The organism is Actinosynnema sp. NPDC037264, assembly GCF_055603705.1.
Map to the genome: position 1 here is coordinate 1 of NZ_JBVJVK010000004.1, position 113,021 is coordinate 113,021.

At 71.8% G+C, this 113,021-nt stretch carries 106 protein-coding genes, 1 tRNA gene, 1 pseudogene and 1 riboswitch (1 of these 109 running past the window's edge); of the genes and pseudogenes, 53 read left to right on the forward strand and 55 right to left on the reverse strand.

Translation table 11 applies throughout. The features are described 5' to 3' along the window. Positions 1 to 91: 91 nt before the first annotated feature. From ACZ7GX_RS06265 to ACZ7GX_RS06275, 3 genes are read right to left on the reverse strand one after another with little or no spacing between them, the layout of a single operon-like run. Positions 92 to 2,164 (reverse strand): putative bifunctional diguanylate cyclase/phosphodiesterase, encoded by a 2,073-nt coding sequence (locus ACZ7GX_RS06265; protein ID WP_498773477.1) that lies wholly within the window; start codon positions 2,162 to 2,164, stop codon positions 92 to 94. Positions 2,165 to 2,170: 6 nt separating this feature from the next. After that, positions 2,171 to 2,977 (reverse strand): SAM-dependent methyltransferase, encoded by an 807-nt coding sequence (locus ACZ7GX_RS06270; RefSeq protein ID WP_498773480.1) that lies wholly within the window; start codon positions 2,975 to 2,977, stop codon positions 2,171 to 2,173. 54 nt (positions 2,978 to 3,031) lie between these two features. Then, positions 3,032 to 4,312, reverse strand: a complete 1,281-nt coding sequence (locus ACZ7GX_RS06275; RefSeq protein WP_498773482.1) for an MFS transporter — start codon at positions 4,310 to 4,312, stop codon at positions 3,032 to 3,034. Positions 4,313 to 4,365: 53 nt separating this feature from the next. On the opposite strand from ACZ7GX_RS06275, the gene ACZ7GX_RS06280 reads away from it, so the two are divergent. The 4 genes from ACZ7GX_RS06280 to ACZ7GX_RS06295 all read left to right on the forward strand — a co-directional run bounded on the left by ACZ7GX_RS06280 (position 4,366) and on the right by ACZ7GX_RS06295 (position 5,753). Beyond that, positions 4,366 to 4,803 (forward strand): MarR family winged helix-turn-helix transcriptional regulator, encoded by a 438-nt coding sequence (locus ACZ7GX_RS06280; RefSeq protein ID WP_230566821.1) that lies wholly within the window; start codon positions 4,366 to 4,368, stop codon positions 4,801 to 4,803. Further along, the gene (locus ACZ7GX_RS06285) at positions 4,793 to 5,146 is read left to right on the forward strand and encodes a fluoride efflux transporter FluC (RefSeq protein WP_498773485.1); all 354 of its coding nucleotides are present in this window, start codon (positions 4,793 to 4,795) and stop codon (positions 5,144 to 5,146) included. Before ACZ7GX_RS06280 ends, ACZ7GX_RS06285 begins: the two co-directional genes overlap by 11 nt. Beyond that, positions 5,143 to 5,475 (forward strand): fluoride efflux transporter CrcB, encoded by a 333-nt coding sequence (gene crcB, locus ACZ7GX_RS06290; protein WP_498773486.1) that lies wholly within the window; start codon positions 5,143 to 5,145, stop codon positions 5,473 to 5,475. Before ACZ7GX_RS06285 ends, crcB begins: the two co-directional genes overlap by 4 nt. A gap of 68 nt (positions 5,476 to 5,543) precedes the next feature. Next, positions 5,544 to 5,753, forward strand: a complete 210-nt coding sequence (locus ACZ7GX_RS06295; protein ID WP_498773488.1) for a hypothetical protein — start codon at positions 5,544 to 5,546, stop codon at positions 5,751 to 5,753. Positions 5,754 to 5,879: 126 nt separating this feature from the next. Here ACZ7GX_RS06295 and ACZ7GX_RS06300 read toward each other — a convergent pair whose 3' ends face one another. Both ACZ7GX_RS06300 and ACZ7GX_RS06305 read right to left on the reverse strand, forming a co-directional pair. After that, on the reverse strand, positions 5,880 to 8,129 hold the full coding sequence (locus ACZ7GX_RS06300; RefSeq protein WP_498773490.1) for a HelD family protein: 2,250 nt from the start codon (positions 8,127 to 8,129) through the stop codon (positions 5,880 to 5,882). A 259-nt stretch (positions 8,130 to 8,388) separates the two neighbouring features. Beyond that, complete coding sequence (locus tag ACZ7GX_RS06305) at positions 8,389 to 9,231, reverse strand: SGNH/GDSL hydrolase family protein (protein WP_498773492.1); 843 nt, start codon at positions 9,229 to 9,231, stop codon at positions 8,389 to 8,391. A gap of 258 nt (positions 9,232 to 9,489) precedes the next feature. Here ACZ7GX_RS06305 and ACZ7GX_RS06310 point away from each other — a divergent pair, with 258 nt between their 5' ends. The 4 genes from ACZ7GX_RS06310 (at position 9,490) to ACZ7GX_RS06325 (ending at position 12,865) form a co-directional block, all read left to right on the forward strand. Then, positions 9,490 to 10,164, forward strand: coding sequence for a hypothetical protein (locus tag ACZ7GX_RS06310; protein WP_498773494.1), 675 nt, complete (start codon positions 9,490 to 9,492; stop codon positions 10,162 to 10,164). Between the two features lie 138 nt (positions 10,165 to 10,302). Further along, on the forward strand, positions 10,303 to 10,953 hold the full coding sequence (locus ACZ7GX_RS06315) for a TetR/AcrR family transcriptional regulator (protein WP_498773496.1): 651 nt from the start codon (positions 10,303 to 10,305) through the stop codon (positions 10,951 to 10,953). A 54-nt stretch (positions 10,954 to 11,007) separates the two neighbouring features. After that, positions 11,008 to 12,375 carry a dihydrolipoyl dehydrogenase family protein gene (locus ACZ7GX_RS06320; protein WP_498774073.1) on the forward strand — a complete coding sequence of 456 codons (1,368 nt, stop codon included), beginning with the start codon at positions 11,008 to 11,010 and terminating at the stop codon, positions 12,373 to 12,375. Positions 12,376 to 12,493: 118 nt separating this feature from the next. Further along, entirely contained in the window at positions 12,494 to 12,865 is a 372-nt protein-coding gene (locus tag ACZ7GX_RS06325) for a hypothetical protein (protein WP_498773498.1), read from the forward strand. Between the two features lie 92 nt (positions 12,866 to 12,957). On the opposite strand, the gene ACZ7GX_RS06330 is transcribed toward ACZ7GX_RS06325, so the two are convergent. Then, positions 12,958 to 14,205 (reverse strand): hypothetical protein, encoded by a 1,248-nt coding sequence (locus tag ACZ7GX_RS06330; RefSeq protein ID WP_498773500.1) that lies wholly within the window; start codon positions 14,203 to 14,205, stop codon positions 12,958 to 12,960. 212 nt (positions 14,206 to 14,417) lie between these two features. Here ACZ7GX_RS06330 and ACZ7GX_RS06335 point away from each other — a divergent pair, with 212 nt between their 5' ends. Continuing rightward, positions 14,418 to 15,884 carry a S8 family peptidase gene (locus ACZ7GX_RS06335; RefSeq protein WP_498774075.1) on the forward strand — a complete coding sequence of 489 codons (1,467 nt, stop codon included), beginning with the start codon at positions 14,418 to 14,420 and terminating at the stop codon, positions 15,882 to 15,884. Between the two features lie 349 nt (positions 15,885 to 16,233). Then, complete coding sequence (locus ACZ7GX_RS06340; protein ID WP_123743506.1) at positions 16,234 to 16,737, forward strand: DUF3145 domain-containing protein; 504 nt, start codon at positions 16,234 to 16,236, stop codon at positions 16,735 to 16,737. A gap of 342 nt (positions 16,738 to 17,079) precedes the next feature. Here the strand turns inward: ACZ7GX_RS06340 and ACZ7GX_RS06345 are convergent, their stop codons facing one another. The 4 genes from ACZ7GX_RS06345 to lanKC all read right to left on the reverse strand — a co-directional run bounded on the left by ACZ7GX_RS06345 (position 17,080) and on the right by lanKC (position 23,239). After that, complete coding sequence (locus tag ACZ7GX_RS06345; protein ID WP_498773502.1) at positions 17,080 to 18,777, reverse strand: ABC transporter ATP-binding protein; 1,698 nt, start codon at positions 18,775 to 18,777, stop codon at positions 17,080 to 17,082. Beyond that, positions 18,777 to 20,369, reverse strand: a complete 1,593-nt coding sequence (locus ACZ7GX_RS06350; RefSeq protein ID WP_498773505.1) for an ABC transporter ATP-binding protein — start codon at positions 20,367 to 20,369, stop codon at positions 18,777 to 18,779. The genes ACZ7GX_RS06345 and ACZ7GX_RS06350 overlap by 1 nt, the downstream gene beginning before the upstream one ends. A gap of 130 nt (positions 20,370 to 20,499) precedes the next feature. Next, positions 20,500 to 20,664: a SapB/AmfS family lanthipeptide gene (locus ACZ7GX_RS06355; protein WP_230566808.1), complete on the reverse strand. Its 165-nt coding sequence runs from the start codon at positions 20,662 to 20,664 to the stop codon at positions 20,500 to 20,502. Positions 20,665 to 20,698: 34 nt separating this feature from the next. Continuing rightward, on the reverse strand, positions 20,699 to 23,239 hold the full coding sequence (gene lanKC, locus ACZ7GX_RS06360; protein ID WP_498773508.1) for a class III lanthionine synthetase LanKC: 2,541 nt from the start codon (positions 23,237 to 23,239) through the stop codon (positions 20,699 to 20,701). 498 nt (positions 23,240 to 23,737) lie between these two features. Between lanKC and ACZ7GX_RS06365 the strand changes: the two genes are divergently transcribed. Further along, positions 23,738 to 24,316 carry a hypothetical protein gene (locus tag ACZ7GX_RS06365; protein ID WP_498773510.1) on the forward strand — a complete coding sequence of 193 codons (579 nt, stop codon included), beginning with the start codon at positions 23,738 to 23,740 and terminating at the stop codon, positions 24,314 to 24,316. Between the two features lie 103 nt (positions 24,317 to 24,419). Here ACZ7GX_RS06365 and ACZ7GX_RS06370 read toward each other — a convergent pair whose 3' ends face one another. From ACZ7GX_RS06370 to ACZ7GX_RS06395, 6 genes are all read right to left on the reverse strand, one after another. Further along, the gene (locus ACZ7GX_RS06370) at positions 24,420 to 25,847 is read right to left on the reverse strand and encodes an acyl-CoA carboxylase subunit beta (RefSeq protein ID WP_498773512.1); all 1,428 of its coding nucleotides are present in this window, start codon (positions 25,845 to 25,847) and stop codon (positions 24,420 to 24,422) included. 23 nt (positions 25,848 to 25,870) lie between these two features. Then, complete coding sequence (locus tag ACZ7GX_RS06375) at positions 25,871 to 27,106, reverse strand: beta-ketoacyl-[acyl-carrier-protein] synthase family protein (protein ID WP_498773514.1); 1,236 nt, start codon at positions 27,104 to 27,106, stop codon at positions 25,871 to 25,873. After that, complete coding sequence (locus tag ACZ7GX_RS06380) at positions 27,103 to 27,342, reverse strand: acyl carrier protein (protein ID WP_053720023.1); 240 nt, start codon at positions 27,340 to 27,342, stop codon at positions 27,103 to 27,105. The genes ACZ7GX_RS06375 and ACZ7GX_RS06380 overlap by 4 nt, the downstream gene beginning before the upstream one ends. Before the next feature lie 61 nt (positions 27,343 to 27,403). Further along, a complete protein-coding gene (locus tag ACZ7GX_RS06385) occupies positions 27,404 to 28,366 on the reverse strand; it encodes a beta-ketoacyl-ACP synthase III (RefSeq protein WP_498774077.1) in 963 nt (320 codons plus the stop codon). A gap of 11 nt (positions 28,367 to 28,377) precedes the next feature. Beyond that, positions 28,378 to 29,328: an ACP S-malonyltransferase gene (locus ACZ7GX_RS06390; protein ID WP_498773517.1), complete on the reverse strand. Its 951-nt coding sequence runs from the start codon at positions 29,326 to 29,328 to the stop codon at positions 28,378 to 28,380. A 173-nt stretch (positions 29,329 to 29,501) separates the two neighbouring features. Beyond that, a complete protein-coding gene (locus ACZ7GX_RS06395) occupies positions 29,502 to 30,677 on the reverse strand; it encodes a PucR family transcriptional regulator (protein ID WP_498773519.1) in 1,176 nt (391 codons plus the stop codon). Positions 30,678 to 30,793: 116 nt separating this feature from the next. Between ACZ7GX_RS06395 and ACZ7GX_RS06400 the strand changes: the two genes are divergently transcribed. Further along, on the forward strand, positions 30,794 to 32,305 hold the full coding sequence (locus tag ACZ7GX_RS06400) for an alpha/beta hydrolase (RefSeq protein WP_498773521.1): 1,512 nt from the start codon (positions 30,794 to 30,796) through the stop codon (positions 32,303 to 32,305). A 223-nt stretch (positions 32,306 to 32,528) separates the two neighbouring features. Then, positions 32,529 to 33,347: a mechanosensitive ion channel family protein gene (locus tag ACZ7GX_RS06405; protein ID WP_498773523.1), complete on the forward strand. Its 819-nt coding sequence runs from the start codon at positions 32,529 to 32,531 to the stop codon at positions 33,345 to 33,347. A gap of 65 nt (positions 33,348 to 33,412) precedes the next feature. Here the strand turns inward: ACZ7GX_RS06405 and ACZ7GX_RS06410 are convergent, their stop codons facing one another. Next, on the reverse strand, positions 33,413 to 34,660 hold the full coding sequence (locus ACZ7GX_RS06410) for a phytase (RefSeq protein WP_498773525.1): 1,248 nt from the start codon (positions 34,658 to 34,660) through the stop codon (positions 33,413 to 33,415). A 143-nt stretch (positions 34,661 to 34,803) separates the two neighbouring features. Continuing rightward, positions 34,804 to 34,927: riboswitch (FMN riboswitch) on the forward strand. A gap of 51 nt (positions 34,928 to 34,978) precedes the next feature. Here ACZ7GX_RS06410 and pnuC point away from each other — a divergent pair. After that, entirely contained in the window at positions 34,979 to 35,611 is a 633-nt protein-coding gene (gene pnuC / locus ACZ7GX_RS06415) for a nicotinamide riboside transporter PnuC (protein ID WP_498773527.1), read from the forward strand. Here the strand turns inward: pnuC and ACZ7GX_RS06420 are convergent. The 3 genes from ACZ7GX_RS06420 to aceE all read right to left on the reverse strand — a co-directional run bounded on the left by ACZ7GX_RS06420 (position 35,608) and on the right by aceE (position 41,750). After that, positions 35,608 to 36,843, reverse strand: coding sequence for an extracellular solute-binding protein (locus tag ACZ7GX_RS06420; RefSeq protein WP_498773529.1), 1,236 nt, complete (start codon positions 36,841 to 36,843; stop codon positions 35,608 to 35,610). The genes pnuC and ACZ7GX_RS06420 overlap by 4 nt on opposite strands. Before the next feature lie 2 nt (positions 36,844 to 36,845). Further along, the gene (locus ACZ7GX_RS06425; RefSeq protein WP_498773531.1) at positions 36,846 to 38,840 is read right to left on the reverse strand and encodes a substrate-binding domain-containing protein; all 1,995 of its coding nucleotides are present in this window, start codon (positions 38,838 to 38,840) and stop codon (positions 36,846 to 36,848) included. Positions 38,841 to 38,999: 159 nt separating this feature from the next. Further along, the gene (gene aceE, locus ACZ7GX_RS06430; RefSeq protein ID WP_498773533.1) at positions 39,000 to 41,750 is read right to left on the reverse strand and encodes a pyruvate dehydrogenase (acetyl-transferring), homodimeric type; all 2,751 of its coding nucleotides are present in this window, start codon (positions 41,748 to 41,750) and stop codon (positions 39,000 to 39,002) included. Between the two features lie 294 nt (positions 41,751 to 42,044). Here aceE and ACZ7GX_RS06435 point away from each other — a divergent pair, with 294 nt between their 5' ends. The 3 genes from ACZ7GX_RS06435 (at position 42,045) to ACZ7GX_RS06445 (ending at position 43,153) form a co-directional block, all read left to right on the forward strand. Beyond that, entirely contained in the window at positions 42,045 to 42,476 is a 432-nt protein-coding gene (locus ACZ7GX_RS06435) for a DUF3052 domain-containing protein (protein WP_498773535.1), read from the forward strand. 106 nt (positions 42,477 to 42,582) lie between these two features. Beyond that, positions 42,583 to 43,041, forward strand: a complete 459-nt coding sequence (locus tag ACZ7GX_RS06440; RefSeq protein WP_387488623.1) for a peroxiredoxin — start codon at positions 42,583 to 42,585, stop codon at positions 43,039 to 43,041. A 40-nt stretch (positions 43,042 to 43,081) separates the two neighbouring features. After that, positions 43,082 to 43,153 (forward strand) — tRNA-Val (locus tag ACZ7GX_RS06445). Between the two features lie 148 nt (positions 43,154 to 43,301). Here ACZ7GX_RS06445 and ACZ7GX_RS06450 read toward each other — a convergent pair. Beyond that, a complete protein-coding gene (locus ACZ7GX_RS06450; protein ID WP_498773537.1) occupies positions 43,302 to 43,574 on the reverse strand; it encodes a hypothetical protein in 273 nt (90 codons plus the stop codon). Next, positions 43,571 to 44,140 (reverse strand): bifunctional DNA primase/polymerase, encoded by a 570-nt coding sequence (locus ACZ7GX_RS06455; protein ID WP_498773539.1) that lies wholly within the window; start codon positions 44,138 to 44,140, stop codon positions 43,571 to 43,573. The genes ACZ7GX_RS06450 and ACZ7GX_RS06455 overlap by 4 nt, the downstream gene beginning before the upstream one ends. Before the next feature lie 192 nt (positions 44,141 to 44,332). Here ACZ7GX_RS06455 and ACZ7GX_RS06460 point away from each other — a divergent pair, with 192 nt between their 5' ends. The 5 genes from ACZ7GX_RS06460 (at position 44,333) to ACZ7GX_RS06480 (ending at position 48,169) form a co-directional block, all read left to right on the forward strand. Then, on the forward strand, positions 44,333 to 45,568 hold the full coding sequence (locus ACZ7GX_RS06460; RefSeq protein ID WP_498773542.1) for a helix-turn-helix domain-containing protein: 1,236 nt from the start codon (positions 44,333 to 44,335) through the stop codon (positions 45,566 to 45,568). Next, entirely contained in the window at positions 45,568 to 46,482 is a 915-nt protein-coding gene (locus tag ACZ7GX_RS06465; RefSeq protein WP_498773544.1) for a phosphotransferase, read from the forward strand. The genes ACZ7GX_RS06460 and ACZ7GX_RS06465 overlap by 1 nt, the downstream gene beginning before the upstream one ends. A gap of 224 nt (positions 46,483 to 46,706) precedes the next feature. Next, positions 46,707 to 47,228: a hypothetical protein gene (locus ACZ7GX_RS06470; RefSeq protein ID WP_498774098.1), complete on the forward strand. Its 522-nt coding sequence runs from the start codon at positions 46,707 to 46,709 to the stop codon at positions 47,226 to 47,228. Further along, positions 47,207 to 47,521 (forward strand): HNH endonuclease, encoded by a 315-nt coding sequence (locus tag ACZ7GX_RS06475; protein WP_498774079.1) that lies wholly within the window; start codon positions 47,207 to 47,209, stop codon positions 47,519 to 47,521. The genes ACZ7GX_RS06470 and ACZ7GX_RS06475 overlap by 22 nt, the downstream gene beginning before the upstream one ends. A gap of 144 nt (positions 47,522 to 47,665) precedes the next feature. Then, a complete protein-coding gene (locus ACZ7GX_RS06480; RefSeq protein WP_498773546.1) occupies positions 47,666 to 48,169 on the forward strand; it encodes a flavoprotein in 504 nt (167 codons plus the stop codon). A gap of 61 nt (positions 48,170 to 48,230) precedes the next feature. Here the strand turns inward: ACZ7GX_RS06480 and ACZ7GX_RS06485 are convergent, their stop codons facing one another. Beyond that, complete coding sequence (locus ACZ7GX_RS06485; protein ID WP_498773548.1) at positions 48,231 to 49,088, reverse strand: MOSC domain-containing protein; 858 nt, start codon at positions 49,086 to 49,088, stop codon at positions 48,231 to 48,233. 80 nt (positions 49,089 to 49,168) lie between these two features. On the opposite strand from ACZ7GX_RS06485, the gene ACZ7GX_RS06490 reads away from it, so the two are divergent. Then, positions 49,169 to 49,609 (forward strand): Lrp/AsnC family transcriptional regulator, encoded by a 441-nt coding sequence (locus ACZ7GX_RS06490; RefSeq protein WP_498773550.1) that lies wholly within the window; start codon positions 49,169 to 49,171, stop codon positions 49,607 to 49,609. Positions 49,610 to 49,614: 5 nt separating this feature from the next. Here the strand turns inward: ACZ7GX_RS06490 and ACZ7GX_RS06495 are convergent, their stop codons facing one another. Beyond that, complete coding sequence (locus ACZ7GX_RS06495) at positions 49,615 to 50,019, reverse strand: TIGR04141 family sporadically distributed protein (RefSeq protein WP_498773552.1); 405 nt, start codon at positions 50,017 to 50,019, stop codon at positions 49,615 to 49,617. A gap of 429 nt (positions 50,020 to 50,448) precedes the next feature. On the opposite strand from ACZ7GX_RS06495, the gene ACZ7GX_RS06500 reads away from it, so the two are divergent. Both ACZ7GX_RS06500 and ACZ7GX_RS06505 read left to right on the forward strand, forming a co-directional pair. Next, the gene (locus tag ACZ7GX_RS06500; RefSeq protein WP_498773554.1) at positions 50,449 to 50,739 is read left to right on the forward strand and encodes a hypothetical protein; all 291 of its coding nucleotides are present in this window, start codon (positions 50,449 to 50,451) and stop codon (positions 50,737 to 50,739) included. A 24-nt stretch (positions 50,740 to 50,763) separates the two neighbouring features. After that, positions 50,764 to 51,795: a saccharopine dehydrogenase family protein gene (locus ACZ7GX_RS06505; RefSeq protein WP_498773556.1), complete on the forward strand. Its 1,032-nt coding sequence runs from the start codon at positions 50,764 to 50,766 to the stop codon at positions 51,793 to 51,795. Here ACZ7GX_RS06505 and lipA read toward each other — a convergent pair. The 3 genes from lipA to ACZ7GX_RS06520 are packed head-to-tail and all read right to left on the reverse strand — an operon-like array spanning position 51,770 to position 54,210. After that, a complete protein-coding gene (gene lipA, locus ACZ7GX_RS06510) occupies positions 51,770 to 52,774 on the reverse strand; it encodes a lipoyl synthase (protein ID WP_498773558.1) in 1,005 nt (334 codons plus the stop codon). The two genes, ACZ7GX_RS06505 and lipA, sit on opposite strands and share 26 nt — an antisense overlap. A 15-nt stretch (positions 52,775 to 52,789) precedes the next feature. Continuing rightward, the gene (locus ACZ7GX_RS06515) at positions 52,790 to 53,731 is read right to left on the reverse strand and encodes an oxidoreductase (RefSeq protein ID WP_498773560.1); all 942 of its coding nucleotides are present in this window, start codon (positions 53,729 to 53,731) and stop codon (positions 52,790 to 52,792) included. 20 nt (positions 53,732 to 53,751) lie between these two features. Further along, positions 53,752 to 54,210 carry a hypothetical protein gene (locus ACZ7GX_RS06520; RefSeq protein WP_498773562.1) on the reverse strand — a complete coding sequence of 153 codons (459 nt, stop codon included), beginning with the start codon at positions 54,208 to 54,210 and terminating at the stop codon, positions 53,752 to 53,754. A gap of 131 nt (positions 54,211 to 54,341) precedes the next feature. Between ACZ7GX_RS06520 and ACZ7GX_RS06525 the strand changes: the two genes are divergently transcribed. After that, the gene (locus ACZ7GX_RS06525) at positions 54,342 to 54,986 is read left to right on the forward strand and encodes a TetR/AcrR family transcriptional regulator (RefSeq protein WP_498774081.1); all 645 of its coding nucleotides are present in this window, start codon (positions 54,342 to 54,344) and stop codon (positions 54,984 to 54,986) included. Between the two features lie 48 nt (positions 54,987 to 55,034). Continuing rightward, on the forward strand, positions 55,035 to 55,967 hold the full coding sequence (locus ACZ7GX_RS06530) for an LLM class F420-dependent oxidoreductase (protein WP_498773563.1): 933 nt from the start codon (positions 55,035 to 55,037) through the stop codon (positions 55,965 to 55,967). On the opposite strand, the gene ACZ7GX_RS06535 is transcribed toward ACZ7GX_RS06530, so the two are convergent. Genes ACZ7GX_RS06535 through ACZ7GX_RS06555 form a run of 5 tightly spaced genes read right to left on the reverse strand, consistent with a single transcriptional unit; the run spans position 55,952 to position 59,689 of the window. Then, positions 55,952 to 56,422: an ArsR/SmtB family transcription factor gene (locus ACZ7GX_RS06535; RefSeq protein ID WP_498773565.1), complete on the reverse strand. Its 471-nt coding sequence runs from the start codon at positions 56,420 to 56,422 to the stop codon at positions 55,952 to 55,954. The genes ACZ7GX_RS06530 and ACZ7GX_RS06535 overlap by 16 nt on opposite strands. Positions 56,423 to 56,432: 10 nt before the next feature. Next, positions 56,433 to 57,419, reverse strand: coding sequence for a serine hydrolase (locus ACZ7GX_RS06540; protein ID WP_498773567.1), 987 nt, complete (start codon positions 57,417 to 57,419; stop codon positions 56,433 to 56,435). 59 nt (positions 57,420 to 57,478) lie between these two features. After that, a complete protein-coding gene (lipB, locus tag ACZ7GX_RS06545; protein ID WP_498773569.1) occupies positions 57,479 to 58,222 on the reverse strand; it encodes a lipoyl(octanoyl) transferase LipB in 744 nt (247 codons plus the stop codon). Beyond that, a complete protein-coding gene (locus ACZ7GX_RS06550) occupies positions 58,209 to 58,805 on the reverse strand; it encodes a phosphatase PAP2 family protein (RefSeq protein ID WP_498773571.1) in 597 nt (198 codons plus the stop codon). Before ACZ7GX_RS06550 ends, lipB begins: the two co-directional genes overlap by 14 nt. Next, positions 58,805 to 59,689: a TIGR01777 family oxidoreductase gene (locus tag ACZ7GX_RS06555; RefSeq protein WP_498773573.1), complete on the reverse strand. Its 885-nt coding sequence runs from the start codon at positions 59,687 to 59,689 to the stop codon at positions 58,805 to 58,807. The genes ACZ7GX_RS06550 and ACZ7GX_RS06555 overlap by 1 nt, the downstream gene beginning before the upstream one ends. 125 nt (positions 59,690 to 59,814) lie before the next feature. Here ACZ7GX_RS06555 and ACZ7GX_RS06560 point away from each other — a divergent pair, with 125 nt between their 5' ends. Continuing rightward, entirely contained in the window at positions 59,815 to 60,303 is a 489-nt protein-coding gene (locus ACZ7GX_RS06560; RefSeq protein ID WP_498773575.1) for a DUF3592 domain-containing protein, read from the forward strand. A gap of 111 nt (positions 60,304 to 60,414) precedes the next feature. On the opposite strand, the gene sucB is transcribed toward ACZ7GX_RS06560, so the two are convergent. After that, a complete protein-coding gene (sucB, locus tag ACZ7GX_RS06565; RefSeq protein ID WP_498773577.1) occupies positions 60,415 to 62,196 on the reverse strand; it encodes a 2-oxoglutarate dehydrogenase, E2 component, dihydrolipoamide succinyltransferase in 1,782 nt (593 codons plus the stop codon). A gap of 54 nt (positions 62,197 to 62,250) precedes the next feature. After that, positions 62,251 to 63,621 carry a dihydrolipoyl dehydrogenase gene (lpdA, locus tag ACZ7GX_RS06570; protein WP_498773579.1) on the reverse strand — a complete coding sequence of 457 codons (1,371 nt, stop codon included), beginning with the start codon at positions 63,619 to 63,621 and terminating at the stop codon, positions 62,251 to 62,253. Between the two features lie 176 nt (positions 63,622 to 63,797). Here lpdA and ACZ7GX_RS06575 point away from each other — a divergent pair, with 176 nt between their 5' ends. Beyond that, positions 63,798 to 64,118 carry an oxidoreductase gene (locus tag ACZ7GX_RS06575; protein WP_230566773.1) on the forward strand — a complete coding sequence of 107 codons (321 nt, stop codon included), beginning with the start codon at positions 63,798 to 63,800 and terminating at the stop codon, positions 64,116 to 64,118. 97 nt (positions 64,119 to 64,215) lie between these two features. Here the strand turns inward: ACZ7GX_RS06575 and ACZ7GX_RS06580 are convergent, their stop codons facing one another. Further along, a complete protein-coding gene (locus ACZ7GX_RS06580) occupies positions 64,216 to 64,785 on the reverse strand; it encodes a TetR/AcrR family transcriptional regulator (RefSeq protein WP_498773582.1) in 570 nt (189 codons plus the stop codon). Between the two features lie 50 nt (positions 64,786 to 64,835). Between ACZ7GX_RS06580 and ACZ7GX_RS06585 the strand changes: the two genes are divergently transcribed. Next, a complete protein-coding gene (locus ACZ7GX_RS06585) occupies positions 64,836 to 65,444 on the forward strand; it encodes an NAD(P)-dependent oxidoreductase (RefSeq protein WP_498773584.1) in 609 nt (202 codons plus the stop codon). 123 nt (positions 65,445 to 65,567) lie between these two features. On the opposite strand, the gene ACZ7GX_RS06590 is transcribed toward ACZ7GX_RS06585, so the two are convergent. Continuing rightward, on the reverse strand, positions 65,568 to 67,064 hold the full coding sequence (locus ACZ7GX_RS06590; RefSeq protein WP_498773586.1) for a leucyl aminopeptidase: 1,497 nt from the start codon (positions 67,062 to 67,064) through the stop codon (positions 65,568 to 65,570). 221 nt (positions 67,065 to 67,285) lie between these two features. On the opposite strand from ACZ7GX_RS06590, the gene ACZ7GX_RS06595 reads away from it, so the two are divergent. Together ACZ7GX_RS06595 and ACZ7GX_RS06600 are read left to right on the forward strand one after the other, a co-directional pair. Further along, positions 67,286 to 68,473 carry an amino acid permease gene (locus ACZ7GX_RS06595; RefSeq protein WP_498774083.1) on the forward strand — a complete coding sequence of 396 codons (1,188 nt, stop codon included), beginning with the start codon at positions 67,286 to 67,288 and terminating at the stop codon, positions 68,471 to 68,473. Between the two features lie 87 nt (positions 68,474 to 68,560). Then, positions 68,561 to 69,661, forward strand: a complete 1,101-nt coding sequence (locus ACZ7GX_RS06600) for a branched-chain amino acid aminotransferase (RefSeq protein ID WP_498773588.1) — start codon at positions 68,561 to 68,563, stop codon at positions 69,659 to 69,661. Positions 69,662 to 69,895: 234 nt separating this feature from the next. Here ACZ7GX_RS06600 and ACZ7GX_RS06605 read toward each other — a convergent pair whose 3' ends face one another. From ACZ7GX_RS06605 to cobU, 3 genes are read right to left on the reverse strand one after another with little or no spacing between them, the layout of a single operon-like run. Next, entirely contained in the window at positions 69,896 to 70,603 is a 708-nt protein-coding gene (locus tag ACZ7GX_RS06605; protein WP_498773590.1) for an adenosylcobinamide-GDP ribazoletransferase, read from the reverse strand. Beyond that, a complete protein-coding gene (cobT, locus tag ACZ7GX_RS06610) occupies positions 70,603 to 71,640 on the reverse strand; it encodes a nicotinate-nucleotide--dimethylbenzimidazole phosphoribosyltransferase (RefSeq protein ID WP_498773592.1) in 1,038 nt (345 codons plus the stop codon). The genes ACZ7GX_RS06605 and cobT overlap by 1 nt, the downstream gene beginning before the upstream one ends. Then, positions 71,637 to 72,194 (reverse strand): bifunctional adenosylcobinamide kinase/adenosylcobinamide-phosphate guanylyltransferase, encoded by a 558-nt coding sequence (gene cobU / locus ACZ7GX_RS06615; RefSeq protein ID WP_498773594.1) that lies wholly within the window; start codon positions 72,192 to 72,194, stop codon positions 71,637 to 71,639. The genes cobT and cobU overlap by 4 nt, the downstream gene beginning before the upstream one ends. Positions 72,195 to 72,272: 78 nt before the next feature. Here cobU and ACZ7GX_RS06620 point away from each other — a divergent pair, with 78 nt between their 5' ends. Continuing rightward, entirely contained in the window at positions 72,273 to 72,473 is a 201-nt protein-coding gene (locus ACZ7GX_RS06620) for a hypothetical protein (RefSeq protein WP_498773596.1), read from the forward strand. Here ACZ7GX_RS06620 and ACZ7GX_RS06625 read toward each other — a convergent pair. Continuing rightward, positions 72,440 to 73,906 carry a HEAT repeat domain-containing protein gene (locus ACZ7GX_RS06625; protein ID WP_498773598.1) on the reverse strand — a complete coding sequence of 489 codons (1,467 nt, stop codon included), beginning with the start codon at positions 73,904 to 73,906 and terminating at the stop codon, positions 72,440 to 72,442. The genes ACZ7GX_RS06620 and ACZ7GX_RS06625 overlap by 34 nt on opposite strands. Positions 73,907 to 74,002: 96 nt before the next feature. Then, positions 74,003 to 74,989: an aldo/keto reductase family protein gene (locus ACZ7GX_RS06630; RefSeq protein ID WP_498773600.1), complete on the reverse strand. Its 987-nt coding sequence runs from the start codon at positions 74,987 to 74,989 to the stop codon at positions 74,003 to 74,005. Between the two features lie 296 nt (positions 74,990 to 75,285). On the opposite strand from ACZ7GX_RS06630, the gene ACZ7GX_RS06635 reads away from it, so the two are divergent. The 4 genes from ACZ7GX_RS06635 (at position 75,286) to ACZ7GX_RS06650 (ending at position 82,370) form a co-directional block, all read left to right on the forward strand. Then, a complete protein-coding gene (locus ACZ7GX_RS06635; RefSeq protein WP_498773602.1) occupies positions 75,286 to 75,813 on the forward strand; it encodes a hypothetical protein in 528 nt (175 codons plus the stop codon). Beyond that, on the forward strand, positions 75,810 to 77,810 hold the full coding sequence (locus ACZ7GX_RS06640; protein WP_498773604.1) for an FG-GAP-like repeat-containing protein: 2,001 nt from the start codon (positions 75,810 to 75,812) through the stop codon (positions 77,808 to 77,810). Before ACZ7GX_RS06635 ends, ACZ7GX_RS06640 begins: the two co-directional genes overlap by 4 nt. Before the next feature lie 490 nt (positions 77,811 to 78,300). Beyond that, positions 78,301 to 82,020, forward strand: a complete 3,720-nt coding sequence (locus tag ACZ7GX_RS06645; RefSeq protein WP_498773606.1) for a hypothetical protein — start codon at positions 78,301 to 78,303, stop codon at positions 82,018 to 82,020. Beyond that, positions 82,020 to 82,370 carry a hypothetical protein gene (locus ACZ7GX_RS06650; protein ID WP_498773608.1) on the forward strand — a complete coding sequence of 117 codons (351 nt, stop codon included), beginning with the start codon at positions 82,020 to 82,022 and terminating at the stop codon, positions 82,368 to 82,370. Before ACZ7GX_RS06645 ends, ACZ7GX_RS06650 begins: the two co-directional genes overlap by 1 nt. A gap of 83 nt (positions 82,371 to 82,453) precedes the next feature. Here the strand turns inward: ACZ7GX_RS06650 and ACZ7GX_RS06655 are convergent, their stop codons facing one another. Further along, positions 82,454 to 83,086 carry a DUF3043 domain-containing protein gene (locus ACZ7GX_RS06655; protein WP_498773610.1) on the reverse strand — a complete coding sequence of 211 codons (633 nt, stop codon included), beginning with the start codon at positions 83,084 to 83,086 and terminating at the stop codon, positions 82,454 to 82,456. Between the two features lie 42 nt (positions 83,087 to 83,128). Here ACZ7GX_RS06655 and ACZ7GX_RS06660 point away from each other — a divergent pair, with 42 nt between their 5' ends. The 3 genes from ACZ7GX_RS06660 (at position 83,129) to ACZ7GX_RS06670 (ending at position 85,012) form a co-directional block, all read left to right on the forward strand. Further along, positions 83,129 to 84,148: a glycerate kinase family protein gene (locus ACZ7GX_RS06660; RefSeq protein ID WP_498773612.1), complete on the forward strand. Its 1,020-nt coding sequence runs from the start codon at positions 83,129 to 83,131 to the stop codon at positions 84,146 to 84,148. A 90-nt stretch (positions 84,149 to 84,238) separates the two neighbouring features. Beyond that, positions 84,239 to 84,613: a HesB/IscA family protein gene (locus ACZ7GX_RS06665; protein WP_498773614.1), complete on the forward strand. Its 375-nt coding sequence runs from the start codon at positions 84,239 to 84,241 to the stop codon at positions 84,611 to 84,613. An 84-nt stretch (positions 84,614 to 84,697) separates the two neighbouring features. Further along, on the forward strand, positions 84,698 to 85,012 hold the full coding sequence (locus ACZ7GX_RS06670; protein WP_498773616.1) for a PASTA domain-containing protein: 315 nt from the start codon (positions 84,698 to 84,700) through the stop codon (positions 85,010 to 85,012). A gap of 178 nt (positions 85,013 to 85,190) precedes the next feature. Here the strand turns inward: ACZ7GX_RS06670 and ACZ7GX_RS06675 are convergent, their stop codons facing one another. Then, positions 85,191 to 85,364, reverse strand: coding sequence for a hypothetical protein (locus ACZ7GX_RS06675; RefSeq protein WP_498773618.1), 174 nt, complete (start codon positions 85,362 to 85,364; stop codon positions 85,191 to 85,193). A gap of 73 nt (positions 85,365 to 85,437) precedes the next feature. Further along, complete coding sequence (locus ACZ7GX_RS06680; protein WP_498773620.1) at positions 85,438 to 86,616, reverse strand: MFS transporter; 1,179 nt, start codon at positions 86,614 to 86,616, stop codon at positions 85,438 to 85,440. Between the two features lie 81 nt (positions 86,617 to 86,697). Here ACZ7GX_RS06680 and ACZ7GX_RS06685 point away from each other — a divergent pair, with 81 nt between their 5' ends. Beyond that, positions 86,698 to 87,117, forward strand: a complete 420-nt coding sequence (locus ACZ7GX_RS06685) for a MerR family transcriptional regulator (protein WP_498773622.1) — start codon at positions 86,698 to 86,700, stop codon at positions 87,115 to 87,117. 56 nt (positions 87,118 to 87,173) lie between these two features. Here the strand turns inward: ACZ7GX_RS06685 and asnB are convergent, their stop codons facing one another. Continuing rightward, positions 87,174 to 89,102 carry an asparagine synthase (glutamine-hydrolyzing) gene (gene asnB, locus ACZ7GX_RS06690; protein WP_498773624.1) on the reverse strand — a complete coding sequence of 643 codons (1,929 nt, stop codon included), beginning with the start codon at positions 89,100 to 89,102 and terminating at the stop codon, positions 87,174 to 87,176. Between the two features lie 207 nt (positions 89,103 to 89,309). Between asnB and ctaC the strand changes: the two genes are divergently transcribed. Next, positions 89,310 to 90,242: an aa3-type cytochrome oxidase subunit II gene (ctaC, locus tag ACZ7GX_RS06695; protein WP_498773626.1), complete on the forward strand. Its 933-nt coding sequence runs from the start codon at positions 89,310 to 89,312 to the stop codon at positions 90,240 to 90,242. Positions 90,243 to 90,254: 12 nt separating this feature from the next. Further along, entirely contained in the window at positions 90,255 to 90,671 is a 417-nt protein-coding gene (locus ACZ7GX_RS06700; protein WP_230566755.1) for a cytochrome c oxidase subunit 4, read from the forward strand. A gap of 60 nt (positions 90,672 to 90,731) precedes the next feature. On the opposite strand, the gene ACZ7GX_RS06705 is transcribed toward ACZ7GX_RS06700, so the two are convergent. Beyond that, positions 90,732 to 91,400, reverse strand: a complete 669-nt coding sequence (locus ACZ7GX_RS06705; RefSeq protein ID WP_498773628.1) for a lysophospholipid acyltransferase family protein — start codon at positions 91,398 to 91,400, stop codon at positions 90,732 to 90,734. A gap of 67 nt (positions 91,401 to 91,467) precedes the next feature. Then, complete coding sequence (locus ACZ7GX_RS06710; protein WP_498773630.1) at positions 91,468 to 92,364, reverse strand: MBL fold metallo-hydrolase; 897 nt, start codon at positions 92,362 to 92,364, stop codon at positions 91,468 to 91,470. 82 nt (positions 92,365 to 92,446) lie between these two features. On the opposite strand from ACZ7GX_RS06710, the gene ACZ7GX_RS06715 reads away from it, so the two are divergent. Next, positions 92,447 to 93,319, forward strand: a complete 873-nt coding sequence (locus tag ACZ7GX_RS06715; RefSeq protein WP_498773632.1) for a LysR family transcriptional regulator — start codon at positions 92,447 to 92,449, stop codon at positions 93,317 to 93,319. Positions 93,320 to 93,491: 172 nt separating this feature from the next. Here ACZ7GX_RS06715 and trpD read toward each other — a convergent pair whose 3' ends face one another. The 3 genes and pseudogenes from trpD to ACZ7GX_RS06730 form a co-directional block, all read right to left on the reverse strand. Continuing rightward, positions 93,492 to 94,544 carry an anthranilate phosphoribosyltransferase gene (gene trpD / locus ACZ7GX_RS06720; RefSeq protein WP_498773634.1) on the reverse strand — a complete coding sequence of 351 codons (1,053 nt, stop codon included), beginning with the start codon at positions 94,542 to 94,544 and terminating at the stop codon, positions 93,492 to 93,494. Between the two features lie 7 nt (positions 94,545 to 94,551). Continuing rightward, positions 94,552 to 94,962 (reverse strand): hypothetical protein, encoded by a 411-nt coding sequence (locus tag ACZ7GX_RS06725; RefSeq protein ID WP_498773637.1) that lies wholly within the window; start codon positions 94,960 to 94,962, stop codon positions 94,552 to 94,554. A gap of 67 nt (positions 94,963 to 95,029) precedes the next feature. Beyond that, positions 95,030 to 95,407, reverse strand: a pseudogene (locus tag ACZ7GX_RS06730) (hypothetical protein); the annotation flags it as partial. 84 nt (positions 95,408 to 95,491) lie between these two features. On the opposite strand from ACZ7GX_RS06730, the gene ctaE reads away from it, so the two are divergent. The 4 genes from ctaE to qcrB are packed head-to-tail and all read left to right on the forward strand — an operon-like array spanning position 95,492 to position 99,742. Then, a complete protein-coding gene (gene ctaE, locus ACZ7GX_RS06735; protein WP_082404045.1) occupies positions 95,492 to 96,100 on the forward strand; it encodes an aa3-type cytochrome oxidase subunit III in 609 nt (202 codons plus the stop codon). 44 nt (positions 96,101 to 96,144) lie between these two features. Next, a complete protein-coding gene (gene qcrC, locus ACZ7GX_RS06740; protein ID WP_498773639.1) occupies positions 96,145 to 96,954 on the forward strand; it encodes a cytochrome bc1 complex diheme cytochrome c subunit in 810 nt (269 codons plus the stop codon). After that, positions 96,951 to 98,075: a cytochrome bc1 complex Rieske iron-sulfur subunit gene (gene qcrA / locus ACZ7GX_RS06745; RefSeq protein WP_498773641.1), complete on the forward strand. Its 1,125-nt coding sequence runs from the start codon at positions 96,951 to 96,953 to the stop codon at positions 98,073 to 98,075. The genes qcrC and qcrA overlap by 4 nt, the downstream gene beginning before the upstream one ends. Beyond that, positions 98,072 to 99,742: a cytochrome bc1 complex cytochrome b subunit gene (qcrB, locus tag ACZ7GX_RS06750; protein WP_498773643.1), complete on the forward strand. Its 1,671-nt coding sequence runs from the start codon at positions 98,072 to 98,074 to the stop codon at positions 99,740 to 99,742. The genes qcrA and qcrB overlap by 4 nt, the downstream gene beginning before the upstream one ends. Before the next feature lie 67 nt (positions 99,743 to 99,809). Here qcrB and ACZ7GX_RS06755 read toward each other — a convergent pair whose 3' ends face one another. After that, positions 99,810 to 100,160: a hypothetical protein gene (locus ACZ7GX_RS06755; protein WP_498773645.1), complete on the reverse strand. Its 351-nt coding sequence runs from the start codon at positions 100,158 to 100,160 to the stop codon at positions 99,810 to 99,812. A 180-nt stretch (positions 100,161 to 100,340) separates the two neighbouring features. Here ACZ7GX_RS06755 and ACZ7GX_RS06760 point away from each other — a divergent pair, with 180 nt between their 5' ends. Next, a complete protein-coding gene (locus ACZ7GX_RS06760; RefSeq protein ID WP_498773647.1) occupies positions 100,341 to 100,841 on the forward strand; it encodes an HAD domain-containing protein in 501 nt (166 codons plus the stop codon). 13 nt (positions 100,842 to 100,854) lie between these two features. On the opposite strand, the gene ACZ7GX_RS06765 is transcribed toward ACZ7GX_RS06760, so the two are convergent. Both ACZ7GX_RS06765 and ACZ7GX_RS06770 read right to left on the reverse strand, forming a co-directional pair. Then, positions 100,855 to 101,139 (reverse strand): Lrp/AsnC family transcriptional regulator, encoded by a 285-nt coding sequence (locus tag ACZ7GX_RS06765; protein ID WP_053718754.1) that lies wholly within the window; start codon positions 101,137 to 101,139, stop codon positions 100,855 to 100,857. A 42-nt stretch (positions 101,140 to 101,181) separates the two neighbouring features. After that, entirely contained in the window at positions 101,182 to 102,885 is a 1,704-nt protein-coding gene (locus tag ACZ7GX_RS06770) for a DEDD exonuclease domain-containing protein (protein ID WP_498773649.1), read from the reverse strand. 93 nt (positions 102,886 to 102,978) lie between these two features. Here ACZ7GX_RS06770 and ACZ7GX_RS06775 point away from each other — a divergent pair, with 93 nt between their 5' ends. The 4 genes from ACZ7GX_RS06775 to ACZ7GX_RS06790 all read left to right on the forward strand — a co-directional run bounded on the left by ACZ7GX_RS06775 (position 102,979) and on the right by ACZ7GX_RS06790 (position 108,182). Further along, complete coding sequence (locus ACZ7GX_RS06775; protein WP_498773651.1) at positions 102,979 to 104,328, forward strand: NYN domain-containing protein; 1,350 nt, start codon at positions 102,979 to 102,981, stop codon at positions 104,326 to 104,328. 297 nt (positions 104,329 to 104,625) lie between these two features. Next, positions 104,626 to 105,666, forward strand: a complete 1,041-nt coding sequence (locus tag ACZ7GX_RS06780; RefSeq protein ID WP_498773653.1) for a C40 family peptidase — start codon at positions 104,626 to 104,628, stop codon at positions 105,664 to 105,666. A 62-nt stretch (positions 105,667 to 105,728) separates the two neighbouring features. Next, complete coding sequence (locus ACZ7GX_RS06785) at positions 105,729 to 107,042, forward strand: basic secretory protein-like protein (protein ID WP_498773655.1); 1,314 nt, start codon at positions 105,729 to 105,731, stop codon at positions 107,040 to 107,042. Positions 107,043 to 107,051: 9 nt separating this feature from the next. Continuing rightward, entirely contained in the window at positions 107,052 to 108,182 is a 1,131-nt protein-coding gene (locus ACZ7GX_RS06790) for a glycosyltransferase family 4 protein (protein WP_498773657.1), read from the forward strand. A gap of 67 nt (positions 108,183 to 108,249) precedes the next feature. Here ACZ7GX_RS06790 and ACZ7GX_RS06795 read toward each other — a convergent pair whose 3' ends face one another. Both ACZ7GX_RS06795 and ACZ7GX_RS06800 read right to left on the reverse strand, forming a co-directional pair. After that, complete coding sequence (locus tag ACZ7GX_RS06795; RefSeq protein WP_498773659.1) at positions 108,250 to 111,195, reverse strand: AfsR/SARP family transcriptional regulator; 2,946 nt, start codon at positions 111,193 to 111,195, stop codon at positions 108,250 to 108,252. A 427-nt stretch (positions 111,196 to 111,622) separates the two neighbouring features. Further along, positions 111,623 to 113,021, reverse strand: partial view of an AMP-dependent synthetase/ligase gene (locus ACZ7GX_RS06800; RefSeq protein ID WP_498773661.1) — the 3' portion only. It continues 410 nt past the right edge of the window; only the last 1,399 of its 1,809 coding nucleotides appear in the window; its start codon lies off the right edge, out of view — the gene reads right to left on this strand; its stop codon occupies positions 111,623 to 111,625.

Genomic DNA, 113,021 nt, shown 5'->3' on the forward strand with positions numbered 1-113,021 from the left:
ACATACAACAGCGGTATGCGGCCCATTCGGCCGCACCGCCGGGAACCACCTCAGGCGCGACTCTCATCGAACGAGACTTGTGAAACAGGCGCTAGGCGTCGGACAGCTCGTAGGACGGCACGGCGGGCGCGAGGTGGTCGCCGTACGCGGCGTCCACCTCGACCCGCGTCCACCACGCCGCCTGCTCCGCCGTGGCCAGGTCCGGCACCAGCACCGACACCCCGGCCTCGCGGATCAGCGCGACCATCCGCTCCACCGCGGTGTGCAGGAACGACTCGGGCCGGTCGGCGAGCCTGCCGACCACCGACGGGTCGAGGACCAGCGCGTCCACCGGCAGCTCGTCGAGCAGCGACAGCTCGGCCTGCCCGCCGTTGAACCGGGTCAGCCCGGTGGCGATCCCGTTGTCCCGCAACACCTGCGCGTTGTCGTCACCCATGCCGTCGAGCATCGACCGGGTGTCCAGGAAGATCCGCAGCCGGGACGCGGGCAGGCCGGTCACGTCCAATGTCCGCATCACCGTGCGCACCAGGTCCTCGTCGCGGGACTGCATCGGGGAGAGCTCGAAGTACAGGTGCCCGAAAGAATCCGACGCAGTGGAGTCCGGCGTGGAAGCTCCGACTGCGGCGACGGCGGCCTCGTGCAGCGCCCACTGGCCGAGCGCCGGCGACAGCCCGGTCTCCTCGGCCAGGGCGACGCACTCGGCGTGCCCGACGTCGTCCCAGCGCAGCCGGGCCACGTGCCCGAGCACCCGCCCGTCGGCCGGGTCGAGGACCGGCTGGTACTCGACCTCCAGCTCCTGCTCGGCCAACGCGCCGGGCATCCGCGCGGCCCGCGCGTGCCGTTCCCGCAGCGCCCGGTCGGCGTGCTTGTCGTAGGGCAGCCACTGCCGCTTGCCGCACGTCTTGGCCCGGCGCAGGGTCGTGTCGCCCGCGCGCAGGATCTCCGCGACGTCCCACCCGGCGGGTGGCCGGTCGACCACGCCGATGGACGCGGACAGGGCGACGCCGTCCTCCATCGGCCGCCGCAGCGCCTCGTTGATCCGGTCGACCATGTCGGGCACGCTCGGCGTGGTCGGCGAGTTGTCCACCACGATGCCGAACTCGTCGCCGCCGAGCCGGGCGACCAGCGCGACGTCCTCTTCGAGCAGGGCTTCGAGCCGGTGGCCGACCTCGGTGAGCAGCCGGTCGCCGAACGCGTGGCCGAGGCCGTTGTTCACCAGCGAGAACGCGTCGAGGCCGAGGTGGTAGAGCGTGATCCCAGCCTGGGACCTGCCGTGCAGCGCCTCCAGCCGGGTGGCGAAGCGCTGCCGGTTGGACAGGCCGGTAAGCGAGTCGTGCAGCAGCTGGAAGTCCAGGTTCTTCCGCAGCAGGTGCAGCTCGCTGACGTCCTCCACCATGGTCACGTGGTAGGCGGGCTCGCCGTCCGCGTCGCGCAGCGACGACACCGCCAGGTGCACCCACACCGGCTCGCCGTCCTCGCGCAGCAGCCGTCGCTGCTCGCGCATCCGCGCCACCCGGCCGTCGCCGACCGCCCGGTACCTGGCCGCGAGCGCCTCGGCGTCGGCCGGGTCGAACAGCTCGACCAGCCGCCGCCCGGTCAGCTCGCCGCGGTCGCGGCCGATCATCTCGGCCAGCGCCCCGTTCACCTCGACGCACCGGCCGCGCAGGTCGGTGATCACGATGCCGAACGCGGAGGCGTCGAACACCTCGCGGAACCTGGCCTCGCTGGCCTCGAGCACGCGTTCGGCGCGCAGCTTGGCCGCCATGAGCGCGAGCTTGACCTCTTCCTGCTGGTCCAGCGCGTCCAGCCGCATCGCGGTGGCGAAGCCCGCGCTCACGGCGCCCAGGATGGCGACGACCTTCTCCGCCAGCCGCGGCACGTCCCGCAGCTCGGGGCTGAACAGCAGGGCGTGCCCGAGCACGTCCACCGTGCGCTGCAACGTGTCCGGGCCGGTGAAGTGCGCCTCGACCAGCCGTTGGCCGACCACCGCGACCGGGTCGACGGTGAACGGCTCGGCCTGGACCGCGTCGGCGATCACATCGACGAGTTCGAGCAGGTACAGCTCGATCTCGACCGGTGACATCGGCACGTACGCGGTGGGGTAGACCGCCCGCATCCACTCGCGGGCGACGTCCTGCCGCCGGGTCCTAGCGCGTGGCGACACGTCGGCTCACTTCTTGCGCCCCACCCCGGCGAAGATCCCCGCCCGCTCGGCGTCCTCCTCGACGGCGCCTTCCTCCGGCCGCCACCGCGGCAGCGGGACCACGCCGGGCTCGACCAGCTCGAAGCCGTCGAACAGCGCGGTGATCTCGGCGTGCGTGCGGGGGAACATCGGGTCCGGGCTGTCGCGCATCACGGCCACGACGCGGGCCATCGCCTCGGGTTGCAGGTCGTAGGTGAACTGGGACAGGGCGAGGTGGCTGCCCGGCGGCACGGCGTCGCGGTACGCGGCGACCACGCCGGCCGGGTCGCGCTCGGGCGCCACGAAGTGGAACATCCCGACCGCGAGCACGCCGACCGGCTCGGCGAAGTCGATCAGGCCGGTGTCGCGGACGTCCGCCAGCACCGCGTCCGGCTCGGTCAGGTCCTGGTGCAGGATGGCGGACCGGTCGTCGCCCGCCAGGATCATCCGGCTGTGCGCGACGGCGACGTCCTCGAAGTCCACGTACACCACGCGCGACTCGGGCGCGACCTTGCGCGCGACCTCGTGCACGTTGCCGACGGTCGGGATGCCGGAGCCGAGGTCGAGGAACTGCCGCACGCCGGCCTCGACCAGGTGCAGCACCGCCCGGCGCAGGAACGCGCGGTTGAGGCGGGCGATCGTGCGGGCGTTGGGCTGCGCGCGGAGGAACTGCTCCGCGAGCTCGCGGTCGGCCGCGAAGTTGTGCCCGCCGCCGAGCAGGTAGTCGTAGAGCCGCGCGGCGCTGGGCAGCCCGGTGTTCACGTCGTCGGGGACCCAGTTCAGCCGATCCGCCACCGCGTCCTCACCCGTGTGTGTGCCAGCCCCAGCTCTCGCCCCACCGGGGCGAGATTACTGATGCGGCCGTACCCGTGGGCCGAGACGCGGCAGCTTGTCCCCGATCGGCGTACAAAGGATCATCAGAACGATCACCGCCAGTGTCCCGAACGCCACTCGTGGTCCCCAGTGCGCGTGAACGAAGAGCGGGACCGCCACGCCGAACGCGGTGCCGAGCGCGCGGGCGAGGTTCACCAGGCCGCCACCCGACCCGGCGTCGCCTCGGGGGAGGGCGGCGAGCACGGCCGCGTTGTTGGCCGGGATGAAGAGGCCGAGCCCGAGGCCCAACGCCACCAGGGCGACCGGGTGGACGTGCCAGGCGAGCACCCCGCAGGCCACTGTGGACAGTGCCGCGCCCGCCTGCGGCACTCGCCACGGCAGCGCCGCGCCGAGCGCGAACCCGACCGGCAGGGCGGTGAGCAGCACGCCGGTCGCCAGCGGGCCGCGGTCGGACGTGAACGGCACCAGGACCAGCGGTCCGAACAGCACCAGGTACCCGCACGTCGCGCCGAACAGGCCGCCCTTGACCCGGCGCACCAGCGGTTCGCGCCACACGTAGCCGGCGCCCGCCGGCAGGGCGAGCAGCAGCAGGAACGGGCTCGCGCCGGAGAGCACCAGCAGCAACGCCGTGGTGGCCGTGGCGAGCAGCACGACGGCGATCCCGTCGACCGGGCCGCTGCCGCGCTCACGCGTGCGCGGCAGCAGGAAGTGGCCCGCGACCAGGGCGAGGACGCCGACCGGCAGGTTGACCAGGAACACCCACTGCCACCCGAACGCCTCGACCAGCAGGCCGCCGACCGTCGGGCCGAGCGCCAGCCCCAACGCCTGCGCGGTCGCCTGCACGCCCAACGCCCGGCGCATCCGGTCGCGCGGCACGGCCGCCACGACCAGCGCCACGCTGTTGGCCTGCAACATCGCCGCGCCCAACGCCTGCACCACCCGGAACGCGATCAGCACGTCCAGGTCCCGGGACAACGCGCATGCCACCGAAGCGCCGGTGAACACCACGAACCCGTACAGGTACACGAGTTTGCGACCCCGCCGGTCCGACCACTTCCCGATCGGCGCGACGAACGCGGCCAGCGTCAACAGGTACGCCAGCGACACCCACTCGGGTGACGCGCCGAAGTCGTCCCGCAATGCGGGCAGGGCGAGTGTGACGACGCTCGCGTCGAACTGACCGAGGAATGCGCCGAGGCACACCGTGGCCACGGCCAGCCAGGGCGCACCGGCCCAGGTCGCGACCCGCCGCGGGCGGGGTGACTCCGCGACGAACCAGCGCAGGGAGCGATTCATCGCGGCCAGACTATCTCGGTATCCGACATATTGCGACCCAGTACCATTCGCGCATGTCAGACGAGGCACGCTCGCTCACCGACGTGGTCACGAGGCTCCGCCGGGCACTGCGCACGAGCATCCGGTCGGAATGGCCGTGGGACTCCCTGCCGATGGCGCAGGTCGAGCTGCTCCAGACGCTCGCCGAGCGCCCCCCGATGCGCGTGGGCGACCTCGCGGCCGAGCTGCGGCTCGCGCCCAACACGGTCAGCGGGCTCGTCGGCCAGCTGATCGAGAACGGTCTCGTCGAACGGGGCGGCGACCCCAGCGACCGGCGCGTGGCCCGGCTTTCCGTGACGCCGCAGGGGCACGAGCAGCTGGCCGTCTGGCAGGCCGCGCACGAGAAGCGCATCGGGTCGGCGCTGGACAAGCTCGAGCCGGGCGAGCGCGCCGACGTGGTCCGCGCCCTGGCCGCCCTGGACCACCTGGTGGACCACCTGCGTGCGCACTGAGGTCCGGACCGTCGCGGCCGTCGCCCTGGGCGGTGGCGTCGGCGGCTTGGCGCGGTTCGGCCTGTCCGCGGTCGTCCCCGGCCCGTGGGGGACGCTGCTGGTCAACGTGGTGGGCTGCGCGCTGATCGGTGTGCTGATGGTCCTGGTGCCGCGCCTGCACCCGCTCGCCCGGCCGTTCCTCGGCATCGGTGTGCTGGGCGGCTTCACCACGTTCTCGGGCTACGCGCTGGACGCCGTGCGGCTGGGCGGCCTGACCGCCGTCGCCTACCTGTTCGGAACCCTGTTCCTGGCGCTGTGCGCGACCTTCGCCGCCATGGCCGCGACCCGCCGGGTGTGGCCATGACGGTCCTGCTGGTCTTCGTCGGCGCGGCGGTGGGCGCGTCGCTGCGCTACGCGGCCGGTCGGTTGGTCCAGCGGTCGTTCCCCTGGGCCACCTTCGCGGTCAACGTCGTGGGCTCGTTCGTGCTCGGCTGCGTCGCCGGCACGTCACCGCACCTGTTCGCCCTGGTCGGGATCGGCCTGTGCGGCGGCCTGACGACCTACAGCACGTTCAGCTACGAGACCGTGCGACTGACCGAGGACGGCCGCTACCTCCAGGCCCTGGCCAACGTCACCGCGAGCCTGACCGCGGGCCTGGCCGCCGCCGCCCTCGGCTACGCCCTCACCCGATGACGTCGAACTCCCTCCTCATCCACCGGTCGAGGAAGTCCCGCACCTCTTCGGGCACGTCCCTCTCACTCATGCACCAGGTAACCGAGCGTCCGGGCGGCGAGTTCGATGTCGGAGTAGCCGCCGCGGCGGAGCACCAACCGCAGAACTTCGCCGGCACCGTCGTCCTGCCGCTCGTCGAGCAGTTGGAGCGCGATCTGGGAGATGACCTCGGACTCCTGTCGGTGACGATCGGCTCCAGCGCCGACCACAGCGCCTCGGGCGTGGGCCGGCGACTCTGACGGCCGTCAACGTGCGGCTGTCGTGGCGGACCGCTTCTTGGCGAGGGACTGCTTCGCGGCGCCGAAGAGCTTGCCGCCGACCTTGGCTGCGGTGCGGCCCGCAGCCGCCTCGATCCCGGTCACCGCTCACACGGCAGCCAACCGCCCCAGCACCTCCGGCAGGTCGCCGGTGTGCACGACGCCCAGCCGTTGGGTGGCACGGGTCAGTGCCACGTACAGGTCGCTCGCGCCCCGCGGCGACTCGGCCAGGATGCCCGCCGGGTCGACGACCAGCACCGAGTCGAACTCCAGGCCCTTCGCGTCGGTCACGGCCAGCACCACCACCTGCGCGTCGAGGTCGTCCGAAGCGCCCGGCACGGCGGCGCGCAGCGACGCCACCGACGCCGCCGGCACGATCACCGCCAGCTTGCCGTCCCCGATCGCGGCGACCTCCTTGTCCACCAGCGTCGGCAGCGCCTCGACCAGGGACTCGGCCCGCAGGCTCCACGGCGCGAAACCGCTGTCCCGCACCGACGTCGGCGGCACGAGGTCCGGGTCGACCGACGCCAGCACGTCCGCCGCGACGGCCATGATCTCCGACGGCGTCCGGTAGTTGACCGTCAGCTCGGTGAGCTTCCAGCGGTCCATCACGTACGGCGACAGCACCTCGTGCCACGACGACGCGCCCGCGATGTCGCCGGTCTGCGCGATGTCGCCGACCACGGTCATCGACTTGGACGGGCACCGGCGCATCAACGTCCGCCACGCCATCGGGGACAGCTCCTGCGCCTCGTCCACGATGATGTGCCCGAACGTCCACGTCCGGTCCGCCGCCGCGCGCTCGGCCGCCGTCTCGTAGCGCTCCGCGCCGTGCCGCTCGGCCAGCTTGTAGGCGTCGACCAGGTCGGTCGCCATCAGGATCTCCGGGTCGGCGTCGTCCTCCAGGTCGAGGATGTCCAGCACGCCCTGCGCGTAGTCGATCGCCTGCCGCCGCTGTCGCTCGGCGCGCGCCTTGGCCTCGGTGTCGTCCTCGCCGAGCAGCTCCGCCGCCTCGTCGAGCAGCGGCACGTCGGCGGGCGTCCACTCGGCGCCGCGCGGCCGGGCCAGCAGCTCGCGCTCGGCGGGGGAGAGCTTCGGCGTGGCCTTGGCGATCAGCTTCGGCGACGCGTACAGGTCTTCGAGCAGGGTCTGGGGCGACAGCGTCGGCCACAGCTTCTCGATGGCCGACTGCACGGCGGGGTCCTCGCGCAGCTCGCGCCGGATGTCGTCGACGTCGGCCTGGTCGAGCAGGTGCCTGCCCAGCCGGGACACGGCCTGCGACGCCAGCGTGGAGATGATCTCGCGCTGGAACGTCCGCCGCGCCTCGTTGTGCGGTCGCCTGGTGCGCCGCGCCCGGCCGCGCGCGTCGCTGATCGCCCGCCGGTCCAGCCGCAGCACGTCGCCGTCGAACGGCACCTCGACCAGGCTCGGCGCCTCCTGCCGGTCCCGGATCGCGTGCGCGACCACGTCCGCCATCTCGATGCGGCCCTTCAGCGCGGCCACCTCGGCGGGCTCGCGGCCGACCGCGGTGAGGCCGGGGAACAGCTCGCCGACGGTCGACAGCAGCACGCCCGTCTCGCCCAGCGACGGCAGCACCTGCCCGATGTAGCGCAGGAACGTCGCGTTCGGCCCGACCACGAGCACGCCGCGCTTCGCCAGCTGCCGCCGGTGCGTGTAGAGCAGGTACGCGGCGCGGTGCAGCGCGACCGCCGTCTTGCCCGTGCCCGGACCGCCCTGCACGACGACCACGCCGTTCAGCTCGGTGCGGATGATCTTGTCCTGCTCGGCCTGGATGGTCGCGACGATGTCGCCCATCTGGCCGGTGCGGCTCGCGTTCACCGCGGCCAGCAGGGTGGCCTCGCCGGTCAGGCCCTCGGACCGGCGGTCGAGGTCGACCGAGTTGATGTCGAGCACCTCGTCGTCGAACCCGACGACCTTGCGCTGCTTGGTCCGCAGGTGCCTGCGCCTGCGCACGCCCTCCGGCGCGGCGGCCGTGGCCAGGTAGAACGGGCGGGCGGCGGGCGCGCGCCAGTCCATCAGCAGCGGCTCGTACTCCTTGTCCTCGTCGAACAAGCCGATCCGGCCGATGTAGAACCGCTCGTCGGTGTGGAAGTCGAGCCGGCCGAAGCACAACCCGTTCTCCACCGCGCTGTACTGCGCCAGCTGGTCGGAGTACATGGCCACCGAGGTGTCCCGCTCGGAGCGCATCTGGTGCGTCCCGCCGGTTTGCCGCAGCGCGCCGGCCAGGCGCTTCGAGCTCTGCTCGCGGAGGTCGTCCAGCCTGCGGTACAGCATCGACACGTATTCCTGCTCCGACTCGGTTTCCGCGAGCCGGAGGTCATCGGAGGGGCTTGACAACGTGCCTCATTTCTGGATAGCGTGTTTTATCAGCCTGTGTGTCGCATTGCGGCTGACGGTTTCTTGCGGGCTCACAGTCCTGCGCTCGTCATGCGCAGAACGTCTAATCTACTACACGTTCTTCCCGCCGGTGCGTGAACAAGTCCGCGCCCGCGACCCGACACCGTGAACGCGCGAAGGCCGCCGTCGAGCGGGTGCTCGACGGCGGCCTGGCGGTGCTGGTCCGGCGGTCCTGGTGGCGGGCTGCGGCCCGCGCTCGCTACAGCTGGGCGGCCACGATCCCGCCGATCGCGGCCATGCCGTCCTTGTTCGGGTGCATCGGCGCGGCCGGGCCGGTCAGGGTCACGCCCTCGAACCACCTCACGCGCGCCGGCGCGCACGCGTCGTGGCCCGTGCTCGGCGACTCGACGTCGACGAACGTCGCGCCGTGCTCGGCCGCCGCCCGGGCGAACAGCACGTTCATCCGGTGGATGCTCGCTTGCAGGTAGGTCGCGTCCTTGGGCCAGATCGGCTGGTCCGGGAAGCAGCCGCCGGGCCGGATGTGGGTGCCGTAGCCGACCACCACGACCCGCGCCTGCGGCGCGCGGGCGGAGACCAGGTCGAGCGCGGCGGCGAACTCGGCCGCGTAGGCGTCGATCCGCTCGGCCAGCTCGTCCCGACCGCCGGCGGTGAACACGTCGCGGCACGACGTGCCGAACGGCGGGGGCAGCAGGTTGACGCACTGCAACGCCGCGTCGCCCAGCGCGACGTCGTTGCCGCCGATGGTGAGCGTCACCAGGTCGGTCGACGGGCTCAACGCGTCCGCCTGCGGCGCCTGCTGCTCGCCGTCGACGGTCGCCTGCGACCCGGCCAGGTCGTCGGTCACCGCGCCGGAGCACGTCACGTCCGTGAGCCGGGCCCCGATCCGGGCGGCCAGCACCGACGGCCAGTTGTTCGTCGAGCGCAGGCAGCCCGGGGCTTCGGGGTCCTGCTGCGGGATGAGCGGTCCCGCGGCCGACGAGTCGCCGAGCGCCACGTACTCGTAGCCCGGTTCGGCGACCGCCGCACCGGCCGTCCAGGTGATCGACAACGCCGCCAGCAACGCCGGTAGCAGCCTGCGCACGACCGCCTCCTCTTCGTGATCGGGGGTGTCCGCTGGCCATGATGTGGTCTGGGCCGCGGGGGCGTGCCGGTGAGCCGGGGTAGATCACCCGAGCGTGTTCACGACGGTGGCGCCGGGTCGGATGCCGAGCCGGGGTGGGGCCGTGCGCCACGTCGGGTGATGGCGGGCCGGTCGCCCCACCACCCGATGAGCGGCTCTACGAAGGCACGCGGGTGAAACCGGATCGCGGGACATGATCACTCCGGCACGCTGGGACGGGTGAAGGAGAGGCGCCGGGAGTTGGCGAGGCTGTGCCGCGTCGCGGTGGACCGGCCGAAGTGGCAGCTCGGGTTCGCCGCGGTCGTGTCGGCGTGGTCCCTGGCGTGGGTGGCGGGTCAGGCGTTCGGCGCGCCGAGCCCGCTGGAGGTGCTGCCGGTGCGGTGGGCCGGCCTGCCGACGGGGTGGCTGGACGCGGCGCGCGGGTGGTTCGACGGCCGCACCGGGTTCCTGGCCGTGGCGGGCGGTCTGCTGTGGGCGATGACGAGCGCGGGCCGGCAGGCGTCGGCGTCGGTCGGCTGGCTCGCGGTGATGGCGGCGGCCGAGGACGTCGGCTACGTCGCGGTGCGGTGGGCGCTGCTGTCGTTCGCGGTGTTCCTCGCGGTGATGGGGTTGGTGTCGATCACCGGGCGGCGGGCGTTCGTGGTCGACCGGGTGGCCGTCATCCCGCGGGACGTGGCCAGGGCCGGCGCGACCGCGTTGGCGCTGTCGGCGGTGGTGCCGCTGGTCGCGCCGGGGCTGGTGCTGGCCCGGCTGGTCGGCCCCTACGTGACTCGGCCACCGCGCCGACGGCCGGGGGCGCCGATCGCCCGCCCGGCTTCCGCCGAACGGCCGTCGGTCGGTGAAACACCCGGTGAACTGCCCGAACCCGTTCCGGCGCAGCGCGGCCCGCGGTGAGTCCGACCGGATTTCGCGATCAGGTCAGGGTATGCAAATAGTTTTGCGCCCCAACAATCTATCCGGGAAAGATGAGCAGACCTCACATCACATTCCGGAATCGCCTGTTTGGGCTTACCGGTCCGTATCCATCAAGATGTGCGAGTGCCAGAAAATCCCGCCGAAAACCGCTTAGCCAAGGTGATGCGTCGTCAGCCTGTTCAGCAGCGCGGCGCCGCGACGGTGTCCGCGATTGTCGATGCCTGCGCGACGCTGCTCAACGACTACGACTACGACGACATCACCACCGCCCGGATCGTCGAGCTAGCAGGCGTGCCAATTGGATCGTTCTACCAATACTTCCCGGACAAGCGTTCTGTTGTGCACGCGCTCGCGCTGCGCGGCATGGAGGAGTACCTGGGTCGCGTGGAATCGCTGTTCACCGAGGGTCGCCTCGCCGAGGACTGGCGGGAAGCGGTGCAGCAGGTCGTCGCCGTCTACCTGCGGATGCTGGTCGAGATCCCCGGCTTCGGGCGGGTGCGGTTCAGCGACCTGCTCGACGGGCACCGCCTCGACGCCTCCGTGGACCAGTACGAACTCATGGCCGAACGGCTGCGCGACCTGTTCCTGACCCGCTTCGCGGTGCGTGGCGACGCACCGGTCACGTTGACGTTCCGGATGGCCGCCCAGACCGCGGACGCCATGTTCAAACTGGCCGAGCGGGTCGATCCCGACGAGCGCGCGGTGGTGCTCGGCACGGCCGACGGCGTGATCTTGAAGATGTTGTCCGGGGTGTTCGACCCCTCGTGACTTGCCGCGCCGGTCCGGGTGGTGTGGGGTGGACCGGTGAGCGACGACTTCGACGTGATCGTGATCGGCGGCGGCCCGGTGGGCGAGAACGCCGCCGCCCGGACCGCCGCCGGTGGCCTGCGGACCGCGCTGGTGGAAGCCGAACGTGTCGGCGGTGAGTGCTCGTACTGGGCGTGCATGCCGAGCAAGGCGTTGCTGCGCCCGGGTCACGCGCTCGCCGCCGCCCGTCGGGTGCCCGGCGTGCCGGTCGGTGAGCGGCTCGACCCGGCCGAGGTGTTGAAGCGGCGCAACAGCTTCACCTCCGACTGGGACGACTCGGGCCAGGTCGAGTGGGCCGAGGGCGCCGGGCTGACGGTGGTGCGCGGCCGCGGCCGGCTGGCGGATGAGCGCCGGGTCGACGTGGACGGGCGCGTGCTGACCGCGACCAAGGCGGTCGTGGTGTGCACGGGCAGCGTGCCGCGCATCCCGTCGCTGCCCGGTCTGTCGGACGTGCCGTACTGGACGTCGCGCGAGGCGACCTCCGCGCAGGAGGTGCCGGAGTCGTTGGTGGTGCTCGGCGGCGGCGTGGTCGGCGTGGAGATGGCGCAGGCGTGGGCCCGGCTCGGCTCCGACGTCACGCTGGTCGTCTCCGGCGCCCGGCCGCTGCCGAAGTTCGAGGCGTTCGCGGGCGACCTGGTCGCGGAAGGGCTGCGGGAGGACGGCGTTCGGCTCGTCACCGGGGTCAAGGCGGTCGGTGTGTCCACTTCGGACGGATCGGACGAGGTTTCGCTGAAGCTGTCGGACGGGTCGGAGGCGCGAGGTGCGCACCTGCTGATCGCGACCGGTCGTCAGCCGGCGACGTTCGACCTCGGCGTGGAGCAGTTCGGCTTCACGGCGGGCGGGGCGCTGGAAGTCGACGACACCGGTCGGGTGTCCGGAGTGGACTGGCTGTACGCGGCGGGCGACGTCACGGGCCGCGCGTTGCTGACCCACCAGGGCAAGTACGCGGCACGGGCGGTCGGCACGGCGATCGTCACCGGCGCCACCGACCCGGAGCCGTGGACCGCGCCGGTCGCCACGGCCGACCACACGGCCGTGCCGCAGGTGGTGTTCACCGATCCCGAGGTGGCGTCGGTCGGCTGGTCCGAGGCGCAGGCCCGCGAGGCGGGGCTGGAGATCCGGGTCGTCGACCTGGACATCGCGGTGGCCGGGTCGTCCCTGCACGCGGACGGGTACCGGGGCAAGGCGCGGATGATCGTGGACGAGCGCAAGCGCACGCTCGTCGGCGTCACGTTCGCCGGCCCGGACGTGGCGGAGCTGATCCACGCGGCCACCATCGCGATCGTCGGCGAGGTCACCGTGGACCGGTTGTGGCACGCGGTTCCGGCGTACCCCACCATCAGTGAGGTGTGGTTGAGGCTCCTCGAGGCCTACGGTCTCTGACGCTGCGTGCACGGTGTGTCAGCACATCGTGTACACCCTCCGCCGAGTGCCGTATCGACCGTGCGTCCATAAAGACTCTTAACCTCAAAATGCGGCTTCAGCTCATTACACTGCGGTCGTGACCAGGGGAACTGTGGCTCTCGCGATCGGCGCGGTGCTGTGGTGCGCCTTCGTCATCGCGTCCACGTTCCTGCCCGGCGGCCCTTCGTGGCCGCCGGTCGCGGTGCACCTGCCGGGATTCCTGATCGTGCCGGTCGTGCTGCACACGTTGTTCCGGGCGCGGTCCAACGCGCTGCTGTGCCTGGCCCACGTGCCGAAACCGGTGCTGTTCACCGGATTCGCGATCGCGGTGGGCGGGTGGTTGTTCTCGTTCGGCGCGATCGCGGGCAAACCGGGCACCGAGACGCTGTGCGCGGTGGCCGGGCTGGTGATCGTGCTGCACGTGGCGTTCGGGTTGATCGGGGTCGGCATGGTGCGCACGGGACGTTGAGGCGCTGGTCCGGCTCGGGTTCGCGCGTTGGTCCAGTGGTCGCCGGTTTCGAGTTGGTCCTCGTTCGTGCGCTGATCAAGCCCGGCGACCGCTCACCCCTGCGAGGCGGGCAGCCGCAGGGCTTGATCGGCGATCTCGGCCAGCTTCGGGTCGGCCGGGTCCTGCCCGCCCTCGGTCCACACCGCCTGCGTGATGCGCAGCTGCGCGCCCTTCGCCGACACTCGGATCGCCGACCGGTCGAACGTCGCCGGACCGCCCGGCCAGCCCTTGCCCTCCTTGACGAGGGTGGTGATGCCGCCCGAGCCCGCCGCCGACGCGACCGCGTGCAGCTCGGTCGCCCGGGTCGCGTCGGGCAGGCTCAGCTCCGCGATCGCGACGCCGACCTTGCGGCCGTCCACTGTGGTCTCGTACTGGGCACGCCGAAGCTGCATGCACAGGTGCCCGGTCAGCCACCCCCGGACGTCGCCGAACGCGTGCGAGGCGCAGTCGTCGGTCCGGTCCGCGCCGCGCGGTGAGAAGTTCCGGCCGTCCACCACGACCGTGGTCGGCTGCGGCGTCGGCGTGGTGGTCGTCGAGCTGTCCGCCGTGTCGCCCGACGACAGCGAGACGATCAAGGCGATGACCAGCAGCACGGCGACGACCGCTCCGGCCGCGTAGGGCAGCGCCTTGCGGCGGGCCGGCGGGGGCGTGACCTTCGGCAGCAGCATCGTGCTGGCGGACGCCAGGTCGGCCGCGGCGTCGGAGAAGCCCTCGGCGATCAGGTGCTGGCGGGTGGGCGGCGCCCCGGTCGGCGCCAGGACGGCGACCAGCTTGGCGGCGTGCTCGGCCGAGCACGGCCGGTCGCTGGTGGCCAGCTCGCGCGCGGCGGCGAGCAGCGTGGTCGGCTTCGGGTGCAGGACGCGCACGCCGCGGTTCAGGTCGACGGTCGACTGCACGACCTGGCCCACGTACGGGCCGACGGCCACCACGGTGGTGACCGGCAGCGGTTCGCCGCGCATGTCCTGGATGCGGCGGGCGACGGCGGTGGTGGCCCCGAGCGCTTCGGCGGCCGGGCTCGTCGCGCCGTCCGGGCGGGTCAGCGGCCAGCCGTCGATCTTCCACTGCCCGTTGAGCGGCGCCTCCAGCCGCATGGCCGGGTCCGGCAGGTCCACGCCGACGACCACCAGCACGCCGCGCGGCAGCACGATCACCGCGTCCAGGTCGCGCGGGCTGTCCGGCGGGCGGACCCCGAGCAGCGCGACACCGCCGAGCACGGCGTCGCCGTTGCCCCAGGTGCTCAACGCGGCGCGCACGTCGGCGCCCACCGCGGAGGGTTCGGTCCCGAGTCGGATCAGCCGCACGGGATCACCACGAGCTCGCGCCGCTCGGCGGTCCACGCGTCGGCGTTCCACCCGGTCTGACGTTCGGCGTTCCACACGGTCGGACACGGTAGCGCCGTGGGGGGACGGCCGGTCGCGCGCATCGCTGGAGATGACGTTGCGTGACGACCATCACCTGAACGTGTGTGACTCGTTAAGGGGTTGCTTAACCCTGCATTGGAGGTTTGTCCGTGATGCGCAAAGCCGCCCTGCTCGCGGCGGGCACGCTGGCACTGTCGGTAGCGGTCGTTCCGTCCGCCTCCGCCGGCCTGCTCGCCCCCGTGTCGACGTTGCTCGCCAGCCAGCTGTCCAGTGGTGAACTGTCCGGTGGTCGGGCCGGGACGGTGTTCGTCCACGGCGCCGATCTCGCGGCCGCCGAGAGGGCGGTGAGGGAGGCCGGGCTCAGCCGGATCACCGGTTTCGACCGGATCGGCGTGGTCGCGGCGCGCGGCACCGCCGCGCAGATCACGGCCGCGCGGTCGGCGGTCGGCGTGACGTACGTCGAGGCGAACCGGCCGATCGAGTTCACCGGGTCGACGTCGCACACGGCGACCCGCGGGCTGGCGGCGCGGCAGACCCTGACCGGCGCGAACGGGCTGGCGTTGGACGGCAGCGGCGTCACGGTCGCGGTGATCGACTCGGGCGTGGACCCGACGCACCCGGCGTTCCGGCAGGCGAACGGCCAGACCAAGATCGTGCGCAACCTGAAGAGCGTGTGCCTGGACGAAGCGAGCGCGGGGACCGGGTGCATCCTCGACGTGCCGACGTCGGTCGACACGGATCTGTTGTCGGTGGGCGGGCACGGCACGCACGTCACCGGGATCGCGGTCGGCGGTGACACGACGTTGAGCGACGGCACGGTGGTGCGCGGCGCGGCGCCGGGTGCGAAGGCCGTGGTGATCTCGACCGGCGCGGTGCTGTTCATCATCGGGGCCGACGCGGCGTTGAACTGGGTGCTGGAGAACCACCGGGCGCCGTGCGGCGCGGGTGTCCCGGCGTCGGTCTGCCCGCCGATCAAGGCGGTCAACAACTCGTACGGACCGTCCGGCGGCGGCGCGTTCGACCCGAACTCGACGACGGTCAAGTTGCAGCGGGCGCTGGCGGCCGAGGGCGTCGTGACGGTGTGGGCGAACGGCAACGACGGCGGCGACGGGAGCGCGAACCTGTCCAACCCGGCCGGTCAGGACCCGACGCCCGGTGTGCTGTCGGTGGCGTCGTACCACGACCTGGGCACGGGGACGCGTGACGGCGCGGTGTCGGAGTACTCGTCGCGCGGGCTGGCGACGGACTCGTCGACGTGGCCGGACATCTCCGCGCCCGGTGAGGACATCACGTCGGCGTGCCGGCCGTACCTGGTGATCTGCGCGACCGGGTTGCAGCCGCAGAACGGGCCGGGGTTGCTGGATGTCGGCACGTTCAACACGATCAGCGGCACGTCGATGGCGGCGCCGCACATCACCGGCATCGTGGCGCAACTGTTCCAGGCCAGGTCCGGTGCGACGGCCGGGCAGGTCGAGGCGGCGTTGAAGTCGACGGCGTACAAGTACGCGGCGGGGGTGGGGTCGGGGTACCAGGTCGTCGGGCCGTACACGACCAGCTACGACAAGGGGACGGGGTTGGTCGACGTGGTGGCGGCGGTGAGGGCGTTGGGGGCGGTGTGATCGCGGGCGGTGTGATCGCGGGCGGTGTGATCGCGGGTTGGTGCCGCTGTGGTTGGTCCGGCGGTGGTCGGTCCGGCTGTGGTTGGTGCCGCTGCGGCGGCCTGAAGATCACGTGAACGTGCCGGGGTGATCCCGGAAAGTGACCTCGCGGCCCGGTCTCGGGTCGCGAGGTCGCTGATTTAGGGTCGAAAGTCCTGTATCTGACCCGCCTGGGTGAGGAACGCGATGGTTCTTATGGCGGACTGGTGCCGTAGCGGGCAGAATGACCAAGTCGGGAATTCGCAAGATCGTCCGCATCCTCGAGAGGTCGTAGGGGAAGACGTCCCTCGTCGAGTAGCGGAGGTCAGCTGTGAGCACCCGTGGCAGCAGCAGTGGCGTGGTCTACGTCCACTCGTCGCCGTCTGCGGTCTGTCCGCACGTCGAGTGGGCGATCTCGGGCACCCTCGGTGAGCGAGCGGACCTCAAGTGGGCGGCGCAACCCGCGGCGCCTGGTCAGTTGCGCGCCGAATGCAACTGGACCGGTGATGCCGGCACCGGTGCCCGACTCGTGTCCGCGCTCAGGGCGTGGCCGATGCTCAGGTTCGAGGTGACGGAAGACCCGAGTCCGGGAGTGGACGGCGTGAGGTACTGCTTCGCGCCCGTGTTGGGGTTGTGGCACGCGCGCACCAGTGCCAACGGCGACATAGTTGTTTCAGAAGACCAACTCCGAGCGCTGGCCGCGCGGAGTAGAGGTGGCGAGTCATTCGCGCACGGGGTGGATGAGATCTTGGGCGCGGCCTGGGATGACGCCCTGGAACCGTTCCGGCGGGCGGGCGATGGCGCGCCGGTGACTTGGTTGCACCGGGTTGGATGACGGCCGATCTGTTGCGGTCGGTTCGATGGTCACGCCCAGGTTCGGCTGCTCGGGTCAGGTCCGGCTCGATTTGACATGGGGCCCTTACGGGCACTCCAGGCAGGCCAAAGCCGGCAGGCCCGGCGGGGAAAAGCGTCCCGCCAGGCCTGCCGGCTTCGACCAGCCTAAAGCACCCGAACCCATGTCAAATCGGGCCTGGGTGGGGGAGTTGCGGGTCCGTTGTGGGTGGGTGATGGGTGGCGGCCCTGGTGGGGCGGTTGCGGGGCCGTTGTGGGGTGGTGCGGCGCGGCATGGGTGGGCGCTGCGGGCTGTTGTGGCGTTTGGGGCGTGGTGGTGGGTGGGTCAGGAGGCGGTTGGGGTTGGTTGCCAGGCGGCCATGAGGTCCCGGTAGAGGGGCGAGGTGGCCAGTAGGTCGTCGTGGTTGCCCAGCAGTGGTGGGCCGCCGTCCATCAGGAGGACCAGGTTTGCCCGCAGGGCCGAGGAGAGGCGGTGGGCGATCACGATCAGGGTGCCGTGGCGGGTGGCGAAGGCCTGTTCCACCCGGGCTTCCGCGGACGGGTCGAGGGCTGAGGTTGCCTCGTCCAGGATCACCACGTCGGCAGGTGAGGCGTAGACGCGGGCGCACGCCAGGAGTTGGGCTTCTCCGGCGGAGAGGCCGCCGGCGGAGTGGCCCACGGTTCCGGAGAGGCCGCCCAGCTTGGTGATCAGGGCTGATGCGCCGACGGCTTCGGCGGCTGTCAGCAGGGCGGCGTCCGATGCGGTTGGTGCGAGGAGTGCCAGGTTCTCGCGGACGGTGCCCGTGAAGAGGTAGGTCTCTTGGGGGACGAGGGCGATTCGCTCGTGGCGCGCTTCGGGGGCGACGGAGCGCACGGGGACGCCGCCGAAGCGCACGAGTCCCTCCTGTGGTTCCACCATGCCCGTGATCAGGCCGGCCAAGGTGGACTTGCCGATGCCGCTCGGGCCGATCACGGCCAGGTGGGAACCTTCCGGTAGGGCGAGGTCCAGGGAGCGGACGACGGGTTCGGCCGTGGGGCTCCAGCCGAACGTCACGCCGTGCAGTTCCAGGTCGTTGCTCTCGGGGATGGCGTCGCCGGCCGGCGCGGCGATCGGTGGTGCGGCCTCGGCCAGCCGGCGCAACGCCACCACGAGCCGCAGCACGATGGTGCTGGTCGTGTCGGCCAGGCGGCGCAGTGCGGGCTGGACGCTGGTGCTCAGGTAGACCACGGCGGCGAGGACGTCGCCGACCGTCAGGGTTCCCGCGCGGACCATTCCTGGGGCCATGAGCAGCAACAACACCAGTGGGGCGAAGCCGCCCAAAGCGATCACGACGCCGCGCAGCGCGGTGGCGAAGGCCATCCGGACGGTGGCGGAGGCCTGGCGGTCCACCTGCTCCGCCACGTCGCGGAGGGCGTGGTCGGCGCCGGTCAGGGCGGTGACGTCGCGGATGCCGAGGAACACCGTGCCGGCGACGGCGGCGGCTTGTTCGTCGGCCAGGACGAGGGTGCGTTGACGGCGGGCCAGGGAGGGGAGCAGGAGGGTGAACAGGATCAGGGCGGCGATCACGGGCAGGATCACGAGCCAGGCCAGGGACGTGACCGTGGCGGCGAGGCCGATCAGGGCGGCGGCGGTGGTCACCAGGAGGGCGCGGGCCTGGACCAGGACGCCGGCGGTGGCGTCGCGGACCACTTCGACGTGCCGGGTGATCCGGGCGACGGCGCTGGCGTCCGGTTGGCGGGTTTGCGAGCCCGCGTGCAGGACGCCGCGCACCACTTGGCGCACCAGGGCGTCGCGCAGTGGTTCGACGACCGCACCCAAGCGCATGAAGACCTGGCGCAGCCCGAAGCCGCCGAGCACCGCCACCGCGGCGAAGAGCAGCAGCCAGCCGACGCCGACCCACGGGCGGCCGGCGGCGAAGCCGCGGTCCACGGCCAGGCCGACCAGGCGGCCGGAGAGCAGGGCGGGCACGCCTTCGAGCACCGACCAGCCGAGGAGCACCACGATGCCGCGCCGTTGTTCGCGCAACGCCCGCAGGTAGGTCATCAGCCGAACACCGCCCGGTACTCGTCGTCGTCCCACAGCTCGGCGTGCGGTCCCACCGCGCGCACCCGGCCGTCGTCCAGCCAGACGACGGTGTCCGCACGGCGGGCGGTGGCGGCGCGGTGGGTCACGACCACCCGCGTCCGGCCGGGCAGGGCCGACTCGACCGCGCGCTCCACAGTGGACTCGGTGACCATGTCGAGGCTGGCCGTGGCGTCGTCGAGCACGAGGACGGCCGGGTCGCGCACGAACGCCCTGGCCAGGCCGAGCCGTTGCGCCTCGCCGCCGGACATCGGCGCGGTGGCCATCGGGGTGTCGTAACCCTCGGGCAGGCGCACCACGACGTCGTGGACCTGGGCGGCGCGGCAGGCCGCTTCCACGTCGGCCCGGGTCAGCGAGGTGCCGTAGCGGACGGCGTCGGCGACGGTGGCGCCGACCAGCGCGGGGCGTTCGAAGGCGTAGCCGACGGATCCGCCTCGCCGGACCTGCCCGGTCGACGGCTGGGTCAGGCCGCCGATCACCGCCGCCAGCGCGGACTTGCCCGAGCCGGACCGGCCCACCACGGCGACGAAGGTCCCGGGGGGCACGGTCAGGTCGACGTCGTGCAGCGCGCCCGGGACGTTCACGCCGGTCAGCACCACTTCGCCGGTCGTGGTCGGGCTTGGTGGCGAGTGGGGCGGCACGGGGGTGGAGAGGACTTCCTCCAGTCGTCGGGCGGATGCCCTGGCCCGCTGGAGGGCGGTGAGCAGGGCGGTTTGGCCGACGACGGTCATGCCCAGTGCGACGTAGCCGAGTGCGGCCAGGACGTCGCCGACGCTCAGCCGGCCCGCGACCACGCCGAAGCCGGCGGCGGTCAGGACGGCCAGCTCCACGGCGGGCAGCAGGAGGCCGGCCCGCCAGATCATCCGCGCCTGGGTGCTCCACATGCCGACGCCGGCGGCGGTCAGCCGGGGGAGCGGGCGCAGGACGCGGTCGGCTTCCTGGTCGGCGCGGCCGGAGGCGGCGATCGTGCGCAGGCCGCCGACGGCGTCCACCAGTCGTGCGGACAACTCGCCTGACACCTCTTGATAAGTCGCGACGTCGGCCGCCGTGAGGCGGAGGTGGGAGCGGACCAGCAGGGCCGCCAGGGGCACGCTGAGCAGGAACACCAGCGCGAGCCGCCAGTCCAGCAGCGCCAACGCGGTGATCGCGCCGGCGGCGGTGACCACCGAGATGCCCAGGTTGACCGCGAGCACGGAGACACCGCCCGCGATCGCGCTGTCGCCGGTCAGCCTGCTCACCGCGTCACCGGGCTCGAAGCGGGCCGGGTGGCCCAGCGCGAGCAGGTGGGCGGTCAGGCGGTGGCGCAGCCAGGCCGCGCCGCGCGCGGTGATCGCCGCGGCCAGCACCACGCCGATCGCGTCGCCGAGCACCTCCACGCCGGCGAGCCCGACCAGCCACCACACCGTGCCGCTGTCCAGCCGACCGCCCAGCGCCATGTCGACGGCCGAGGCCAGCGCGGTGGGCAGGAGCAGCCCGGCGACGGTGGCGGGCAGCGCGTTCAGCGCCAGCAGCAGCCACCGGAGATCGCGACGGACGACGGCGGACAGCACCACGATCTGGGACTCCTAGGCGATTGCCGCGGTTGGGCGCATCATGACCTCGCGAGGCGATCTCGCGGTGGAAAAAGCCGGGTGAGCGGCGCACTTCGACTGCGCCGCTCACCCGGACCCGCGTGGCGGGAGGTCAGCAGAGGACCAGGCTGACGGTGGAGTGGCTGCAGGGGAGCAGCAGGGAGGCGTTGGACGCCGTGGTGCTGCCGCCGCCACCGCCGCTGCTGCCGCCGCTGGCCATCGCGTTCGACTGGGCCTCGGGGGTCTCGAGGTCCTGCATGTCGAGGATGAAGTCCATTGTCGCTCCTAGTGTTTCGGGGGATCGAAAAGGGTTACTGCGACCGGTCCGAGAGGGCCGGGGCTGTGAGGAACGGCAGCACGGGTGTGCCGTCCAAGGTGGCGCCGAGGGCGAGCAGCACGCCCGCGCCGCCGGTGTCGAGGTCCATCGAGAGCCGCCGCAACTGGATGCCGGGGAACGCCAGGCCCTCCTGGTACGGCACGGCGTGCCAGGACAGGGCGGCGAGGTGCCGGTCGATCGCGGTCCGCGGTCCGTTCGCGTGGGCCAGGGTGGCCAGTAGGCCGGCCCGGCCGAGCATCAGCGCCGGCTGGATCACGAACTCGCCGGTCGTGCCGCCGACCAGCTCCGGCAGGCGTTCGACGACCGGGAGGTCGGGCGCGGCGAGGCGGAACTCGTTGAGCACCAGCGCGATGCCCGCGCTGCCCACGCCGACGTACGGCAGGGTGCGGAAGTTGCCGTCGCGGACCTGCGTCGAGCCGTCCAGCGCGGTCATCGTCTCGGCCAGGTCCCGTTCCAGCGCCCGCACGCCGAGGTCGAGCCAGCGGCGGTCGTCGGTGTGCTGGAACAGCCGGAGGAACAGCAGCGCCGGGCCGGACCAGCCGTGCTCGAAGCCCGCACGTGCCTTCGGGCCGGGCGGCTCGGCGTTCGCGAGCGCGGTGTCGAGCCGTTCGCCCAGCTCGAGCGCCTGGGTCGCGTAGGACTCGTCGTCCCGCGTGCCCGCGAAGTGCAGGAGGTTCAGGCCGATGCCGGCGAGACCGGCGCTGAGGCCGTGGTCGCGGGTGTCGGGCACCATCTGCGCGTAGGAGGCGACCAGTTCCCCGGCCAGGTCGTGGTGGCCGAAGTTCTCCAGCACGTGCGCGATGCCGTGCGCGCCGGTGAAGAAGCCGGGCTCCTTCGGCGGCTCGCGGCGCACCGCGTCCAGCAGCCACTGCTCGTGCTCCGGGTAGCGGCCCATGCCGGTCACGTCCAACGCGTGCAGCACGCCGGCCGCGCCGTAGCCGAACCCCGCGCCGCCGACCTCGAACTGCTCGACGTCGCCGGGGAACAGCCGGTCGGTGCGCTGGGGCGTGGCGCTGGCCAGGATGCCCGCGGCGATCGACTTGCGCACCACCTGCCAGTCGGGTTCGGGCACCTCCAGCGCGTTGGCGGCGGCGACGGTCGGCGTGTCGCCGCGCGGCGTCAGGTGGGCGAGGATCTTCGCGCAATACTCGTCGGGCAGGCCGAACCGGCGCTGGACGAAGTCGACGTGCGAGCGCAGCTTCACCGGCGCCAGTTCGATCACGGCGTTGAGCGGCAGGAAGACGTAGAGCCGCAACGCGGCGAGCGCGTGCTCGTCGATCTCGAAGCCGGTGCGGTCCGGCGGCGCCTGGAAGCCCGGCGCGCCGAGCGTCGGCCTGCCGTTCTCCTCGATGCCGAACGCCAGCTCGAAGTCGATCAGCGACACCGAGTCGTCGTCGTCCACCAGCACGTTGAGCGGGTGCAGGTCGCTGAACACGACACCGCGCTCGTGCACCGCGGCCACGATCCGCTCGATGTCGGCGACCAGCTTGAGGGCGCGCTCGGCGTAGGCGGTGATCGCCTCGTCGGTGACCTCGTGGTGCGTGAGCGGGTAGTTGTGGCCCAGCCACTGGCCGAGCGGGACGCCCGGCACCCGGGCCATGGCCACGAACTCGTGCTCCCAGGCGGTGAAGTGCTCGTAGACCTCGGGCACGCCGGGCACCCCGGCGACCCTGGTCAGCATCGCGTGCTCCCGGCGCAGCCGGGCCACCGCGTCGACGTTCTCGCGGTCCAGCCCGGCGTGCGGCCTGGCTTCCTTGAGCACGACCTGGGTCTCGTCGGCCTTGCGGACGGCCTCGTACACACCGCCGCCGTTGGAGAAGTGCAGCGACTGGACCACCCGGTACGGGAACGCGTCGGCGTCACCGGACCGGCGCACGGCCAGGTGCTCCTCCAGGCACGCGGGCAGCTTCACCCAGTCCGGCAGCCAGAACGTCGCCTTGCGCTGGTCGGGCACGAGCGCGCCGTCGGGGCCCTCGATGGCCAGCACGCGCTTGCCGTCCCGCTCCAGCCACTGCTCGACGAACCCGCCGTAGCGGACGAACAACGGGCCGGCGCCGTAGCGGAGGTCGCTGAGGATGTACGCGCCCGCCTGGCCGTCGAGGATCTCGGACAACTCGAGGAGCGTCGACTCCAGTTCCGCTTCGTCGGCCGGGTAGATGGTGATGAGCTTGCCGCTGCCCTCGCGCGGCGCGTACTTCGAGTTGCGGGCCAGCACGATCGACCGGGTGCGCAGGTATTTGAAGGGGATGCGGCGCGCGATGAGGTACTCGTAGGACTTCAGCAGCACTTCGCCCGCGTTGAGCACGGTGGCCGAGACGTGCACCTTCCAGCCCTGCTTGGGCAGTGCGACGCCTTCGGGGTGCACGTGCCGCCAGATGTTGCGGTCACCCTGCGTCCACCCTTCCGGCAACGCGGGGAGCACTTGCGAAAAATCGTCTTCGGCGGTTTCCGCGTGGCTTTGCACGTCGTAGAACAGACGGTCCGCGAAGCAGTAGGCCTCATAGCGGAGGTCCACGGGGATTCGCCTCCTTGCGATTTGCGGGACCGGGATATTCCCGCACGCCGGTGGCGGACAAGCCAATCCACCATTTCGGGGGGTGTTGACGTCCGTTCGTGCGAATGAGTAGGGCTCGGTTTCGCACTGCAGGTGGGTATAGGTGCTCAGAAGTCACCCGATCGCGATGTTTAGCCTCACGAGAGTGCGGAAACCTCCTACCGGAGGAGACTAAACGAAACGCGATCGTTCTTCGCGTTCGACGGTGCTCACCTGCGGTTTCGAGGCTTCTCCGCTGAATTGCGGGATCGGTCACGGAGCGTGTCGCAAGAGCCGGTCGGGTTCTGTTCCGGCTATTCGGGACGGTGTCGTCCCTATATTGCGGGAAAGTGCGGATTCGACCGGTTGATGGTCATTGTGGGTAGTGGTGTCCGGGCGTTCAAACCGCATTGTGCGGGTCATCCGCTGGGCCGTCCGGGTGGTTACCGGCACGTGCGGGTGCTGTGGCACCCTCCAAGGGTGTCCGCACGCCTGCTGCTGCCCGCCGTGCTCCTGATCGCCGCCACGACCGCGGGCGTCGGCGTGCTGGCGCGTGAGGCCTACCAGCGGCCCACCGTGCCCCAGGGCGACCAGGTCGCGGCGCCCGGTTCGGGGCAGTCCGGTTCGGTGCCCCGCAGCGCGCAGCCGGGCAGCGGGGTCGTGCAGCTGAGCGTCGACGCGGCGCAGCACCCCGACGGCCAGCGCGTGCGCGAGGTGCTCCAGCAGTTCTTCGACGCGATCAACGGCCACGACTACGAGCAGTGGGCCAAGACCGTGACCGCGCACCGGGTCGGCCAGACGCCGAAGTCGCGGTGGCTGTCGGACTACGAGAGCTCGCGGGACGGGTCGATCCTGGTGCACCGGATCGAGTCGGTCTCGCAGAGCAGGCTGCGGGTGCTGATGACGTTCACCAGCACCCAGGACGTGGTCAAGGCGCCGGCCGAGCTCCAGGCCGACTGCATCCATTGGCGCGTCGTCTACCCCTTGCAGGAGGAACGGGGCGCGTTCCGGGTCGACCTCGGGACCGAGGGCTCGACCTCCCAGTTCACCGCCTGCTGACCACGCGTGTCCCTGCGTTCAGGACCCCCGAGCCGGACGTTCGGAACACGCGGCAGTGGGGTCGCCCCCCGACTGCGGCGACCCCACCGAACGCCGGCACCCCCTACAGCGGGATGTTGCCGTGCGCGCCCCGGCCCGCCGGCGCCGCCGCGAGGGCCTGCGCCAACTTGCGCCGCGTCCTGGTCGGCTCGACGACCTCGTCCACCACGCCGATCGCGATCGCCCGGTCCACGCCGCCCGCGATCCGCTCGTGCTCCTCGACGAGCCGCGCGTGCAACGCCTCGCGCTCCTCGTCCGGCACGGCGGCCAGCTTCTTGCGGTGCAGGATGCCGACCGCGGCCTTGGCGCCCATCACGGCCACCTCGGCGATCGGCCACGCGAACACCGCCGTCGCGCCGAGCGACCGCGAGTTCATCGCGATGTACGCGCCGCCGTACGACTTGCGCGTCACCAACGTCACCCGCGGCACGACCGCCTCGCCGAACGCGTGCAGCAGCTTCGCGCCGCGCCGCACCACGCCGTCCCACTCCTGGCCGACGCCCGGCAAGTACCCGGGCACGTCCACCAGCACCAGCAGCGGCACGCCGAACGCGTCGCACATCCGCACGAACCGCGCCGCCTTCTCCGCCGACAGCGAGTCGAGGCACCCGCCCTTGCGGATCGGGTTGTTCGCGATCACGCCGACCGTGCGCCCGCCGAGCCGACCGAGGCCGACCACGACGTTCGGCGCCCACTTGGCCTGCAACTCCTCGAACGAGTCGTCGTCCAGGATCGCCCGCACCAGCGGCTTGACGTCGTAGGCCCGCTGCGGCTGCTCCGGCAGCAACGCCCGCAGGTCGTCGCCGTCCGGCACCGAGTGCAGGTCGAACACGCCGGGCTGGGCGAACAGCCCGGTGATCCGCCGCGCCCGCTCGTAGGCGTCCGGCTCGTCGTCCGCGATCACGTGCACGACACCGGACTTGCGCCCGTGCGCCTCCGCGCCGCCGAGACCGTCCATGTCGATCTGCTCGCCGGTCACCGAGCGGACCACGTCCGGCCCGGTCACGAAGACCTTGCCGGCCGGAGCCATGATCACCACGTCGGTCAGCGCCGGGCCGTACGCCCCACCGCCCGCCGCCGGGCCGACCACCACGGAGATCTGCGGCACCCGGCCGGACTCCCGGATCATCGCGGCGAACATCTGGCCCATGCCGTCCAACGACTCCACGCCCTCCGGCAGCCGCGCGCCGCCGGAGTGCCAGACGCCGATCACCGGTGTGCGCTCGCGCACCGCGACGTCGATCGCCTCGACGATGTGCCGGCACCCCTCGGAACCGAGCGCGCCACCCATCCGCGTGGCGTCGCTGCAGTACGCGACCACCTTCGCGCCGTTGATCCGGCCGCGCACGGCGAACATGCCGCTGCCGTCGCGGGGCCGCAGCGGTGCGACGGACCCCGGGTCGAGCAGTTGCGCGAGCCGGACCTCCGGATCGCGCGGGTCGGCGTCGCCGTCCGCGACCGGGTCCACCGGCCTGGACGCAAGGGCAGTCATCGCGGAGCTCCTCGTGGGACGGATCAGGCCTGGGTGAAGACGAGCGACACGTTGTGCCCGCCGAACCCGAACGAGTTGTTCACCGCGGCGCTCAGCTCGATCTTGCGCGGCTCGCCGGTCACGACCTCCAGCTGCACCCTCGGGTCCTGGTCGTCCAGGTTCAGCGTCGGCGGCACGATGCCGTCGCGGACCGACAGCAGCGTGGTGATCGCCTCCACCGCGCCCGAGGCGCCGAGCAGGTGGCCGTGGTTGCCCTTGGGCGCGGTCAGCACCGGGTGGTCGCCGATCGCGCGGCGCACGGCCTGCGGCTCGATCACGTCGCCCACCGGGGTGGACGTCGCGTGGCAGTTGACGTGGCCGACGTCGGCCGGGTCGACGTCCGCGGAGCGGAGCGCCTTCGTGATGGCCCGGGACTGACCGATGCCCTCCGGGTCGGCCGCGGTGATGTGGTAGCCGTCGGAGGTGGTGCCGATGCCCGCGAGCTTGCCGTAGATCCGGGCGCCGCGGGCGCGGGCGAAGTCTTCGCGCTCCAGCACCATGATCCCGGCGCCCTCGCCGAGCACGAACCCGTCCCGGTTGACGTCGAACGGGCGCGACGCGCGTTCCGGGTCGTCGTTGCGGGTGCTCATGGTCCGGGCCTGGATGAAGCCCGCCATGGTGATGGTGGTGATGCACGCCTCCGCGCCACCGGCCACGACCACGTCCGCCTCGCCGGTCTTGAGCATCCGCCACGCCCAGGCCAGCGCCTCGGCGCCGGACGCGCAGGCCGACACCGGCGCGTGCACGCCCGCGCGCGCCTTGAGGGCGAGGCCGACGTGCGCGGCCGGGCCGTTGGGCATGAGCATCGGCACGGTCAGCGGCGAGACCTTGCGCAGGCCGGACGCCTCGATCAGGTCGTCCTGGTCCAGCAGCGTCATCGCGCCGCCGATGCCGGTGCCGATCACGACACCCAGCCGCTCCAGGTCGACCTCGTCCTCGCCGAGCCCCGAGTCCGCCCACGCCTGGCGGGCGGCGACCACCGCGACCTGCTCGCAGCGGTCCAGCCGGCGCGCCTCGACGCGCGGCAGCACCTCGGTCGGCTCGACCGCGAGCTGCGCGGCGATCCGCACGGGCAGCTCGAACCGCTCCGCGAAGCCACCGATCAGCGGCTTCACACCGCTGCGGCCGGCCAGGAGCGCATCCCAGGTGGAGGCGACATCGCCACCGAGCGGGGTGGTGGCACCCAGCCCGGTGACGACGACGTCGTTGCTACTGGTCATGCGTTGCTGGCGATGTAGTTGACCGCATCGCCCACGGTCTTGAGGTTGGCCAGCTCGTCGTCCGGGATCTTCACGCCGAACTTGTCCTCGGCCTGCACGGCGATCTCCACCATGGACAGCGAGTCGATGTCCAGGTCGTCCACAAAGGACTTGTCAGCCGTCACGTCGGCCGCCTCGACACCGGCGACCTCCTCGACGATCTCGGCGAGCCCCTTCTGGATGTCCTCGTTGCTCACTGAAAATCCCTTCCTTCGTGCTTCGCCGGCTGGTTGGTCCCACCGGAGTCTCGATTTGCGGTCACGGCAGCCGGACGACCTGTCCCGCGTAGGACAGGCCCGCTCCGAAGCCGACGAGCAGCGCCACGTCACCGCTGCGCACCTCTCCCGCCGCGCGCATGTGGTCCAGCGCGAGGGGGATCGAAGCGGACGAGGTGTTGCCGGAGTCCACGATGTCACGCGCGATCACGAGGTCTTCACGCGCACCCTTGGCGTGCAACCGCTTCGCGATGGCCTCGACGATGCGCAGGTTCGCCTGGTGCGGCACGAAGACGTCCACATCGGACACCTGCAGGCCGGCCAGCTCGATCGCCTTGAGCGCGATCGGCGCGATCTGCGTGGTCGCCCAGCGGAAGACCGACTGGCCCTCCTGGAAGATGAACGACGCCCGGTCCTTGATGTGGATCATGTCGACGAGGTCGCCCGCGCTGCCCCACGACACCGGGCCGATGGCCGGGTCCTCGGACGGACCCACGACCGCCGCGCCCGCGCCGTCGGCGAAGATGATCGCGGTGGACCGGTCGCCGGGGTCGACCCAGTCGGTCAGCTTCTCCGCGCCGATGACCAGCACGTGCTTCGCCGTGCCCGCCCGGACCAGGTCCGACGCGGTGCCCAGGGCGTAGCAGAAGCCCGCGCACGCGGCGTTCAGGTCGAACGCGGGCGCGCCCGCGATCCCGATCCGGTCGGCGACCTGCGCCGCCGCGTTGGGGATCTGGGACGGCATGGTGCAGGTGGCCACGATGACCGCGCCGATGTCCGACGGCGTCAACCCGGCGTCGGCCACGGCCTTGACGCCCGCCTCGACCGCCATGTCGACCAGCAGCTCGTCCGGCTTGGCCACGCGGCGGTTGGCGATGCCGACCCGGTCGCGGATCCACTCGTCCGAGGTGTCCATCCGCAGGCTCAGGTCGTGGTTGCTGACGATGGTCTCGGGCTGGTAGCTGCCCAGGCCCAGGATGCGGGTGCCGACCGAGCCGGTCGGCATGGAGAAGGTGGTCACTCGGCCACCTCCGACGGTGTCGCCGTGATCATCTCGACGACCTGGTCGAGCTGGTCGGGGGTCTTGAGGCCCAAGGTGGGTGTGCCCTTCAGTTCGCGCTTGGCCAGGCCGGTCAGCGCGCCCGCGGGCGGCAGTTCGACCACCGCGGTCACGCCGTGCCCGGCCAGGGTTGCCTGGCAGGCGTCCCACCGCACGGGGCGGGTCACCTGGGAGATCAGTCGGCTCAGCACCTCGTCGCCGGCGGACACGACCGCGCCGTCGGCGTTGGACAGCAGCGGCAGCGCGGCGTCCTTCACCACGATCCCGGCGGCACGGGCGCGCAACGCCTCCTCGGCGGGCGCCATGAACCGGGTGTGGAACGCGCCCGCGACCTTCAGCGTGCGGATCTTCGCCCGGCCGGGCGGCTGCTCCACGAGCGCGGCCAGCGCGTCCAGCGGGCCCGCGGCCACGATCTGGCCCGCGCCGTTGCGGTTCGCGCCGACCAGGCCGAGCTCGTCGAGCCGGGCCAGCACCTCGTCCTCCTCGCCACCGAGCACCGCGGCCATGCCGGTCGGCGTCAACGCGCAGGCGGCGGCCATCTCGGCGCCGCGCACCGCGGCGAGCGCCACGGCGTCGTCGGTGCTCAGCACGCCCGCGATGGCGGCGGCGGCCAGCTCGCCGACCGAGTGGCCGCCGACGATGGTGTCGGCGGGCAGTTCGACCCGGCGGCGCAGCTCCTCGTAGGCCAGCAGGGCGAGCGCGACCACCAGCGGCTGGGTGACGGCGGTGTCCTTGATCTCGTCCGCGTCCGCCGTGGTGCCCAGCCGGGCCAGGTCCAGACCGGTTGCCTCGGACCACGCGGCAACGCGCTCGGCGGCACCCTCGACCTCGAGCCAGGGTGCGAGCATGCCGGGTGTCTGGGACCCCTGTCCGGGGGCGAGGAGCGCGATCACCCGCTCACTGAACACGCTCGGGGCGCTTTCCGGTGATGTCGCCACTGACGAAACCGGAGACCGTGGCTTGTAGGGTCTCTACAAATGTGACTCGTAGATGAACGTAGAACGACGTCGCGTGTTGTCGATCCCGGCCCAAACGCCAGATGCGTCGTCCGTCACACTCGGACGGGGGTCGTCCGCACGGGTCACCAAAGACCGCGGGCACGGGCCAGTCGTCCCACGGCGAGCGCGACCCGCAGCACCAGGGCGTCACGGGGGTCGTTCGCGTTGCGCCCGGTCAGCTCGGTGGCCCGCTTGAGCCGGTAGCGGACCGTGTTCGGGTGCACGAACAGCTTCCGCGCGCACGCCTCCAGCACGCCGCCCACCTCGAGGAACGCGTCCACGGTCTCCAGCAGCGAGCCGCTCGCCTCCTCCAGCGGCCTGGCCACCCGGTCGACCAGCTGCCACTCGGCCTCCGGGTCGCCCGCCAGCGCCCGCTCCGGCAGCAGGTCGAGCGACCGCACCGGCCGTGGCGCGGCGGGCCACCCCACGACGGCCCGCAGCCCGGACAGCGCGTCGCCCGCGCTGCGGTGCGCGTCGGCCAGGCTCGTCACGGTCGGGCCGGCCACCACCGGGCCCGGCCCGAACGCCTCCGACATCCGCACCAGCGACTCGCTGCGCTCCGTCTCGCCGCCGACCACCACGACCAGCCGCGAGCCCTGCACGCTCAGCAGCACCGGCCGCCCGACCCGGGCCGCCCGGCTGCGCACCTCGAACACCACCGCCGGCGGGTCGTCCGACGGCGGGTTGCCCACCAGCACGGTCGCCTCGGCGGCCGGGTCCCAGCCGAGCGCGGTGGCCCGCGACAGCAACGACTCCTCCGCGTCGCCACGCACGATGCCGTCCACGACCAGCGCCTCCAGCCGGGCGTCCCACGCGCCGCGCGCCTCGGCCGCCGCCGCGTACGACGTGGCCGCGGAGAACGCGATCTCCCTCCCGTACCGCAGCACGCCCTCGGTGAGCAACGCGCGCTCGGCTTCGTTCTCGGCCAGCTTGGGCAGCAGCTCCTCGAACAGCCCCAGCGCGATCCGCACCAGCTCCACGGTCTGCCGCAGGCTCACCCACCGCGAGATGTCCTTGGGCGCGGAGCGGAACGCCTCGGCGGTCAGCCGGATCGCCTGCTGCGGGTCGTGCAGCCAGGACACGAACCCTGCGACCCCGTTCTGGATCAGCAGCAGCACGCCCGCCCGCTGGTCGGCGGGCATCCGCCGGAACCAGGGCAGGCGCTCCTCCATCTCGGCCACGCTCGCCGCGGCCAGGTCGCCCGACGCCCGTTGCAGCGTTCGCAAGGTGGCCCGCGACAACGAGGTTGAGCTGGTCATACCCCTCACGATCGCACGGGTGCGCACAACGCCACCAACGAGTGACACGCCCTGACGCTCCGCGCCGATCCCCTTACCGTCGGTGGCGTTCTGACCGGCTCGCCTGGGAGGGTCTCGTGCGCAGGTACATGTCAGTCGGCCTGGTGGTCGCCGCCGTGCTGGCGACGGCGGTCGTGCCGTCGTTCGGAACGGAGCGCGGCGATCCGCTGGCCGAGTTCCACGCCCAGCAGCTCACCTGGTCGGCCTGCAAGCAGCAGCTGGAGTGCGCCGAACTGGTGCTGCCGCTGGACTACGCACGACCGGGCGCCGAGCGGATATCGCTGGTCATCAGCCGCAAGAAGGCCCTGGAGCCCGCCCGCAGGCGCGGCGTCCTCGTGCTCAACCCGGGCGGTCCGGGCGGCTCGGGCCTGGGCATGCCGTCGTTCCTGGCCGGCAGCGAGCTGGCGAAGGTGTACGACCTGATCGGGTTCGACCCGCGCGGCGTCGGCGGGTCGACCGCGCTGAACTGCCGCACGGTCCCGGAACTGGCCACCATCGACACCCGACCGGCTGATTCCGAGTTCCCGAAGTGGGCCGCCGAGGCGCAGGCCGCCGAGGACGCCTGCCACCGCTCCGCCGGCGGCATCCGACCGTTCGTCAACACCGCCAACACCGCGCGCGACCTCGACGTGGTGCGGGCCGTGCTGCGCGAGGAGAAGATCAACTACCTGGGCTACTCCTACGGCACCTACCTGGGCGCGGTGTACGGCACGCTGTTCCCGGCGCGCCTGGACCGCAGCGTGCTGGACTCGGCCGTGCACCCGGAGTGGGTCTGGCGCGAGCAGTTCCGGGCGCAGGCGGTGGCGTACCGGCGCAACGTCGAGGCGTGGTCGGCCTGGGTCGCCGAGCACCACGCCCGGTTCGCCCTCGGCGCGACCGCCGAAGAGGTGGTGGGCACCGTCGAGGCGGTCGCGACGACCCTCGCCCAAGCCCCGGTCGGCGAGCAGGACCGCACCCGCTTCGACGCGGCCGTCGGCGTCGGCGCGCGCTACCGTCCACTGTGGTCCGAGCTCGCGGTGCTGGTGGCCGGGCTGAAGGCGGGCTCGTCGTCCGAGTCCGGCGCGCTGATGGCCGGCGAGGCGCGCGAGGAGCTGGTCTCCGGCGTGTTCCACACGGTGACGTGCGAGGTCGACTGGCCGACCGACCTCGAGACGTACTACGAGGACATGAGGGTCTTCCGCGACCGCTACCCGTACGGCTTCGGCGTCCTGCGCGCGGCGCCGACCACGTGCGCCTTCCGGAGCTTCACGCCGCCGGAGCCCCCCGTGACCCTCAAGCGCGAGGGTTACCCCGTCGGGGTGATCGTGCAGGCGGAGGGCGACACCCAGACCCAGTACGAGAGCGGACCGGCCATGGCGGAACGCCTCGGGCACAACCTGGTCACCGTGCGGGACGAGGGCAAGCACGGCGTCTACGGCAGCGGCAACGCGTGCGTGGACCGGGCCGTCAACCGGTACCTCATCGACGGCGTGCTGCCGCCGAGCAGCTCCAACTGCCCCGGCGACCCGCGGCCGGACGTGAACCAGGCGACCTCGGCGGCGCACGTGCAGGCCTACCTCGCCGGCCGCGGCCTGTCCGCCCTGTTCTGAATCGAGACCGCCACCCAGGCGAGCACGAGACGCGAAAACGCCCGGCGCGAGAACCTCCGCGCCGGGCGTTTCCCTCTCCCCGGTCCCCACCGGTGATTCCACTCTGGACTGCCGACGCGAGAACCGCCACGTCAGTCACCCTTTCGTGCCACCACTTCAGGTTGCCGGGTGATGCGGGCTGAGAAACGATCTCGACCACAAGCGAAAGCGAAGGAGGGTCGTCGTGGGTACCCAGATCACCGAAGGACTCGGGCAGGCGTGGACGATGGTGGCCACGTTCGTGCCGAAACTCCTCGGCTTCCTGGTCGTGCTGTTCATCGGGTGGCTGATCGCCAAGGCGCTGTCCAAGGCGGTCGGGTTCCTGCTCAAGCGGGTCGGCTTCGACCGGCTCGTGGAGCGGTCCGGCCTCGGCGGCGCGATGTCGAAGTCCCCGATCGACGCCTCCAACCTGATCGTCAAGCTGGTCTACTACTTCGTGCTGCTGATCGCCCTGCAGCTCGCGTTCGGCGTGTTCGGCACCGGCAACGCGGTGAGCGCCCTCCTCAACGACGTCATCGCGTACCTGCCGCGCATCGTGGTGGCCATCGTCCTGGTGCTCGTCGCCGCCGCGATCGGCAAGGCCCTCAAGGGCCTGGTGACCGGCGCGCTGGGCGGCCGCCCGTACGCGCGGATCCTGGGCAACATCACGTACGGCTTCATCGTCGCGCTCGGTGTCATCGCCGCGCTCAACCAGCTCGGCATCGCCGTCGCGGTCACCATGCCGGTCCTCATCACGGTGCTGGCCACGGTCGGCGGCGTGATCGTGATCGGCGTCGGCGGCGGCCTGATCCGCCCGATGCAGCAGCGCTGGGAGGGCTGGCTCAACCGCATCCAGGAGGAGTCGGCGCACATCACGCCCGCCCCGCGTCGCGCGGAGGACTCGGCGACGGCTCGCGCGCAGGAGCCCGTGACCGCCGCGGCCCGCCCGTCCAGGCAGGGCCCGGTGGACCCGCCGACCCCGCCCGCCGGCATGCAGATGCCGCCCCGCCCCGAAGGGCGCTGACACCCCCGAGAACGCCGACAGGCCGCCACCCGGTAGCACGGGCGGCGGCCTGTCGGCGTTCTCGGTCAGTCCAGCTCGTCGAGCACGTCCTCCCAGCTCACGTACGCGAAGCCGGTGGTCGGCAGGTCGCCCGCGGTCGGGGTGCGCTCGCCGTCGTGCACGACGAGCAGCCCTTCCGGGTAGGCGGGCCCGAGGTCGGCGGTCACCAGGTGCGCGCCGTCGGAGTGCTCGACCGAGTCGTTGCCCCGGCCCGCGCCGACGACGAACTCGCCGACGTAGGAGTTGCGGCCGGTCCGCTCGTAGGCCACGAACCGCGAGTCGCCCTGGCTGGACGCGATGAGGTAGTCGTCGCCGACGGTGAGCCCCTCGGCGTCGGCGGTCAGGTGCCGGCCGCCGAAGCCGGGGTCGGCGCCGGAGACGGAGCACTCCTCGGTCTCCGGGTCGTAGGTCTGCGGTACCCCGAACGAGCGAACCTTGTCGATCAGCGCGGGCGTGCCGAAACCGGTCGCCCGCAGCGGCACGCGCCAGATGCCGACGTCCTCCTGCGCCGCGTACAGCACGCCGTGCTCGGAGTCGACCACCATGCCCTCCAACTGGGGGCCCTCACCCGGCTCGCCGCACGGCGTCCAGGTCGTGCCGTCGGGCAGCGGGAACGACGACGGCAGGTCCAGCGCCGCCACCACCGCCGTGCCGACCGAACCGCCCGGGCCCGCCGTCACGCGCAGCAACGCGACCCTGGTCTCGTTGCGCCGGTTCGTCACGACGACCGGCGTGCGGCCGACGAACCCGGCCGCCAGGCCGTAGGCGGTGCGCTGGTCGTCCACTTCCTCCTCCGACGAGGAGAACACCGGCCGCGCGCCCGGGTCGGTCACGTCCCGCACCACCGCGGCACCCGCCGCCGCGCCGCGACCGTCGATCTCGTAGACCCGGATCCGGTCCCGGCCGCGGTCGCTGACGAACGCCAGGTCCCGGGAACGCCCGCCGACCGGCACCCGCCCGAGCACGTCGACGTTGTTGAACCGGCCGGGCTTGGCCTCCGGCGTCGGCGGCAGCGGCGCCGGGTAGGTGCCGAGGGTCCGACCGGCCAGGTCGAACGCGGCCAGCCCGCCCTCCTTCAACGTGCCCAGCACGACGCTCTGCCGGGCCGAGCGCGGGTGCACCCAGATCGCCGGGTCGTCGGCGTCGGCGTTGGCCGGCAGCCCGGACGCGTCGTCGACGAACGCGCGGGTCTGCGCGACCGGCACCACCACGTCCGGCCCGGGTGAAGAGGCGATGAGCAGCGGCACCACCGCGGCCATGAGCAGGATTCGCATTCGGCGGAAGCTACCGGCCGCCGGTGTACCGGCGCTGAAGTCGAGATGACCACGAGTGGGTGCGTTCTCGGATCGTGCGCACTGTGCCGTCGATCACCCCAGGAACAGTTCCGGGCGAGATGATGTTCCGACGCAATGAGAGACACGCGCTCCGGGGCTCGGTGGAAATCCGAACCGGCGGTGACAGCCCGCGACCCGCCCACCAGGGCGGTTGATCCGGTGGAATTCCGGGGCCGACGGTGAAAGTCCGGATGGGAGGCGCGCGTGTGCCGTCGGCCTGCCATGCCCCGGGGACGCCTGTCGGGGATGGAGGACGCGGTGCACGTCTTGATGGAGCAGGGCTTCACGGTGTTCGGGCAGAAGGTGTCCTGGGCCGAGTTCATCGGCCAGGTCTTCGCGCTGGTCGTGGTGTACCTGGCGCAGAAGCGCTCGCTGTGGACCTGGCCCGTGCAGCTGGTCTCGGTCGCGCTGCTGTTCGTGGTCTACGTGTCCGCGCAGCTCGGCGGCACGGCCGCGCGCCAGGTGGTGATCGCGCTGATCACGCTCTACGGCTGGTGGGCGTGGACGCGCCGGCGCGACCCGGTGTTCGGCGTGGTGGTCCGCAAGGGCACCGCGCGGGAACGCCTCGCCGTGGCGGCGGCCTTCGTCCTCGGCACGGTCGCGTTCGCGCTGCTGCTGGACGCGCTGGACGCCTCGTGGGCGCCGTGGCCGGACGCCGCGATCTTCGTCGGGACCGTGCTCGCCTTCACCCTCCAGGGCCTCGGCCTGGTCGAGTTCTGGCTGGTGTGGCTGGTGGTGGACGCGATCGGCGTGCCGTTGCAGATCCAGTCCGGGCTGTGGTTCAGCGCGCTCGTCTACACGGTCTTCGCCGTCCTGGTGATCCGCGGCTGGATCGACTGGAACCGCGCCGCGAAGCAGACCACCAGGCGCGTCGCCGCCGCCACCGCCTAACGGCCCTCGGCGGCCCTGGCGAGGTCGTCCGCGAGCTGGTCCAGCGACTGGTCGACCGAGTCCGGGTTGTCCAGCACGTGGTGCAGGCTCTCCTGCATCACGCCGGTCAGCTCGTCGTAGTGCGGCGACGGGCGTCGGATCCGGGCGCCGAGCAGGCTGTCCCGCAGCTCGCGCGGCACCAGGTCCGGCTCCTCGTACAGCGCGCGGGAGGTGGGCGCCCACCCGGCGAGCCTGCTCATGCGCCGCTGGTTGTCGTCGCGGGTGATGAACTTGATGAACTCGCGGGCGGTCTTCTGGTTCGCCGAGCACCGCGACACGGCCAGGTTCCACCCGCCCAGCGCGCTGGGCCACGGCAGCGCCACCTTGCCCCACTTGTCGCGCACCTCCGACTCGTCGCCGTCCAGCACCGGCCCGGCGAACGGCCAGTTGCGCATGAACAGCGCCCGACCGGACTGGAACGCCTCCAGCGAGGCCAGCTCGTCGTAGTCGCGGGCTTCGCGCGGGATCCAACCCTGCGCGAAGCCGTCGGCGACGGCACGCACGCCCGCCTTGGTCTCGGCGGCGTCCAGGCGCTCCAGGTCGCCGCCGTGCGCCCAGACCGCCTCGGCCATGTTCACGACCAGGCCCTCGTAGCGCCCGAACTGGCCGACGAAGCCGTCCAGGTCGTGGTGCGGCGCGATCTCGCTCGCCTGCCGCCGCAGCTCCTGCCACGAGGTCGGCGGGTCCACCCGTTCCTCCGCGAGCACGTCCTTGCGGTAGTAGAGCAACCCGGCGTCGCTGCGCCACGGGATCGCCCAGAGCTCGCCCCCGTCCGGCGACCTCGCCGCGTTCACCGACTCCGGCAGCATCCGGCCCACGTCGAACTCGGCCGGGTCCAGCGGCTCCAGGTGCCCCGCCGCGGCGAACGGCGCCGTCCACACCGTGTCCACGGCCATCACGTCGTAGCACTCCGGGCTGCCGCGCACGCCCTTCAGGTCCTGCGACCGCGCGGTCAGCTGGGCCCGGTGCGCGTCGGTGGACGTCGGCATCTCCACGAACTCCACCTGCTCGCGCCTGCTGGCCCGCTCGTTCCAGCGGTCGACCAGCTCGTGCACCTGCCGGTCCGCGGTGGTGTCGCGGCCGTCCACGAACGTGATCGGCCCGACGCCGTCCGCCGCGTCGTCCCGGACCGGGGTCGTGCAGGCCGCCAGGAGCGCCAGGAGCGCCACCAGCGACAGCGGGACACGGATCAAGGTCACCCTCCCCACGCAGCGCGCGCTATGGCGTCCAGGGCGTCTTCCTGGCGCTGAGTGGCCCCGGAGCCGTTCCGGTCGAAGATCCCCTGGCACTGCCCTCCGTGGGCCAGCGCGGCCTCGTAGAGAGGCGCTGAGGCCGCGCACGCGCCCTCCGTGAACCCGACGGCCACCACCCGGACGGGACCGCCGGCGGTCTTGGGGATCGACGGGACCTGCGTCGCCGACACCAGCACCACGACGTGCGCGTGCTGCGCGGCGCCCGCTTCGAACACGCCCTCTGTCAACGGCAGCGTCACCACCCGGTCACGCGGACCGGCCAACGTCCGGACCCGGGACGCGAACAGGTCCGCCGCCGCCGAGCCGTCACCGGCCACCCCGATCACCCGCGGCCTGCTCGCCGCCTCCCACGCCTCCCGGACCTCCCTCGGGTCGAGCTGGGGTGACAGCGCCTGCGGTCGGTCCGGCCGCACGCCCGAACCCGGTCGCGCGATCACGTTCCAGGCCAGGTCGCGGAACCCCGCGCGCTTGAACTGGTCCTGCGCGGAGGGGGACCGCAGGTGCTCCAGCAGCCGCTGCACGATCCGCTGCCGCCGCGGGTTCGGCCGTTGCGGCCGGGCGACCTCCACGAACGGGTGGTCCAGCACCAGCGCGCCGTCGCGGGGGTAGAGCACCCGGCAGCCCTCGGTGCGCGCCACCGCCTGCTCCGACCCGACCAGCGCCACGTCGCCCACGCACGGCGCGTCGGTGCTCGTGCGCCGGGTGATGTCGTGCAGCACCCGCGCCGCGCGGTGCGAGTCCAGGTCCGGGCCGAGCTCCGCCTGCGCCAACGCGGACGCCGCCAGGAGGCCGACGCCCGAGGTCGTGTCCACCGCCGCGGGCCGCGCCACGTGCCGCCACTCGAACTCGTCGTCCGGCGCGATCTGCCCGGCCAGCTCCTCCGACGCGCCCAGCACCACCGGCGACAGCGCCACCCCCGCCCGGACGTGCAGCTCCACGTCCGAGCGCCGGCTCAGGGCGTCCTCGATCGCCCGCACCTCGGCGGTGCTGTCCGGCAGCCACACGTGCGGCTCGGGGCCCTCCGCCGTCAGGTCGCCCGGCTGCCAGCCGCGTCCCAGCGCCTCGGCCGCGCCCTGGTCGGACGACTTGCCCGTGAACACCAGGACGTTGAACTCCTTGCAGCCCGCGGAGTCGTTCTCCAGCTCCAGCGCGAGCGAGCGGACCACCGCCTCCTTCTCGGCCGACACCAGCACGTTCAACTGGACCGGGGGAGGGCAGGGCGGCACGACGGGCGGCCGCGCGCCGAAGGCGTCCACCGCGCCCGCCCCGACCAGCAGCACGGTCAGCCCGAGCCGAGCCCACGGCGGCTTGGGGCGTCGGCGCGGCGCCTTCTTCGGCTTCGGCGCGGGGGCGGGCGCGGCGCGGTCCGGCACGTGCAGCCACGCGCGCCCGTGGACCTCCTTGACGTCCACGCTCACGCGGCGGAACGACTCCGGGTCCAGCGCCGGGTCGGGCCGCACCACGTCGTCGTAGAACCGGTCGGAGACGATCAGCGCGAACACCGCGGTCGAGCCGTCCAGCGCCTCCCGCAGCGGCTTGGAGTCGAGCAGCCGGAACGCCAGCGTCACCTCGTCGCCGACCACGCCGTGCTCGTCGTGCTGCACCTCGCCCGCCGTGATCGCCATCCGCAGCCGCATGCGGGCGTCCTCGTTGCGGGTCGCGTTGTACCGGCGCAGCTCGCCGAGCAACGCGTGCGGCACGCCGTCCACCACCCGGCTCTTGGGCACGTCGGGCGGCACGAGCACGAACACGCCGTCGCCGCGGTCCTCGTGGTGGGTCGCCGACCAGTCCAGCCCGTTGTCGTCGAACGCCGCCTCCAGCGCCGCGTACAGCCCGCGCCTGATCTCCTCCTGCGGCACGCGCAACCGCCGACCGAACGCGGACACGTCGACGACCACGACCGTGCGGTGCAACGCGTGCTGCGGCTGCGTCCCCACCCCGACCCCTCGTTGGAACGCCGGATTGTGGGGGCAAGTCTATGGGGCGGATCACATCCCGCAGCGGCAAAGCGGATAGTTCCGCTGGTCGGCCGCACTACTGCGGACACGCCTCGGGGGCGGCCGCGTCACCACGCGTGCCGCCCCCGAGGGTGACGATCAGGCCAGACCGGCGTCCGACGTGGACGGGCCCGCCGCGCTCACGTCGTCGATCTTGTACTTCCGGGCCGCCTGCACGACCAGCGACTGCTGGATCTCGCCGCGCTTGGCCAACGCCGCCAGCGTGGCCACCACGATCGACTCCGTGTCGACCAGGAAGTGCCGCCGCGCCGCCGGCCGGGTGTCGGAGAAGCCGAACCCGTCGGTGCCCAGCGTGGTCATGTCGGTCGGCACGTACGGCCGGATCAGGTCCGGCACCGCGCTCATCCAGTCCGACACCGCCACCACGGGACCCGCCGCGTCCGCCAGCGCCTGCGTGACGTACGGCACGCGGGGCTCCTGGTCGGGGTGCAGCAGGTTGTGCCGGTCGACCTCGACCGCCTCGCGCCGCAGCTCCGAGTACGACGTCGCCGACCACACGTCGGCCTGCACGCCCCACTCGTCGGCGAGCACCTGCTGCGCCTTGACCGCCCACGGCATGGCCACGCCCGAGGCCAGCAGCTGGGCCCGCGGCCCGGCCTGCGCCGGCGCCACCTGGTACCGGTACAGGCCCTTGAGCAGGCCGTCCACGTCCAGGCCCTCGGGCTCGGCCGGCTGCTGGTACGGCTCGTTGTAGACGGTCATGTAGTAGAAGATGTTCTCGGCGTTCTCGCCGTACATCCGCCGCAGGCCGTCCTTGACGATGTGCGCCACCTCGAACGACCACGCCGGGTCGTACGCCACCACGGCCGGGTTGGTGTGCGCCAGCAGCAACGAGTGCCCGTCGGCGTGCTGGAGCCCCTCGCCGGTCAGCGTGGTGCGACCGGCCGTGGCGCCGAGCACGAAACCGCGCGCCATCTGGTCCGCCGCCGCCCACAGGCCGTCACCGGTCCGCTGGAACCCGAACATCGAGTAGAAGATGTAGATCGGGATCATCGGCTCGCCGTGCGTGGCGTAGGACGTGCCCGCCGCGGTGAACGACGAGGTCGAACCGGCCTCGTTGATGCCCTCGTGCAGGATCTGGCCCTGCTCGCTCTCCTTGTACGCCAGCATCAGCTGGGCGTCCACGGAGGTGTACATCTGCCCGTTCGGGTTGTAGATCTTCTGCGCCGGGAACATCGAGTCCATGCCGAACGTGCGCGCCTCGTCCGGGATGATCGGCACGATCCGGCCGCCGATCTCCGGGTCCTTGGCCAGGTCGCGGACCAGCCGGACGAACGCCATCGTGGTGGCGACCTCCTGCTTGCCCGAGCCCCGCTTGATCACGTCGTAGACCTTGTCGCCGGGCAGCACCAGCGCCTTGGACTTGGTCCGCCGCTCCGGCACGAACCCGCCGAGCTGCTTGCGCCGCTCCAGCAGGTACTGGATCTCCGGGGAGTCCTTGCCGGGGTGGTAGTACGGCGGCAGGTACGGGTCCAGGTCCTTGTCCTCGATCGGGATGCGCAGGCTGTCCCGGAAGAGCTTCAGGTCCTCGTGGGTCATCTTCTTCATCTGGTGCGTGGCGTTGCGCGCCGCGAAGTGCGGGCCCAGGCCGTAGCCCTTGATGGTCTTGGCGAGGATGACCGTCGGCTGGCCGTGGTGCTCCACCGCCGCCTTGTACGCCGCGTAGACCTTGCGGTAGTCGTGCCCGCCGCGCTTGAGGTTCCACACCTCGTCGTCGGACATCGGCGCGACCAGCTCCTTCGTGCGCGGGTCGCGCCCGAAGAAGTGCTCCTTGACGTAGGCGCCGTCGTTGGCCTTGTACGTCTGGTAGTCGCCGTCCGGCGTGGTGTTCATCAGGTTGACCAGCGCGCCGTCGCGGTCGGCGTGCAGCAGCGAGTCCCACTCGCGGCCCCAGATGACCTTGATGACGTTCCAGCCCGCGCCGCGGAAGAACGCCTCCAGCTCCTGGATGATCTTGCCGTTGCCGCGGACCGGGCCGTCGAGGCGCTGCAGGTTGCAGTTCACCACGAAGGTCAGGTTGTCCAGCTGCTCGTTCGCCGCGACCTGCAGCAGGCCGCGCGACTCCGGCTCGTCCATCTCGCCGTCGCCGAGGAACGCCCACACGTGCTGGTCGGACGTGTCCTTGATACCGCGGTCGCGCAGGTAGCGGTTGAACCGCGCCTGGTAGATCGCGTTCATCGGGCCGAGGCCCATGGACACGGTGGGGAACTCCCAGAAGTCCGGCATCAGCCGCGGGTGCGGGTACGACGGCAGGCCGCCGCCCGGTCCCGCGTGCGAGAACTCCTGGCGGAAGCCGTCGAGCTGCTCGGCGGACAGCCGGCCCTCGAGGAACGCGCGGGCGTACACGCCGGGAGAGGCGTGGCCCTGCACGAACACGTGGTCACCGCCGCCGGGGTGGTCCTTGCCCCGGAAGAAGTGGTTGAAGCCGACCTCGTAGAGGCTGGCCGACGACGCGTAGGTCGAGATGTGACCGCCGACGCCGACGCCGGGGCGCTGCGCGCGGTGCACGGTCATCGCCGCGTTCCACCGGATCCAGGCCCGGTAGCGGCGCTCCACCTCCTCGTCGCCGGGGAACCACGGCTCGCGCTCGGTGGGAATGGTGTTCACGTAATCCGTGCTGGTCAGCGACGGGACGCCGACGTGGCTCTCCCTGGCCCGCTCGAGCAGCCGCAGCATCAGGTAGCGGGCGCGCTGCTGCCCGCCGCCCTTGAGCGCGGCGTCGAACGACTCCAGCCACTCCGCGGTCTCCTCCGGGTCGATGTCGGGGAGGTGGGCGGCCAGACCGTCACGGATGACGCGTACCCGCTCGGGGGGGTTCTGCGGGGCCAAGGGATCTCCTCGTTCCGGGGTCTTCTCAACTCCATCGTCGCCCGACAGTCACGGTCCCGTCACCTCTACCGGTGAGTAACTCTGGATCGTTTCTCTCGCGCGCGCGAATAGGAGGTGTGCAGAGCCTGCCTCATGCCGTCCGGGCACCTCACTCGGGGGTACCCGATGCGGCGTGTCTTGGCCCTTACGGTTGCGCGTGGTGGGGCTGACAGTGTTCGCTAGCCGCGACTGGTAGTGACATCGCGGCAGTCGTACCCCGACTGCCGCTCTTGTGTACTTGGAGGAGTGGAAGCCGTGGTCGCCGCGGAAGACGCCGGCAAGATCGGTGTCGCCGACAGGCTCGGGATCGAACCGGGCAGCGTGGTCCAGGAGATCGGCTGGGACGAGGACGTCGACGACGACCTCCGTGCCGCGATCGAGGAGCGGGTGGGCGGTGATCTGCTCGATGAGGACTCCGACGAGGTCATGGACGTGGTCCTGCTGTGGTGGCGCGAGGAGGACGGCGACCTCGCCGACGCCTTGATCAACGCCACCACCGCCCTGTCCGACGACGGCGTGATCTGGGTGCTGACGCCCAAGACAGGCCGGTCCGGTCACGTCGAGCCGAGTGACATCGCCGAGGCCGTGTCCACCGCGGGGCTCGCCCAGACCTCCAACATCCCGGCGAGCGGCGACTGGTCCGCGATCAGGCTCGTCGCGCCGAAGTCGGCCAAGACGAAGCGCTGACCGCGACCAGGCACGCCGACCGCCGGACATGCCCTAGGCTCGACGGCGGGCTCCCCGATCGGGTGGAGCCCGTTCTTCGGGTTGCACGGTTCCAGTGGAGGGTTGCATGGTCGAGGTCGGCGCGCAGGCACCTGACTTCACGCTCAACGACTACAACAAGCAGCCCGTGACGCTGTCCTCGTTCCGAGGTGAGCGCAACGTGCTGCTGGTGTTCTACCCGTTCGCGTTCAGCGGAATCTGCACCGGCGAGCTGTGCCAGGTGCGCGACGAGCTGGCCGCGTACGAGGACGAGAACGTGCAGGTCATCGGTGTGTCGGTGGACACACCGTTCAGCTTGAAGGCGTGGGCGGCCCAGGAGGGCTACCAGTTCCCGCTGCTGTCGGACTTCTGGCCGCACGGGCAGGTGGCCCAGGCGTACGGCGTGTTCAACGAGCAGGCGGGTCTGGCGAACCGCGGCACGTTCCTCATCGACACCGCCGGCGTGGTCCGCTACGCCGAGGTGAACGCCCCCGGTGAGCCGCGCGACCAGGAGGCGTGGAAGAAGGCCGTGGCAGCCTTGTCCTGATACCGTCCGGCGCCGGTCGCGGAGCCGGCCGGCGCTTCGGGGGCGCGTAGCTCAGCGGAAGAGCACTCGGTTTACACCCGAGCGGTCGCAGGTTCGAATCCTGCCGCGCCCACTGTGCTAGTGCGGGGGTGCAACCCCCGCGCCCCGCCCGGCGGGCTCCGCCCCCGGACCCCCGCCGGGTCTGTCGCCCCTGGCCCCCACGTTGGCGGGCGGCGCTTCAGCGCTTCGCGCCTTCGCTTCGCCCGGCAAGCCTCCGGTGGTCAGATTGCGCGCTTCGGGTCCCTGTCCAGCCAGACGACGTGCACCTGTCGTACTCCGGCCGACTTCGAGCTGATCTCGAACAGGGTCCGTGCGTGTTCCGGGCTTTGGGAACCGAGGTGGAAGTCCCCCTCCACCGAGTTCACCTCGACCCGGGCCTCGTAGGCCAAGCCGTAGCCCGCGACGCGCAACTCTTCCGCGTCGCCGTACTCCTCGACCATGGCGAACAGTCGCGGGGCTTCACCAGCCGCCAATTCGTACATCAACTCGTTCACGCGGTCTTCCTCTCTAGAGCCTCGATGCGGGCGGCCAGGTCGTCGCCGACCATCAGCGCGTTGCCCGCCTCTTCAGGAGTGATCAGCCAGGTCGCCGCTGTGTCACCGAGGGCGCTCGGTGGCACGGGCATGGGGGTCCCCGGATCGAGCACTCGTGCGTGATCGCTCAGCACTACCGATGGCATCGGCGGCCGAACGAGGAAGTAGGCGAGTGGCATGTTCGGGAAGGCCAGCGCCGGCGTCGGCTTGGCGGCGAACCAGGAGTTGTCCGCCAGCGCCACCAAGAGCGACTCGGCCACCATGAACGCGCCCAGGCGTGGGCCGGTCACGGCGAGGACGTTGGGCACGTGCAGACCGGGTGCCGACCACCACTCCCGCACCAGGGTGGCGTCCGTGGTCGCCTCTTCGGTCGGCCTGAGGCAAGGATCGGTGACGGGGCGTTCGTCCGCCGGGTGGGCGAAGTGCCCGTCGTGCCAGATCGCTCCGGGTATGACGGGCCACCCGAAAGCTGCATAATTCAGCGCAGCTTGCATTGTGGATGACTGCGCGTCCTGATCACTGAACATGGTTCTCCTTCGGGTGAGTCGACCGGGCTTCCCTTGACGCAACGGATGCCTCGTCGCCAAGCGAATCGCAATGAACGTCGGGCGAACAGCGCACGAGGCGTGCATTGACCGCGCATTGACCGCGCGTCGACTCTGGACTCTGCGAAATTGCCGTCCGCTACGGTGGAGGCGGCATCTCTCGGAGGTCGGCTGATGGCAGCGAAACGAACACGCTTCGCCAGGACGCGACGCGCGGCGGGTTACACCCAAGAAGGCCTGGCCGAAGCACTGGGCGTCGACTCGTCCACGGTCCGGCGCTGGGAATCCGGCGACAGCGAGCCGCTGCCTCATGTGCGGCCGAAGCTCGTGGAAGTGCTGGACGTGTCGTCGAGCGAGCTGGCGGACCTGCTGGACGCAGACGCCCCGGTCGTTGCCTCCACCCCGGCGGTCCTGAGCTTCGACATCGACCAGGGTGAGCCCACGCTCATGAACGTGCTCGATCGCACTCGGCTGCTGGTCGACCACACGCTCTCCACCGGCTTGGCGTCGGTTGCGCGACTCGATCTGATCGAGGAACGGGTGGCGGGGCACGTCACGACCTACACCCGCACACCTCCGGTCCTGGTGCTGCACGCAGTGGTGCCGGATCTGGTCGAGGTCCAGTCGCTGGCGGCCGAGCGACAGCCGGCAGGAGTGCAGGCTCGGCTGTCCGAGGCCACCGCGGCCCTCGGACTCCTGAGCGCCGATGCCCTGATGAAGCTCGGGGAGATCGGCCGCGCTCGCTACTGGTACGGCACCGCCCGACTTGCCGCCGACGACACGGCGAATCCCCGGCTTCAGGCACAGGTGCGTGCGCAGGAAGCCATGTTGCCGTACTACTACGGTCGGCTGGAACAGACCGTAGTTCTCGCTCAGGCGGCGCAGGCATTCCTGCCACGCACGATTTGCAGCGCTGTCGCCCTGGCCGCCGCAGCCGAAGGCCGGGCGCTGGCTCGTCTCGGCAACCGTGAAGGTGCAGAGCGCGCGATGCGTCGTGCGCAGCAGGTGGTCGAGCAGCTCGATGAGCCGACGACGGATGCGGCATTCCAGTTCAACGACAAGCGTCTGCTGCTCTACTTGTCCGGCACGCTCACGTACCTGGGTGAGATCATCCGTGCTCGCCACGTCCAAGCCCAGGCATTGGATCGGTACCGCGCGGATCCGGCCATAGCCATCGACCCGGCATTGATCCGGCTCGACCAGGCGGTCGGTGAAGCCGGCCGCGGTGACGCCGAAGGTGCCTGCGAGCTGGCCGTGACCACCCTGCAGCAGATGCCGAGCGAGCACCGCACCCGCATCGTGCTCACACGTGCCCTGGACGTCGTCGCCGCCATCCCAGCGGCCGAGCAGCAGCGGCCGGCAGCGCGGAAGCTGCGCGAACTGGTCACGGCACAGGAGAGCACCATCTGATGGCGCTCGCCGGTCACCGTCTTCCCCGGCTCACCGAAGCCACCTTCACACCCGAGCGCACCCGGTTGGTCCTTGAAGCCGTCTGCGCACGAGTGGGGCTCGATGCCACTGGTGCCGAGCTTCTCCGACACCAGACGAACGCCGTGTTCCGACTCGTCACCGAGCCGGTGATCGTCAAGGTGGCGCGACCGGACATCCGGCACACAGCAGAGGTCGTGTCGCTGGTCGAGTGGGTGATCGACCACGGTGTGCCTTCGGTGCAGCTGCTGCCTTGGATCACACAGCCGCTCGACGTGGCTGGGTGCGGCGTGACCTTGTGGCGCTACCTGCCACCGACCCGTCAGATTGCGGCTGGTGACATCGCGGGTCCGCTTCGGGCCCTGCACGAGGTGTCGCTCCCACCGCTGCCGCTACCGGAACTCGATGCGCTCGGCGCCATCCACAGGTCGATTCAGGCGAGCACGATCATCTCGGCGCACGAGCGCGGCATCCTGTTGCGACGCTGGGGGCACTTGGTCGATGCGGTGCCGAGGCTTCGCTTCGACGGCCCACCCCGCCTGATCCACGGCGACCCGCAGCATCGGAACACGCTGTGGGACGAGGTGAACGACCAGGCGGTGCTATGTGACTGGGACAGCGCGGCGATCGGACCGGTGGAGTGGGACCTGGTGACCATCGAGGTGCACTGCCGGCGCTTTGGCTTCCCCGAGCGGGAGTACGAGGCCTTCTGCGCCCGCTACGGGCGTGACATCCGGGTCTGGGACGGGTTCGCCGTCCTGCGCGACCTGCGCGAGCTGCGGATGGTGGCGACCAATGCCCGGAAGTCGGCCGTCGAGTCGTCGCAAGCGGCTGAGGTGCACCGGCGGATCGCGGCATTGGAGACGGGCGAAAACTTGCGATGGTCGATCTTGTAGGTGCTGCACCGTATGCGGTTGCTGCCCGTCAGGACCCTGCGTTGCCGGGCGATCAGCAGTGGAAACGGTGGTCTCGATCTCACATGGGGAAGACGACGGGCTCGATACGTCAACCGTTCTTTCTGCTCTTTCGACGGCGTCCCCGCTCGGCGATACGTCCATGGGTGTTCCAGCGGTCAGCGTGTCGACTGCATCCATGAGGTTGTTTCCGCTATGTTCGAGCGATGGCAGTTGTGCGTAAAATCGATGTGCTCGCCGCCGTCATGGTCCTGGACGCACATGGTGGAGGAGCGTCTTTGCGGCATACGTCAGGGCGGGGTGTCTACTTCCTTCGCGACGAAGACAGGCGTTATCCGTTGAGCGGTGTGATGGCAACGGCCATCGCGCATGCAGAAGGGATGCGTGGTCGTGACCTGGCACTGGTCTCGTTCGGGTCGTACCCCAAAAGCGGATTGAACGCTGTCAAGACTCTGCAGGACCTGGATTTCGAGATCGACTATCGCCATCCGGACAACGACATGCTCTTCCTCCAGGAAAGATACTGTCGCATGTTGGCCGGCAGCCCGCCCCGGCCGGACCACGTGCACCCCGGGCCGCGTGTGTTCGGTGGATTCCCGATGCTGATGGAAGCGGATCATCGGTGGTCGAAGACGTTTCGGTCGATCCGTCAGCTCTCCCGGCGGGAGTCGCTGAGCCGGTCAGCTATCTGTCGACCACTAAGCGGATGTCGAGGGATACGACGGTGAGTAGATATGTGAAGGAGTTGTACGATCACGAGCGTCTGGAAATCAAGGGTAAGGGTTACTCCGAAGGGGCGCACATCCGCCCTCTGGGGGGAGGGCATCATGGGACGGATGTGATCTCGAATGTGCTCTGTCTCTGCCCTAACTGTCACACTCTTTTTGATGGCGGCGCCCTGATCGTAGATGATCGGTGGAATGTGTGGAGAAACGGCGTTCGTCGGGAGAGGTTGATTGTGGTCGACGGGCATCGTCCCGACCCCGAGCAGCTTGCTTACCATCGTGATGTGATTGGCTAGCGGTACTAGGGCGGTAGCTTCAACGAAAGTGCCTGTCACAGTGCGCACCCTGCTGTCGACCACCACCGGTGAGCCCGCCCGCCAAGTCCGTCAGCTGGCCCACCGAGCCGGAGTACTCGCATGACCGAACGTGTCCTGTACCTGTTGGTCTGCGGGGCGGGCCCGGCCGATCGCATCGACGTCGCCATCGACCTCGCCCGGAACAGGGGCTGGTCGGTCCACTGCGTCGCCACGCCCGCCGCGGTTGAGCACTTTCTCGACCTGGACAAGGTCGAACACCTCACCGGCCACCCCGTCCGGACCGGTTACCAGCGCCAAGGGCAGTCGGCGCTACCTCGTGCCGATGCGGTCGTCGTCGCGCCCGCCACCTACAACACGATCAACAAGTGGGCGGCCGGTATCGCCGACACCTACGTGCTGACGCAGCTCGCCGAACTCACCGGACTCGGCGTGCCGATCGCCGTCCTGCCTTTCGTCAACACCGCCCTCGCCGCCAACCCCGTCCTCCACCGCAGCATCGACGCGTTGCGGTCGTCCGGCGTGAAGGTGCTGTTCGGCGAAGGTGGTTTCCGACCGCACCCACCGAGGACCGGCGGCAGTGTGATGGCCGACTATCCGTGGCGCCTGGCGCTCGACGCGGTCGATTAGTTGATCGCCGGCATTGCCGAGGGCGTTCACAAACATGTTCATTCGTTGGGGTGTTCGTCGGTCAGGCGTAAGTGCTGCTCGGTTGTTCGGTGACGGTCGGGGCCGACAGGTCGGTTTCGGTGCGTTCGAGGGTCATGAGCACGTCGCCGACGGAGAGGTGGCCGGGACGGAGGACGGCGTGCTTGGCGCCGAAGGCGACGCCGTCGGCCCGGCGGCGGTAGGTGGCGAGGGTGCGCAGTGGTTCCGGGCCGGACTTGGTGCCGGTTGGTTGGTCGACCGTGGTGACGACGCAGCGGATCGCGGGTTTCGCGTAGCCCAGTTCGGCGTCGCCCGCGGTCAGGCGGAGGGTGTGGTCTTCCTCGTGGGCGTCCCAGCCGTCGACCACGATGTTCGGGCGGAAGCGGCTCATCGGCACCGGTTGGCCCCCGTGGGCGGTGATCCGGGTGTTCAGGTCGCGCAGTGAGGCCGTCGACATCAGGTGGATCGGGCAGCTGTCGGCGTAGGCGGACGTGCCCGGGGTCAGGCCGTCGGTGACGCGGTGGTGTTCGGGTGGGGCGAGCACCAGCCTGCTCGGCTTGCCCAGCACGGCGGTGAGCCAGGTGGCGACGTCCTCGCCCTGGTCGATCCCGGTGTACGGCCGGCCGAACAGGGTGACCGGCCGCCGTGGCGCGGTCGAGTCGACCGGCACCCGGATCGTGCCCGCGCCGGGTGCGGAGAGGGTGAGGTGCTCGGCGTCGACGGCCGGGTGGATGGTGGCCAGCAGTGGGTCGCGGCGTTGGGACCGGTAGGTGCCGGTGAGGTCGGTGACGAGGAAGCGGCGGTCGTGGCCGAGGCCCGCACGGCCCAGCGCGGCGGTCGGCACGCTGAGCCCGGCGCAGCCCTTCACCGGGTAGTGGTACAGCGCGGAGATCGTCGCCATGGCGGCAACGCTAGCCGCAACGCCGGGCAACACGATTGCCGAATGTTGTCCAGCGCCTGCGGTTTCGGCAATGATTCGATATGGATCGCATCGACCGGGCAATAATCGAGCAGCTCCGTTCCGACGCCCGGCTCACGAACGCCGAACTGGCCGACCGGGTGGGCCTGACCCCGGCGCCCTGCCTGCGCCGGGTGCGCCGCCTCGAACAGGACGGCGTCATCACCGGCTACCACGCCCGCGTCGACCCGGTCCGGACCGGCCGGGCGTTCGAGGTGATCGTCAACGTCGACCTCGTCGTCAAGGACCGGGCCACCGTCGCCAGGTTCGAGGAAGTGGTCGCGGGCTTCCCCGAGGTGGTCGAGTTCCGCCGGATGTTCGGCCTGCCCGACTACTTCCTCCGGGTCGCGACCGCGGACCTGGAGTCGTTCGAGCGCTTCGTCACCGACCGGCTGGAGGACGCGCCCGGCATCGGTCGCGTCGACTCCCACCTGAGCATGAAGACCGTCAAGCACGAGCCGTGACGCGGTCAGTCGGTGTGCCAGCGACCTTCGCGCAGCCGGTAGGTGCGGCCCCCGACGGTGGTCTCGAACGCGATCCAGCGGTCCATCGGGATCGGTGCGGTGAGCAGTTGTTCGCGCTCGTGGTCGGCGCAGGGGATCAGCCGGGACTGCTTGAGCTCGTCGGTCCGGGCGAACTCCGGGATCTGGGCGAAGCGGGTGGTGACGGTGGTGACGTCCAGGGTCCGGTCGAGCGGGATCGGGCCGTAGCCGCCGACGTCGTTGGTGCGGAACGCGACCGTGGTGCCAGCCCGTCTCGCCGCGGCGGCGGGCCAGCGCAGGGCGAGGTGGCCGAACCGGGTGCTGCCGCCCAGCGCGGCGGCCAGTCGGCGTTCCAGGGCGGTCAGCAGGGTGCGGTCGTCAACGCTGTTCACGGCGGTCGGAACTCCTTTTCGGCGGCGGAGGTGCAATAACCGTGACCCCTGGACGGGTGGAATGGTGAAGTCGATCGGCGAGCGGCAAGGGGTCTGAGTTCAGCGGCGGGACCGCCCGGTGCGGGCGATGAGGTGCGAAGATGCACGCTGAGGTGCGGCATTGGGCGTATTGGGTGGTGCCATCGGAAAGCAAGTCACTCGATGGTGTGATTATCGTTTTGCGACGGTGGTCGTGTGCTGAAGATTTCCTGAAGTCGTCCTTTCTCGCGAATGGTTCGACTGATCGGGCCGGCGGCTCGTACGACCGTTCGGCGCACCGACGTGCCGCTTGCCCCGGGTAGGCCGGATGGCCCATTAGGGGCTGCTCACCGGATCCCCCTATGTGGCATCCCCCTATGCCGGGGCGGGTCGAAGACGTAACTTCTTCGCATGTCGCCCAGGGCCGTCACCGCGGTGGTCGGTGTTGCGTTCTTCCTGGCCGGGTTGCTGATCATGCTGCTGCCCCTGTCCACCGACTCGCCGTCCGGGTTCTCCGTCTCCTGCGGCAACAGCGTGGGCCTCGGGTTCGACCGCGTCGCGGTCGAGGCGGAGGGCGCGGCGTTCCTCGAGATCTGCGGCCGGCTGCGTCTGGAGCGGTTGGCCTGGGCCGCTCCCGTCTGCGTGTTGGGTGCGTTGCTGGTGGTCGGGAGCGTCGTGGTGCGCCGCCGGTCGTCGGCTTAGCTACCTGCGAGTAGCTTCTAGTGCATGACGTGGATGGTTTACGGCGCTTACGGGTTCACCGGCACGCTGGTCGCGGAACTGGCCGTGCGACGCGGGTTGCGGCCGGTGCTGGCCGGGCGTGACGCGGCGAAGGTGCGGCCCCTCGCCGAACGGCTGGGGCTGGAGCACCGGGTCTTCGACCTCCGGGACGCGGCGCGAGCGCTCCGGGACGTGGACGCGGTCGCCCACTGCGCCGGGCCGTTCTCGTCCACCTCAAGGCCGATGGTGGACGCCTGCCTGGAGTCCGGGACGCACTACGTCGACATCACCGGCGAGATCGACGTGTTCGAGGCCGTCAGCCGGCGTGACGAGGAGGCGAAGCGCGCCGGCGTGGTGCTGCTTCCCGGCGCCGGGTTCGACGTCGTCCCCACCGACTGCCTCGCCGCGATGCTGCACGACGCCCTGCCCACGGCCACGCACCTGGACCTCGCGTTCGTGGTCCAGGGCGGCGCCAGCACGGGCACGGCGCTGACCGCCGTCGAAGGCTCGGGCGGTGGGGGACGGGCGCGGGTGGACGGCGAGATCCGCGGCGTCCGGCTCGGCCACCGTCGACGCACGGCGCACTTCCGCGACCGGCCGAGGGAGGTCGGCGCCATCCCGTGGGGCGACGTGAGCACGGCCTACCGGTCCACCGGCATCCCGAACGTCACGACGTTCACCACGATCCCGGGCGTGCTGGGCAAGCTCCAGCCGCTCACCGCGCCGCTGCTGCGCACCGACCTGGCCCAACGGCTCGGCCGGGCGCTGGCCGGGCGCATCGGCGGCCCGAGCGCCGCGACCAGGGCCAAGACCCGCTGCGAGGTGTTCGGCGAGGTCTGGGACGACGAGGGCCACCGGGTCCGCGCCGCGCTCACCGGGCCGAACGCCTACGACCTCACCGCCGACTCGGTGGTCCGAGCCGTGCAACGCCTCGCCGGCACGACCCCCGGCGCGCACACGCCGTCCAGCGCGTTCGGCTCCGACTACGTCCGAGCGCTGGACGGCGTGGTGGTCAGCGAGCCGACAACAGTGAGGTGATCTCCTGCGCCGCGCTGCCCGCCTCGAGCAGGTGGCGCAGGTTCTCCGGCAGCACGTCGCCGCGCTTCTGCACGGCCTGCGCGTACAGCCGCCCGGCGCGGTAGGACGAGCGGACCAGGGGACCGGCCATGACACCGGAGAACCCGATGCCCTCGGCGGTCTCCTTGTGCGTCACGAACTCCTCCGGCTTCACCCACCGCTCCACGGGGTGGTGCCGGGGCGAGGGCCGCAGGTACTGCGTGATGGTGATGATCTCGCAGCCCGCGTCGTACAGGTCGCTCAACGCCTCGGTGACCTCGTCCGGCGTCTCGCCCATGCCCAGGATCAGGTTGGACTTCGTCACCAGGCCGGCCTCGCGGGCCGCGGTGATGACCTCCAGCGACCGCTCGTAGCGGAACGCGGGCCGGATGCGCTTGAAGATCCGCGGCACGGTCTCCAGGTTGTGCGCCAGCACCTCGGGCCGCGACGAGAACACCTCGGCCAGCTGCTCGGGCACCGCGTTGAAGTCCGGGATCAGCAGCTCGACGCCGGTGCCCGGGTTCAGCTCGTGGATCTGGCGGACGGTCTCCGCGTACAGCCACGCGCCGCCGTCGGCCAGGTCGTCACGCGCCACGCCGGTCACGGTCGAGTAGCGCAGCCCCATGGCCTGCACCGACTCCGCCACCCGCCGCGGTTCGTCGCGGTCCAGGTCGGCGGGCTTGCCGGTGTCGATCTGGCAGAAGTCGCAGCGACGGGTGCACTGCTCGCCACCGATCAGGAAGGTGGCCTCCCGGTCTTCCCAGCACTCGTAGATGTTGGGACAACCGGCCTCTTCGCACACCGTGTGCAGGCCCTCGCGTTTGACCAGGCCCTTGAGCTCCCGGTACTCGGGGCCCATCTTCGCCTTGGTCTTGATCCACGAGGGCTTCTTCTCGATGGGCGTTTGGCTGTTGCGGACTTCCAGCCGCAGCAGCTTCCGACCTTCAGGTACGACGGTCACGACTTCAACCCTACGTCACGAGGGGTCGGGCGCGACGCCCGTGAGCTCGGCCGTCAGGTCCCACAAGCGGCTCGCCGCGAGGTCGTCACGGGCGGCCGTCGTCGACCCCGCCGGCGCCGGGTGGCCGCGCATCCCCCGGAACCCGTCCGGCCCGTAGTAGCCGCCCGGTTCGACGTCCGGCGACGTCGCCGCGTAGAGCTGCGGCAACGCCCCCACCTCGACCGATTGCGAGAAGAAGTCGCTGATCTTGGCGCCGAGGCCGAGCAGCGCGTTGCCCTGGGCCCGCGCCATGTTGGCGCTCAGCTCGGTCGCGGTGACGCCGGGGTGGGCCGCGACGGACGTCACGTCCAGGCCCGCCGCGCGGGTGCGCCGGTCCAGCTCCCTCATGAACAGCAGGTTCGCCAGCTTGGACTGCCCGTAGGCGCCCCACGACGTGTACCGGCGCACCTCGTAGTTCGGGTCGGCCAGGTCGAGCCGGCCCGCCTGGTGGGCCAGGCTGGACACGGTGACCACGCGCGCGCCCGGCCGCGTGCGCAACGCGGGCATCAGCAGCCACGTGAGCGCGGCGTGGCCGAGGTGGTTGGTGCCGAACTGGCGCTCGAAGCCGTCGGCGGTGCGCCCCAGCGGCACCGCCATCACGCCCGCGTTGTTGACCAGCACGTCCAGCGCGTCACCGGTGCGCTCGCGCACCAGCGCCGCGGCCGAGCGGACCGAGGACAGGTCGGCCAGGTCCAGCGGCACCAGCTCGGCCTTGCCGCCGCCGGCGAGCACGCGCTCCAGCGCGCGTTGCCCGCGTTCGGGGGACCGGCAGGCCAGCAGGACGTGCGCGCCCTTGCCCGCCAGCACCTCGGCGGTGCGCAGGCCGAGGCCCGAGTTGGCCCCGGTGACCAGCGCGGTGCGCCCGCCCTGGTCCGGGATGTCCGCGGTGTCCCACTTCCGGGCGTTCCACTTCGGCATGCTCAACACCTACCAGGCGCTCAGGCGCTCTTGGCAAGCCTGCGGTGCCTGCCCGCCACGACGGCCGGTCGGGTGCGGAGCAGGCCCGCGAACGCCGCGCCGACGCGGGCGATCTCCGCGCTCGGCTCGGACAGCTCCGCCAAGCCCGCCGTCAGGGCCAGCATCCGCTGCTCCCGCTCGACGGCCTCGGCGGACGTCAGGTGCGCGTCAAGCACCGCGCGCAGCACCGGCTGCTCGGCGGCCAGCGCGCGCCACGTGCGGGCCACGGTCTCGACGCGGTCGTCGTCGCTGTCCTCCAGCGCCGCGCCGAGCCGTCCGGTGAGCTGCTGCATCCAGCGGTAGTGCAACGCCAGGAGCAGGTCTTCCTCGGTGGCGAACAGGTCGCGGTCGAACGTCAGGGGTGCCGCGGGATCCCCCGCCGCGGCGCGGAGCACGGCGTCCAGAGCGTCGCGCCGCCGGTAGAAGTCGGACCAACTCATGATCACGCCCTCCTCTCGTGGTGACCGGCGTCATACCTCAGGTCTGTGGCATACCGTCGGTATGGCCGATGAGGCGAACATACCACGAGTACGTACCGCCGGTATGTCGTACGGTTGTGAACGTGGTGACAGTGCGGTCGAGGCGGTTGGACTACTCGGAGTCGACGAGGCAGGCCCTCGTGGACAGTGCCGTCGAGCTGTTCACCAAACGCGGGTACGCGGGCACTTCGCTGGACGAGGTGGCGAAGCGGGCCCGCCTCACCAAGGGCGCGCTCTACCACCACTTCAGCGGCAAGCAGGCGTTGTTCGAGGCCGCCTTCGACTCGGTGGAGACCAAGTTCATCGAGAAGCTCGGCGAGATCGTCAGCGCGCCCGGCGACCCGTGGGAGACCGCCATCGCGGGCCTGCGCGCGTACGTCCGGGTCTGCCTGGAGCCCGCCTACCAGCGCATCGTGATCCACGAGGCGCCGGTGGTGATGGGCTGGGAGCGCTGGCGGGAGGCCGAGGAGCACTTCAGCTACGGCCTGCTGCGCTCCACGATCGAGGTCTTGGTCACGTCCGGCGAGCTGGAGCAGCTCCCCGTGGAGACCATGAGCCGCCTGCTGTTCGGCGCCCTCTCGGCGGGCGCCAGCACCATCGCCGGCGCGTCGGACCCGCGCAAGGCCAGCGCCGAGGTGGAACGCACCATCGTTCGCGTCGTCGAAGGGCTGCGCGTCCGGGACGTGCCCGCGCCCGTCGCGGTCGAGGAGAAGCGATCACGGTCACGTCGCCGGTGAAGACGCTCGGATCGCGGGCCTCCCGCGCGGCCGACTAGCGTCGGCGGGGTGGAACTCCGCATCTTCACCGAGCCCCAGCAAGGGGCGTCCTACGACCAGCTGCTGGCGGTGGCGCGCACCGCCGAGGCCGCTGGCTACGGCGCGTTCTTCCGCTCCGACCACTACCTCAAGATGGGCGGCGTCGACGGCCTGCCCGGCCCGACGGACGCCTGGATCACGCTCGCCGGCCTCGCCCGCGACACCGAGACGATCCGACTGGGCACGCTGGTGACCGCCGCCACCTTCCGCCACCCCGGCCCGCTGGCCATCTCCGTGGCGCAGGTGGACCAGATGTCCGGCGGCCGGGTCGAGTTCGGCCTCGGGGCGGGCTGGTTCGAGGCCGAGCACACCGCGTACGGCCTGCCGTTCCCCGCCACCCGCGAGCGCTTCGAGCGGTACGAGGAGCAGCTGGAGATCATCACCGGCCTCTGGAACACGCCCGCCGGCCAGACCTACGACTTCGACGGCAAGCACTACACCCTGGCCGACTCGCCCGCGCTGCCCAAGCCCGTGGGCCGGATCCCGGTGGTGGTCGGCGGCACGGGCCGCAAGCGCACGCCCGCGCTCGCGGCGAAGTTCGCCGACGAGTTCAACCTGCCGTTCCAGCCCATGGACAGCGCCGTCGAGGTGCTGGCGCGCGTGGACGCGGCGTGCGCCGAGATCGGCCGCGACCCGGCGGAGATCACCCGTTCCGCGGCCCTGGTGGTGTGCGTGGGGCGTGACGACGCCGAGGTCGCCCGCCGGGCCGCCGTCATCGGCCGCGAGGTCGACGAACTGCGGCAGAACGGCCTGGCCGGCACGCCGGACGAGGTCGTCGACAAGCTCGGCTCGTGGCGCGAGAAGACCGGCATCAGCCGGGCCTACCTCCAGGTCCTCGACCTGGCCGACCTCGACCACGTGGAGCTGATCGCGGAGGCCGTCGCGCCTCAGCTGCGCAGCTGACCGGCGACGTCCGAAGCGGCGGTGAGCAGGACGAGCACGGGCACGACGGCGGCCGGCCGCAGCCGGTAGCTCCCGCGCTTGTCCTGCTCCACCACGCCGGACGCCGTCAACGCCTTCAAGTGGTGGTACAGCTGGCCGGTCGACCCCAGCCCGGCCGCCTCCTGCAACGCCGTCGCGGGTCGGTCGCCCCGGGCGAGCAGGGCGCGCACGATCTCCACCCGCGCCGGGTGCGCCAACGCCGACAGCACCTCGATCCGGGGCCGGTCGGGCAACGACAGCGCGCGCTCCGGCGTCACTTCCATCCGCCACGAGACCTGGCCGTCGCCCACCGCGACCTGCCCGCCGTAGCCGAACTCGCCGCCGTCCTCGTCCGACGACGGGAGCGCCTGCCGCGCGCCGCCCTCCAACGCGGCCACGCGTTGCTCCAGCTCGGCAAGTCGCTGCACCAAGTCCATCGCGGTGATCCTACGAGAGGCTCAGGTGGAATTCCCGCAGGACATCGGGCTCCACCAGGGCCGTGCGGACCAACCGCGCCAACTCGTCCGACCGCGCGTGCCAGGCTTCGTCGACCTCCCTGGTCAACACCGCCGCGCTGCCGACCCGACCGTCCTCCCAGCGCACGCTGCAACCGACCGTGACGATGCCCGGCAGCGAGCCGCCCTTGACCCCGACGCCCACCACCCCCGGCGGCACGGGGTTACCGCGTTCGAGGTGCCCGCGAGCCAGTGGCGCGGACGCCGCCGCCCGGTGCGCCCGGTCGACCGCCGCAGCCGTGCCCGTCCACGTGCCCCTCGCCCAGGCGCGCTGCGCCTCGTAGGTCTTCGGGACGTCCGGGAACTTCCCGAGCACCTCCAACCGCAACCGCGGGTCCCGCAGGTAGTCCCGCACGTCCACCCGCCTGCCGAGCACGAGGTGCAGCCACTCGGCCAGGATCTCCGGCGCCTCCAGCCCGGTGTCCCGGACCGGCCCCTCGCCCACCCGCTGCCGGACGAAGTCCGCGGCGGCGTTGTCGCTGTGCCGGACCATCACCGCGACCAGCTCGTCGAGCCGCACGAACCGCCGCGGGTCGTCGGCCGTGACGCCGTTCGAGAACGGGATGTCCAACGCCCGCAACGCCGCCTGGTGCGCGCCACCGTCCAGGCCCAGGTAGTACTGCTCCCAGTCCCCGACGCGCACCTTCTCGTCGGGCCTGACCAGCCCGCGCTCGACACCCTTCGCGTACGCGGCCACGTGCGCGACCTTCACCGCCGACGCCAACGGCTGCCGCTCGTGGGACCGGTGCGCGATCCGGCCACCGCGCCCGTCGTCCAGCACCACGGCCACGTGCCGCCGGTTCGCGCGTAACCAGCCGAGCCAGTCGTCGGGAGCCGCGTTCGCGCCGGCCGTGGGCAGCAAGGTGGCGACACCGGCCACCCCGCACGCTCGGAACAGGTGTCGTCGAGTCAGGAGCACGACGAATCTCCCTCCAATAGTCCGTAATTCCGGAATACTAGAGAGGGAGGGTCGCCCTGTCAGCCCGCCTGAACGGCGAACGTCACCCCGGCGGCCACCGGCTGCGCGCGGACCAGCGTCCGCTCGGTCACCGGCAGGTCGCCGTTCAACGCGTCGACGACCGCCTGGCGCGCCAGCGGCAGCACCTCGGCCACCGTCACGTCCCGCCCCAGCTCCCGCGACAACGACGCCACCCCGGCGTCCCGGATGCCGCACGGGATGATGTCCCCGAACGCCGCCAGGTCCGCGTCGCAGTTGATCTCGAACCCGTGCATGGTGACGCCGCGCTGCACCCGGATCCCGATCGCCGCGACCTTGCGCTCCACACCCTTGTCATCGGCCGGGACCCACACACCGCTACGCCCCTCGACCCGACCCGTGCGCACGCCCAGCTGGTCGCACACGTGGATCAACGCCTGCTCCAGCCTCCGCACGTACTGCACGACGTCCAACGGCTCGGCCAACCCCACGATCGGGTAGCCGACCAGCTGGCCCGGCCCGTGCCACGTGATCTTCCCGCCCCGGTCCACGTCGACGACCGGCACGTCACCGCCCTTGGGCCGCTCCTCGGGCTCGGTGCGCCGACCGCACGTGTAGACGGGCGGGTGCTCCAGCAGCAACATCGTGTCGCCGATCGCGCCGTTCGCGCGCTCCTCGGCGAGCTCCCGTTGCAGGTCCCACGCGGCCAGGTAGTCGATGGTGCCCAGCTCGCGCACCTCGATCGGGTCCGTCGAGGTGCGGCAGGAAAGGTCAGGACTGCTCACGTCTCGACATTACGCCCACGGGCACCAGCCCCAGGGCGTGGGCGACCACGAGACCCACCCCGACCACGGCCAACACCGCGCCGACCGTGTCGGTGAACCAGTGCATCTCCAGCACGACCCGACTGGCCGCCGTCAACACCACCGCCGTGCACGCCAGCACCACGGCCGACCTCAGGTGCCGGCGGGCCAACCACGCGCACAGCACCACACCCGTGAACGCGACCGCCGTGACCGCCGTGACGTGCCCACTCGGGTAGGCCCACTTCGGGAACTCGATCGGCCGAACCCGCTGGTAGGCGTACCGGGCCAGCACGGTCGACCAGCAGGCGGCCAACAGCACCGCGGCCCGCGCCAACAACGGGTCCTTCGCCAACAGCGCGCGCAGCCCCAGCGAGATCAACGCGATCGTCGCCAACCCCGGGCTGAGCACGAAGCTGACCAGCACCGACGCGTGCTCGAACCCCGGCCCGAGCCCCAGCGCCGTCCGCCGCAGCCCTTCGTCCAACGCGGGCGGCTCCTCGCGGACGGTGACGCCCAGCACCATCGAGGCCAGCGCCAGCACGACCCCGATCAGCGCACCCATCACCTCTCGACGGCCGCCGCCACGGCCGCACCGAGGGCAGGGTGCAGGAACCGGAACCCGCGCTGCTCCAACACGCGCGGCACCGCCCTCTGACCGGCGAGCAGACCCTCTTCGGCGACCTGGCCCAACACCGCCTTCAACACGAACGCGGGCGCCACCCACGGCGTCGGCCGGTGCAGCGCGTGCCCCACCGTTCGGGTGAACTCCGCGTTCGTGACCGGACTGGGGGCGGTGATGTTCACCGGCCCCGAGACGTCGTGCTCGACCACGAACCGGATGGCCGCGATCGCGTCGTCCAACGAGATCCACGGCATGTACTGCCGCCCGTCACCGAGCCGCCCGCCCAGGAAGAACGCGAACAACGGCTTGATCTTCCCGAACAACCCACCAGCCGGACTGATGACCAACCCCGTCCGCATCCTCACCACCCGCGCGTGCTCGTCCGCGGGCGCGGTCGCCGCCTCCCACTGCCGGCACAACTCCGCCAGGAACCCCGTGCCCGACGGGCTGGTCTCGTCCACCACCTCGTCACCGGTGTCGCCGTAGTACCCGATCGCACTGGCGTTGACCAGCACCGGAACCCCGTGCTCCACCACCGCCGCCGCCAACACCTCCGTCGGCACCGTGCGGCTGTCCAACAACACCTGCTTCCGCGCGTCACTCCACCGCTTGTCCGCAACCCCCGCCCCGCACAGGTTCACCACCGCGTCCACGCCGTCCAGCGCACCACCGTCGATCCGCCCGGCAGGCGGGTCCCAACCACGCTCGTCGGGCCCCGAGGGCCGCCGCCGAACCAACCGCAGGACCTCGTGCCCACCACCGCGCAACGCGGCCACCAAACTGGTGCCGATCAAGCCCGACGATCCCGCGACCACAACACGCATGCCTTGATCGTCTCGCAGCAAGGGCCCGGTTGCACAGCGGCGAACGTGTCACCCCCACCACGCCCCGGTCGACGCCTTCGGCCGAAACCCGCGGTCGCCCGGCCGCGAAATGCCATGCTGAACCGATGGTGAGGCACGAGAACGCCGACTTCCCCGAATACTGGGACTCCATCAGGATTCGCCGGAGGCACGTGCCCTTCCTCCGGGCGTTCTTCGGTGTCTTCACCGTTGTCGCCGCGGTGATGCTGTTGCTGCTCGGCGTGGGAGCGGCGGACCGTGCGAACGACCTCCGCGCCCAGGCCACGGTGGAATCGGAACTGCCCGGCGGCCACCGGAACTGCCACAAGTACCAGATGTCGTACTCGACACCGGAAGGGCGCTCGCGCTCGGTGGCGATGTGCTCGAAGTACGACGAGCTGGCGGTCGGCCAGTCCGTCACCGTCCGCTACTCGCCGGAGGACCCGATCGGCCACATCGTCCTCGACAGCGAGGACTCGCTGACCGTCGTGCTGTTCGCCCTGGGCGCGGCGCTGGGCTTCGCCGTCGGGGTGACCGGCTCGTGGTTCGCCTGGCGTCGACCGGAGTCCCTGCTCAGGCTCGGCTTGCGGTTCTAGGGCCGTGCCACGCGGCCGGCGATGAGGTGCTCACGACCTTCGCCGACGCTCGCCGAACAGGCCGAAGGCCGCTCCCGGTGAACGGGGAGCGGCCTTCGGCGGAACTGGAACTCAGAGACCCAGATCGGCCTCGAACGAACCTTCTTCCAGCCGGTTCTTCACGGTCGTGAGGAACCGACCGGCGTCCGCGCCGTCGACCAGCCGGTGGTCGTACGTCAACGCCAGGTAGGCCATGGACCGGATGGCGATCGTGTCGTCACCGTTCTCGTCCGTGATCACCACCGGGCGCTTCTTGACCACGCCGACACCCAGGATGCCGACCTGCGGCTGCTGGATGATCGGGGTGTCGAACAGCGCGCCGTTGCTGCCCAGGTTGGTCAGCGAGAACGTGCCACCGGTCAGCTCGTCGGGCGTGAGCTTGTTGCCCCGCGCCCGCGCCGCCAGGTCGCCGATCTTGTGCGACAGGCCGGCCAGGTTGAGGTCGCCGGCGTTCGCGATGACCGCGTTCAGCAGGCCGCGCTCGGTGTCGATCGCGATACCCAGGTGCTCGGCACCGTGGTACACGACCTCCTTCTTCTCCTCGTCGATCGACGCGTTCAGCACCGGGTGCTGCTTGAGCGCCTCGACCGCCGCCTTGGCGAAGAACGGCAGGAACGTCAGCTTCGTGCCCTCGCGCTGCTCGAACGCGGCCTTGGCCTTGTTCCGCAGCCGGGCGATCTTGGTGACGTCCACCTCGAACACCTGGGTCAGCTGCGCCGAGACCTGCAGCGACTCACGCGTGCGCTGGGCGACGATCTGCCGCAGCCGGGGCAGCTTCTGCACCGTGCCGCGCTTGCCGCTGGTGTCCGCCGGCGCGGAGGCGACCCGCTGGGCGGGGGCGGACGCCGCGGGCTTGGGCGCTTCCTGCTTCGGGGCCTTCTTGGCCTCGACCGCCGCCAGCACGTCCTGCTTGCGGATCCGGCCGCCGACACCCGTGCCCTTGAGCGTGGCGAGGTCGATGCCGTTCTCCGAGGCGAGCTTGCGCACCAGGGGCGTCACGTAGGGCGCACCGTTGGCCGACTCCTCCGCCGGCGCCTCCTGCTTCGGAGCAGGCGCTTCCTGCTTCGGCGCCGGGGCCTCCTGCTTCGGGGCTTCCTGCTGGGGAGCCGGGGCCTCCTGCTTGGGCGCGGGCGCTTCCTGCTTCGGGGCCTCCTGAGCAGGCGCCGGAGCGGGCTTGGGCGCTTCCTGCGCCGCCGGCGCGGGCGAACCCGAGCCGACCACCGCGAGCTGGCCGCCGACCTCGACGGTCTCGTCCTCACCCGCGGTGATCTCCAGCAACGTCCCCGCCACCGGGGACGGGATCTCGGTGTCGACCTTGTCGGTCGACACCTCCAGCAGCGGCTCGTCGACCTCGACCGAGTCGCCGACGGCCTTGAGCCAGCGGGTCACGGTGCCCTCGGTGACGCTCTCGCCCAACGCGGGCATGGTCACCGGGGTGCCCTCGGCCGAGCCACCACCGGCCGACGCCGGTGCCGACGCCTGAGGCGCGGACTGCGCTTCGGGCTCAGCGGCGGGCTCGGGTGCGGACTGCGGTTCGGGCTGCGCCTCCTCGGCCGGCGCGGCGGCTTCACCGGCGGTCGAGTCGGACGAGGACGAAGACGAGGCCCCGGGCTCCGAGCCGTCGCCGATGACGGCGAGCTCGGCGCCGACCTCGACGGTCTCGTCCTCCTGGGCGACGATCTTCTGGAGCACACCCGCCGCGGGCGACGGGATCTCGGTGTCGACCTTGTCGGTCGACACCTCCAGCAAGGGCTCGTCGACCTCGACGCGGTCACCCTCCTGCTTCAACCAGCGGGTGACCGTGCCCTCGGTGACGCTCTCGCCGAGTGCGGGCATTTGGACGGAGAAGGCCATCGTTCGCTGACTCCTCGTGCGTGGGTCGGGGATCGGCTGACTGGGGTGCGACGGTCAGCCGTGCACGTGCAGCGGCTTGCCGGCCAAGGCGAGGAAAGCCTCGCCGAGGGCTTCTGTCTGGGTCGGGTGGGCGTGGACCAGCGGAGCCACGTCCTCGGGGTAGGCCTCCCAGCTGTAGATGAGCTGGGCCTCACCGATCAGCTCGCCGACCCGCTCGCCGACCATGGTGACACCGACCACCGGGCCATCGGGCGCCTTGACGAGCTTGACGCCGCCGGCGGTCTTCAGGATCTGGCTCTTGCCGTTGCCCGCGAGGTCGTAGACGAACGTCTCGACGGAACCGTACTTCTCCTTGGCCGCCGCCTCGGAGAGGCCGACCGAGGCGACCTCGGGCTTGCAGTAGGTGACGCGCGGGATGCCCGCCTCGTCGATGACCTTGGGGTTCTGCCCGGCGATGTCCTCGGCGACGAAGATGCCCTGCTGGAAGCCGCGGTGCGCGAGCTGCAGGCCGGGCACGATGTCGCCGACGGCGTAGACGCCCGGGACGCTCGTGCGCAGCCGCTCGTCGGTGATCACGAAGCCGCGATCCACCGTGACGCCGGCCTCCTCGTAACCGAGGCCCGCCGTGTTGGGGCCGCGGCCGACGGCGACCAGCAGCAGGTCCGCGTCCAGCACGTCGCCGGACTCGAGCGTGACCGACACGCCCGACTCGTCCTGGGTGGCGCCGGTGAACTTCACGCCGGTCTTGAACTTGATGCCCCGCCGGCGGAACGCGCGCTCCAACTGCTTGGACGCGTACTCGTCCTCGGCCGGGACCAGGCGGGGCAGCGCCTCCACGATGGTCACGTCCGCGCCGAAGGAGGCCCACACGCTGGCGAACTCGACGCCGATCACGCCGCCGCCGAGCACGACGACCTTCTCCGGGATGAAGTCCAGGTTGAGCGCCTGGTCGCTGGTGATGACCCGGCCGCCGATCTCCAGACCGGGCAGGCTGCGGGCGTACGAGCCGGTCGCCAGGACGACGTTCTTGCCGGTGTAGCGCTGACCGTCCACCTCGACGGTGTTCGGGCCGACGAACTTGCCCGTGCCCTCGACCATGGTCACCTTGTTGGCCTTGACCAGGCCCTGGAGGCCCTTGTAGAGCCGGCCGACCACGCCGTCCTTGTAGGAGTTGACGCCCGCGATGTCGATGCCCTCCAGCGAGGACTTCACGCCGAACTGGTCACCCTCGCGCGCGTTGTCCGCGACCTCCGCCGCGTGCAGCAGCGCCTTGGTCGGGATGCAGCCGCGGTGCAGGCACGTGCCCCCCAGCTTGTCCTTCTCGACCAGGATGACGGACAGGCCGAGCTCGGCCGCGCGGAACGCGCAGGCGTAGCCGCCCGAGCCGCCACCGAGGATCACAAGGTCGGCGGAGGTGTCGGTCACGGGTTCTCCCTGGAGAGCTTGATGCCTTACTCCGCGCGGGTGCGCGCGTGTAGTTGCCATCTTGTCACTACCGCGCGAACGGCCGCGACGCGGTGTCGGTCTTCGGGTGATTTGCCCCCACCTTCACACGCGCGCCGGCACCATGGTCGCCAGAGGTCCTTGCAGGAGGTGGCCCGGTGGGGCTGTTCGACCGTTTTCGCAGGAAGCAGCGCCCTGGCGTGCTGCGATCGGCCACGTCCACGGACACCGGCCACCTGGAGCAGTGGGCTGCCGCGCGCCGAGGCGTCGAGGCGTACGTCGAGCCGAAGACGACCGTGACGGAGACCACGGTCGTGCTCGTGGCGCACGACGGCGAGTGGACGCGTCGCCGGATCGACGGCACGGAAGGCGCCAAGCGGTTGGCCAAGAAGCTGGAGATCCCGATCTACGACGCGGGCATCGTGGGTTACCCGAAGCGGATGCGGGAGTACTCGCGGCGCAAGAACCAGGGGGCGTGACCCGTCCTCGGCGGGACCGTCTTCGGCGTGACTGTTCTCGGCGTGACCGTTCTGGGCGTGACCGTTCCGGGTGTGGCCGTGCTGGGTGTGACCGCGCTCAGGCCTGGCCGATCCCGTCCCACAACGTCCTGACCAGCGCGTCCACGTCCACCGGGTGGTCCGAGAAGAACCCCAGGAACGCCTGGTAGTGGCACGCGCCCAGCAGCAGGTCCGCCGCTGACCCCGGGTCGACCCCGGCCGGCAACCTCCCCAGCGCGCGCTCCGCCTCGAGGTACCGGGCCAGCGTCTGCGGCACGGTCCCCGGCCCGACCCCGTGCGCCTTCAACGCCTCGCGGTGCGCGGCCAGCAACGCGGGCTCGGAGAAGATCGACGCGGCGATCGGGAACGTCTCGACGTAGAACGCGACCGCCGCCCGCGCGATCCCGGCCAACGTCTCCCGCACGTCGTCGCGCCCCGCCTCCAGCCCCGCCAGCAGCCCGGCCAGGTCGCTCGGCGCGCGTTCCCGCAGCACGGCCAGGAACAGCTCGGTCTTGTCCGCGAAGTGCTTGTACAGCGCCGCTTCCGAGAATCCCGCCGCCTTGGCGATCTCCTTGGTGGTCGCCCGCGCGAGCCCTTTGGTGCGCATGACGTGGGCCGCCGCGTCGAGCATGCGGTCGCGTGTGGTCATGTGGTTATCCTAGGGGTTAGTGAGTACTCACCAACCGTGAGAGGTGGAGCATGAGGATCACCGTTCTGGGAGCCAGCGGCGGCACCGGCACGAAGATCGTGGAGCTGGCCAGGGAGGCGGGTCACGAGGTCACGGCCATCGTGCGCACGCGCAACGGTCGCGACACCGTGGCCGACGTGATGGACCCCGACTCGATCGGGCCGCACGTGGCCGGTGCGGACGCCGTCGTCTCGGCGATCGGCACGCGCGCGGCGCGCAAGCCGACGTCCGTGCAGACCGACAGCACCAAGTCGGTGATCACCGCGATGAGGGCGCACGACGTGCGCCGGCTGCTCGTGGTCAGCAACAGCGGCATGGTGACCGACGGCGACGACCCGTTCAGCCGCTACCTGGTCAAGCCGATCCTGCGCCAGGTGCTCAAGCACCCGTGGGGTGACATGGCGCGGATGGAGGACGTCGTGCGCGCGAGCGGTCTGGAGTGGACGATCGTCCGCCCGCCGCAGCTGACCGACGGGCCGCGCACGGACGCGTTCCGGACCGCGGTGGACACCAACGTGCGCGGGGGCATGCGGGTCTCCCGGGCCGACCTGGCATCGCTGGTGCTGCGGTGCCTGGCCGACCCGGGGACCGTGCGCAAAGCGATCAGCGTGGCGAACTGAAGGTCGGTGCGACCGACTAGAGACTGGTGCGACCGACCAGAGACTGGTGCGATCGACCGGAGGCCGGTGCGACCAGCCGGAGAGCGGCGGACGAACCGGAGGTCGGCCGCCGCTCTCCGCCAGCTACCCGTTCGCCGCGATGTCCGCCAGCACCGCCGCCATGGTGCGCACCGGGACGCCGGTGCCGCCCTTGGTGGTGTACCCGTACGGACCGCCGGTGTGGAACGACGGACCGGCCACGTCGATGTGCGCCCAGGTCACGCCCTCGGCCACGAACTCGCGCAGGAACACGCCCGCGGTGAGCATGCCGCCGAACCGGTGCCCGGCCACGTTCGCGATGTCGGCCACCTTCGAGTCGAGGTCACCGCGCAGCTCGTCCGGCAGCGGCATGGCCCACGCCTGCTCGCCGACCGCCCGTCCGATCGCGGCCACGCGGTCGCGGAACTCCTCGGTGCCCATGACGCCGGCGGTCCGCTTGCCGAGCGCCACGACCTGCGCGCCGGTCAGCGTGGACGTCTCGATCAGGTAGTCCGGCGCGTCCTCGCAGGCGCGCACGATCGCGTCGGACAGGATCAGCCTGCCCTCGGCGTCGGTGTTGAGCACCTCGACGGTCTTGCCGCCGTACATGGTCAGCACGTCGCCGGGCCGGTAGGCGGTGCCCGACGGCATGTTCTCGGCCATCGGCGCCCAGGCCGTGACCTCCAGCGGGTACTTCAGCTTCGCGGCCAGCACGACGGTCGCGATCACGGCCGCCGCGCCGCCCATGTCCGAGGTCATCTCGTCCATGCCCGCCGCCGGCTTGATCGAGATGCCGCCGGTGTCGAACGTGATGCCCTTGCCGACCAGCGCGACCTTCTTGCCCGCCTTCGGGCCGCGGTAGGTGATGCGCACCAGGCGCGGGGGACGGCTGGAGCCGCCGCCGACGCCGAGGATGCCGCCGAAGCCCTGCTTGCGCAGCGCCTTCTCGTCCAGGACCTCGACCTCGAGCCCCTCGGCCTTGGCCAGGGCGGCGGCCCGGTCCGCGAACGACGCCGGGAACAGGTCGTTCGGCGGGGTGTTGACGAAGTCGCGGCTCGCGGTGACGGCCTCGGCGATCGCGGTGGACGCCTTGAGCGTCGCGCGGTGCGCCCGGATGTTGCCCTCGGCGGGCGCGACGAGGTCGACGCGCGCGACCGGGCCGTCGCCCTTGTTCGACTTGTACTCGGTGAACGAGTACGCGCCCAGCACGGTGCCCTCGACGGCGGGGCCGAGGTGCAGGGCGGACAGCGTGGTGACGGCGCGCTTGCGGCCGGACAGCGCGCGGGCGGCGGCGCCGGACGCGCGGCGCACCTGGTCCTCCGTGACCGAGCCGTCGTCGGCGGTCTTGCCCAGCCCGACGGCGAGCACGACGCGGGCGGCGAGCTTGCCGAGCGTCGGCACGGTGACGACCTCGTCGGCCTTGCCGCTCGCGCCCACGGAGTCGAGCACGTCCAGCAGCGTGCCGTCGAACGCGGCGTTCACCGCCTCCGACCCGGCCGCGAGGGCGAGACCGTCCGGTCCCTGGACTGTGCCCACCACAACGGCGTCGGCGGTGGTGCTGCTCGGGTCACTGTCGGTGATGGCCAGCTTGGGCGCGGTCACTGCGGCTCCTTGACGGGGTCCTCCCGGCACTTTCTGGTCGTGCGGCGGGATGGGGTGGATCGTGACGAATGCTAAAGGTCCCGTTAACACTCATGAGCGCCGCACCTTCGATCGCAAGGAGTAACAATTAACACGAACGGGGGTCAACCGTGCGGGCGTTAGTGGTCACCTGGTCGATATGGGACCGTGTACCGGTGACGATCACGCCCCGTGCCGGGGCCGTGGCGCTCGCTCTCGGCGCGACGCTGGGGGCCGGTGTTTTCACCGGTTTCGCCCCTGCCGCGGCCGTTGCGGGTCCGTGGTTCCTCCCCGGTCTGGTTTTAGCCGCGGTGACCGCGTTGTGCTGCGCGTTCTCGACCGCCGATCAGCACCGGGCGTACCCGGACGCACCCGGTGGGTACGCCTACATCCGCAACCAGCTCGGCCCCTGGCCCGCGCGCATCGGGGCCAGCGCCCACCTGGTCGGCAGAGCGGGGATGGCGGCGGCGTTGGCCGGGATGTTCGGGGCGTACGTGGTCCCGGAGCACCGGGAGCTGGCGGCCGTGGGGTTGATCGCGGTGACGGCCGCACTGGGTGCGGCCGGGGTTCGGTGGAGCACCGGGCTGAGTGTGGCGGCGGTGGCGGTCGTGCTCGGCGTGCTGGTGCTGGTGGTGCTGGTGTGCTTCTCGGTGGCGCCGCCGGAGAACCCCTTCGGGCTCGGGGACGTGCCCGCCGAGGCCGGGTTCGACGGGGTGATGGGCGCCTCGATGCTGTTGTTCGCGGCGTTCGTCGGGTTCGAGCGCGTCACCGCTCCTCGACGCGGTGACCAGGAGTTCTCCGCCCGGGTGCTGCACTTCGCGGTGCCGGTGGCGATCGGTGTGGTGCTCGTGGTCGGCGGTGCGGTCGGCGCGGCGGTGCTGCGGCAGCTCGGGTCGGCGCGGTTGGCGTTGTCGCCCGCGCCGCTGCGGGACGCGTTGATCGTGGCCGACGGGCGGTGGCTGCTGCCCGTGCTCGCGGTCGGGGCGGGGGTCGCGGCGGTGTCGTCGCTGTTCTTCGTGCTCGGGTCGGCGCGGCGGACGCTGGTCGGGTTGACCGAGACGGGTGATCTGCCGGCGATCCGGGCGGGCTGGCCGTTGGAGGTGGTCGGAGCGGCGCTGGCGGTCGGCGCGGTGGTGGCGTTGCCGCCGGCCACGGCGTTGGCGGTGGGCGCGTGCGGCACGGCGTTCTACTACGGCTTCACGAACGCGTCGGCGCGGGTGCTGCTGCAGGAGGACCGGACGTGGCCGATGCGCACGGCGTGCCTGGGGTTGGGGCTGTCGGTGCTGCTGGCGATGAGCGCGCCCGCCGAGGCGTTGGTGATCACCGGGGTGGCGCTCGCGCTGGGTACCGGGTTGCTCGCGCTGGGTCGTGCGCGGCAGGCGGTCGGTTGAGGGTCGGCCCGCCTCTTTTGGATGGTCGGATGTCCGAGCGTCGGGACAGCGATTTTCTGACGTAGAAGTGGCGGCTATCGTGCTGTCATGACGACCGCGTTGCCTTTCACCCGGACCCCCAACCCGCAGCCGGCGACCCCGGAGCGCGTTGCGGAGGTACTTGCCAGGCCGGGCTTCGGGCAGCACTTCACCGACCACATGGTGACGATCCGCTGGAACCAGGAGCAGGGCTGGCACGACGCCGTCGTCGAGCCCTACCACTCGCTGGAGCTGGACCCGGCGGCCATGGTGCTGCACTACGGCCAGGCGATCTTCGAAGGGCTCAAGGCCTACCGCCAGCCCGACGGGTCGATCGCGTCCTTCCGCCCCTCGGCCAACGCCGAGCGCTTCCGCGCGTCGGCGCGCCGGTTGGCGATGCCCGAGCTGCCCGACGAGCTGTTCCTGGAGTCGATCCGGGAGTTGCTGGCCGTGGACGAGCGGTGGGTGCCCGCGATCCCCGAGGAGTCGCTGTACCTGCGACCGTTCATGTTCTCGACGGAGAAGGGCCTGGGCGTGCGGCCGGCGAAGGAGTACGTGTACGTGCTCATCGCGTCGCCCGCCGGGTCGTACTTCGCGGGCGGGCTGAAGCCGGTGACGGTGTGGTTGTCGACGGAGTACGTGCGCGCGGCGCCCGGCGGGACCGGTGCGGCCAAGTTCGCGGGCAACTACGCGGCGTCGTTGGTGGCGCAGGCGCAGGCCGCCGAGCAGGGGTGCGACCAGGTCGTGTGGCTCGACGCGGTGGAGCGGCGGTGGGTCGAGGAGATGGGTGGGATGAACCTGTTCTTCGTCCTGGGTGCCGGGGAGGACGCGCGGGTGGTGACGCCGGAGCTGTCCGGTGCGTTGTTGCCGGGGATCACGCGCGACTCGTTGCTGCGGTTGGCCGCCGATTTCGGTCATGCGGTGGAGGAGCGGCGGATCTCCACCGAGGAGTGGGAGAAGAAGGCCGAGTCCGGTGAGCTGACCGAGGTGTTCGCTTGCGGGACGGCGGCGGTGATCACGCCGGTGGGGCACGTGAAGCACGCGGGTGGTGAGTTCTCGGTTTCCGGTGGGGTTACCGGGGATGTGACGATGAAGCTGCGCAACCACTTGACGGGGATTCAGCAGGGGCTCGTGGCTGATCCTCATGGGTGGATGGTGAAGATTGATTAGGGCTGCGGTCGGGCGCGGGTCGAGTTGGGAGAGCGGCTCGGTGGCTGAGGCCGGCTCGATTTGACATGGGGCCCCTTACGGGCACTCCAGGCAGGCCAAAGCCGGGCAGGCCTGGCGGGAAAAGCGTCCGCCAAGCCTGCCCGGCTTCGACCAGCCTAAAGCACCCGAACCCCATGTAAAATCGGGCCTTTGTGGGTATTCGGGCCTCGGTGGGTGTTCCGGTTAGTTGTTGAGTTAGTTGAGAGAGTTGATGGCGAGGACGGTCAAGGTGGCCGTTTCGCAGGCTGCGCCCAGGACGTCGCCGGTGATTCCGCCGAATCGTTTGCTGGTGTGGTGGATCAGCAGGAGGGTCAGGGCGGCGGCGAGGGCGATTGAGAGCGGGCCCTGCCAGGGGTGGATGAAGAAGCTTGCGGTCGCGAGGGCGGTCCACCAGGTGATGGCGGTCCAGGTTGGTTGGGTGCCGGCTACCAGTGCGCCCAGGCCTTCGGGGCGGGCGGCGGGGATGCCGTGGCGGCAGCAGAGGATGAATGCGGCGCGGCCCGTGGTCAGGGCGAGGAGGACGGCGCCCCATTCGACGGTCGGGAAGGCGGCGGCTTCCGCGCCCAGGACGACGATCAGTGCGACTACGGCGAACGGGCCCGCGCCGCCGTCTTTCATCACGGCCAGGGCGCGTTCAGGAGGGCCGTAGCAGCCGAGGCCGTCGGCGGTGTCGGCCAGGCCGTCCAGGTGCATTCCGCGGGTGGCCAGGGCGAGGAAGCCGACGGTCAGGAAGCCGGCGACGAGGTCGGGTAGCGGGAGGAGGAGCAGGGCTGTGGCTGCTCCTCCCAGCAGCAGGCCGACGAACGGGGCGAAGGCGATGGCACGTCGTGCTGCCCGCGCGTCGACCTCGTTGGAGCCGACGCGGACGGGCAGGACGGTCAGCCACGACAACGCCAGGCGCATCAGGCGGGTCCGGAGACGCCCGCGCTGTCGAACGTCGCCATCTCGGCCAGGATCCTGGTGGCCATCACGACCAGGGGGAGGGCCGCGACGGCGCCGGAGCCCTCGCCCAGGCGCATCTCGAACTCCAGCAACGGCTCCAGGCTGAGGTGGCCGAGGGCCAGGGCGTGCGCGGGCTCGACCGAGCGGTGGCCGGCGACCCACCAGTCACGGGCGCCGGGTGCCAGTTCTTCGGCGACCACGGCGGCCGCGCCGACGACCACGCCGTCGAGGATGACGGGGGTCTTGCGGACCGCGGCCTGGGCGAGGAAGCCGGCCGTGGCGGCGATGTCCGCGCCGGAGGAGGCGGCGAGCAGGGCCACCGGGTCGTTGATCACCGGGCGGGCGCGGCGGAGGGCGTCGCGGATCGCGGCCGTCTTGCGCATCCAGCCGTGGTCGTCGACGCCGGTTCCCCGGCCCACCACGGCCACGGGTTCGGAGCCGGTGAGGGCGGCGATGAGGACCGCGGCGGGGGTGGTGTTGCCGATGCCCATGTCGCCGGCGATGAGCAGGTCCGCGCCGCCGTCGACCTCGTCGTCCACGAGCTTGCGGCCGATCTCGACGGCTCGCTCGGCCTCTTCGAGGGTCAGGGCGTCCTCGCGGTCGATGGAGCCGGAGCCGCGGCGGACCTTGAGGTCGCCGACGGCGGTCTCGGAGTCGACGGCCAGGTCGACCACGCGGACGGTCGCGCCCGCGACGTTGGCCAGCACGTTCACCGCCGCGCCGCCAGCCAGGAAGTTCGCGACCATCTGGCCGGTGACCTCGGGCGGGTAGGCGGAGACGCCGTGCTGGGCGACGCCGTGGTCGCCCGCGAAGACGATCACGCGGGGCCGGGTGAAGGGCTTGGGCGGGCACTCGCCCTGGCAGGCGGCGACCCAGGCGCCGAGCTCCTCCAGCCTGCCCAAAGAGCCGACGGGCTTGGTGAGCACGGCGTGCCTGGCCAACGCCTCGGCCCGCACGTCCGCGCTGGGCGGCTCGACGGACGGGAACTCGATGGTCACCGACTACCTCCGGGTTCGCGCAGTCGCAGGGGGATTCCGGCGACGACCAGCAGGACCTCGTCGCACACCTCGGCCAGCCGCGCGTTGAGCGAACCGAGGTGATCGCGGAAGAGCCTGCCAGAGTGCGTGCTGGGCACGACGCCGAGGCCGACCTCCGCGGAGACGAGGACCAACCGGGCGCGGGTGCTGGCGACCGCGTGGACCAGTGCCGAGCACTCCTGCTCGACCACGCCCATGCCGTGGCCCTCCCAGGCGCCGGCGTCGTCCAGCACGCCGTTGAGCCAGGTGGCCACGTCGTCCACCAGGATCGGCGGGTCGGCCTCGCTGGTGGCGGTGAGCAGGGCGATCAGGTCGCTCGGCGCCGGCGCTTCCACCGTCGTCCAGGTGGCGGGGCGGCGGGCCACGTGCTGGGCGATCCGCAGCTCCCAGTCGGCGTCGTCGGGGTAGCGGCGGGCGGTGGCGACGTAGGTGACCACGTCCTCGGTGAGGAGTCCCTCGGCGTGCGCGGACTTGCCCGAACGCGCGCCGCCCAGCACCAGTGTCCGACGCGTCACACCGCACTCCAACCGTTTCAGGAGGACATAGCCTGACCGGGAACGTTACCCGCACGGCACATCGTGAGGAGGTTCGTCATGGAGTACCGGTGGCGGTACCAGGACGAGCAGGGGCACGAGATCGACGGGCCGCCGCTGGCCTTCCCCGATCAGACCGCCGCGGAGGACTGGTTCAGCTCCACGTGGGCCGAGCTGCGGGAGGCGGGGGTCGCGCAGGTGACGTTGCTGCGCAGCGAGTCGGAGGTCTACGGGCCGATGTCCCTCGCGCCGGCAGAGTGACGCGCGGTCGGGGTTCGCGGCCGTAGTGCGGCGGCGGCCGCGGACCGGACGGCCGGGTGCGGGTCGCGCAGAGCGGCTGCGAGGCGGTCGGGCAGGTCGGGCGGAGCGGTGCGGCCCAGGGCGGTGGCGGCGTTGGCGCGCACCCGCGGTCGGGGGTCGGTCAGGGCGTCCGTCAGCGGTGCGACGGCTTCGGTGATCGCCATCCGACCCAGTCCGGCGGCGGCGCGGGCGCGGACCAGTTCGTCCTCGTCTTTCAGGGCCCTGGTCAGCAGGTGGGAATCGCGTGCGTCGGCGCGTTGCCCCACCACCCAGACAGCGGCGCGACGGGCCAGGGGGTCCTCGTGCCACGTGGGCAGAGGGGTCCGTGCGCCGGTCCGCACGAGGGCTCGTCCGGCGAGCTTGCGGGCGCGCCGGTCGGTCGTCCGCAGCAGCACGTCCACCAAGGTGGGTGCGACCCGGGGATCGGCCAGCCGCACGAGTCCCGTGAGCGCGACGCGGACGTGCCGTCCGTCGCACGCCGCCGCCAGCCGACCGACGGCGCGCTGATCACCGTGCTCGGCCAGCACCCGGATGGCGCGTTCGCGGACGGCCGGGCCGCCGTCGTCGGTGGCGGCGAGGGCCGCGGGGACGACCAGCGGACCGCCGATGCGCGACAAGGCCAGCAGGGCGGCCTCGCGCACGAACGCCTGCCCGTGGTCGAGCACCGGTCGGATGGCGGGCGCCGCCCGGTCCGCCCCGATCTTGCCCAGCGCCTCCAGCACGGCGGTCGTCTGCGTGATGTCGTTCGTGCGCAGCGCGTCGATGAGCGGGCTGGTCGCGTCCGCGACGCGGAGGTGGCCGAGGGCGAACGCGACCGCGCCCAGGCCCGTGCTGCGGGACCGCAGGTGCTCGATCAGCGCGGGGGCGACGCCGAGGTCGCCGGCACGAGCGAGCGTGTGCGCGATGTCGTGCACCCCGCGGTGATCCGCGTGCGCCAACGCGTCGGCCAGGATGGCGAGCCGCCGGGGGTGCCCGGACTCGGCGATGCGCCGCGTTGCGAACCGGCGCGCCCAGGCCCACGGCGGGCCGGCCCGGCCCGCCAGCTCGACCAGTCGGTCGAAGACCTCCGCCACGGTCTCCGCGGTCAGGCCGCGCACGGCGGACGTGACCAGGAGCGGGTCGGGATCGGACAGCGCGTCCACCATGATCGTCTGGTGGGCGGGGTCGCGGCCCGCGGCGAGGGCGCTGAGCGCGATCACGCGGACCGACTTGGTCGGGTGCGCCGTCAGCGCCACCAACCAGCGGCTCCCGGCCGGGTCCGAGAGCAGTGCCCGGTCGTGGGCGTGCTCGTAGAGCTCCCGGTACGCCGCGGTGTGGGGCGCCGACGTCGCGTCGAGCGCGACCAGCCGTGCCACGAGGACGTCACCGGGTCGCCGGTCGCTCGGTTCGCGCACGGCCTCCAGCGAACGGGCGGGCCGGTGAGTTCCCGGTGAACCGCCGCGAAGCCCCGCCCGGGTCGTCCCGTGCGGGGCTTCGCGAGGTGGCGCGCGTCAGGGGGTGACGGTGAACCGCGGGTCGGACTCGACGACGCCTTCGAGCACGTCGTCGATCTTCTTCAGCAGCTCGTCCTCCAGCTTCACACCGGCGGCCTTCACGTTCTCGTGCACCTGCTCCGGGCGGGACGCGCCGATGATCGCGCTGGCCACGTTCGGGTTCTGCAGGGTCCACGCGACCGCGAGCTGGGCCAGCGACAGACCGGCCTCGTCGGCCAGCGGCTTGAGCTGCTGGACCTTGGTCAGCACCTCGTCGCGCAGGAAGCGCTGGATGAACTTCGACCCGGTCTCGTCGGTCGCCCGCGAGCCCTCCGGCACCGGCTGCCCCGGCAGGTACTTGCCGGTCAGCACGCCCTGGGCGATGGGCGACCACACGATCTGGCTGATGCCCTCGCGCTCCGAGGTCGGCACGACCTGCGACTCGATGACGCGCCACAGCATCGAGTACTGGGGCTGGTTCGAGATGAACGGCACGTTCAGCTCACGCGCGAGCGCCGCGCCGCGGGCGATCTGGTCGGCGTTCCACTCGGACACGCCGATGTAGAGGGCCTTGCCGGAGCGGACGACGTCGGCGAAGGCCAGCATCGTCTCCTCCAGCGGCACGGACTTGTCGTACCGGTGCGCCTGGTAGAGGTCGACGTAGTCGGTCTGCAGCCGCTCCAGCGAGCCGTTGATCGACTCCATGATGTGCTTGCGACCGAGGCCCTTGTCGTTCGGGCCGCCGGGGCCGGTCGGCCAGAAGACCTTGGTGAAGATCTCCAGCGACTCGCGGCGCTGACCGGTCAGCGCGCGGCCCAGCACCGACTCCGCCTTGGTGTTGGCGTAGACGTCGGCGGTGTCGAACGTGGTGATGCCCGCGTCGAGCGCGGCCCGGACGCAGGCCGTCGCCTGGTCCTCCTCGACCTGGGACCCGTGGGTGAGCCAGTTGCCGTACGAGATCTCGCTGATGTTCAGGCCACTGCGGCCGAGGCGTCGGAACTCCATGCGGCCAAGCCTAGTACCGGGTCGTTCGGGTTGCTAATGAACTCTCCTCCGGGTCGGGACCTGGGCGTTACGCGAGCGCGAGAAACGGTCTGTGAGGTGTCCCACGTCGATTCGAGCGGTGCCATATGAGCTACTTGACCTCGGCACGGCTGGGGACGTGCGGTCTGGGGGAAGGCGCGGTGGACGTTCCCGCGGGTTCGGCGGCACGCCGGACGGTGATCTGAGGACCGCGGCACCCGGCTGCGCCGCTGTCGACGTCCGGCACTCGCCGAACAAACAACCTGGAGGCTATCCAGATGATGTCGTTGTCGCGCGCCCTCGTGACCGCGGTGGCGGTCGGGGCGGTGGTGTCCGGGGGCGTCCTCGTGGCACACGCGAACCAGACCACCGCGGCCGACGAGCAGCAGTCGTTGGTGGAGGACTACGCCTACCCGGGAAAAGAGAGAGTGGAACTGGAGTACGGCTTCAGACTCGTCGCCGGCGACGGGCACGTCCTGCACGTGGATTGCGCGCAGCCGCCGAGCGGCCCGGTGAGGTTCATCGAGGTCTACTCGTCGGACCTCAACGTCGGCCGTAACGACGAGGGCCGCGTGTGCTTCAAGGTCCTCGACACCGGCTACGTGACCATGCTGCTGCCCGACGTCTACGAGATCCGCGGCGACGGCTACGAGCCGGGCGCGGGTCACAACGGCACCGCCGAGGTGGTCGGCGAATCCGGGCAGCACAAGACCGTGGCGTTGGACCCGGACGGCAGCATCCAGGTCGGCATCGGCACGACCGGCGGCACGCCGGAGACGCTGCTGCGCTTGGAGGTCCAGCGTTGAGCACCTCGATCGGGAACCGGCTGACGCGCTGGACGGCGATGACGGCGGCGGGTGTCGTGGTGGCGGGCTTGCTGACGTCGGGCTCCTCGCAAGCCGTCTCCGGCGGCAACGTCGTGCCGGACGGCTCCTACCAGTTCCTCGCCCGGATCAGCGCCGCGGGCAAAGTGTGCTCGGGCGCGCTGATCGACCCGCGATGGGTGGTCACCTCGGCTTCATGCCTGCCGGAGACCGGGGACGTCGGCGTGCTCGTGGGCGCCGTGGACCTCGGGACCGGTAGGGGGCACCGCACGAAGGTCGTCAAGGTCGTGCGGCACGCCGAGCGCGACCTCGCGATGGTGAAGCTGCTGACGACCCCGACCAACGTCACGCCGATCGCGTTGAGCACCGGTGCGCTGGCGGTGGGCGAGACGGTGAAGGTCGGCGGGTTCGGCCGCACGGCGACCGAGTGGGTGCCGAACCGCCCACACGTCTCGTCGTTGACCGTTTCGTCGCTGAACACCGCGGACGCGGTGTTGACGGGTCCGGCGGACACCTGCAAGGGCGACGCCGGTGGTCCCGCATTCCGCGAGGTCGGTGGGGTCCCGCAGTTGGTCGGCGTGCACAGGACCTCCTGGCAGCACGGTTGCCTGGAGGTGACCGAGACCCGCCAGGGCTCCACGGAGACCCGCGCGGACGACCTCGCCGGCTGGTTCCAGGCGCGAATGCTCGAAGTGTCCGCGACTCCCGCGCAGCGGCACGCCATCCACCTCAACTGGACCCCGCGCGACTACCAGTCGTTCCGGGTGTACGCGTCGCAGTCTGCGGACGTGCCGGTCGGACCCTCCACCCTGGTCGGCACGGTCACCACCCGGTCGTTCACGCACACCGCCCTGGCGGCTGAGCAGACCTGGTACTACCGGGTGGTCGGGGTCAAGGACGGCCAGGCTTCGGAGTCGGAGGTGGTCTCCGCGACGACGGCGCTGCCCACCCGTAGCGACTTCGACCACGACGGCGACGACGACATCGCCGCCGTCTATGACTCCGGTAACGACCGGACGCGGGTGCCCGTGTGGCCCGGCGGCCCGGCCGGCATCGGCCTGCCCGAGTTCAAGTGGGACAGCGGCGCGGGGCAGTTCACGGCTTCGCAGGCCCGCTGGGTCACGGGTGACTTCAACGGTGACGGTCGGGCGGACCTCGGCGCGTTCTACAACCGCAGCGGTGGCGAGACGGCGCTGGTGGTGCTCTACTCCAACGCCACCGGGTTCGACCCGTGGGTGGAGAAGTGGAACAGTGGTCCGGAGAACTGGCCGGCGCAGTCCGCCAAGGTGGTCTCCGGTGACTTCAACGGTGACGGGCGCGTCGACATCGCCGCGTTCTACGACCTCGGCGGCGGCGTGACGCGGCTGTACCTGTGGCAGGCCGCCGCCACCGGCTTCGCGCCGCCGGTGTTGAAGTGGGACAGCGGTCCGGGCAACTTCGAGCAGTGGCGGGCCACGTTCGTCACCGGTGATTTCAACGGTGACGGCCGCATGGACATCGGTGCGGCCTACGACTACGGCAGCGGGACGACCGGGTTGTTCGTGTTCCACGCCAACGCCACCGGGTTCGAGCCGTTGGCACCGCAGTGGAACAGCGGCGCGGGGAACTTCTACGGGGAACTGGCCCGCTGGGTCCCCGGTGACTTCAACGGTGACGGTCGGGCGGACATCGCCGCGCTCTACAACTACTCCGGCGGCTCTACCTCGATGTTCGTGTTCTACGCCAACGCCAACGGCATCACACCGCCGGTGCTGAAGTGGAGCAGCGGCGCGGGGAACTTCTACGCGGAACTGGCCCGCTGGGTCGCGGGTGACTTCAACGGTGACGGCCGGGCCGACATCGCTACCTTCTACAACTACGACGGTGGCGTGACGCGCGCGTTCGTCTGGTACGGCAACGCCACCGGGTTCGACCCGATGGTGCAGCAGTGGGACGGCGGCCCGCAGAACTGGGAAGCTCAAGGGGCGCGGATCCTGTGACAGTCCCGCCGGCGAGACGACCGGCGCGGGCGACCGGGCCGTCCGGCTCGATCACCGCGCCGGGTGACCGCGTGATCCACACGCGGGAGCTGGTGGCGACCTGGTGCGCTTCCGGTACGACCTCCCGGCCCGGGAGCGAGGGCAGCGCCGGCGCTGGTTCGAGCGCTCCGACAACACCGACGGCAGCGCGCGTGGCCCAGCGGACGCGGTGTCGTGGCCGGAACGCCGAGCGCTACGCGTCCGCCGAGCCGGACTTCCACCTGCTCGTGCCCTGACCGGTCGTGCCGGCGGACACCTCACGGCTGAGGTCCGCCGGCTCGACCGCTCCGCGTCCCGGGCGGTCGCGCCGCATCCGACGGCGACGACGTCCGTGCCGCAACCCGGTGGGCCGATCGGCCCACCGTCGACGTCGGGTGCGCCGGGCGCACCCGGGAATCCGGGGGAACGTGTGAACCGTCGTGGTAGACGTCTGCGCTTCACCAGCGTGGTCATGGCCTTGGTCGCACTCGCGGGCACGCTCGTCGTGCCGGCCGCGTCCGCCGAGACCGGCCACACCGCGACCGATCGCGGCCGGGCGGAACTCATGTGGCGCCTCGGCGGTCCTGCCCTGCGGGAAGCCGCGGGCCGGGCGCTGATCGGCGACGACACGTCCGTCCGTGAGTTCCTGGCCAACGGCTGGCAGGCCGCCGCGGACGCGGATGACCGCCGTCGGGTGACCGCGATGCTCGACTCCAGCGGCTACGTGGTGAAGGACGCCGCCCAGCGCGCGCTGGACGCAGGCACCGCGGAGGCGGTGCGCACGTTCCTGGAGAGCGGCTGGGTGACGCCCCGCCGGCAGGACATGCGCATCCGCGTCAACCAGATGATGTCCATCGGCGGCGCTGAGCTGCGCGCCGCCGCCCAAGCCGCGCTCGACGCAGGGACCGACGAAGCGCTCCAGACCTTCATCGACACCGGCTGGCGCGCGCCGCAGACCGCGGACCTGCGCATCCGGGTCAACCAGATCATGTCCGTCGGCGGGCCGAAGGTTCGGGAGAAGGCCCAGGTCGCGCTGGACCTAGGCACGCAGGACGCGTTCCAGGAGTTCCTGGACCTCGACTGGCCGGTCGCGCAGGCGCGTGACCAGGAAACCGCGACCATCGCGGAACTCGCCGGCGTCGCCAAGGTCGCGGGTGAGCTGGCCGCGCAGGAGACGCAGGCCGCCAAGGACGCGGGCGACCGCGCGGTGGTCGAAGCCGAGTTGGCCAAGCACGCCGCGCTGCGGGCGGCGGAAGCGACGCGGAACGCCCAGGGCAATGCCGCCGAGGCCGCGGCGGCCGCCGGTGTTGCGGCCGACGCCGCCGACCGCGCCGCCACCGCGGCCCGGGACGCGGTGGGTGCGGCGAACTCCGCCGGCAACGCCGCGTGGATCGCCGCTGGCGCTGCGGCCCGTGCCGCCACGGCCGCCTCGATGGCGGGCAACTCCGCGGTCAAGGCGTACTCGGCCGCCATCGCGGCGACGGTGAACGCGAGCGACGCCGCGGGTGCCCGATCGGCCGCCCAGGCCGCGCGGGACAACGCGGCGAGCGCCGACACCGCGGGTCAAGCCGCCCTCGCCGCGCAGTCGGCCGCGTTGAACGCGGGCGTCGCGGCGTCCTCGGCCAACAGTGCCGGGCAGCAGGCGGGCGCGGCGGCGCAGGCCGCGATCGACGCGGGCAACTACGCGGCCCAGGCCGGCGCCGATGCGAGCGTGGCCACCAACGCGGCCGCGACCGCCCGCGCGATGGCCGACCGCGCCACCCGGGCCGCCGCGGCCGCCACCGCCTTCGCGGCTGTGGCCGCCCACGCGGCCGGCCAGGCGGGCGCCGCTGCCCAGCGTGCCTCGGAAAACGCCATCGCGTCGGCCGTCGCGGCGGAAGAGGCTGCCGCGCACGCGGGTAACTCCGCCGACGCCGCGGCAGCCGCCACCCGGCACGCCAACGCGGCCTCCGCCGCCGCCCAGACCGCGGTCGACGCTGCGGTGCAGGCCCGCGAGATCTTCGACGCGGCCCGCACCGCCGACAGCGAGCGGTTGGCCGTCCAGGCCGACCAGGCCCGCGCCGCCGCGGTCACCGCCAGGGACTCGATCCGGACGGTGCCGGCCGCGCCCGCGTGGGACGCCGACCAGGCAGCCCTGCGTGACGCCGAGACCAACCGGCTGATCGACGAGGCGGTGGCGAACCCGGCGCTGGCCGTGGCCAACGGCCGCAAGGTCGCCCTGCGGTTGACCGGCTCGGCCGGCCCGTGGACCAAGGCCGCCGCCGGCGCCGCGCTGACCGGGTCCGACGACGAAGTACGCGAGTACCTGCGCGCCGGCCTGGCCAAGGCCGCGGGCCAGGACGACCGCGTGACGCTCGGGACCGTCGCCGACCAATCCGGCAGCCAGGCGCTCAAGGACGCCTCAGCCGCCGCGCTGAACGGCTCGGATGCGGACGTCACGCGTTTCCTGCGTGAGCGCAACTACCCCGGCCGCGACAGCGAGGACCGGATCAAGGTCAACCAGGTGCAGGCCGACGCCCGTGCCCAGAACCGCGTGGTCACCGTGAACGCGGCCCAGCGGGCGCTCGACGCGGGCACCGGCACGGCCTATCGCGACTTCCTGGCCAAGGGCCAGTACACGGCCTCGACCACCGACGACCGGATCAAGGTCAACCAGATCGCCTCCGCCCCGGACAGCGGTCCGGAGACCAAGGCGATGGCCCAGGCCGCCCTGGCCGGCCCACCGGTCACGATCAAGCGGTTCCTGGACGTCGGCCGGTTCACCGCGATGCGCCACGACGCGGACTCGGCGGCGCACCAGGCCGAGGTCTCCGGACACCTCGCCCAAGCGGCGGGCGCCGCGGCCACCGCGGTCAAGCACAGCTTCGACGCCCAGGCCGCGGCGGCGCTCGCCCGTGACGCGGCCGCCGAGGCGGCCGGCTACGCCCAGCAGGCGCAGATCTCCGCCGACGAAGCGGCAGGTTACGCCCAGGACGCGCACGAGTCGGCTGTGGCGGCCGAGCAGTCCGCCCAGCGCGCGGCCGATTCGGCCCGCACCGCCCGCAACGCCGCCAACTCGGCCCGCGCTTCCGCCGGGCAGGCCACCCGGTCGGCGGTGTGGGCGCAGGCGTCCGCGACCCAGGCCGCCGGGTTCGCCAACGAAGCGGTGGGCAGCGCCCGGCACGCGTACGAGCAGGCGGTCGCGGCGAACGAGAGCGCCGCCGCGGCGGTCGCGGCGGCTAACGAGGCGTACGACCAAGCCGTCCAGAAGTCGAAGGACGAGATCGTCCAGGCCGCGCTCGCCCAGCACGACTACTGCCAGGGCCGGTACTACTACGACCAGGCGAAGATGGACGACTGCATCCGGCAGATCACCGCCACGCCGGAGGAGCAGACCGACCGGGCGATCGAGAACGGCCACCTCTGCGACGTGCTGTTCGGTGAGCAGCGGACGAGTGCGCTGTTCAAGAACTGCGTCGCGAGCGTCCTGCGGCCGGACTTCACCGCGCGGCTCGAAATGCAGTTCGCCCAGCCGTTCATCGACCTCATGAACGCCGCCGCCACGACCCTGACCGTCGCGGCGGTGGTCGGCGGGGTGGTCCTCGCGGGCACGCTGTGCGCGGCATCCGTGGTCTGCGGTGGTCTGGCGCTGGCTTTCGCACCGGACGGGATGGCCTTCTTCCCGTCGTGGGTCGCGGGCGTCTACGGGTCGTCGGCGACGGCGCTCATCGGTGTCTCCACCCTCCGCCAAGTCGCGTCGTTGCAGGGCATCAAGATCGAGGCGAGCGTCGTGGAGGCCGCGATCGCGCGGCAGACCGCGGCCACCGCCCGGCTGTCGGAGGCGGCGAGGCAGCAGGCGCTCGGCTGGGACTTCGCCAAGCAGCAGTTCATCCAGCAGGAACTCGACGTCGCGCTGTACCTGGAGCAGAAGCTCGGCTTGACCCTCATGCGGTGGCCGCACGCGAAAGGGCCGGAATGGGTGGACGGGCGGAACGGTTACATCTGGGACACGATGGCGGCCCGCGAGCACTTCATCGACGCCGAGATCGCGTCGGGCAACTTCGAGCGGAGCATCTTGAAACACCTGACCAAGGCGCACTACGTCCCGATCGACGTGCGCACCTTGAAGCCCTATCAACTCGACGCGCTGCGCGCGTTGATCAAGCCGTACTCGCCCCGCGTGTTCATGGTCCTGGAAGGACAGCCGCTCTGATGTCAGGTGACGTGTTCTTCCGAAGGGTGGGCGAGAGCCGCGACGAGGAGGAGTCGTGGGATACGTCGAGAGCGGGGCTCTGGTGGCTCATGCGCTTCATCGCCGAGCGGGTCGGCGACCCGGTGGCCGCTGCCCGGCTCGCCAAGTCCGTGGATCAGGAGCTGGGCTGGCTGGACTTCGGCTCCTACACCGATGACGAGGTGCGGGAGATGGTGCGCGTGATCCGCGACGACCTGCCACCGGTGGTGGAGGTCGAGTGGCCGCCGCCGGACGAGTACGGCGCAGGGGCCAACTTCCGTGAGCTGATCGAGCAGACGACCAGGTGGGCACGGGCCCACGGCCTGCTCTGACCTGATCGCACGACCTGATTCGTTACGGAAAGCCATCGTTCCCGCTACATGCCGTAGCGGGAATGATGGCTTTCCGTGGTCGGTCAGACCTTGTCGCCGGGGCTCACCCGCGGCTTGGGGACGCGCAGGCGCCGCAGCTGGCTCGCGCGGATGAACGAGTACCAGCCGATGGACAGGCCCCGGGTCGTGTCGTTGGGGAACTTCAGCCGCACCCGCCGGTTCACCATCCGGCCGAGCACGAAGCCCTCCACGATCATCGCCAGCAGCATGAACGTGGTGAGCAGCGTCGCGTACTGCTGGACGTCCGGCATCGGCACGAGCAGCGCGACGAACACCAGGATGGCCAGCGGCATGAACAGGCCCATCAGGTTGCGCCGCGAGTCGACCACGTCGCGGATGTAGGCCTTCACCGGGCCGCGGTCGCGGGGCAGGAGGTACTTGTCCTCGCCCGCCATCATCCGCTGCCGGCGCTCGGCCGCCGCCGCGCGGCGCTCCTCCTTGGACACCTTGTTCCCGCGCGCCCGCTTCAACGCCTCCCGCTGCGTCCGGGGCGGCGGCGGCACCGGGCCGCGCCGCTTGCCCTCGGCCTCGCGTCGCTTCGGCGTGGGCCGCCCCTTGCCTGGCGTGCGCGACGGATCGGCCGGGTTCACCTCCGCGGGAGCGTCCTCGGTGGTGGTCTCGGCGGCTTCGTCGGCGTTGCGGCGCAGGAACCTCACCACACCAGAGTAGGAGATGCCCCGATAAGTACTGTTCGCGAGGTGCGAGTTGTCATTGCGCCGGACTGCTTCGGCGGCACGCTGACCGCGCGTGAGGTCGCCGAGGCCGTGGCCGAGGGCTGGCGCCGCACCGCTCCCGACGACGACCTCCGGCTGCGCCCGCTGGCCGACGGCGGGCCGGGTTTCGTGGACGTCCTGCACGCCGCGCTGGGCGGCACGCTCCACACGACGACCGTCACCGGACCGCTCGGCGCGCCCGTCGAGGCGACGTGGCTGGAGCACGACGGGTCCGCGTACGTCGAGTCCGCCCAGGCCTGTGGCCTGCACCTCGTCCCCGTCGACGAGCGCGCGCGGGCCGCCGAGACCGCCACCACCAGGGGTGTCGGCGAGCTGGTCAACGCGGCCGGCGACGCCCTCGTGCACACGATCGTGGTCGGCCTCGGCGGCTCGGGGACGACGGACGGCGGCGCGGGGCTGCGGGAGACCGTCCGCGCCGTCACCGCCCGGCTGGTCGCCGCCGCCGACGTGGAGAACCCGCTGCTGGGCCCGCACGGCGCCGCGCGCACGTTCGGCCCGCAGAAGGGCGCGTCACCCGGAGCGGTGGCGCGGCTGGAGGCGCGGCTGGCGGCGATGGACGAGTTGGCCGAGGTCCGCGACCGGCCCGGCGCGGGTGCGGCGGGTGGCCTCGGAGCCGCGCTGATGGCGCTCGGGGCCGAGGTGGCGTCCGGCGCGGGAATGGTGCGGGAGCTCACCCGGTTGGATGAAGCGCTGGACCACGCCGACCTGGCCGTGACCGGTGAGGGGAGCTTCGACTGGCAGTCGCTGCGCGGGAAGCTGGTGACCGCCGTGGCCGGTGGCGCGGCCGAGCGCGGCGTGCCCTGCGTGGTGCTCGCGGGCCAGGTCACGGTGGGCAGGCGGGAGGCAGCGGCGGTGGGCGTGCAGGAGTCGTACTCGGTGGCCGAGCACGCCGGATCGGTGGAGCGCAGCCTCGCGGACCCGTACGGGACGCTGGCCGACCTCGCCGCCCGCGTGGCGAGGCAGTGGTCACACTCCCGGCCGTGACGTCTGTGCGACCATGGGGGTAGGAACAAAGCGGGTACTTCCCGTGTTGCCCGGAGATAGATGCCCGCAAAGGACCTCTGAGGGAGAGCCATGACGACCGCTCAGGACGCAGTCACCACGACTCCTGACGCCCCGCCCACCCACGGCGTGACGCTGACCGAGGCGGCTGCCGTGAAGGCCAAGGCGCTGCTGGACCAGGAGGGGCGCGACGACATGCACCTGCGCATCGCCGTCCAGCCCGGTGGTTGCGCGGGGCTGCGTTACCAGCTGTTCTTCGACGAGCGCACGCTCGACGGTGACGCGCTGCGCGACTTCAACGGCATGAAGGTGGCCGTCGACCGCATGAGCGCGCCGTACGTCGAGGGTGCCGTGATCGACTTCGTCGACACGATCGAGAAGCAGGGTTTCACGATCGACAACCCGAACGCCGGCGGTTCGTGCGCCTGCGGCGACTCGTTCCACTGATCGACCCGCTGGACCGCGGTTCACGGAGAGGCCCCCGCCACGGCGGGGGCCTTTTCCGTTGCTCCGGGTGGGACGCTGGCGACCATGACGCACGCGGAAGTGCCCCACTTAGTAGGCCTGACCGTCCGGCAGGCGCGGACGACGGGCCACGACGCGGGTGTGGTCGTGACCTCTCGTCACCTGGACGGGCCGCCGCTGGGCGAGCTGACCTGGCCCGGGATCTGGGTCGTCACCGCGCAGGACCCCACCGCCGGCCGACGGGTGCGCCGCGGCACGCCGGTCATGATCGACTTCGAGGAGCGTCCCGACGAGGGCGGCGCGGGCGACCGCGAACCACGCCACCCACCGCCCACGCAGGACGAACTCAAGGCCGACCCGATCGAGGACCACGCCGAGTGAGCGACGGCGCCTTGCCGCCGGGCTCTGGTCAGCCTTGCCGAGTGAGTCTCGGCGCCCGCGTCGGCCGCGTGCGTGACCCGGCGTCGGCCGGACGCGCTCGGGAACTGCTGGAGGTCGCTCGGCTCGTGCGGACCGCCGCCGACGCCGTGCGAAGGCTGAAGCGCGTGCGGTCGCAGCTTCAGACGTAGGCGTCCAGGTCGGCGACCTGGGCGTAATTGGCGTCGTCCACCCGCCACGGCGTCGCGGCCCCGGGCTCGGGGTGGGGCTCGGCCTCCGCGCCGCGCAGCTCGCGCGGCAGGTCGGTGCAGTCCTCGATCAGTTCGGCCAACGTGTCCGCCTCGGTGTTCCTCACATCGGCGACCGTATTCGTGCCGAAGGCTTGACAGAAGCCCTACCGGGCGGTAGCACCGCTCGGTGGGGCCCGCTCACACGTGTGCGGCCAGCGGTGTGGGTGCGGTGGACGTTGCGGGACGGGCGGTCACCTTGCCGACCACCAGGGCCACCGCCACGCCCAGCACGGTCGACAGGCCGCCGACGGTCCCGACCCACCGCAGGCCGAGCCCGCTGGTCAGCACCACGCCGCCGAGCATCGGGCCCAGCGCCGCGGCCACGTTGAACGCGGAGATGTTCACCGAGGCGACCAGCCCGGCCGCCGAACCCGCCTGCCCCATCAGGTAGGTGTGGATCAGCGGACCCGCCGTGAACGCGCTCGCGCCCAGCACGAACACGCTCACCACGGCCGCCACCTTGCTCTCCAGCATCAGGCCCTGCGCCAGCAGCATCACGCCGAGCACGGCCAGCGGGATCGGCAGCACGCGGGCGATCCGGTCCGGCGCCACCTTGCCCGCCAGCGTGCTGCCGACGAGCGTCCCGAGGCCGTACACGAGCAGCACGCCGGTCACCCAACCCGGCTCGAAACCGCTCACCTCGCGCAACGCGGGCGCCACGTACGTGAACGCCGTGATCAGACCGGTGAACGACAGGATCGTGGTGGCCAGGCCCAGCAGCACGGTCCGCCTGCCGAACGCGAACAGGCTGGCCCGCACGCCGGGTTCCGGCTCGTGCGCGACCTTCGGCGTGCCGAGCACGACCCCGACCAGCCCGATCGCGGTCAACGCGCTGACCAGCACGAACGACGCCCGCCAGCCGTAGTTCTGGCCGATCAGCGTGCCGAGCGGGATGCCGAGGATGGTGGACAGGGCGACACCGTTGACGACCTTGGCGATGGCCGCGGTCTGCTTCTCCGGCGGCACGGCGGCGATGGCGATCTGGGACGCCACCGCGAAGAACAGGCCCTGGGCGAGCGCGGCCACCATGCGCGCGACCATGAGCAGGGTGTAGTCGTCGGCCAGGGCGCTGCCCAGGGACGCCACCAGGGCCAGCGCCATGACGGAGATCAGGAGCTTGCGACGCGCGATGCGCCCGGTGAGCACGGTGAGCACCGGACCGCCCAGGGCGACCGAGATGGCGTAGGCGGTCACCAGCAGGCCCGCGGTCGGCACGTCGACGCCGAGGTCGGCGGCCACCTCGGGCAGCACGCCGACGATGATGAACTCGGAGGTGCCCACCGCGAAGGCGCTGAGCATCAGGATGAAGGCGATCACGACGACGACGCTAAAGTGTGACACTGACGTCAGGGTCAAGGTTGCGTGATCAAGCGCTCTTCTGGACAGGGGTGGGAATAAGTGCTGATCGGGGAGCTCGCGGAGAAGACCGGCGCCACCGTGCGCATGCTGCGCTACTACGACCAACAGGGCCTGCTCACGCCCCAGCGCACGGATTCCCGCTACCGCGTCTACGACGAGTCCGATGTGGAACGCGTCCGCAGCGTCCGCTGCCTCATCAACTCCGGCCTGAACGTGCGCCTGGCCAAGCTGGTGCTCGCGCACGCGTTCGACCAGGACGTCCAGCTGCCCGAGGACGAGGCGGGCTGCGTGCCCCTCCTGCGCATGCTCAACGACGAGCTCGCGTCCGTCGAGGGCCGCATCGAGCAACTGGCCCGCACCAAGGAGCACCTGACCAGGCTGGTCGGCGACGTCAGCCGGATCATGGCCGAGAAGGCCGACGCGAGGTGCGAGTCGGAACCGGTGCAGAAGGCCGGCTGAGACCACGCGCGAAGGCCCCCGGCACGCGCGCGCCGGGGGCCTTCACCGCGGGGGAGCTAGAGCTTGACGGGGTAGTGCGGCTCGGGGACGACCGGGCGGATCCGGCCCTCCACGAAGATCCCGTGCCAGATCATGAACACCAGCAGCGCCCAGATCCGCCTGCTGTGGTCCGCGACACCCGACCGGTGCTCCTCGATGATCCGCAGCACCGCGCCCTTGTCGAGGTACTGGTCGGTCTGCGACTGGCGCACGGTCTCCACCGCCCAGTCGTGCATCTCGTCCTTCAGCCAGTGCCGGATCGGCACCGGGAAGCCCAGCTTGCGCCGGTTGAGCACGTGCGCGGGCACGATGTCGCGGATCGCCCGGCGCAACGCGTGCTTGGTCGTCTCCTTGGTGAGCTTCAGTTCCGACGGCACCTGCGACGCGATCCGGAACACCTCGGGGTCCAGGAACGGCACCCGCAGCTCGAGCGAGTTCGCCATCGTCATCTTGTCGGCCTTGACCAGGATGTCGCCGCGCAGCCACGTGAACAGGTCCACGTGCTGCATCCGGGTCACCGGGTCCCAGCCCTCCGACTCCCGGTACACGTGCGCCGTCACGTCCTTGTGCGACACGCTCGGGTCGTACGTGCGCAGCACCTGCTGGATCTGGTCGTCCATGAAGATCCGCGCGTTGCCGTAGTAGCGCTCCTCCAGCGTGAGCGCCCCGCGCCGCAGCAGGTCCTTGCCGCGCACGCCCTGCGGGATCTTCGTGGACACCTTGCCCATGGCCTTGCGCAACGCGCCCGGCACCTTCTCGAACGGCGCCAGCGACAGCGGCTCGCGGTAGATCGTGTAGCCGCCGAACAGCTCGTCCGCGCCCTCGCCCGACAGCACGACCTTCACGTGCTCACGCGCCTCGCGGGCGATGAACCACAACGGCACCAGCGCGGGGTCGGCCACCGGGTCGTCCAGGTACCACGTGATCAGCGGCAGGGCGTCCATCATCTCCTGCGCCGTCACCGCCCGGACCACGTGCTTGACCCCGATCGCGGCGGCAGACTCGGCGGCCACGTCGATCTCGGAGTAGCCCTGCCGCTCGAACCCCGTGGTGAACGTGATCAGGTCCGGGTTGTGCTCCTTGGCCAGCGCCGCGACCACGGTCGAGTCGATGCCGCCGGACAGGAACGAGCCGACCGTCACGTCCGCGCGCATGTGCTTGGCCACCGAGTCGCGCAACGCCTCGGTGATCTCGTCGTACAGCCGGTTCTCGTCCGCCTCGCCGCGCACCGCGCGCGGCCGGAACGTGGCCGGGAAGTACCGCTCGACCACCGGCTTGCCGCCCGGCTTGAGCGTGAACGACGTGCCGGACTCGATGCGGTGGATCTCGCTCTGCAGCGACTCGGGCTCCGGCACGTACTGCAGGATCAGGTAGTGCTGCAGCGCCTTCTCGTCGACCTTCGGGCGGATGCCGATCGCCGGCGCCAGCTCCAGCACCGACTTCTTCTCGCTGGAGAACGCCACGCCGCCCGGACCGGCCGCGTAGTACAGCGGCTTGATGCCGAACGGGTCGCGCGCGCCGAAGACGACCCGGCGCGCCTTGTCCCAGATCAGGAACGCGAACATGCCGCGCAGCCTGGCCACGGCGGCCGGGCCCCAGTAGTGGTAGGCGGCCACGATCGTCTCGGTGTCGCCGTCGGTGGCGAACACGGCGCCGAACTGCTTGGTCAGCTCCGCGCGCAGCTCCACGTAGTTGTAGATCTCGCCGTTGAACAGGATCGCGTAGCGACCCTGCTGGTCGTGCGGACCCCAGTGCAGGGGTTGGTGCGAGTGCTCGATGTCGATGATGGACAGGCGGTTGAAGCCGAAGACGACCTCACCGCCCTGCCAGGTGCCGCTCTCGTCGGGGCCGCGGTGGCGCATGCAGCGCAGTGCCCCCGCCACCGCCGAGCGCGCCCGCTCGGCCTCGTTCTCGCCAGGGCAAACCAGTCCTACCAGGCCGCACACGCCGTAAACACCCTTCGTGTCGTGTGGAGAAGACTCCAGTATGCCGGGGGGCCGGTGTGTGACCGAAACTGCACTCCAAGGGGGCAGCCCCCGACGGGTGACGCGCCGTGCGCTGAGCTACGCTCCCGCATGATCCGGCATGGGGCGCTTCCACGTCCCTGCCTGCGAGCTTTTTGACGTTGAGGGCGACTGAGGAGGCGGCGAGCAGTGGGCCTGAAGGAGGGCACCAGGGCAGCCCGGCTGGCGAAGGTCGGCGGGCTGGTCGGCCTGGTCGGCGTCGGGGCCACGGGTTGCTCCACGGAAGAGGTGCTGCGCTTCGGTTGGCCGGTGGCCGTGACGCCGCAGGCCGAGGCGATGCGCGAGCTGTGGACCTGGTCGGTCGTCGCGGCTCTCGCGGTCGGCGTGATCGTGTGGGGCCTGATCCTCTGGTCGGTCGCGTTCCACCGCAAGAAGAGCGAGGAGCTGCCCCGCCAGGTCGCCTACAACCTGCCGCTGGAGCTCGTGCTGCTGGTCGTGCCGACGATCATCGTCGCGGTGTTGTTCTACTTCACCGCGGTGACGCAGAACTACGTCACCGACAAGTCCAAGACCCCGGACGTCACGGTGGACGTGATCGCGTTCCAGTGGAACTGGGAGTTCCAGTACCCCCAGTTCAAGACCGAGACCGCGGACCTGCCCGTGAGCACCGTCGGCACGTCCGGCGAGATCCCGCTCCTGGTGGTGCCGCAGGGCAAGTCGATCCGCTTCAACCTGCGGTCGACCGACGTCATCCACTCGTTCTACGTGCCGGAGTTCCACTTCAAGCGGGACGTCTTCCCCGAGCCGGAGAAGAACAACCAGGACAACTCGTTCCAGATCGACCAGATCGACCGGACCGGGTCGTTCGTCGGTCGCTGCGCCGAGCTGTGCGGCGTCTACCACGCCGTGATGAACTTCGAGGTCAGGGCGCTGGAGTCGGCCGACTTCGACCGGTACATGCAGCTGCGGCAGGAGACGAACCCGGACACCGGGCAGCCCTACAGCGCCGCTGAGGCGTTGACCGAGCTGGACTGCGGTGAGCTGTGCACGCCGCACGCCGTGACGACCAAGCCCTTCGACACCGACCGGACTGTCCGCGAGGCGTCCGACGGTGGGAAGTAGGAGGACGCTGCGATGAAGGTCGAAGCCCGCATTTTTGACTTGGTGATGGCGTTCTCGTTCCTGATGGCCGTCGTGTACGGCTACTGGACCTGGGCGGACACCGGTTTCGTCGAGCCGACCGGCACGGTGGCGCTCGCGCTGACCGGCGGGTTGGCGCTGATCGTCGGCACGTACTTCCGGTTCGTCGCCCGGCGCATCGAGGTGCGGCCCGAGGACAACGCGGACGCCGAGGTCAGCGACGGCGCCGGTGAGCTGGGCTTCTTCAGCCCCGGCAGCTACTGGCCGATCGGCCTCGCGGCGGCCGCCGCGACGGCGGGTGTCGCCCTCGCGTTCTGGCACATCTGGCTGCTGGTGATCGCCGTGGTGCTCGTGCTGATCGCCGTCGGCGGCCTGGTGTTCGAGTACCACACCGGTCCGAGCCACGACTGAGCCCGACGTCGACGAAGGGGCCCACCTCGCGAGGTGGGCCCCTTCGTCGTGTCCGGGCCGTCAGGCGGCGGCGTTCGAGCTCTGGTAGCTGTCCACGTACTCCTGTTCGGACAGCTCCAGGATGCGGTAGACGATCTCGTCGGTGACCGAGCGCAGCACCGGCAGCGACTCCTGCATGCCCGCGTAGCGGTCGAAGCGCAGCGGCTCGCCGAACCGGACGGTGATCGGGCGGACGCGGGGCAGCCTGCGGTCGACCGGCTGCACCTGGTCGGTGCCGATGATCCCGACCGGGACGACCGGCGCGCCGGACTCCAGCGCCATCCGGGCCACGCCGGTGCGACCGCGGTGCAGGCGGCCGTCCAGCGAGCGCGTGCCCTCGGGGTAGATGGCGAACGCGCCGCCGCGGTCGAGGATGTCCTTGGCGGTGTCCAGCGACGCCCTGGCGGCCCGGCCCAGGCCCCGGCGCACGGGGACGTGGCCGAGGGAGCCGAAGAAGTAGCGGGACAGCGCGCCCTTGGCGCCCTTGCCCTCGAAGTACTCGGCCTTGGCGAGGAACGAGACGCGGCGCGGCACCACCATCGGGATGACGACGCTGTCGATGAACGACAGGTGGTTCGGCGCGAGGATCACCGGACCGTCGGCGGGCACGTTCTCCAGCCCTTCGACCGTCGGCCGGTAGACCAGCCGCGCCGTGGGCGCCACCACTCGTTTCATCACCGTGTAGAGCATGTGGACAGCATGACTGGCCCCCGTTGCGCGGCGGTGAAAAGGTGGCCGCAATCTCTGGCGCGGTCGTTCACGCGGGGTGCTCGGCGCACAGGCAGCCGACGCCCTTCCCGATCCACTCGCGACCGGTCCACCCGGGGTGGCGTTCGACCATCAACGCCTCGACCTCCGCGGCGATCGCCTGTTCGCCCATCGCCGAACCGCGGCGTGCCCACGTCTCGTCGCGCAGCAGCCTGAGGTAGTCGCGGACGTCGGCGAGCAGCCGCGCGTCGCCGACCTCGCCGTGACCGGGCACGACGGTGCGCGCGCCGGTCGCGGCGAGGCGTTCCAGCACCGCGAGCCAGCGGGTGCCCGAGACGTCGGTGTCGTGCGGCGGGAACCACGGGAAGATCGCGAACTGGCCCGCCTCCACCAGGTCGCCGGTGAACAGCACGTCCGCGTCCGGCACCCGGACGACCTGGTCGCCCCGGCTGTGCGCACGGCCCGTGGCCCGCAGCTCCACCACCCGGCCGCCGAGGTCCAGCGTGTGCTCGCGGTCGTAGACGAGGTCGGGACGCACGAGCTCGACGCCGACGAGCCGCTGGGCGACCGACTCGCCGAGCCCGCGGAACATCTCCAGGTAGCCGGGGCCCTTCCGCGCCAGGTCGTCGGCCTGGTCGCGGTTGAGCAGGAAGGTCGCCTCGCCCGCGAAGACCTGCGCGCCGAACGCGTGCTCGGGGTGGAAGTGGGTCGTGGTCAGGTACAGCCTGCGGCCGCGGGCGTGCTCGACCGCGAACTCCAGCACGGCTTCCGCGTTGCGCACGCCCAACCCGGTCTCGACCACGAGCACGGAGTGCGAGCCGCCGATGACGCCGATGTTGGGCACGAGCGGCACGCCACCGTCCGGGACCACCACGAGGTCACGGGCGAGGTCACGGGCGTCGGAGACCCGCACGGCGGGGTCGGGCAACGAAGTGGGTCCGGTCATGCGACCAGTCCACTCCGGACCGGGCGGAGGCGTCCAAGACCCGTACCGCACCGCCGATACCGTCCCGGTATCGTCGCCGGTGATGGACCTCCGCGAGCTGCGCTACTTCGTCGCCGTCGCCGAAGAACTCCACTTCGGACGAGCCGCCACCCGGCTGCACATGACCCAGCCGCCGCTCAGCCGTGCGATCAAGCAGCTCGAAACCGAGCTCGGCCACGTGCTGCTGCACCGCTCGCCGGCCGGGGTGGCCCTCACCCCGGCCGGCGCGTCGCTCTACGACGAGGCGCGCACGCTGCTGGCGCGGGCCGACGAGGTCCGCGCCAAGGTGGCCGCCGCGGCGGGCACGGAGACGATCACGATCGGCACCCTCGCCGACAGCGCCGAGCAGGTGGGCGCCCGGCTGGCCGCCACCTACCGCGCGCGCCACCCCGGCGTGCGGGTCCGGATCCGCGAGGCGGACTTCGCCGACCCGACCACGGGGCTGCGGGCGGGCTTGGCCGACGTGGCCCTCACCAGGGCGCCGTTCGACGACACGGGCATCGTCACGCACGTGCTGCGCAGCGATCCGGTCGGCGTGGTCCTGCGCGTGGACGACCCCTTGGCCGGCCGGGGGAGCGTGCACTCCGACGAGTTGGCCGACCGGCGGTGGTTCCGCCTGCCGGAGGGCGCGGACCCGGTCTGGCGGGCTTATTGGAGCGGCGGGAAGCACCGTGAGGGACCGGTCGTGCGCACCGCGCACGAGTGCCTGCAAGCCGTGCTGTGGAACGGCTCGGTGGGGTTGGCCCCGCTGGGCCACGCGCTGCCCGAGGGGCTCACCACGGTGCCGCTGGTCGACCTGCCGCCGAGCCGCCTGGTCGTGGCCTGGGTCGGCGCCGAACCGGGCCCGCTCGTGCGCTCGTTCGCCCGCATCGCCGCGGCCGCCTACGGCGCGCGAGCGTCGCAAGAGGACCGCTGACGACGACGGCGCGGGCGTTCACCCGGCCGCTGGCCGCTGGGGGTTGGTCGACGGCTCGGGCGCGCACCTGACCCGCCTGGGTCACCTGACCGCCGGGGTTGCCCGGCCGCCTGGGGCACCCGGCCGCGCGGGCGTTCACCCGTCGGTTCGGGCGGTCACGCAGCCGTCGAGGTCACCCGTCCGCGAGGGACGCCTTCAGCTCCGACGACCGCGCCGCCCACCGCCGCAGCAGGTCCGCCGCCGCGCCGGAGTCGATCGCCGCGGCGGCCCGGCCCATCGCGCCGGCGAGGTCCGCGTGCAGGTCGCCCGACAGCCCGCCGTGCGCGGCGAGCGCGCCCGCCGCGTTGAGCAGCACCGCGTCCCGCACCGCGCCCGGCTTCCCGGCCAGCAGGTCGCGCACGACCTCGGCGTTCACCGAGGCGTCGCCGCCCTTGAGGTCGTCGGCCAGCGCCGGCGCGATGCCCAGCGCCGACGGGTCGATCCGGTCGGTCCGCACCTCGCCGCCGTCGGCGACCCAGACCGACGTCGTGGTGGTCGTGGTGATCTCGTCCATCCCGTCGTCACCGCGCACGACCAGCACGGTGTTGCCCCGACGGGCGAAGACGCCCGAGATCAGCGGCGCGAACGCCACCCGGGCGCACCCCACCAGACCGACCTTCGGCTGCGCCGGGTTGGTCAGCGGGCCGAGCAGGTTGAACGAGGTCGGGATGCCGATCTCGCGCCGCGGCGCGCCCGCGTGCCGGAAACCGGGGTGGAACACCGGCGCGAAGCAGAACCCGATGCCCAGCTCCTCCACCGTCTGCTGCACGCCCAGCGGCGGCAGGTCGATGGCCACGCCGAGCGCTTCGAGCACGTCCGCCGTGCCGCACTTGGACGACGCCGCGCGGTTGCCGTGCTTGACCACCGGCACGCCGGCGGCGGACGCGACGATCGCCGCCATGGTCGAGATGTTCACCGACCCGGAGTTGTCACCGCCCGTGCCGACGATGTCCGCCGCGCGCACGTCCACGGTGAACCGGCGGGCGTGCCGCAGCATCATCGTGGCGATGCCGTCGACCTCTTCCGGCGTCTCGCCCTTGGCCCGCAGCGCCACCGCGAACGCGGCGATCTGCGCGGGCGTCGCGGCGCCGGACATCACTTGGTCCATCGCCCACGCCGTGTCGCCCTGGGACAGGTCGACGCGGTCGACGAGCTGGTTCAGCAGTAACGGCCAGGTGCGCTCCACGGCGACCTCAGCCCCGGACGGCGGGCAGCGCCGTCGAGCGCAGCACCTCGGCCACGGTCTCGGCGGCGGCCAGCGGGTCGAGCGGGTGCACCAGCACCGCGTCCGCCTGCGACCACGTCGCCAGCCACCGGTCGTCCTTGCGGCGCACCGCGACCACGATCGGCGGGCAGTCGGTGATCTCGTTCTTCAGCTGCCGGGACAGGCCCATGCCGCCGGTGGGCTGCGCCTCGCCGTCCAGGATCGCCAGGTCGACGCCGCCGTTGTCCATCTCGTACAGGACGTCGGCGATCTTGCCGACCTCGACGTACTCGACGCGACCCAGGTCGGGCGCGGGTCGGCGGCCCACCGCAGTGATGATCGTCTCACGCACCTCGGGGCGGTGGCTGAACACCAGGATCCTGGTCGTCTGCGTGCTCATCGGCGCGATCCTCCGGCGGGTCGGGGTGCGAGGTGACCCAGATGTTATCCGGCTGACCGTGCGTGACTTGCAGTGCGTCCCACCCGATCCAGTCGCCGCCGAGCCGCTGGGCCAGGCTCGCCATCCGGGCCCGCTCCTGAGCGCAGCCCAACGCGTCCAACCGCTGCACCCGCAACGCGTGCCAGCGATCTTCGCGGCGGAGCGCCCAGCCGTCCGGCGCGAGCAGCTCACGCGCACGTTCTACCTGGTCAGGCGGCAGTTCGAGGTGGTGGCGCAGGACCGCGGGCTCGTCCGGTCGCCACCGGGGCGACCTGGCCAGCGCAGCCGAGTCGGCCTCCGCGACGTCGAACGCCTCCACCACCACCGCCAGGCCGGGTGAATCGATCTCCAGTGCGGGTACACCCCGTCGCGCGCGTCGATCACGCCACCGGCTCAACAACCCCATGACCGTCCTCACCGTGCGTGTGACCCAGATGACCTGCGTACGTGCCCCGGACCCGATGGGCGGGACGAAAACCTGCAAGCAATAATGCGTCGTGTGACAACGGCAGCGCCCTCAATCGGCCAGCGCGTGCACTCGCTGAACCGCCCGAACATGGTCAGCGTCGGCACGATCGTCTGGCTGTCCAGTGAGCTCATGTTCTTCGCCGGGCTCTTCGCCATGTTCTTCACGGTGAAGGCCCAGAACGAAGGGCACTGGCCACCAGCACCGACCCACTTGAACGTGCCTTACGCACTGTTCTTCACGATCATCCTGGTGGCGTCCTCGTTCACGTGCCAGTGGGGCGTGTTCGCCGCCGAGCGGGGTGACGTGTTCGGGCTGCGCCGCTGGTACATCGTGACGCTGATCATGGGCGCGATCTTCGTCGCCGGTCAGGCCGGTGAGTACGTCACCCTCGTGAGCGAGGGCACGACGATCCCGGCCTCGGCCTACGGCACCGTCTTCTACCTGACGACCGGCTTCCACGGCCTGCACGTGATCGGTGGCCTGATCGCGTTCGGCTACCTGCTGGTCCGCACGAAGCTGAGCAAGTTCACGCCCGCGCAGGCGACCTCCGCGATCGTCGTGTCGTACTACTGGCACTTCGTCGACGTCGTCTGGATCGGCTTGTTCGCCATCATCTACATCGTGCCCTGACCAGCTCGTACCCCGAACTCACACCAGCAAGGGTTGCCGCACACATGACCACCAACACCACACGGGCCCGGAAGCGCGGCACGAAGCTGCGCAGGCGGATCTCGGGCCTGCTCGCGCTGGGCTTCGCGCTGCTGGCCGCGGGCTTCCTGTTCAGCGCCCTCGCGCCGCAGCCGCAGACCGCGCAGGCGCAGGACGACCCGGCGCAGGTGCGACTGGGCGAGCAGCTCTACAACAACACCTGCATCACCTGCCACGGCGAGAACCTCGACGGCGTCGAGGACCGCGGACCCAGCCTGATCGGCGTCGGCGAGGCGGCCGTGTTCTTCCAGGTGTCCTCCGGTCGCATGCCGATGGCCCGCCAGGAGGCGCAGGCGCAGCGCAAGCCCGCCAAGTTCACGCCGGAGGAGGTGGACGCGATCGGCGCGTTCATCCAGACCCGCGGCGGCGGCCCGCAGACCCCCGCGGAGCGCGGCGAGGCGCTGCGCGGCGAGGACCCGGCCCGCGGCGGCGAGCTGTTCCGGCTCAACTGCTCGGCGTGCCACAACTTCACCGGCCGCGGCGGGGCGCTGTCGTCCGGCAAGTTCGCGCCCGAGCTCGACGGCGTGTCCGAGGAGCAGCTGTACACCGCGATGCTCACGGGCCCGCAGAACATGCCGAAGTTCTCCGACCGGCAGCTCACGCCGGAGGAGAAGAAGGACATCATCGCTTACATCAAGTCGGTGACCGACGGGAACAACAACCCCGGCGGCGCCCCCCTCGGCGGCCTAGGGCCGGTATCGGAGGGTCTGATCGCGTTCATCGTGGGTATCGCCGCACTCATCGGCGTGACCCTCTGGATCGGAGCCAAGGCATGAGCGGCGTGAAGCCGAACGAGCTGCCAGACGAGGCGGAACTCGCCGAGATGAGCCGGGACGAGCTGGTCAAGCTCGGCACCGCGCTGGACGGCGTCGAGATCGTCCACTACGAGGACCGCTGGCCGGTCAAGGGCACGCGCGCGGAGAAGCGCGCCGAGCGACTGGTGGCCCTCTGGTTCGCCATCGCCGCGCTCGCCGGCATCGCCTTCCTCGTGGCGTTCATCTGGTGGCCGTGGAAGTACGAGGCTCCGCACACGAACGAGCACATCCTGTACAGCCTCTACACGCCGGTCATCGGTTTCACGCTGGGCCTGTCGATCCTCGGCCTCGGCGTCGGCGCGCTGCTGTACACGAAGAAGTTCATCCCCGAGGAGCTGTCCGTCCAGCAGCGCCACGAGGGCGGCTCGTCCGAGGTGGACAAGGCCACGATCGTGGCGCAGCTGGCCGACGCCGGCGAGCGCTCCACGATCGGCCGCCGCTCGCTCATCAAGCGGACCGCGGGCCTCGGCGCCGGCGTGTTCGGCCTCGGCGTGCTGGCCGTGCCGCTCGGCGGCCTGATCAAGAACCCGTGGGCGGACAGCGACTCGAAGGACTCGCTCTGGCACACCGCGTGGAAGTCCGAGAACGGCGAGAAGGTCTACCTGCGCCGGCACACGGGCAACTTCCACGACGTCGCGCTGGTGCGCCCGGAGGACCTCGAAGCCGGTGGTTTCGAAACGGTGTTCCCGTTCCGCGAGTCGGAGCGCGACGACGAAGAAGCCCTGGTGCACGCGCTGAAGCGGGCCGACAGCCCGGTCATGCTCATCCGCCTGCGCCCCGGCCAGGCCGTGACCAAGCGCGCGGGCCAGGAGGACTTCAACTACGGCGACTTCTACGCGTACTCGAAGATCTGCACCCACCTCGGGTGCCCCACTTCGCTGTACGAGCAGCAGACCGGCCTGCTCCTGTGCCCCTGCCACCAGTCGCAGTTCGACGTCTTCCACTACGCCAAGCCCCGGTTCGGTCCGGCGACCCGTGCCCTGCCGCAGCTTCCGATCACGGTTGACGAGGACGGATACTTGATTGCCCGCGGCGACTTCATCGAGGCCGTGGGTCCGGCGTTCTGGGAGCGTAAGTCATGAGTGGCATCACCACGCCGACGAAACGGCAGGGCGCGGGCGCCCGCGTGGCGGGTGGCGCCGCCAAGTGGGCCGACGACCGGTTCCACATGGCTTCCGGCATGCGGAAGCAGTTGAACAAGGTCTTCCCGACGCACTGGTCGTTCCTGCTCGGCGAGATCGCGCTGTACAGCTTCATCGTCCTGCTGCTGTCGGGCACCTACCTGGCGCTGTTCTTCGACCCCTCCATGGAGGAGGTCGTCTACAACGGCAGCTTCGTGAACCTCCAGGGCATCGAGATGTCCCGGGCGTTCGAGTCGACCCTGCACATCTCGTTCGAGGTGCGCGGCGGCCTGTTCGTCCGCCAGGTCCACCACTGGGCCGCGCTGCTGTTCATGGGCGCGATCGTCGTGCACATGTTCCGGATCTTCTTCACGGGCGCGTTCCGCCGCCCGCGTGAGATCAACTGGGTCATCGGCATCGTGCTGTTCATGCTGGGCGCGATCGAGGGCTTCCTCGGCTACTCGCTGCCCGACGACCTGCTCTCCGGCACCGGCCTGCGGGTGATGGCGGCGCTGCTGATCTCGTTCCCGGTGGTCGGCACGTGGATCAACTGGCTGGCGTTCGGCGGCGAGTTCCCCGGCACGGAGATCATCCCGCGGCTCTACACGCTGCACATCCTGGTCATCCCGGGCATCATCCTGGCGCTGATCGCGGTGCACCTCGGCGTGGTCTGGTACCAGAAGCACACGCAGTTCCCGGGCGTGGGCCGCAAGGAGACCAACGTCGTCGGCGTGCGCATCATGCCGGTGTTCGCGGCCAAGGGCGGCGGGTTCTTCGCCGTGGTCGTGGCGGTCACGGCGATCATGGGCGGCATCTTCCAGATCAACCCGATCTGGAACTTCGGCCCCTACAACGCGGCGCAGGTGTCGGCGGGCGTGCAGCCCGACTGGTACATGGGCTGGACCGACGGCCTGATCCGCCTGTGGCCCGCGTGGGAGCTGTACCTGGGCAACTACACGGTGCCCGCGCCGTTCCTGCCGTTCCTCCTGGGCCTGCCGCTGCTGACCGGTCTCGCGGCGGTGTACCCGTGGATCGAGCGCAAGATGACCAAGGACTACGCGCACCACAACCTGCTGCAGCGCCCGCGCGACGTGCCGGTCCGGACGTCGCTCGGCGCCATGGCGATCTCGTACTTCATGGTGCTGCTGCTCTCGGGCGGCAACGACATCATCGCGATGAAGTTCGACATCTCGCTGAACGCGATGACGTGGATGGGCCGCATCGGCATGCTCCTCGTCCCGCCGCTGGCGTACTTCATCACCTACCGCATCTGCATCGGCTTGCAGCGCGCGGACCGCGAGGTGCTGGAGCACGGCGTCGAGACGGGCATCATCAAGCGCCTGCCGCACGGCGAGTTCATCGAGGTCCACCAGCCGCTGGGCCCGGTGGACGAGCACGGCCACCCGCTGCCGCTGGCCTACCAGGGCGCGTCGGTGCCGAAGAAGATGAACAAGCTGGGTTCGGCCGGCCACCCGGTGCCGGGCAGCTTCCTGACCCCGGACCCGCAGGAGGAGACCGCCGCCTTGTCCCGCGCGCGGGCCGAGCGCGGTGTCGCGGCGGACTCGCTGACCGCCGAGAACAAGCCGGCGGGCGAGCTGGCCGGGAAGCCGGCCCAGCCGGAGGACTGACGGTTCTGACGACGAGGGCCCCGCACCTGCTCCAGGTGCGGGGCCCTCGTCGTGCCCGGGTCGGGGGTCAGTAGGCCGGGTCGTCCTGGTCGAGCAGCGTCCACCCCAGCGTGCGCGCGAGGGCGTCCAGCAGGTGGTGCTGGGCCCGGGTGGTGGCCTCGTCGGGCCACAGCGCCGTGCGGTGGGAGTGCGGGCACCACCGCGTGACGTCGAGGCTGACCACGAGGTCGTCCGGCGCCGTCGCGAACCGGCCGGAGGCGTCGACCTCGGCGTTGACCATCATGGCGCCGGTCTCGCCCCCGGTGAGCCAGGTGGCGGCGCGGTCGTGCCTGAGCCCGAGCGCGACGAGCCGCTCACCGACGTCCGCGAGCGGCAACGCCCCGCCGTCGGCGGCGCGGATCGCGAAGTACTCGCACACGGGAGTGACCCTAGCCGGGACGCGGGTCGCCGCAGGTGCGCGCGCTCCCGGCCCGCGCCGGCGACCCCTTGCTCCCGACCCTCGTCGGCAAACCCCTGCTCCCGGCGGGCGCTGGCGAACCCTGCTCCCGGCGCGCGCCGGCGAACCCCTGCTCCCGGCGCCGGCGGCTATCGTGCCGTCGTGGCAGACCTCGACCGGCGCCCGTTGTTGTTCCTCGACGTGGACGGGCCGCTCATCCCGTTCGGCGGCGACCGGTACCCGACCTTCGGCACGGTCCTTGCCGGGGCGAACCCGCTGGTGGCCAGGCTCGACCCCCGGCACGGCCCGCGGTTGGCGGCGCTGCCGTGCGAGCTGGTCTGGGCGACCACGTGGATGGCCGACGCGAACGACGACGTGGCGCCGCGGATCGGGCTGCCGCGGCTGCCGGTGGTGGTGTGGCCGGAGCCGTCCGAGGCCGATGAGCACGACGAACGCGCCGGGCTGCACTGGAAGACCCGCGCCCTCGTGGCCCGGGCGGCGGGCCGGCCGTTCGCCTGGGTGGACGACGAGCTGACCGACGCCGACCGCGCGTGGGTGGCCGAGCACCACCCCGGCCCGGCCCTGCTGCACCGGGTGGACCCGCGCCGAGGGCTCGCGGACGACGACTACGCCGTGCTCCGCGAGTGGTTGGGGGCGGTCTGACCGGGGTGGTCGGTCAGGCGTCTTCGAGGCCGATGGCGAACGCCGCGTCCGTGTCGCGCTTCGAGTACGACCGGAACGAGATGTGGGTGTCCGTGTTCAGCACGCCGGGCACCTTGGAGATGTGGCCGGGCACCAGGTCGGCGAGGTCCTCGTGCCGGGCGACCTTGACCAGGGCGATCAGGTCGACGTCGCCGGCGCACGAGTAGACCTCGGTGACGCCCTCGATGTCGGCGATCGCCTGCGCCGCGTCCGGGATGGTCTCGGCGGCGGCCTGGATCAGCACGATCGCGGTGATCACAGCGGTCCTCCACAAGTCGTCGGGGTATCGACCGACCACATGCTAGTGGCCGGCCATCCGGTACTGGTCGCGACCGGCCTCGGCGCGCGCCACCCACTCCCGCCACGCGCCGGCGGCGAACGCGGGCGAGGTCCACGGGCGCTCGCAGTAGACGAGCCGCGTGCCCGGCCGGTCGATCCACCGCAGCACCACGCCGACCTCCTCGGCGGGCGCGCCGAACAGCGGGCCCTCGCCCGGGATCACCGTCTCCGCCGACGCCACCAGCGCGTCGACCACCGGCATCGGCCGCGTGCCGCGCCGCGCCACCCCGGCCGACGCCAGCCGCCCGTGCCGCACCACGGCGAACTCCCACCCGCCGGACCCGTCCGGCCGCGCGGCCACCACCTCGGGCAGCGCCGCCAGCCCCGCGAGCCGCTGAGCCCGGTCCAACGAGCGCACCAACGACGACATCCGGTCACGGCGGGTGGCGGCGTCCTCGAACCGGTGCGCGAGGGCGAGCGCGTCGATCTGCGCGGTCAGCTCCCGCAGCGGCGCGACGTCCGCACCGGCGACCAGCCGGCGGAACGCCGACGCGGCGGGGGAGTAGTCGTCCACCGACTGGCGTCCCGCGCACGGCGCCTTGCACTTGCCCAGCTCGAACAGCGCGCACGGCGTGGCGGAGGCGTTGCGCGCCGGGATCCGGATCGAGCACGCCCGCAGCGGCACGGCCTCCAGCGCCGCCTCCAGCGCCGTCTCGGCGAGCCGCCGGGACCGGAACGGGCCGAGCGCGCCCTCACGCGGCGTGCGGACCACGGAGAGGCGCGGGAACGCCTCGTCCGTCAGCACGAGCCACCACGCCTGCCCCTGGTTCTTGGAGCGCCGGTTGTAGGCGGGCTTGTGCGCGGTCAGCAGCCGCAGCTCCCGCACCTCCGCCTCCAACGAGTGCGCGCACTCCACCGCGTCCACCCGCACGGCCAGCGACACCATCTCCCGCAGCCGCTTGCGGCCCTCGCTCGCGGTGAAGTACTGCCGCACCCGCCGCCGCAGGTCCGACGCCGTGCCGACGTACAGCACCTCCTCCGACGGCCCGCGGAACAGGTAGACGCCCGGGGTGGACGGCAGGTGCGACGCGAGCGTCCGCTTGCGCCGCTGCGCCGGCGTCACCTCGGGCAGGTAGGCGACCAGCTCCTCCAGCGAGTGCACGCCGACCGAACCGACCCGCTCCAGCAGGTGGTGCAGCACCTCGACGGTCGCGCGGGCGTCGATCAGCGCGCGGTGGTTCGGCTGCACGGACACGCCGAACAGCTGGGCCAGCGCGGACAACCGGCAGCTCGGCGCCTCGTCCCGGCTGAGCACCCGGCGGGCCAGCTTCACCGTGCACACGACGGTCGGCTTGGGCCACGTGTACCCGTGCCGGGCGCAGGCGGCCTTGATGAACCCCACGTCGAAGCCGGAGTTGTGCGCGACCAGGACCGCGCCGGCGGCGAACTCGAGGAACGCGGGCAGCACCGTGGTCAGCTTCGGCGCGCCGGTCACCATCATCTGGGTGATCCCGGTCAGGGCCGCGACCTGCGGCGGAATGCCCCGCTCGGGGTCGACGAGGGTGCCGAACTCGCCGATCACCCGCCCGCCGCGCACCTTCACCGCACCGATCTCGGTGATCGCGTCGCCGTCCGCCCGGCCGCCGGTGGTCTCCAGGTCGAACACGACGAACGTGGTCTCGCGCAGCGGTGTGCCCAGTTCGTCGAACGTGAGCTGAGTAGTCATCGCGGCGCACCGTAGCGGCACCCACCGACAGTCCGGCGCGGAGCGGCGGTGATCGAGCACAGCGACGTCACGCGGCACAGCTAGCCTGTACGGGTGCAAGACCCGATCGAGCCACCGGCCGACGCGGACGACCTGGGACCGGCCCAGGCCGTCGAGTCCACTGTGGACTGGTCCGCCCTGCCCGAGCCGCTGCGCGCGCGGCTCGCGGAGTTGAGCGCGGATGCGTTGGGGGACTTGGCGAAGGTCGACATCCCGCAGTCCTTGCGCGCGGTCGCCCGGTTCGCGCCCACCAAGCGGGCCCGACTGGGCGCGCCGGTGCTCGTCGGCGGCCTGAAGTCGTCGGCGAACTTCCGGGCCGCGGTCGTCGAGTGGCTGCGGCGCAACCGGCCGGCGGCGCTGGAGGTGACCTCGCCCGACCCGGTGGCGGCCGGCGCGGCGGCGATCCTGCAGGGCGAGGAGGTCGCGTCCCACTTCATCGAGCTGGTCGGCAGGCGCGTGGCGGACGCGGCGCTGCGCTCCGAGCGCGACCTGGCCGTGCAGCGGGCCGAGCGGCTCGAAGTCGAGCTGGAGCGGCTGAAGGCGGAGCGGGCCGAGGCGGGCGGCGCGGTGGACAAGATCCGCGAGGCGTCCGAGGCCGAGCTGGAACGGCTGCGCAAACGGTTGCGCGAGCAGGGCGTGCGGCTGCGCGAGGCCAAGGACCGGGCCGAGTCGTCGTCGGCGGAGGCGGACCGGGTGCGCGCGGAGGCCGAGGCCGCGCTGCGCCGGTTGACCGCCGAACGGGACCGCGAGCGCGAGCGCGCCGAGCACGAGCGCGCCAAGGCGCAGCGGGCCGAGTCGGACGCGGAGGTGGCGCGCCAGTCGGCCAAGGAGGCGCGGCAGGCCGACGAGGTGCGGCTGGCCCTGCTGGTCGACACGCTGGACGGCGCGGTGAACGGGCTGCGCCGGGAGTTGGCCCTGGGCGGCGCGGGCCCGCGGCCGGCGGACCTGGTGCGCGGGGCCAGCGCGGCGCAGGGCGTGGTCGGCCGGGTGGAGGACCCGGCGGCGCTGGACCGGTTGCTGGCGCTGCCCGCCGTGCACTTGATCGTGGACGGCTACAACGTCACCAAGACGGGCTACCCGGAGCTGTCGCTGTCGGACCAGCGGGACCGGTTGGTGCACCAGTTGGCCGTGCTGGCGGCGCGCACCGGCGCGGAGGTGACGCTGGTGTTCGACGGCGCGGGCGTGGTGGCCGTGCCGACGTCGGCGCCGCGCGGGGTGCGGGTGCTGTTCAGCGATCCGGGCGTGCTGGCCGACGACGTGATCCGGGCGCTGGTGACCGCCGAGCCCGAGGGCCGTCCGGTGGTCGTGGTGACGTCCGACCGGGCGGTGGCCGATTCCGTCCGGCGGCGCGGCGCGCACCCGGTGCCGTCCGCGGTGCTGCTCGCACGCCTGGGCCGTGTGTGACACAGATCGTGTTTTTAACACCACCGGTGGTCACACGACCAGGTCACAGCTAGGCCGTTTGAGAACAAAGGTGAACTCGACGTGATTTCCTTGCCCCGCTAGTGGACGCCGGACCTCACTTTTCGTAACCTAGCCGAGATCTCGCGGCGAGCAGTGGTCCATCCTGGGCCGCGACGCGGGTTCACCGCCGAATCGGCCTGTCGGGGAGCCGAGCCGGAATCTCTCACCAGAGGTGTGTCGGGTTGCGTCCTGCGCCCGGCCGGCAGGCGGGATCAGACGAAGGAGACACACGCGACTGTGGCGTCGCAACGACTCAAGCGCGGCCTGCGCGGGGCGATGGCGGCCACGGCGGTGGCCGCTGCCGCGGTGGGCGTCCTGCCCGTACCCGCCGGAGCCCAGCCGAACACCCCCGCGAACGCCTCCGAGGCGCTGAAGAAGTACAACGAGCTGGCCGAGCAGGCCACCAAGCTCAACGAAGAACTCCTGCGCGCCGAAGAGCAGCGCAACGCCAACCAGACCGAGCTGGACAAGGCCAACGCCGACCTGGCGCAGGCGACCCAGGCCGGCGAGCAGGCGCGGACCGACGAGGAGACCTTCCGGGTCCAGGTCGACAAGCTGACGGAGGCGTCCTTCGAGGGCGCCCGGTTCAACCAGCTGTCGGCGCTGCTGGTGTCCGACTCCCAGCAGGACTTCCTGAACCGCATGTCCGCGCTCGGCGTGCTCGCGTCGGACAACACCGAGTCCCTCGAACGGCTCTCCGGCGCCGTCGACGCGGCCGAGGACGCCCGGCAGAAGGCGGCGGACGCCCAGGCCCGCGCGCAGGCCGCGACCGACGAGGCGATCAAGATCGCCGACGACGTCAAGAAGCGGCAGACCGACCTGCAGGGCCAGATCACCGAGGTCAGGAACCAGCTCAACCGGCTGACCGCGCAGGAGCGCAACACGCTGACCAGCGTCGGCCAGCGCGTCACCACCAACGTGCCCGCGGGCGCGGCGGGTGCGGCGCTGCAGTTCGCGCTGGAGCAGCAGGGCGACATGTACCTGTACGGCGCGACCGGTCCGGACCGCTGGGACTGCTCCGGCCTGACGTCCAAGGCCTACGCGTACGCCGGCGTGACGATCCCGCGCACCTCCGGCGGTCAGGCGGGCGCCGGGCGTCCCGTCAGCCGCGGCGAGGTCCAGGCGGGCGACCTGATCATCTACAACGGTGGCAACCACGTGGGCATGGCGGTGGACAACGCGCGGGTCGTGCACGCGTCCACCGACGGCGTCCCGGTCAAGGTGGTGCCGCTGGAGAACCCCGGCAGCATCTACGCGATGCGGCGCATCGCGGGCTGACAGTCGTCGTCCGGCAGGGCCATCCTCTACGGGGGTGGCCCTGCCGTTGACTTTGGAGGCTCGTGAGCCGTTTTCGGGGTGTGCTGGCCGCGTTGGTGGCCGTGACGTTCCTCGCCGGACTGGTCACGGCCGTGGTCCCGGCGACCCCGTCCGCGCCGCCCGCGTCGGCCGACACCGCCGCCACCTCGCGCTCGGAGGCCGTGCGGGCGCTGCTCGAACGGCGCGCGCGGGCCGTGCTGGACCGGGACGAGACGGCCTTCACCGCGGACCTCGACCCCCTCGCCGACGCCGGGTTCCGGCAGCGGCAGCGCGACCTGTTCCGCAACCTCGCCTCGGTGCCGTTGGCGGAGTGGGAGTACGTGCCCGACCGGGAACCCGGCGCCGACGGGCGGGCCGGTGCCACGGGCGCCGACGTCACCGGTGCCCACCTCGCTGGGCTGGACCTGCCCGCAGCCGACGAGGTGTGGGCACCGGACGTGCGGCTGTCGTACCGGCTCCGCGGCGTGGACGTGGAGCCGAGCAGCCAGGGCATGGCCTACCTGTTCACCCGGCGCGGCGACCGCTGGTACCTCAACTCCGACACCGCGCTGGAGCCCTTGGGCAAGCGCACGTGGCGCGGGCCGTGGGACTTCGGGCCGAGCCACGTGCTCACGGGCACCGGCGGGTTCGTGCTGAGCCACCCCGGCGGCGAGGTGCTCGCCGCACGGGTGCTGGCGGAGCTGGACGGCGCCGTCACGGCCGTGACCGAGGTGTGGGGCCAGGCCTGGGCGCGCCAGGTGGCCGTGCTGATCCCGGCGAGCCCGCAGGAGATGGTCGCGCTGGTCGGACCGGGGTTCGCCACCGGCGCGATCGCGGGCGTCGCGGTGGCCGACCGGGTGGACCCGGACACGCACACCGCCCGCGGCCAACGGGTGGTGTTGAACCCGGACAGCGCGGGGGCGTTGTCGCCGTTGGCGTTGCGGGTGCTGCTGCGGCACGAGATCACGCACGTCGCCGCGCGCGGCGAGACCGTGGACGGCGCGCCGATGTGGGTGCTGGAGGGGTTCGCGGACTACGTGGGTTACCGGCGCAGCGACGTGCCGCCGCCCAAGGCCGCGCCGCTGCTGGCCGCGCGGGTGCGGCAGTCGTTGCCCTCGTCGCTGCCCTCGGACGCCGACTTCCGCGGCGACGGGATGGAGCTGGCCTACCAGCAGGCGTGGTCGCTGAACCTGTACCTGGCGTCGTCGCTCGGCGAGCCGGGGCTGGTGGCGCTGTACCGGCGGCTGGCGCGGGTTCGGGCGTCCGAAGTGGACGGCGTGCTGCTGGAGGTGACCGGTGGGGACACCGCGGCGCTGGTGCGCGGGTGGCAGGAGTTCCTGCGGCGGTCGTTCCCGTAACGTGGTCGCGTGCGTCGGACCCTGCTGGTGACCAATGACTTCCCGCCTCGGCCCGGCGGAATCCAGGCCTACCTGCACGCCTTGGCCGTGCGGTTGCCCGAGCTGGTGGTGTACGCGCCGTCGTGGGAGTCGTCGTCCGGCTCGCACCCGGAGTTCGACGCGGCGCAGCCGTTCGAGGTGGTGCGGCACCCGGGGACGTTGATGCTGCCCACGCCGGACGTCGTGCGGCGGGCGTCGGACATCCTGCGCGGGGCGCGCTGTGACGCCGTGTGGTTCGGGGCGGCCGCGCCGTTGGCGCTGATGGCGTCACGGCTGCGTGCCGCGGGCGCTTCGCGGGTGTTGGCGTCGACGCACGGGCACGAGGTCGGGTGGTCGATGCTGCCGGGCGCTCGGCAGGCGTTGCGGCGGATCGGCTCGGACGCGGACGTGGTGACGTTCGTGAGCCGGTACACGCGGTCGCGGTTCGCGGCGGCGTTCGGTCCGATGGCGGCGTTGGAGCACCTGCCGTCGGGGGTGGACACGTCGGTGTTCGCGCCTTCCGCGGAGGCGCGGGCGGAGATGCGGGCCCGGTACGGGTTGGGCGACCGGCCGGTGGTGGTGTGCGTGTCGCGGCTCGTGCCGCGCAAGGGGCAGGACGTGCTGGTGCGCGCGTTGCCGGAGATCCGGCGGCAGGTGCCGGGCGCGGCGTTGCTGCTGGTGGGCGGCGGGCCGTACCGGGGCACGCTGGAGCGGCTGGCGGCGTCGGTCGGCGTGTCGGAGCACGTGGTGCTGACCGGGTCGGTGCCGTGGGAGGAGCTGCCCGCGCACTACAACGCCGGTGACGTGTTCGCGATGCCGTGCCGGACGCGCGGGCGTGGGCTGGACGTCGAGGGCCTGGGGATCGTGTACCTGGAGGCGTCGGCCACCGGCCTGCCGGTCGTGGCGGGGCGTTCGGGCGGTGCGCCGGAGACCGTGCGCGACGGCGTGACGGGGCGGGTGGTCGACGGGCGCGAGGTGGCGGAGGTGGCCAACGCCGTCGCCGCGCTGCTGGCCGACCCGGGCACGGCCGCGAAGATGGGCGCGGCGGGCCGCGAGTGGGTCACCGGGAACTGGCGCTGGGACGACCTGGCCGACCGCCTGGTCGGCTTGATCGACTCCTGAGCGTTGAACCCGGGGGTCCCTGAACGAGGGACACGCGGGTCCTGGACGTGGGACACGCGCGGTGTGGTCAGGGGTGGCCGATCTGGTCTTGCAGGTCGGCGGCGCGGGTCGTCTCGGTGGCGGCGGCGGTGTGGTCGCCCAGGGCGTCGTGGATGGTGGCGAGCTCGGTGCGGGCGGTGCGTTCGGTGATCCGCAGGCCGAGGCTGGACGTCAGGGTGACGGCCTGGGTGGCCAGCGCCTTGGCCTCCGCGACCTGGCCCAGCTGCCGGCGCACGCCCGCCAGGCCGATCAGGGCCCGCGCCTCGCCGGGCAGGTAGCCGATCCGGCGCGCCTTGGTCAGCGCCTGCTGGAACTGCTCGTCGGCCGTCCGCAGGGAACCCAGGCCCCGGTTCGCCGACGCCATCACCACCAGCACGTTCGTGGTGATCCGCTGGTCGCCGCCCTCCCGCAGCTCGGCCAGCGCCCGGTCGGCCAGGTCCAGCGCCGCCGCGTGCTCGCCCAGGTCCAGCCGCACGGACGCGGTGCTCTCCAGCACCCGTGCGGCGGCCTCGCGGAATCCCGCCTCCACCGACAGGCGCAACGCCTCGGACAGGTGGGCGAGCGCGCGCTGTGGCTCGCCCATGAGCTGTGACGCCACGCCGAGGAGCGTCAACGCGGTGATCTCGCTGCCCCGCAACCCGTGCTCCACGCTGATCGCCAGCACCTCGCCCAGCAGGTCCACCGCCTCTGCCAGCTCACCGGTCTCGATGGCCAGCACGCCCAACCCGGTCAGCACGCCCGTCTCGCCCGACCTCGGCTCGCCGGACTCGCGCTTGAGCGCCAGGCACATCTCCAGGTCGTCGCGGGCGCCCGCCAGGTCGCCCGCCTCCATCCGCACCACGCCGAGGTAGCTGCGCACGCCCGCCTCCGACGCGAGGTCACCGGACACGCGGTGCAGCTCCACCGCCCGCATGTAGTGCGCGATGGACGTGGTGAAGTCGCCGAGCCGCCAGTGCAGGGTGGCCAGGTTCTGGTGCATCGCCGCCTCGCCCGCCACGTCCCGCTGCTCGTGCGCGGCGTCCAGCCCGTACTGCGCGGTCGTCAGCCACTCGGTGACGTGCTTGCCGCTCCACAGGTAGCCGCGCAGCCCGTCGGCCAGCTGCCACGACATCGCGGCCGGCCCCCGTTCGGCCGCCGAGCGGATCGCCGCGGTCAGGTTCGGCCGCTCCGCGTCCAGCCACGCCCGCGCCTGCGTCGTCGTCTCGATCCGCGGCAGCCGCACCGCCCGCCCGGCGGGCGCCGGCAGCCGCATCAGGTCCGGGTACAGCAGCTCGGCGCAGTGGTCGACGGCGCGCACGTAGAACTCCAGCAGCCGCACGCGCGCCGCGGCCACGTCCTCGTTCCCGGCCTCCGCCATCTCGGCCGCGAACCGCGCCAGCTCGTCGTGGAACGCGTACCGGCCGCGGTCGGCGGCCACCAGCCGTGCCCTGGTCAGCTGCCCGAGCAGCGCGGCGGCCTCCGGCACGGTCAGCTCGGCCGCGTTCGCCGCCGCCTCCGTCGTGAAGTCCGGTCCCGGCACCACGCTGAGCAGCGCGAACAGTCGCCGCGCGCCCGGCGTCAGGGCGGCGTGCGCCAGGTCGAGCGGACGGCGGTCGCCCAGCTTCTCCAGGTACCGCACCACCGAACCGCCGGCCACCGACGCCGCCGCGATGTGCAGCGTCAGCGGCAGGTGCCCGCACCGCCGCGCCAGCTCCTCCGCCGCCGGCCCGGACCGGCGCAGCACGGCCAGCGACTCGTCCGGCCCGAACACGTCCAGCCCGACCCGCCGGGCGCCGTCGACGGCGATCAGCCCGCGCAGGTCGTCGCGGCTGGTCACCAGCACCGGGCAGCTCGCCGCGCCGGGCAGCAGCGGGCGCACCTGGTCCGGCGCGGCGGCGTTGTCCAGCACCAGCAGCATCCGCCGGCCCGTCAGCAGCGACCGGAACAGGGTGCTCTGCTCGTCGGAGTCCACCGGGATCTGCTCCGGCGGCACGCCGAGCGCGCGCAGGAACCGGGTCAGCACCTCCACCACCGGCGTGGCCGGGCCGGAGGCGTACCCGCGCAGGTCCACGTACAGCCGACCGTCCGGGAACCGGTCGCGCAGCCGGTGCGCCACGTGCACCGCCAACGCCGTCTTGCCCACGCCGGGCACGCCGGTCAGCGTCACGATCGGCACGGCCGTGCGCGGGCCGTCCGGCGCGATCAGTCGGGAGATCCGCTCGACCAGCTCGGTCCGGCCGACGAAGCCCGGCACGTCCGGCGGCAGCTGGTCGGGCACGTCCGGGTCGACCCGCTCGGCGGGCGCGGCCAGGCTCGGGTCGCCGACCAGGATCGCCTGGTGCAGCTCGCGCAGCGCCGGGCCGGGCTCGATGCCCAGCTGCTCGCCGAGCAGCCGGTCGACCAGCCGGAACGCCTCCAGCGCCTCGGCCTGCCTGCTGCCCCGGTACAGCGCCACCATCAGCTGCGCCCAGAACCGCTCCCGCAGCGGGTGGTCCGCGGTCAACGACCGCAGCACGGGCACCAGCCGCTCGTGGTTGCCCAGCGCCAGCTCGACGTCGTTGCGCTCCTCGTGCACCACCAGCAGCCGCTCGGCCAGCCGCGGCACCTCCTCGTCGCGCAACGCCTCCGACGGCACGTCCGACAGCGCCGGCCCGCGCCACAGGCCGAGCGCCTCGGCGTACAGCTCGGCGGCGTCGGCCAGGTGCCCGGACTGCGCGGCCTGCCTCGCCAGCCCCGCCGTGGTGGTGAACCGGTGCACGTCCACCTGCTCCGGCGGCACCACCAACCGGTAGCCGTCCGAAGTGGTCCGGATCAGCGACGGGTCGCCGAGCAGCTGCCGCAGCCGCATGACGTAGGTCTGCAGCGTGCCGCGGGTGCGCGCGGGCGGGTCGCCGCCCCACAGGAAGGAGACCAGCTCGCCAATTGAGACGGCACGGCCCGCGCGCAGCGACAGGGCAGCCAGCAGCGCCCGGTGCTTACCTGCCCGAACGGGCACCGGTCGACCCTGTATGCGCACCTCGAGCGGGCCGAGAAGGCCGAACCACGGCCCAGCGCCCATCCTTGCGTCCCCTCGTTCCGCCTCGCTGTGGCACAGCCTAGGGCGGGCGCTGACGGCACGAGTCATCGCCGCGTCAGCGATACGACAGCGCGCTGCGGCACGCTATGAAGCGTCCCGGTTGGGGGACCGGGACAACAGAACTTCTCGGGTCCGCGTCAGCGGATACGCGATCACTGGGGGTCGAGTGGCCTGCGTCTTCGGACGCAGGCCACTCGTCTGTGTTGGATGGCCGCGACCACCCCGCGAGGTCGCGTCGGTCGTTCGCGACTCATTTTCCGGCGATCACGCTTTTCGATCGCCGGAAAATCAGGCGCGAGCGGCCGACTTCCAGGCGTCCTCGCCGCCGTCTGCGGAGCAGCGGCAATCAGGCACTGTAGATGGCTTCGATGTCCTGCTTGTAGGTCGAGGCGACCACCGAGCGGCGGAGCTTCAGGCTCGGGGTCATCTCGCCGCCGGCCTCGGTGAAGTCCACCGGCAGGATGCGGAACTTCTTGATCGCCTCCGCCTTGGACACCGCCTGGTTGGCCTCGTCCACCGCGGCCTGGATCTCGCCGCGCAGCGTCTCGTCGTCGATCAGGTCGGCCACGGTCGCCGACCCCGGCTTGCCGTTCTGCTCCTTCCACGCCGGGAAGAACTCCGGGTCGATCGTGATCAGCGCGCCGATGAACGGCTGCGCGTCACCGACCACCATGCACTGGCTGATCAACGGGTGGGCGCGCAGGCGGTCCTCCAGCACGGCGGGCGAGACGTTCTTGCCGCCGGCGGTGACGATGATCTCCTTCTTGCGCCCGGTGATCTTCAGGAAGCCGTCGTCGTCCAGCTCGCCGATGTCACCGGTGTGGAACCAGCCGTCCTCCAGCGCCTCCGCCGTCGCCTCCGGGTTGTTCCAGTAGCCGCGGAACACGACGCCGCCCTTGATCAGGACCTCGCCGTCCTCGCCGATGCGGATCGACGTGCCGCTGACCGGCCGGCCCACCGTGCCGACCCGGAACGCCGACGCGGTGTTCAGGTTCGACGCGGCGCTGGTCTCGGTCAGGCCGTAACCCTCGAACACCGGCACGCCGATGCCGCGGAAGAAGTGCGCCAGCCGCTCGCCCAGCGGCGCGCCGCCCGACACCGCGTTGGTGCACCGGCCGCCGAGCGCCGCGAGGAGCTTGCTGTAGACGAGCTTCGCGAACAACGCGTGCTTGATCTTGAGCCCGAGGCCGGGGCCGCTCTTGTCGAGCGCCTCGCTGTAGGCCACCGCGGTCGCCTCGGCGGCGTCGAAGATCTTGCCCTTGCCCGCCGCGTGCGCCTTCTGCTTCGCGCCGTTGTAGACCTTCTCGAACACGCGCGGCACGGCTACCACGAACGTGGGCCGGAACGACTGGAGGTCCTGCACCAGGGTCTTCACGTCCGACGTGTGGCCCATGGTCACCCGCGTGTACACGCCGCACAGGGCCAGCGCGCGGGCCAGGATGTGCGCCAGCGGCAGGAACACCAGCAGCGAGTTGCCGGCCTGCATGAGCTGCGGGAACGCGGTGATCCCGGCCCGCACCTCGGACAGCAGGTTGCGGTGGGTCAGCTCGCAGCCCTTGGGGCGGCCGGTGGTGCCCGAGGTGTAGACGATGGTCGCGGTGTCGTCCGCGCCGACCACCTTGCGCCGGGCCCGCGCGTCGTCGTCGGACACCGAGGCGCCCAGCGCGGTCAGCTCGTCGATCGCGCCCGCCGCGTCGCCGGACGGCCCGTCGACCTGCCACACGTGCCGCACCTCGGGCAGGCCG

Coding starts and splice junctions, on each gene's coding strand:
- ACZ7GX_RS06275 (WP_498773482.1), bottom strand. CDS start 4,312: ATGAATCGCTCCCTGCGCTGGTTCGTCGCGGAGTCACCCCGCCCGCGG.
- ACZ7GX_RS06280 (WP_230566821.1), top strand. CDS start 4,366: ATGTCAGACGAGGCACGCTCGCTCACCGACGTGGTCACGAGGCTCCGC.
- crcB (WP_498773486.1), top strand. CDS start 5,143: ATGACGGTCCTGCTGGTCTTCGTCGGCGCGGCGGTGGGCGCGTCGCTG.
- ACZ7GX_RS06295 (WP_498773488.1), top strand. CDS start 5,544: ATGCACCAGGTAACCGAGCGTCCGGGCGGCGAGTTCGATGTCGGAGTA.
- ACZ7GX_RS06335 (WP_498774075.1), top strand. CDS start 14,418: ATGCGCAAAGCCGCCCTGCTCGCGGCGGGCACGCTGGCACTGTCGGTA.
- ACZ7GX_RS06345 (WP_498773502.1), bottom strand. CDS start 18,777: ATGACCTACCTGCGGGCGTTGCGCGAACAACGGCGCGGCATCGTGGTG.
- ACZ7GX_RS06355 (WP_230566808.1), bottom strand. CDS start 20,664: ATGGACTTCATCCTCGACATGCAGGACCTCGAGACCCCCGAGGCCCAG.
- ACZ7GX_RS06370 (WP_498773512.1), bottom strand. CDS start 25,847: ATGACTGCCCTTGCGTCCAGGCCGGTGGACCCGGTCGCGGACGGCGAC.
- ACZ7GX_RS06375 (WP_498773514.1), bottom strand. CDS start 27,106: ATGACCAGTAGCAACGACGTCGTCGTCACCGGGCTGGGTGCCACCACC.
- ACZ7GX_RS06385 (WP_498774077.1), bottom strand. CDS start 28,366: ATGCCGACCGGCTCGGTCGGCACCCGCATCCTGGGCCTGGGCAGCTAC.
- ACZ7GX_RS06395 (WP_498773519.1), bottom strand. CDS start 30,677: ATGACCAGCTCAACCTCGTTGTCGCGGGCCACCTTGCGAACGCTGCAA.
- ACZ7GX_RS06410 (WP_498773525.1), bottom strand. CDS start 34,660: ATGCGAATCCTGCTCATGGCCGCGGTGGTGCCGCTGCTCATCGCCTCT.
- ACZ7GX_RS06440 (WP_387488623.1), top strand. CDS start 42,583: ATGGTCGAGGTCGGCGCGCAGGCACCTGACTTCACGCTCAACGACTAC.
- ACZ7GX_RS06455 (WP_498773539.1), bottom strand. CDS start 44,140: ATGTTCAGTGATCAGGACGCGCAGTCATCCACAATGCAAGCTGCGCTG.
- ACZ7GX_RS06460 (WP_498773542.1), top strand. CDS start 44,333: ATGGCAGCGAAACGAACACGCTTCGCCAGGACGCGACGCGCGGCGGGT.
- ACZ7GX_RS06465 (WP_498773544.1), top strand. CDS start 45,568: ATGGCGCTCGCCGGTCACCGTCTTCCCCGGCTCACCGAAGCCACCTTC.
- ACZ7GX_RS06470 (WP_498774098.1), top strand. CDS start 46,707: ATGGCAGTTGTGCGTAAAATCGATGTGCTCGCCGCCGTCATGGTCCTG.
- ACZ7GX_RS06475 (WP_498774079.1), top strand. CDS start 47,207: ATGTCGAGGGATACGACGGTGAGTAGATATGTGAAGGAGTTGTACGAT.
- ACZ7GX_RS06485 (WP_498773548.1), bottom strand. CDS start 49,088: ATGGCGACGATCTCCGCGCTGTACCACTACCCGGTGAAGGGCTGCGCC.
- ACZ7GX_RS06490 (WP_498773550.1), top strand. CDS start 49,169: ATGGATCGCATCGACCGGGCAATAATCGAGCAGCTCCGTTCCGACGCC.
- ACZ7GX_RS06500 (WP_498773554.1), top strand. CDS start 50,449: ATGTCGCCCAGGGCCGTCACCGCGGTGGTCGGTGTTGCGTTCTTCCTG.
- ACZ7GX_RS06505 (WP_498773556.1), top strand. CDS start 50,764: ATGACGTGGATGGTTTACGGCGCTTACGGGTTCACCGGCACGCTGGTC.
- ACZ7GX_RS06515 (WP_498773560.1), bottom strand. CDS start 53,731: ATGCCGAAGTGGAACGCCCGGAAGTGGGACACCGCGGACATCCCGGAC.
- ACZ7GX_RS06520 (WP_498773562.1), bottom strand. CDS start 54,210: ATGAGTTGGTCCGACTTCTACCGGCGGCGCGACGCTCTGGACGCCGTG.
- ACZ7GX_RS06535 (WP_498773565.1), bottom strand. CDS start 56,422: ATGGACTTGGTGCAGCGACTTGCCGAGCTGGAGCAACGCGTGGCCGCG.
- ACZ7GX_RS06550 (WP_498773571.1), bottom strand. CDS start 58,805: ATGGGTGCGCTGATCGGGGTCGTGCTGGCGCTGGCCTCGATGGTGCTG.
- ACZ7GX_RS06555 (WP_498773573.1), bottom strand. CDS start 59,689: ATGCGTGTTGTGGTCGCGGGATCGTCGGGCTTGATCGGCACCAGTTTG.
- ACZ7GX_RS06560 (WP_498773575.1), top strand. CDS start 59,815: ATGGTGAGGCACGAGAACGCCGACTTCCCCGAATACTGGGACTCCATC.
- sucB (WP_498773577.1), bottom strand. CDS start 62,196: ATGGCCTTCTCCGTCCAAATGCCCGCACTCGGCGAGAGCGTCACCGAG.
- ACZ7GX_RS06580 (WP_498773582.1), bottom strand. CDS start 64,785: ATGACCACACGCGACCGCATGCTCGACGCGGCGGCCCACGTCATGCGC.
- ACZ7GX_RS06585 (WP_498773584.1), top strand. CDS start 64,836: ATGAGGATCACCGTTCTGGGAGCCAGCGGCGGCACCGGCACGAAGATC.
- ACZ7GX_RS06600 (WP_498773588.1), top strand. CDS start 68,561: ATGACGACCGCGTTGCCTTTCACCCGGACCCCCAACCCGCAGCCGGCG.
- ACZ7GX_RS06605 (WP_498773590.1), bottom strand. CDS start 70,603: ATGCGCCTGGCGTTGTCGTGGCTGACCGTCCTGCCCGTCCGCGTCGGC.
- ACZ7GX_RS06620 (WP_498773596.1), top strand. CDS start 72,273: ATGGAGTACCGGTGGCGGTACCAGGACGAGCAGGGGCACGAGATCGAC.
- ACZ7GX_RS06630 (WP_498773600.1), bottom strand. CDS start 74,989: ATGGAGTTCCGACGCCTCGGCCGCAGTGGCCTGAACATCAGCGAGATC.
- ACZ7GX_RS06635 (WP_498773602.1), top strand. CDS start 75,286: ATGATGTCGTTGTCGCGCGCCCTCGTGACCGCGGTGGCGGTCGGGGCG.
- ACZ7GX_RS06645 (WP_498773606.1), top strand. CDS start 78,301: ATGGCCTTGGTCGCACTCGCGGGCACGCTCGTCGTGCCGGCCGCGTCC.
- ACZ7GX_RS06650 (WP_498773608.1), top strand. CDS start 82,020: ATGTCAGGTGACGTGTTCTTCCGAAGGGTGGGCGAGAGCCGCGACGAG.
- ACZ7GX_RS06665 (WP_498773614.1), top strand. CDS start 84,239: ATGACGACCGCTCAGGACGCAGTCACCACGACTCCTGACGCCCCGCCC.
- ACZ7GX_RS06670 (WP_498773616.1), top strand. CDS start 84,698: ATGACGCACGCGGAAGTGCCCCACTTAGTAGGCCTGACCGTCCGGCAG.
- ACZ7GX_RS06700 (WP_230566755.1), top strand. CDS start 90,255: ATGAAGGTCGAAGCCCGCATTTTTGACTTGGTGATGGCGTTCTCGTTC.
- ACZ7GX_RS06705 (WP_498773628.1), bottom strand. CDS start 91,400: ATGCTCTACACGGTGATGAAACGAGTGGTGGCGCCCACGGCGCGGCTG.
- ACZ7GX_RS06710 (WP_498773630.1), bottom strand. CDS start 92,364: ATGACCGGACCCACTTCGTTGCCCGACCCCGCCGTGCGGGTCTCCGAC.
- ACZ7GX_RS06715 (WP_498773632.1), top strand. CDS start 92,447: ATGGACCTCCGCGAGCTGCGCTACTTCGTCGCCGTCGCCGAAGAACTC.
- ACZ7GX_RS06725 (WP_498773637.1), bottom strand. CDS start 94,962: ATGAGCACGCAGACGACCAGGATCCTGGTGTTCAGCCACCGCCCCGAG.
- ctaE (WP_082404045.1), top strand. CDS start 95,492: ATGCGTCGTGTGACAACGGCAGCGCCCTCAATCGGCCAGCGCGTGCAC.
- qcrC (WP_498773639.1), top strand. CDS start 96,145: ATGACCACCAACACCACACGGGCCCGGAAGCGCGGCACGAAGCTGCGC.
- qcrA (WP_498773641.1), top strand. CDS start 96,951: ATGAGCGGCGTGAAGCCGAACGAGCTGCCAGACGAGGCGGAACTCGCC.
- qcrB (WP_498773643.1), top strand. CDS start 98,072: ATGAGTGGCATCACCACGCCGACGAAACGGCAGGGCGCGGGCGCCCGC.
- ACZ7GX_RS06770 (WP_498773649.1), bottom strand. CDS start 102,885: ATGACTACTCAGCTCACGTTCGACGAACTGGGCACACCGCTGCGCGAG.